This window comes from Labilibaculum manganireducens (genome assembly GCF_963665805.2).
Classification (GTDB): domain Bacteria; phylum Bacteroidota; class Bacteroidia; order Bacteroidales; family Marinifilaceae; genus Labilibaculum; species Labilibaculum manganireducens.
In genome coordinates, this window is record NZ_CAXXEE010000003.1 from 3,979,337 (window position 1) to 4,094,679 (window position 115,343).

The 115,343-nt window shown below is 36.1% G+C and carries 74 protein-coding genes, 1 tRNA gene and 1 other RNA gene (2 of these 76 running past the window's edge); 21 read left to right on the plus strand and 55 right to left on the minus strand.

Going from position 1 to position 115,343, the window contains the following annotated elements; translation table 11 throughout:
- The 7 genes from ACHZAX_RS15400 to ACHZAX_RS15430 form a co-directional block, all read right to left on the minus strand.
- Window positions 1-497, minus strand: partial view of a TrkH family potassium uptake protein gene (locus ACHZAX_RS15400; protein WP_320019746.1) — the 5' end (the start) only. The gene continues 952 nt to the left of window position 1, outside the view; 497 of the gene's 1,449 nt are visible here — the first part of the coding sequence; the start codon lies at window positions 495-497; its stop codon lies beyond the left edge, outside the window.
- A gap of 110 nt (window positions 498-607) precedes the next feature.
- Complete coding sequence (gene trkA, locus ACHZAX_RS15405) at window positions 608-1,948, minus strand: Trk system potassium transporter TrkA (RefSeq protein ID WP_101308818.1); 1,341 nt, start codon at window positions 1,946-1,948, stop codon at window positions 608-610.
- A 169-nt stretch (window positions 1,949-2,117) separates the two neighbouring features.
- Window positions 2,118-4,193: a ComEC/Rec2 family competence protein gene (locus ACHZAX_RS15410; protein WP_320019747.1), complete on the minus strand. Its 2,076-nt coding sequence runs from the start codon at window positions 4,191-4,193 to the stop codon at window positions 2,118-2,120.
- Between the two features lie 128 nt (window positions 4,194-4,321).
- Window positions 4,322-5,350 carry a DUF6588 family protein gene (locus ACHZAX_RS15415; RefSeq protein ID WP_320019748.1) on the minus strand — a complete coding sequence of 343 codons (1,029 nt, stop codon included), beginning with the start codon at window positions 5,348-5,350 and terminating at the stop codon, window positions 4,322-4,324.
- A gap of 177 nt (window positions 5,351-5,527) precedes the next feature.
- The gene (gene def, locus ACHZAX_RS15420; protein WP_320019749.1) at window positions 5,528-6,082 is read right to left on the minus strand and encodes a peptide deformylase; all 555 of its coding nucleotides are present in this window, start codon (window positions 6,080-6,082) and stop codon (window positions 5,528-5,530) included.
- A gap of 37 nt (window positions 6,083-6,119) precedes the next feature.
- Entirely contained in the window at window positions 6,120-6,542 is a 423-nt protein-coding gene (gene ruvX, locus ACHZAX_RS15425) for a Holliday junction resolvase RuvX (protein ID WP_101308822.1), read from the minus strand.
- Between the two features lie 206 nt (window positions 6,543-6,748).
- Entirely contained in the window at window positions 6,749-7,519 is a 771-nt protein-coding gene (locus tag ACHZAX_RS15430; protein WP_320019750.1) for a hypothetical protein, read from the minus strand.
- Between the two features lie 151 nt (window positions 7,520-7,670).
- On the opposite strand from ACHZAX_RS15430, the gene ACHZAX_RS15435 reads away from it, so the two are divergent.
- Window positions 7,671-8,954: an LVIVD repeat-containing protein gene (locus ACHZAX_RS15435; RefSeq protein WP_320019751.1), complete on the plus strand. Its 1,284-nt coding sequence runs from the start codon at window positions 7,671-7,673 to the stop codon at window positions 8,952-8,954.
- Window positions 8,955-9,026: 72 nt separating this feature from the next.
- Here the strand turns inward: ACHZAX_RS15435 and ACHZAX_RS15440 are convergent, their stop codons facing one another.
- From ACHZAX_RS15440 to rho, 7 genes are all read right to left on the minus strand, one after another.
- Window positions 9,027-9,191 (minus strand): hypothetical protein, encoded by a 165-nt coding sequence (locus ACHZAX_RS15440; RefSeq protein WP_180327232.1) that lies wholly within the window; start codon window positions 9,189-9,191, stop codon window positions 9,027-9,029.
- Between the two features lie 523 nt (window positions 9,192-9,714).
- A complete protein-coding gene (gene ppdK / locus ACHZAX_RS15445; protein WP_320019752.1) occupies window positions 9,715-12,435 on the minus strand; it encodes a pyruvate, phosphate dikinase in 2,721 nt (906 codons plus the stop codon).
- 320 nt (window positions 12,436-12,755) lie between these two features.
- Window positions 12,756-13,769 carry a dihydroorotate dehydrogenase-like protein gene (locus ACHZAX_RS15450; RefSeq protein ID WP_101308826.1) on the minus strand — a complete coding sequence of 338 codons (1,014 nt, stop codon included), beginning with the start codon at window positions 13,767-13,769 and terminating at the stop codon, window positions 12,756-12,758.
- 231 nt (window positions 13,770-14,000) lie between these two features.
- Entirely contained in the window at window positions 14,001-14,426 is a 426-nt protein-coding gene (locus tag ACHZAX_RS15455) for a hypothetical protein (protein WP_320019753.1), read from the minus strand.
- Window positions 14,427-14,730: 304 nt separating this feature from the next.
- The gene (nifJ, locus tag ACHZAX_RS15460; RefSeq protein WP_101308827.1) at window positions 14,731-18,270 is read right to left on the minus strand and encodes a pyruvate:ferredoxin (flavodoxin) oxidoreductase; all 3,540 of its coding nucleotides are present in this window, start codon (window positions 18,268-18,270) and stop codon (window positions 14,731-14,733) included.
- A gap of 54 nt (window positions 18,271-18,324) precedes the next feature.
- A complete protein-coding gene (locus ACHZAX_RS15465; RefSeq protein ID WP_101308828.1) occupies window positions 18,325-19,512 on the minus strand; it encodes an ATP-binding protein in 1,188 nt (395 codons plus the stop codon).
- 283 nt (window positions 19,513-19,795) lie between these two features.
- Complete coding sequence (gene rho / locus ACHZAX_RS15470; protein WP_320019754.1) at window positions 19,796-21,604, minus strand: transcription termination factor Rho; 1,809 nt, start codon at window positions 21,602-21,604, stop codon at window positions 19,796-19,798.
- A gap of 313 nt (window positions 21,605-21,917) precedes the next feature.
- Here rho and ACHZAX_RS15475 point away from each other — a divergent pair, with 313 nt between their 5' ends.
- Window positions 21,918-22,784 carry a sigma-70 family RNA polymerase sigma factor gene (locus ACHZAX_RS15475; protein ID WP_124991294.1) on the plus strand — a complete coding sequence of 289 codons (867 nt, stop codon included), beginning with the start codon at window positions 21,918-21,920 and terminating at the stop codon, window positions 22,782-22,784.
- 115 nt (window positions 22,785-22,899) lie between these two features.
- Window positions 22,900-23,550, plus strand: a complete 651-nt coding sequence (gene rpe, locus ACHZAX_RS15480; RefSeq protein WP_320019755.1) for a ribulose-phosphate 3-epimerase — start codon at window positions 22,900-22,902, stop codon at window positions 23,548-23,550.
- A 39-nt stretch (window positions 23,551-23,589) separates the two neighbouring features.
- Here the strand turns inward: rpe and ACHZAX_RS15485 are convergent, their stop codons facing one another.
- Window positions 23,590-24,822: an NAD(P)-dependent oxidoreductase gene (locus tag ACHZAX_RS15485; protein WP_320019756.1), complete on the minus strand. Its 1,233-nt coding sequence runs from the start codon at window positions 24,820-24,822 to the stop codon at window positions 23,590-23,592.
- A gap of 311 nt (window positions 24,823-25,133) precedes the next feature.
- Between ACHZAX_RS15485 and ssrA the strand changes: the two genes are divergently transcribed.
- Window positions 25,134-25,535: a transfer-messenger RNA gene (gene ssrA, locus ACHZAX_RS15490) on the plus strand.
- A 410-nt stretch (window positions 25,536-25,945) separates the two neighbouring features.
- Window positions 25,946-27,043, plus strand: a complete 1,098-nt coding sequence (locus ACHZAX_RS15495; protein ID WP_320017662.1) for an IS4 family transposase — start codon at window positions 25,946-25,948, stop codon at window positions 27,041-27,043.
- Between the two features lie 309 nt (window positions 27,044-27,352).
- On the opposite strand, the gene ACHZAX_RS15500 is transcribed toward ACHZAX_RS15495, so the two are convergent.
- The 22 genes from ACHZAX_RS15500 to ACHZAX_RS15605 all read right to left on the minus strand — a co-directional run bounded on the left by ACHZAX_RS15500 (window position 27,353) and on the right by ACHZAX_RS15605 (window position 76,929).
- Entirely contained in the window at window positions 27,353-27,667 is a 315-nt protein-coding gene (locus tag ACHZAX_RS15500; RefSeq protein ID WP_124992308.1) for a hypothetical protein, read from the minus strand.
- Between the two features lie 964 nt (window positions 27,668-28,631).
- A complete protein-coding gene (locus tag ACHZAX_RS15505) occupies window positions 28,632-31,880 on the minus strand; it encodes a CARDB domain-containing protein (protein ID WP_320019757.1) in 3,249 nt (1,082 codons plus the stop codon).
- 828 nt (window positions 31,881-32,708) lie between these two features.
- A complete protein-coding gene (locus tag ACHZAX_RS15510; protein ID WP_320019758.1) occupies window positions 32,709-35,843 on the minus strand; it encodes a hypothetical protein in 3,135 nt (1,044 codons plus the stop codon).
- A 992-nt stretch (window positions 35,844-36,835) separates the two neighbouring features.
- Window positions 36,836-37,357 carry a hypothetical protein gene (locus ACHZAX_RS15515; protein ID WP_394698286.1) on the minus strand — a complete coding sequence of 174 codons (522 nt, stop codon included), beginning with the start codon at window positions 37,355-37,357 and terminating at the stop codon, window positions 36,836-36,838.
- A complete protein-coding gene (locus ACHZAX_RS15520) occupies window positions 37,350-38,387 on the minus strand; it encodes an RHS repeat-associated core domain-containing protein (RefSeq protein WP_320019760.1) in 1,038 nt (345 codons plus the stop codon). Before ACHZAX_RS15520 ends, ACHZAX_RS15515 begins: the two co-directional genes overlap by 8 nt.
- A complete protein-coding gene (locus tag ACHZAX_RS15525) occupies window positions 38,332-38,577 on the minus strand; it encodes a hypothetical protein (protein WP_320019761.1) in 246 nt (81 codons plus the stop codon). The genes ACHZAX_RS15520 and ACHZAX_RS15525 overlap by 56 nt, the downstream gene beginning before the upstream one ends.
- 263 nt (window positions 38,578-38,840) lie before the next feature.
- Entirely contained in the window at window positions 38,841-39,716 is an 876-nt protein-coding gene (locus ACHZAX_RS15530; RefSeq protein ID WP_320019762.1) for a tetratricopeptide repeat protein, read from the minus strand.
- Complete coding sequence (locus ACHZAX_RS15535) at window positions 39,716-40,843, minus strand: RHS repeat domain-containing protein (RefSeq protein ID WP_320019763.1); 1,128 nt, start codon at window positions 40,841-40,843, stop codon at window positions 39,716-39,718. The genes ACHZAX_RS15530 and ACHZAX_RS15535 overlap by 1 nt, the downstream gene beginning before the upstream one ends.
- Before the next feature lie 324 nt (window positions 40,844-41,167).
- Entirely contained in the window at window positions 41,168-41,557 is a 390-nt protein-coding gene (locus ACHZAX_RS15540; RefSeq protein ID WP_320019764.1) for a hypothetical protein, read from the minus strand.
- A gap of 2 nt (window positions 41,558-41,559) precedes the next feature.
- Complete coding sequence (locus ACHZAX_RS15545; protein WP_320019765.1) at window positions 41,560-42,735, minus strand: RHS repeat domain-containing protein; 1,176 nt, start codon at window positions 42,733-42,735, stop codon at window positions 41,560-41,562.
- Window positions 42,736-42,995: 260 nt separating this feature from the next.
- Entirely contained in the window at window positions 42,996-43,448 is a 453-nt protein-coding gene (locus tag ACHZAX_RS15550; RefSeq protein ID WP_320019766.1) for an SMI1/KNR4 family protein, read from the minus strand.
- A 17-nt stretch (window positions 43,449-43,465) separates the two neighbouring features.
- A complete protein-coding gene (locus ACHZAX_RS15555) occupies window positions 43,466-44,002 on the minus strand; it encodes an HNH/ENDO VII family nuclease (protein ID WP_320019767.1) in 537 nt (178 codons plus the stop codon).
- 8 nt (window positions 44,003-44,010) lie between these two features.
- Complete coding sequence (locus ACHZAX_RS15560) at window positions 44,011-44,340, minus strand: RHS repeat-associated core domain-containing protein (protein ID WP_320019768.1); 330 nt, start codon at window positions 44,338-44,340, stop codon at window positions 44,011-44,013.
- Window positions 44,341-44,765: 425 nt separating this feature from the next.
- Entirely contained in the window at window positions 44,766-45,263 is a 498-nt protein-coding gene (locus tag ACHZAX_RS15565) for an immunity protein YezG family protein (protein WP_320019769.1), read from the minus strand.
- On the minus strand, window positions 45,226-46,467 hold the full coding sequence (locus tag ACHZAX_RS15570; RefSeq protein WP_320019770.1) for a DNA/RNA non-specific endonuclease: 1,242 nt from the start codon (window positions 46,465-46,467) through the stop codon (window positions 45,226-45,228). Before ACHZAX_RS15570 ends, ACHZAX_RS15565 begins: the two co-directional genes overlap by 38 nt.
- Before the next feature lie 1,208 nt (window positions 46,468-47,675).
- Window positions 47,676-48,902: an RHS repeat-associated core domain-containing protein gene (locus ACHZAX_RS15575; RefSeq protein ID WP_320019771.1), complete on the minus strand. Its 1,227-nt coding sequence runs from the start codon at window positions 48,900-48,902 to the stop codon at window positions 47,676-47,678.
- A gap of 269 nt (window positions 48,903-49,171) precedes the next feature.
- Window positions 49,172-49,705 (minus strand): hypothetical protein, encoded by a 534-nt coding sequence (locus tag ACHZAX_RS15580; protein ID WP_320019772.1) that lies wholly within the window; start codon window positions 49,703-49,705, stop codon window positions 49,172-49,174.
- A gap of 10 nt (window positions 49,706-49,715) precedes the next feature.
- The gene (locus tag ACHZAX_RS15585) at window positions 49,716-56,747 is read right to left on the minus strand and encodes a SpvB/TcaC N-terminal domain-containing protein (protein WP_320019773.1); all 7,032 of its coding nucleotides are present in this window, start codon (window positions 56,745-56,747) and stop codon (window positions 49,716-49,718) included.
- Window positions 56,748-57,013: 266 nt separating this feature from the next.
- Window positions 57,014-66,475 carry a Tc toxin subunit A-related protein gene (locus ACHZAX_RS15590; protein ID WP_320019774.1) on the minus strand — a complete coding sequence of 3,154 codons (9,462 nt, stop codon included), beginning with the start codon at window positions 66,473-66,475 and terminating at the stop codon, window positions 57,014-57,016.
- Between the two features lie 315 nt (window positions 66,476-66,790).
- A complete protein-coding gene (locus ACHZAX_RS15595) occupies window positions 66,791-67,297 on the minus strand; it encodes a hypothetical protein (protein WP_320019775.1) in 507 nt (168 codons plus the stop codon).
- 349 nt (window positions 67,298-67,646) lie between these two features.
- Entirely contained in the window at window positions 67,647-71,180 is a 3,534-nt protein-coding gene (locus ACHZAX_RS15600; protein ID WP_320019776.1) for a tail fiber domain-containing protein, read from the minus strand.
- A 667-nt stretch (window positions 71,181-71,847) separates the two neighbouring features.
- Window positions 71,848-76,929, minus strand: coding sequence for a hypothetical protein (locus ACHZAX_RS15605; RefSeq protein ID WP_320019777.1), 5,082 nt, complete (start codon window positions 76,927-76,929; stop codon window positions 71,848-71,850).
- A gap of 1,250 nt (window positions 76,930-78,179) precedes the next feature.
- On the opposite strand from ACHZAX_RS15605, the gene ACHZAX_RS15610 reads away from it, so the two are divergent.
- The 3 genes from ACHZAX_RS15610 to ACHZAX_RS15620 are packed head-to-tail and all read left to right on the plus strand — an operon-like array spanning window position 78,180 to window position 79,426.
- Complete coding sequence (locus tag ACHZAX_RS15610; RefSeq protein ID WP_320019778.1) at window positions 78,180-78,731, plus strand: M15 family metallopeptidase; 552 nt, start codon at window positions 78,180-78,182, stop codon at window positions 78,729-78,731.
- On the plus strand, window positions 78,718-79,008 hold the full coding sequence (locus ACHZAX_RS15615; protein ID WP_320019779.1) for a hypothetical protein: 291 nt from the start codon (window positions 78,718-78,720) through the stop codon (window positions 79,006-79,008). Before ACHZAX_RS15610 ends, ACHZAX_RS15615 begins: the two co-directional genes overlap by 14 nt.
- On the plus strand, window positions 78,995-79,426 hold the full coding sequence (locus ACHZAX_RS15620) for a 3TM-type holin (protein WP_320019780.1): 432 nt from the start codon (window positions 78,995-78,997) through the stop codon (window positions 79,424-79,426). The genes ACHZAX_RS15615 and ACHZAX_RS15620 overlap by 14 nt, the downstream gene beginning before the upstream one ends.
- A gap of 561 nt (window positions 79,427-79,987) precedes the next feature.
- Here the strand turns inward: ACHZAX_RS15620 and ACHZAX_RS15625 are convergent.
- The 7 genes from ACHZAX_RS15625 to ACHZAX_RS15655 all read right to left on the minus strand — a co-directional run bounded on the left by ACHZAX_RS15625 (window position 79,988) and on the right by ACHZAX_RS15655 (window position 90,182).
- The gene (locus ACHZAX_RS15625; RefSeq protein ID WP_320019781.1) at window positions 79,988-81,298 is read right to left on the minus strand and encodes an ATP-binding protein; all 1,311 of its coding nucleotides are present in this window, start codon (window positions 81,296-81,298) and stop codon (window positions 79,988-79,990) included.
- Window positions 81,299-81,691: 393 nt separating this feature from the next.
- Window positions 81,692-82,945 carry a hypothetical protein gene (locus ACHZAX_RS15630; RefSeq protein WP_320019782.1) on the minus strand — a complete coding sequence of 418 codons (1,254 nt, stop codon included), beginning with the start codon at window positions 82,943-82,945 and terminating at the stop codon, window positions 81,692-81,694.
- Window positions 82,946-83,032: 87 nt separating this feature from the next.
- Window positions 83,033-83,320, minus strand: a complete 288-nt coding sequence (locus ACHZAX_RS15635; protein ID WP_101308835.1) for a hypothetical protein — start codon at window positions 83,318-83,320, stop codon at window positions 83,033-83,035.
- Between the two features lie 35 nt (window positions 83,321-83,355).
- On the minus strand, window positions 83,356-85,794 hold the full coding sequence (locus ACHZAX_RS15640; RefSeq protein WP_101308836.1) for an ABC transporter permease: 2,439 nt from the start codon (window positions 85,792-85,794) through the stop codon (window positions 83,356-83,358).
- Window positions 85,795-85,870: 76 nt separating this feature from the next.
- Window positions 85,871-86,554 (minus strand): ABC transporter ATP-binding protein, encoded by a 684-nt coding sequence (locus ACHZAX_RS15645; RefSeq protein WP_101308872.1) that lies wholly within the window; start codon window positions 86,552-86,554, stop codon window positions 85,871-85,873.
- 24 nt (window positions 86,555-86,578) lie between these two features.
- Entirely contained in the window at window positions 86,579-88,927 is a 2,349-nt protein-coding gene (locus ACHZAX_RS15650) for an ABC transporter permease (protein WP_320019783.1), read from the minus strand.
- A 4-nt stretch (window positions 88,928-88,931) separates the two neighbouring features.
- Entirely contained in the window at window positions 88,932-90,182 is a 1,251-nt protein-coding gene (locus tag ACHZAX_RS15655; RefSeq protein WP_320019784.1) for an efflux RND transporter periplasmic adaptor subunit, read from the minus strand.
- Between the two features lie 248 nt (window positions 90,183-90,430).
- On the opposite strand from ACHZAX_RS15655, the gene ACHZAX_RS15660 reads away from it, so the two are divergent.
- The 3 genes from ACHZAX_RS15660 to ACHZAX_RS15670 all read left to right on the plus strand — a co-directional run bounded on the left by ACHZAX_RS15660 (window position 90,431) and on the right by ACHZAX_RS15670 (window position 93,501).
- A complete protein-coding gene (locus tag ACHZAX_RS15660; protein WP_101308839.1) occupies window positions 90,431-91,810 on the plus strand; it encodes a sigma-54-dependent transcriptional regulator in 1,380 nt (459 codons plus the stop codon).
- 67 nt (window positions 91,811-91,877) lie between these two features.
- Entirely contained in the window at window positions 91,878-93,158 is a 1,281-nt protein-coding gene (locus ACHZAX_RS15665; RefSeq protein ID WP_245870274.1) for a sensor histidine kinase, read from the plus strand.
- Between the two features lie 97 nt (window positions 93,159-93,255).
- Window positions 93,256-93,501: a DNA-binding protein gene (locus ACHZAX_RS15670; protein ID WP_101308841.1), complete on the plus strand. Its 246-nt coding sequence runs from the start codon at window positions 93,256-93,258 to the stop codon at window positions 93,499-93,501.
- Between the two features lie 81 nt (window positions 93,502-93,582).
- Here ACHZAX_RS15670 and ACHZAX_RS15675 read toward each other — a convergent pair whose 3' ends face one another.
- The 3 genes from ACHZAX_RS15675 to ACHZAX_RS15685 form a co-directional block, all read right to left on the minus strand.
- Window positions 93,583-94,239, minus strand: a complete 657-nt coding sequence (locus ACHZAX_RS15675; RefSeq protein ID WP_101308842.1) for a redox-sensing transcriptional repressor Rex — start codon at window positions 94,237-94,239, stop codon at window positions 93,583-93,585.
- Between the two features lie 152 nt (window positions 94,240-94,391).
- Window positions 94,392-94,466: transfer RNA gene (locus ACHZAX_RS15680), tRNA-Val, on the minus strand.
- 59 nt (window positions 94,467-94,525) lie between these two features.
- A complete protein-coding gene (locus ACHZAX_RS15685) occupies window positions 94,526-95,812 on the minus strand; it encodes a bifunctional folylpolyglutamate synthase/dihydrofolate synthase (RefSeq protein WP_320019785.1) in 1,287 nt (428 codons plus the stop codon).
- A gap of 269 nt (window positions 95,813-96,081) precedes the next feature.
- Here ACHZAX_RS15685 and ACHZAX_RS15690 point away from each other — a divergent pair, with 269 nt between their 5' ends.
- From ACHZAX_RS15690 to ACHZAX_RS15715, 6 genes are all read left to right on the plus strand, one after another.
- Window positions 96,082-97,413, plus strand: coding sequence for a PhoH family protein (locus ACHZAX_RS15690; RefSeq protein ID WP_101308844.1), 1,332 nt, complete (start codon window positions 96,082-96,084; stop codon window positions 97,411-97,413).
- 137 nt (window positions 97,414-97,550) lie between these two features.
- A complete protein-coding gene (locus ACHZAX_RS15695) occupies window positions 97,551-98,456 on the plus strand; it encodes a Ppx/GppA phosphatase family protein (protein WP_320019786.1) in 906 nt (301 codons plus the stop codon).
- A 127-nt stretch (window positions 98,457-98,583) separates the two neighbouring features.
- On the plus strand, window positions 98,584-99,918 hold the full coding sequence (gene mtaB / locus ACHZAX_RS15700) for a tRNA (N(6)-L-threonylcarbamoyladenosine(37)-C(2))-methylthiotransferase MtaB (RefSeq protein WP_320019787.1): 1,335 nt from the start codon (window positions 98,584-98,586) through the stop codon (window positions 99,916-99,918).
- Between the two features lie 11 nt (window positions 99,919-99,929).
- Complete coding sequence (locus ACHZAX_RS15705) at window positions 99,930-100,730, plus strand: inositol monophosphatase family protein (protein WP_101308846.1); 801 nt, start codon at window positions 99,930-99,932, stop codon at window positions 100,728-100,730.
- A 54-nt stretch (window positions 100,731-100,784) separates the two neighbouring features.
- A complete protein-coding gene (locus ACHZAX_RS15710; protein ID WP_320019788.1) occupies window positions 100,785-101,666 on the plus strand; it encodes a lysophospholipid acyltransferase family protein in 882 nt (293 codons plus the stop codon).
- 33 nt (window positions 101,667-101,699) lie between these two features.
- Window positions 101,700-102,722, plus strand: a complete 1,023-nt coding sequence (locus ACHZAX_RS15715; protein WP_320019789.1) for a glycosyltransferase family 2 protein — start codon at window positions 101,700-101,702, stop codon at window positions 102,720-102,722.
- Window positions 102,723-102,739: 17 nt separating this feature from the next.
- On the opposite strand, the gene sugE is transcribed toward ACHZAX_RS15715, so the two are convergent.
- The 3 genes from sugE to gldJ form a co-directional block, all read right to left on the minus strand.
- Window positions 102,740-103,066, minus strand: a complete 327-nt coding sequence (sugE, locus tag ACHZAX_RS15720) for a quaternary ammonium compound efflux SMR transporter SugE (protein WP_320019790.1) — start codon at window positions 103,064-103,066, stop codon at window positions 102,740-102,742.
- Window positions 103,067-103,068: 2 nt separating this feature from the next.
- Entirely contained in the window at window positions 103,069-104,358 is a 1,290-nt protein-coding gene (locus ACHZAX_RS15725) for a UDP-N-acetylmuramoyl-tripeptide--D-alanyl-D-alanine ligase (protein ID WP_320019791.1), read from the minus strand.
- A gap of 97 nt (window positions 104,359-104,455) precedes the next feature.
- Window positions 104,456-105,979, minus strand: a complete 1,524-nt coding sequence (gldJ, locus tag ACHZAX_RS15730; protein ID WP_101308850.1) for a gliding motility lipoprotein GldJ — start codon at window positions 105,977-105,979, stop codon at window positions 104,456-104,458.
- A gap of 361 nt (window positions 105,980-106,340) precedes the next feature.
- On the opposite strand from gldJ, the gene porU reads away from it, so the two are divergent.
- The 4 genes from porU to ACHZAX_RS15750 all read left to right on the plus strand — a co-directional run bounded on the left by porU (window position 106,341) and on the right by ACHZAX_RS15750 (window position 112,361).
- Entirely contained in the window at window positions 106,341-110,120 is a 3,780-nt protein-coding gene (gene porU, locus ACHZAX_RS15735) for a type IX secretion system sortase PorU (RefSeq protein ID WP_320019792.1), read from the plus strand.
- A gap of 58 nt (window positions 110,121-110,178) precedes the next feature.
- Complete coding sequence (gene porV / locus ACHZAX_RS15740; protein ID WP_320019793.1) at window positions 110,179-111,357, plus strand: type IX secretion system outer membrane channel protein PorV; 1,179 nt, start codon at window positions 110,179-110,181, stop codon at window positions 111,355-111,357.
- Window position 111,358: 1 nt separating this feature from the next.
- Window positions 111,359-111,835, plus strand: coding sequence for a 2-C-methyl-D-erythritol 2,4-cyclodiphosphate synthase (ispF, locus tag ACHZAX_RS15745; RefSeq protein ID WP_320019794.1), 477 nt, complete (start codon window positions 111,359-111,361; stop codon window positions 111,833-111,835).
- Between the two features lie 166 nt (window positions 111,836-112,001).
- Window positions 112,002-112,361, plus strand: coding sequence for a CoA-binding protein (locus tag ACHZAX_RS15750; RefSeq protein ID WP_101308854.1), 360 nt, complete (start codon window positions 112,002-112,004; stop codon window positions 112,359-112,361).
- Window positions 112,362-112,398: 37 nt separating this feature from the next.
- Here the strand turns inward: ACHZAX_RS15750 and ACHZAX_RS15755 are convergent, their stop codons facing one another.
- From ACHZAX_RS15755 to ACHZAX_RS15775, 5 genes are all read right to left on the minus strand, one after another.
- Entirely contained in the window at window positions 112,399-112,722 is a 324-nt protein-coding gene (locus tag ACHZAX_RS15755; RefSeq protein WP_101308855.1) for a thioredoxin family protein, read from the minus strand.
- Between the two features lie 159 nt (window positions 112,723-112,881).
- A complete protein-coding gene (locus ACHZAX_RS15760; protein ID WP_320019795.1) occupies window positions 112,882-113,571 on the minus strand; it encodes a zinc ribbon domain-containing protein in 690 nt (229 codons plus the stop codon).
- A gap of 152 nt (window positions 113,572-113,723) precedes the next feature.
- The gene (locus ACHZAX_RS15765) at window positions 113,724-114,818 is read right to left on the minus strand and encodes a Nif3-like dinuclear metal center hexameric protein (protein ID WP_320019796.1); all 1,095 of its coding nucleotides are present in this window, start codon (window positions 114,816-114,818) and stop codon (window positions 113,724-113,726) included.
- Between the two features lie 19 nt (window positions 114,819-114,837).
- Window positions 114,838-115,173: a MerR family transcriptional regulator gene (locus tag ACHZAX_RS15770; RefSeq protein WP_101308857.1), complete on the minus strand. Its 336-nt coding sequence runs from the start codon at window positions 115,171-115,173 to the stop codon at window positions 114,838-114,840.
- Between the two features lie 150 nt (window positions 115,174-115,323).
- Window positions 115,324-115,343, minus strand: the 3' portion of a protein-coding gene (locus ACHZAX_RS15775) for a M23 family metallopeptidase (protein WP_101308858.1). It continues 949 nt past the right edge of the window; the window shows 20 of its 969 coding nt (coding positions 950-969); its start codon lies off the right edge, out of view; its stop codon occupies window positions 115,324-115,326.

Genomic DNA, 115,343 nt, shown 5'->3' on the forward strand with positions numbered 1-115,343 from the left:
GCTGCCTCGGCATTAAACATAGCCATTCCTCCAATTCCAAAAACGGGTAAAACAGCAACAGTCAACACCAAAATCCCCATTCCTCCCAATAAATGAGTTAAAGACCTCCAAAATAAGATGCCATGAGGTAAGGCTTCTATATCATTCACAATTGAAGCTCCGGTAGTAGTAAAACCTGATATGGTTTCAAAAAACGCATCGGTGAAATTTGGAATATAGCCACCCAAAAGAAAAGGAAATGCACCAAAAACAGAGAATACTACCCAAACCAAGCTTACAACCAAAAATGCTTCCCGTTTGCCAATCTCTCTGCTGCCCCCCCGGGTATACAGATATACAATTCCCCCAAATATAAAGCAAATACCTGCAGATTGTACAAAGTATATAAAATCACCCTCTCCATATAAAAGGGCTACTGCGGAACTAATAATCAGGAAAAAGCTTTCCACGATCATTAAAACCGACATCACATAAAAAACAAATTTCCAGTTGAGCATTTCGAACCAGCTTATTTTACGATTTCCAAAAAGGAAAAATATTGTTTAAAATTCGTTCTGTAAAAAGATAAAAAAGAGCCTGCATTTACTTAATTCGGCTCTTAGTACTATTATTTGAAGAACTTCTCAACTTTTTTAATTGCAGACGGAAGAGTAAACACAACAACCTTATCATTCGCCTGAATTTGAGTTTCGCCTGTTGCAATAATACCTTCATCTTCCCTTATAATTCCACCAATATTGGCATCTTCCGGAAAATCCATATCCTTTAATATGCCTCTGGTAATTCTGGAATCGGGCTTAGCCACCAATTCAATAACCTCTGCCTCCGAAACAGTCAGCCATTTACAATGTTGAACATCTGCATCCATTGTAAATCGATAGATATAACTGGCAGCCAATAATTTTTTATTAATCATGGTACCAACACCAATATTATCAGCCAAATCGATATAATCAATATTTTCTACCTCCGCAATGGTTCTCTTCACCCCCATTTTTTTAGCCAACAAACAAGCTAAAATATTCGTTTCCGAATTTCCTGTAACAGCAACGAAGGCATCCATTTTGTGAATCCCCTCTTCTTTCAGTAATTCTTTATCACGGCCGTCTCCGTTAATAACCAAGGTATCCTGAAGTAAATCAGCAAGTTTTAAGCTTTTATCTTTATCAATTTCTATCAATTTAAGATTCATCTTCTTGCCCAGCTCCATCGCTGTTTTTTGACCAATACGACTTCCCCCCAAAATCATCGCATTTTTAATTTCATATTTCTCTTTTCCGGCAAGACTCATCACCCGTTCCATTGCATCGGGTTTGCTTACCACAAAAACTAAATCGCCACGGGAAAATCGATTGTGCCCTCTTGGGATGATCGTTGCATCTTCACGTTTTATGGCAACAGCTCTAAAATCCAAATCAGCAGTCATTTCAGCAACTTCAGCCATGGTTTTATCCATAAATACCGACTTGCTGCTTATTTTTATTCCATACAATAGAAGTTTACCTCCCGAGAACTCATACAATTGTCGTGTTCCCGATCTGGATAAATAACTAATTACCTCTTTTGAGGCCAACCGCTCCGGATAAATCAATTCATCAATTCCCAAACTTTTAAGGTATTCTTTATTTTCAGGAATCAAATATTCTTGATTATCAATACGGGCAATTGTTCGAATGGCACCCAACTTTTTAGCAAGAATAGATGACGTTATATTGGTCTCCTCTGATTGAGTTACTGCAATAAAAAGATCTGCTTTTTTGACCCGAGCTTCTTTAAGATCATTTAGTGATGAACTTGACCCTACAATGGTTAATAAATCCAAATGGGAATCAATCTCCTTTAATTTCTCTTCATCACTATCCAATAAGATAATATCATGATCTTCATTACTCAGCATTTTCGCCAAGTGTATTCCTACTGCCCCTGCGCCGGCAATTACAATCTTCATAACTTTGTTCCGTTAAATAAATGGAATTCGAAGCGGCAAATTAACACATAATCAAGCAAAATCTAAAGCTATTTGTTAAAAATTATTAATTAGCCAAGCTCTCTAAATTACCAAAAGACTTTATGAAATCAAAGAGAGAATCCGAAAGCTTTTCTTTCAATGATGAAAGTTAATTCACAGTTGACAAAACACAAAAATAAGCTCCATTATTCTGTACATCAAAAAGATTCGTTTCACCCTCATTTTCCTTTGAAAGATATTTTTTCCGGTCGCCGCTATAAATTGAAGCATCAAGTATCATTTTACAATTTGGAAATTCTTTTGTTATCATTTTTTTAGATTGCAAACCTCCCAAACGCAAAATAATATAGTCTGGCTGAATTAATTTTAATATTTTCTCCAAATCATCATCCCTTTTTCCGATTATAGCAACAACATCTTTACCCATCAACTTAATATCGATAGCTCTTAATGTATCAAAGCTTATTTTATTAATATTTTCCTTCAGAACAAAAGGTTGAATTATTCTATCACTTATTTCTGATGACATTTTCCCATCAACCAAGAACAATCCTTTGCTTCCCTCAACAAAACCAATAACACTATGCCCTTTGGAATTAAAAACCAGCATTTCCTTTTTAGGAACCTGAAAAATTCGAATTGTAATTGGTAATTGAATGCCAATTAAAATTACTACAAATGCATAAACAGCTTTTTTTCGTTTAAATGAAAGAAGCGCAATCAATGAAAAAAGAAGAAAATAAATAAACAGCAATTGATATTGACTTAAGGGCAATTCTCTAATAACCGAACCTGGCAAAGCCTGAATTTTTACAATCAGAAAATTCATTCCTTCAACAAGATTTCGCAGTATCCACCCTAAACCTTCGGAAAGAATTCCAATTGGAGACAGAATAAGCAATAATGCAGAGAGATAAATAAGTATCCCTGCCATAGTTATTACGACATATCCGGAAAGTAAAAAGTAAGATGGAAACTGATGGAAGTAATAAATAGCCAAGGGAAATGTTCCTATTTGTGCAGCCAACGAAACCGTTGTAAGCTGCCATAACTTTTTCAAAATTGGATTTCCTATATAAAGAAGTTTATCGAACTGAGGTTGAAAAAACACAATACTTGCAACTGCCAGATAGGAGAACTGAAAACCCACTGTAAACAGTAAAAAAGGATCAATTAATAACAGAAAAAATGCCGATATAGCTAAGGAATTATAAATACTTCCGTCTCTTTTAAGCGCTTTTCCAATCACAATAAAACTAAACATGATTGCTGATCTCATTACGGATGGGGACATTCCAGTTAAAAGTGCATAAGCCCAAAGCGTTAGTAAAAGAAGAATACCCTGTAAATGACGTCCGTATTTGAAACGAGCTAAAAATCGAATCAAATAATTCATGATCATATAAATAATCCCAACATGTAAGCCGGAAACCGCCAGAACATGCATAGCGCCGGCATCAGCCCAAGTTCTTTTTATTTCCGGATCCATTCCGGTTTTGTATCCCAGCGTTAAGGCTGCCAGAATGTCAAAACTTTCATTTTGTATTCCATTTTTTCGGTAAATCGATAATAAATGATCTCTCCACTTTGAAGCCATCACTTTAATTGAAAAATCAGAAGCATTTCCTATCTGTTTCCATGATAAAGAGTCGGCGTAGGCAGAATACAAAATGTGTTGAGTTTTTAGATAAGACGCATAATCAAATTCATGCGGATTACCAGCGTTTTTTACTCTTTGAAGTTCAGTTTTCAGTACAAGCAGATCTCCTATTCCAAGTTCTCTGGCTTTCGTGTTTTTTTGAAGGTAAATCATTGTTTTACCTGACACATTTTGCCACTTATCTGAAACTTTAATACTCTGAACATCCAATACAAAAGCAAAGCTCCTGCCCTTCTCTGCAGGTGTATCCAGCACCCTACCCTCTAAAATAATTTTAGATTTTGAAATGGGAAGATACATTTGGGACTGAATGTCATTGTAACGGATATTTCCAAAACCAAAACACAGAATAAATATAAAAAGACCAAATAAACTGCGTAATGAATATGATTTACGGAGTTTCTCACTTACTGCAAAAAGAAGAACTCCCAAAAGACCAAACAGAACAAGAATCCAAATTAAAATTTGAGGGATACCAACAATATCAGACAAAACAATTCCACACACCAATGGAAGTAAAAGCCGAAGAAAAGGATTTTTACGGAGCAACTCTCTAAAAGTCATTAATAATTCAATTTATGATTAATTGAATTTAGCACTAATCTTCTTAAAAAACAAATGCCCCTGTTCACTTCACAGGAACAAGGGCTTATTTATCTAATAAACAGAAAGCTGCAATACATTCAAAAAAATTATCTGAAACTGAATGCAATTCCTGCAGTAATCGTATTGTATTCTTGAAGAGTATAATCCCCGAATATTTTAAAGAAACCCAGATTTAATCGAGTCCCAATAGTTGCTCTTACACCGCTTGCCTTAAAATCAACAGAAACCGGATCGACTAAAGTACCGGCATCGCCACTAATGTTTGTATTCGCATCAGTATATTCTAATTTATATGTTCCCTTAACGTCTACATCCATTTTTGCTGTATTGTAACCAACTGCACCATAAAACTCAATCAATTTTAAATTCACCGAAGCAATTGCCTGAATTGTATAGGCATTGGTTGTAAATTCCATCAACTGACCATTTCCTTCAAAACCTGAATCTCCTTGAATATCATATTCCGCTGTCAGCTTGGTATAAGCGATCAATGCGGAAACATCCACCGGAGTTTTATCAATTTTCAAGATTTTCGTTAAGCTTTTCTGAATTCCAATACCAAACATTCCAACTTCTAAGTCAGATGATCCGACTTTAGGAAGGTATCTCAATTTTAAATCGGCATCAATTCCTGGAATTCCAATACCTACCTGCAATGTTGCTGTTGGAACTGCATTCATGGGTAAATCACTGCCAATACCATCTGGAACACTAAATTCAGCAACATCAAAACTTCCACCACCAGATTCAATTCTGGCAAGCAAAGTTTCATTATTATTTCCTCCCATTAAAGTTTGGATTTGAGCAGAATTCCCCCCACTTTTTAAACTAATATTATTGTAATCACTTGCAGCAAATTGAAACACTTCGTCTTTTCCTGAAACCTTTGCCAAATTGGCAACAAAAGTGATATCAAAGCCTAATTTCTTGTGAGTTCGACCAGTTGAATACCAACCATTATTTAATCCGTACATAAAACCTTTAGCAACCGGATTCACATAATTTTCAGTCAATTTAGATGCGTCTTCTGTTCCTGCCAATAAGAATTGTTCAATATCCTGGGATTTACCTAAAAATGGAACAAGAAAAATAAGTAGTAGTAATAATTTTTTCATCATCAGAGATTTAAGTTAGTTTATCTGTCAACATCTGCTAATACGGAGGTTTCTAGTATTTGTTTAAATAAATTATAAATATTCTGCAGCACAACACCTATTTTCAGGATTTCCCTAAAAATATAAACAAACCGTTTCCAAATAAAAAAACCCTACCGAAATGGTAAGGTTTTGAAATTATTTTGCGAGTGTAAATCGATATTTAGCTTTAAAAATTCCTTTCGATATACCTGTTAACTTTCCTTTTAAGAGCCTCTTTTTTAAAGGTGCACAATGATCAGTAAACATGATGCCGTCCAAGTGATCGTATTCATGTTGAATAACCCGGGCAGCATATCCTGAATACTCCTCTTCATGAAATTCCCAATTCTCATCGTAATACTCAATTTTAATGGTTTCAGGACGATTAACATCTTCATTTATGCCAGGAATACTCAAACATCCTTCAGACATAGACCATTCCTCTCCAGTACGTTCAGTAATTTTCGCATTAATGAACATTTTCTTAAATCCTTCCAATTCGGGTTCATCTTCGGCAAAAGAAGAACAGTCGAGCACAAACATTCTTATTGACCGTCCTACTTGCGGAGCCGCTAATCCAACTCCATCGGCAAAATACATGGTTTGCCACATGTCATCCATAAATTTCTGTAATTCAGGATAATCCTTATCAATATCTTTAGCGACCTTCCTTAAAACAGGATGACCGTAAATGGTAATCGGTAAAATCATTCTTTTCTCTCTCTAATTATCTAAATCCAAATAAATCCTAAAACAGATTCCTTTTGGTTTCCATATACGATTGCAATATAATAGCAGCACTCACTTTATCAATCATTGCTTTATCTCTTCTTGCCTTTTTTCCTAAGCCACCATCAATCATGGTTTGAAAAGCAATTTTAGAGGTAAACCGTTCATCTACCAATTCGATTGGCATTTCGGGAAACTTCTTTTTCAATTGCCCCAAAAAAGGCTTTAGATATTTTACAGATTCACTATCCTCATTATTCATTTGTTTTGGATAGCCCACAACAATACATTCAACCTCTTCTGTCTGAAAATATTTCTCCAAATAAGTCAATACATCTTTTGCTGCAACAGTATCCAAACCATTTGCAATAATCTGAAATGGGTCTGTAACAGCCAGCCCAACCCGTTTTCTTCCGTAATCAATCGCTACAATTCGTGCCAAATTTCTTATTTAAACTAATTTTGAATTGCAAAGATATAAGAAACTGATTAAATTTTATCTATTTCTACAAAAATGAGGAGATAAGAAGCTTATATAGAGAAAAATTTTACCATACATAGCACTAAATAAAAAAATCAGGACTCATCCTGATTTTATTTTTGAAAGTAAATATGATCTCCGAAACAATTCTAACCCAGAGGACTTTTTTAGAAAATTATACCAACATGAATAGAAAGTCGATTAATTTCATTTCTTAAATATTCGGTATCGTCTGTATATGTGTTGTGCCATTTTTGCTCCATTTTCTGAAATCGATAACCAATATTTAAAGTAAAATTAGTTTTAGAGCTATTTCCTAACACAAAACCAATTCCAGGGTTAATCAACCAGCCACCTTTGGAATCAATATCATTATTCCCATAATAGTAATTTTGCTCATCCTTATCTTCCAGCGCGAATGAGTATCCCGACTGACAAAACAAAAAGGATTTAATTCCTTTAATCCTGGTATAATATTTAATCTCTCCGAACAAAGGCATTTGCGCCTCATCAAAAGACTCATAACCAACACCTGCGCCCAGAGAAATCCCATTTTTAAGCAAATAACTTCCCGATAGTAACATACTAAAAGGAGCATTGTTTTTATTATCGTTATTTCCAATCAGTGCCCCCATGCGAACTTCATAAAACATTCCCTCATTCTTCATGGGAAGACTATCCTTAGCCGTTTTTTGCATTCTTTTAGCCTCAAAGCGTATATCCGCAATATCTTCCATATCGAACTTCCAAAAATTCTTATCTCTGGTCTCCAGTTCAATAAATTCACCAGGAACTTGTCTGACAATTTTCCCTTTCAGAACGTTACCATTTTTTAAGGTAACTACATCTACATTTCTCTGTGCCATTGTGCCGGCAACAGATAATATAACGAGAGCCATTATTAAAATTGGCTTAATTAATACAATAGGAGTCTTCATAATCATGGTTTTGTTTTTCTTATTGATGATGCATCACGGAAATGGTTGCGTTGAATAAAACAATAAAAATGAAATAGAAGAACGCAACCCTCTGAACCTATTTGCATCATGAAATAAAACAAACCATTAAATCGGTTTTAAATAAATTCACATGAAAACTATAAAACATTTCACCTTCCTATCTGTGCTTATTTTACTATGTACAGTAATTTGGTCTTGCGAAGATAAATTAGAGCATGAATACACAATAAATGAACCTGTATACCTGCCAACTGAAGAGTTTAAGAGTGCTGTTAAGACAGAAAGTGCCAAAGAAATGTTGGTTACCGGAAAAATCTATTTCTATCAAGATTATATTTTAGTAAATGAGAAATTCGAAGGAATTCATGTTATCGATAATTCGGATCCAACCAAACCGATCAACTCAAAATTTATCTCCATTCCCGGAAACATCGACATGGCAGTAAAAGATGATGTTTTGTATGCTGACTCTTACACCGACTTAATTGCAATAAACATCAGTGATATCAATACCATTTCAATAGAAAAACGATTCGCCGATATTTTCCCTTTTTCTTTACCACCAACCGACAATAATTACCGAATTGGGCAAATTGATCCTGAAAAAGGCGTAGTAGTTGGTTGGAAAGTGAAAAGAATCAGTGAAAAATACGCGGAACCTAAATACTATCCTTACTATGATGATGTAATGTTTTCAGACGCATCAAACTCTGCAGGTGTTAAAGCTACTGGTGGTGGAACGGGAAAAGCCGGCTCTATGGCTAAATTCATGATAAATTCGAACACCCTTTATACGCTTGACTCCAGCTCATCACTTCGATTGTTTGACATCTCCAATCCGGATCAAATATCGAAAAATGGACAATTAAACGTTGGCTGGGGAATGGAAACATTATTTGTTTATGAATCAAACCTCTTTATAGGAGCTAGAAATGGCATGTATATTTTCGATATCACAAACCCATTTGCACCCCAATTGGTTTCTCAATATTCTCATTTTATGAGTTGCGACCCAGTGGTGGTGCACAATGATTTGGCATACATCACACTTCGTGCTGGAAATTTTTGCGGACAAAATACCAGTCAGCTGGATGTTGTCGACTTGAGTGACATCACTGCTCCCACATTGCTAAAATCATACAGTATGGAAAATCCGTACGGATTGGGTATTGATGATGATATGTTGTTTGTTTGCGATGGAACTGCCGGATTGAAGATTTACGATGCCTCGGATCCCTTAAATTTAGGTTCCAATTTAGTGAAAGTATACTCTGATATGAATCCTTATGATGTTATTCCTTTGGGCAATGTACTGGTTGTTATCGGAACGGAAGGTTTGTTTCAATACGATTACTCGGATATTAATAACATTCAATTACTTAGTTATATTACCATTGCTGCAAAAGTAGATTAAACCATTAACTTCAATAAACAACAAAGCTTGCTTCATTTGAGGCAAGCTTTTCTTTTCGTTGGAAATAGCAGCCTATTCTTTATTACCACCCAATAGGCGAATTACCTGCAGAATCTCACTAATCTGAACCAATCGATCGATTTGAATACTTGTTTTTTTAAAGGTATTGCAGATGCCGTTTAGGCTTAAACCAAGTTTTTTAGCCATTGCAGATATGCTCACTTCCTGCTTTTTCATTTCTGATAAGATCAGCTCTCGTTGATAGGGGTAGTTTTATTCGAAGTCATACTTAAATGCAGCGATTATATTTTACATTTTGTAATAATTATTCGACTTAAACGGTAATTAATTATCCTATTATGGTAATAAAATACACTTATACTGAAATATATTACAGTAATAGTTTCTTAACTTACAATTATATGGTGTTAGAATATATTAATATGGTGATAGATTACATTCCTATGGTAGTATAATACATTCCTATGGTGGTAGTATTCATTATTCATAAATAATATTTGACTAATTACTGATATGGGTAATTGGGTTAGGGATTGAAGAGGAAACCCCACAGCGATGCTAAAGTTGACAAATAGGTGAAATTGTGATTCTAAAGAAGAATGCCGGTAAATTAACTAAAGATAAGAACCTGAGCGAGGAGTTGGAACGAAAAGCCCGCCCTGAAAGGGAACCCCCTGATTATAAAACACGAAAGGCTGCCCCGAGGGACAGCCTTTCTATATATTGAGAATGAATTCTCTTAGTTTTGCTTCAAGTTTGCTTGAGCTGCAGCTAAACGTGCAATAGGTACACGGAAAGGAGAACAAGAAACGTAATCCATACCCACTGAGTTACAGAACTCAACTGAAGATGGCTCACCACCGTGCTCACCACAGATACCTAATTTGATATCAGGACGAGTAGATTTTCCTTTTTCACAACCCATACGTACTAATTGACCGATACCTTCCTGATCCAATACTTGGAAAGGATCGTGCTTAAGGATACCTTTTTCAATATAGATTGGTAAGAATTTACCAGCATCATCACGAGAATAACCGAATCCCATTTGAGTCAAGTCATTTGTTCCGAAAGAGAAGAATTCAGCATACTCAGCAATTGCATCAGCAGTAAGAGCCGCACGAGGAATCTCAATCATAGTACCTACTAAGAAATTAACTTCAACACCTTTCTCAGCGAAAACAGCAGCTGCAGTTTCTCTGATGATAGCTTCCTGCATTTGGAATTCTTTCAAAGTTCCGATTAATGGAACCATGATCTCTGGTTTAGGATCTTTTCCTTTAGCTTTCAAATCACAAGCAGCTTCGATAATAGCACGAGCCTGCATTTCAGTGATTTCAGGATAAGTGTTACCTAAACGACAACCTCTGTGACCTAACATTGGGTTGAATTCATGTAGAGACTCAACTTTTGCTTTCACGATAGATACATCGATACCTAATTTTTCAGCCATTTCAATTTGAGAATCCTCATCGTTAGGAGTAAACTCGTGCAATGGTGGATCCAGTAAACGGATAGTTACACCAAAACCGTCCATAGCTTCCAAAATTCCCGAGAAATCTTCACGTTGAACAGGAAGTAACTTAGCTAAAGCAGCTTTACGACCTTCCACATTTTCTGCAAGAATCATCTCACGCATTTTCCAAATCTTATCGCCTTCGAAGAACATATGCTCTGTACGACAAAGACCAATACCTTTAGCTCCGAATTCACGGGCAGCTTTAGCATCAGCAGGAGTATCAGCGTTAGTACGAACGTACATACGAGTGTTGTTCTCTGCAACTTCCATCAATTTACCAAAATCACCATCTAATGAAGGAGTGATAGTCGCAACTTTACCTTCGTAAACTTTACCGGTAGTACCGTTCAATGAGATAAAATCACCTTCTTTAAAATCAACTCCATTGATAGTCATTGATTTTCCTGTTACCAAAACACCAGCAGCAGAAGAAATACAACATTTACCCATACCACGTGCAACTACAGCAGCGTGAGAAGTCATACCACCACGTTCAGTTAAAATACCTTCCGCAGCGTACATACCTTTCAAATCTTCAGGAGAAGTTTCGCGACGTACCAAGATTACTTTTTTACCTGCAGCAGCCCACTCTTCAGCAACTTCAGCAGAGAATACGATTTGACCAGTAGCAGCACCCGGAGAAGCTGGAAGACCTTTAGAAAGTTCTTTTGCAGCATCAATAGCTGATTGCTCAAATACAGGGTGAAGTAATTCATCCAATTTGTTAGGCTCCTGACGTAAAATTGCAGTTTTCTCATCAATCATACCTTGAGCTAACATATCAACAGCCATTTTTACCATAGCTGCACCAGTACGCTTACCATTACGGGTTTGCAACATCCAAAGTTTACCATCCTGAATGGTGAACTCCATATCCTGCATATCAGAATAATGATCTTCTAATTTTTGTTGAATTGTATTCAATTCGTTATATAGTTCAGGCATAGCTTCTTCCATAGAAAGGAATTCAGCTTGACGAACTTCTTCAGAAGTACCGTTACGTTCAGCCCAACGCAATGAACCAACTTTAGTAATCTCAAGAGGAGTACGAACACCTGACACAACATCTTCACCTTGTGCGTTGATCAAATACTCACCGTTGAATTGGTCTTCACCGGTAGCAGCATCACGAGAGAAACAAACTCCTGTAGCAGAAGTATCGCCCATGTTACCATATACCATAGCCTGTACGTTTACAGCAGTACCCCACTCAGAAGGAATATTTTCCATTTTACGGTAAAGAATAGCTCTTTCAGTATTCCATGAATCGAATACAGCACAAACAGAACCCCAAAGCTGATCCCAAGGATTAGTAGGGAAATCAACACCAGCGTGCTCACGAACGACTGCTTTGTAACCTTCAACAAGATTTTTAAGGTCTTCAACAGTTAATTCTGTATCAACTTTATATCCTTTAGCTGCTTTTAACTCATCCAAAACAACTTCGAATGGGTTGTGATGACCTTCTTCAGCCTCAACACCCATAACTACATCACCGTACATGTGAATGAAACGACGATATGAATCGTAAGCAAATTTTTCGTTACCTGATTTTTCAGCAACAATTTTCACGGTATCATCATTCATACCAAGGTTTAGAACAGTGTTCATCATACCTGGCATAGAAGCACGAGCACCAGAACGAACTGATACCAACAATGGAAACGAACCATCTTTAGCATCGAATTTAGCGTTCATTGCAACTTCTGTATCTTTCACAGCAGCTTCAACTTGTTCTTTAATCATTGCTACAACAGCATCTTTTCCCTGATTGTTGTAATCAGTACAAACTTCAGTAGTGATAGTGAAACCTGCAGGTACAGGAACACCAATTAGGTTCATTTCAGCAAGGTTAGCACCCTTACCTCCAAGCAAATTCTTCATGTCTGCTTTACCTTCGGCCTTACCGTCACCAAAAGTATAAACGTACTTAGTACTCATAATTATCGCTTTTTAGTTTTAATGTTATTTTCATGCAATAAATTAAAGCATTCAATAACAATTATATATTAACTTATAATCTTTAAAAACATAAATTTTCAAGACATTATTCAATAATACGCCCTGAAAATTGTACACAAAAGTAGTGTTCTTTTTTTTAAAAAGGAAGTAAAGGACTGACAATCTAACTGTCTTTTTCCAAATGATTTAGACTTTTATTTTTCAAACGTTTGCAGCGCATTTACACACTCTTTTACGGAAGGTTATTCCATAAAAACAGCCGATCTTTTGATCGGCTGTTTCATCAAATTATCAAACCTTTATCTCATTGGATACTTATTAATTATTTCTTCAGGATGAAGAATAAAATCCAAATATTGTGCTCTGTAATAAATATCAGAAGCTTTTAATTCATTATCGGACAGTTTACCTCTGAATTCGTCAATACTTTTGTATCCCTTTTTATCCATCCACTGCTCCAGTTCCGAAAGAACCTGTGCGATGTATGAAGGATCATTCTTGTAAAGTGCACTAACCATCTGAACAACACCGGCACCACTCAGCAGCATTTGTACAACATCTTCTGCTGTGTAGAGTCCATTTGTCCCGCATAACCCGCCGGCAATCTTTTTATATAACAAACCAACATAACGTAATCCCAATTTATAATCCCCTTGATGACTCAAATTAAAATTAGTGACATGACGCTCTGTATGAATATCAATTTCCGGTTGAAATAAACGATTAAACAATACAAAAGCAGAAGCTCCAGCCTGATCTAAACGATTCACAAAATTCAATGTATTTGTATAGTACGGACTTAACTTTATACAAAAGGGAATTGACAATCTCTTTTTAAGAGTTTTAACAATTTCCACTTTCTCATCTTCCAATTGAGCGGCTGTTTTATCTACAGTCCCCGGCATTTGGTAAAAATTCAATTCCAAAGCATCCACCCCGGCATCTTCCAATTGCTTGGCGTAATCGAACCAGGTAACATCGTAAATACAATTTAAACTGGCAATTACAGGAATACTAACTGCCTTCTTTACATCAGACAACTTCATGATATGAGCCTTGGCACCAGCATGCTCAATTGCAGGGAAAATGGAGGTCATTTCTGCATTTCTATCTGTGTACTCATCAAGTTCGTCGGCTAATTGCGCTCGTTCCATTTGAATTTGCTCTTCGAAAAGAGATTTGTAAACAATTGCTGCTGCTCCCGCTCTTTCCAATTCCTGAGCTCCTTCTACGGTAGCCGAAAGGGTGCATGCTCCAACAATTATGGGATTTTTAAGTTGCAATCCCATGAATTCAACGTTTAAATTTGCCATATTATTTTTGATTTTAAATTTCTGTTCTTACTAAATTTAATAAATGGACTTGATATATTCAACTCAATTCTCAAAAATTAACAAGCTGATTTTCAACACCAATTAGTCAAACCCAGCAAATAAAAGGACTTACTACTCCTAATTACAAAAAAAATATAGCAGAATAAAAATTTTAATTCTTCTCTTCTGCTCTGAAATTTTGACTAAAAAAAACCTAAAAATATTCCTCCATTACGGATCTGTGATATTAATTAAATAACCCATCTTGAGATGAACCGAACACTGATAGTAAAGCAAATCTGGATGCGTACTGTTGGGAGTAAACCGAAGCGTTCCGTTTTGAGTCATACTTCCTGTAACTCCATTGGTAATTTTACCTGCTCCTCCTCCTGAATCATCGCTGCTAATATAAAAGGGATGAGTAGGTGTATTGATAGAAAAAACATAGGTTGTTCCTCTTTTCAAAGTTAAAATTAACGCCTCGGTGCCATTAATGGTGAAAGCTACAGAATGTCCCTGATTTGCCCACGGGTGATTGGATGTCTTGGTTGCAACTCTTACAGTGAAGTCTGCAGTGGGAGTTGGATCCGGATCCGGCATCATCCCATCATCTCCACCACCACTGCTGCATGCAAAAGTCAAAACAACAAATGCCATCAAAAAAATCCATTTACAATTTTTCATTACACTTCCCTCCTAATTCTATAAAACAATAGTCCGTTACGATTTTGTATGATTCTGATCTTTAGAATGATCAACTGAATACGTGTCTCAATGTTAAGATTTGAAAACAAACACATTGAAAAATCAACCTCATGTCTAACATCTAACGAAAAACATACATTAATATAAGTTACAATTTCTTATGCAGATTTTCACATCCTTTTATGCTTTTTATTCGCTCTTCAAAAAAAAAGGGGCTCCAAACTGGAACCCCTTCACTATATATTCAGAATAATGCTTACTCTTCAGTATAATCCAAAGAAGCCTGACGCTTATATGTTTTATATCTCCACTTAGCATTCTCTTCTGCAGCAACAAACAATTCTTTCGCTTGCTCTGGGAATGATTTCTGTAATGAAGTGTAACGAACTTCACCCAATAGGAAATTCTGGAAATTCTCCCAAACAGGCTCTTTTGAGTCAAGAACAAATGGGTTTTTACCTTCATTTTCCAAGGCTGGATTGTTACGATACAAATGCCAGTAGCCTGCTTCAACAGCTTTCTTCTCTTCTGTTTGTGATTTACCCATAGATGCTTTCAATCCGTGAGAGATACAAGGAGAATAAGCAATAATCAAAGAAGGTCCCGGATAAGCTTCAGCTTCTTTAACAGCTTTCATGTATTGAGCTTGATTTGCTCCCATAGCCACCTGAGCTACATAAACATATCCGTAAGACATTGCTATCATACCAAGGTCTTTCTTTCTGATACGTTTACCGGCAGCAGCAAATTTAGCAACAGCACCAACAGGAGTTGCTTTAGAAGCTTGTCCTCCTGTGTTAGAGTAAATCTCAGTATCCATTACCAATACATTTACATCTTCACCTGAAGCCAATACGTGATCCAATCCACCGAATCCGATATCATAAGCCCAACCGTCACCACCGAAAATCCACTGAGATTTCTTAATCAGGAAGTTTTTAAGATCAAGAACTTCTTTAGCAACAGGATGAGTTTCATTTGCAAGAGCAGACTCAACTTTAGCCGAAGCTTCTATTGACAACTCACCGTTATCTTTATTCTCTAACCACTCAGTAAAAGCAGCTTTTGTTTCAGCATTTACAGCATCCATTGCAACTTCCATACGAAGAGCGATACGGTTACGCATTTTACGTACACCTTCGTTCATACCAAAACCAAACTCAGCATTGTCTTCGAATAATGAGTTAGCCCAAGCCGGACCTTTACCACTCTTATTGTTTTTACAATATGGAGTTGCAGGAGCAGAACCACCGTAAATAGAAGAACAACCTGTTGCATTTGCAACCATCATTCTCTCACCAAACAATTGTGTAATTAACTTGATGTATGGAGTTTCACCACAACCAGCACAAGCTCCTGAAAACTCGAATAACGGCTGAGCAAATTGTGAATTTTTCACGTTATTTTTAGGCAGCAAATCTTTGTAACCTACTTTTTCGTCCATATAATGCCATCTGTCTTTCTCAATCATTTGAGATTCCAAAGGCTTCATTTCCAAAGCTTTTGCTTTAGGAGCAGGACAAACATCAGCACAGTTACCACAACCAGTACAATCTTCAACAGCTACTTGAATTCTGAAATGTAAACCTTTCAATTCTTTACCTGTTGCAGGCTTAACGGCAGTTCCGGCAGGAGCTGCAGCTAATTCCTCTTCAGTTAGAATGAACGGACGAATTGCAGCATGAGGACAAACGTAAGCACACTGGTTACACTGGATACAAGTTTCTTCTTTCCATTCAGGAACATGAACAGCAACACCACGCTTCTCAAACTTAGTTGTACCTGCAGGGAAAGTTCCGTCTTCACGACCTGTGAAAGCAGAAACCGGAAGATCATCACCTTTTTGAGCATTCATTGGATCACAAACCTCAGCAATAAACTTAGGGCGATTATTTGTAGTTGCAGCTTCTTTCTCTTCAGGTAAGTTTTTCCAATCAGCAGAAACTTTAACTTCAACAACATTTTCTCCACCAGCATCAACAGCTGAGAAGTTCATATTTACAACTTTTTCACCTTTGTTACCATACGATTTAACAATCGCTTTCTTCATTTCTTCGGCAGCCTTTTCGAAAGGAATCACATTTGTGATTTTGAAGAATGCAGCCTGCATAATGGTATTGGTACGGTTACCAAGACCAAGATCCTCGCCCAGTTTTGTACCGTTGATAATGTAGAATTTAATCTCATTTTCAGCCAAGTACTTTTTCATATGATTTGGAAGATTCTTAACAGTCTCTTCTGCATCATAAATTGAGTTCAATAAGAAAGAACCACCTTTTTTCAATCCTTTTAGCACATCGTAAAGATATACGTAAGCAGGAACGTGACATGCAACGAAGTCAGGAGTAGTTACCAGATATGTTGAGCGGATTGGTTCATCACCAAAACGAAGGTGAGAAGCAGTAAATCCACCTGATTTTTTAGAATCGTAAGCAAAGTATGCCTGGCAATATTTATCAGTTGAACCACCAATAATTTTAATCGAGTTTTTGTTGGCACCTACAGTACCATCAGAACCCAAACCATAAAATTTCGCTTCGTAAAGAGACTCTGAATTCATCTTAACCTCTGGTAACATTGGAAGTGAAGTAAAAGTCACATCGTCAACAATACCTAAAGTGAATTGATTTTTAGGTTCGTTCATTGCAAGATTTTTGTAAACTGCAACAATTTGAGATGGAGTCACCTCTTTTGAACCTAAACCATAACGTCCGCCAATCACCATTGGAGCATTCTCTTTTCCGTAGAAAACTTCTCTTACGTCAAGATACAATGGTTCTCCGTTAGCACCGGTTTCTTTAGTACGATCAAGTACACAAATACGTTTTACTGATTCTGGAATAACGCTTAAGAAATGTTTGGCTGAGAATGGACGGTACAAATGAACACAAACAAGACCAACTTTTTCGCCGTTTGCCATTTTATAGTCAACCGCTTCTTTAATGGTTTCGTTTACAGAACCCATTGCAATAATGATATTTTCAGCATCGGCTGCACCATAATACATGAAAGGCTTGTATTCTCTTCCTGTAATTTTGGTCATTTCCTTCATGTAGTCAGCTACAATATCCGGAACCGCATTGTAAAATGGGTTAGCAGCTTCGCGAGACTGGAAGTAAACATCAGGATTCTGAGCAGTACCTCTTGTTACAGGAGATTCCGGATTTAAAGCACGATCACGGAAAGCCTGAAGAGCCTCTTGATCAACAAGATCTCTCATGTCTTCCATATCAACAGCTTCAATTTTTTGAATTTCGTGAGATGTACGGAATCCATCGAAGAAGTTCATAAAAGGAACTCTTGATTTAATTGCAGTTAAGTGAGATACTGCAGAAAGATCCATTACTTCCTGAACCGAACCTGAAGCCAACATAGCGAAACCTGTCTGACGTGCAGAATATACATCAGAGTGATCTCCAAAAATACTCAATGCCTGAGCAGCAAGAGCACGGGCACTAATATGAAATACACATGGCAATAATTCACCAGCGATTTTATACATGTTAGGAATCATTAATAATAATCCCTGAGATGCAGTATAAGTAGTTGTTAATGCACCAGCTTGTAATGCACCGTGAACAGCACCTGCAGCACCGGCTTCAGATTGCATTTCTACTAATTGTACTGTTTCTCCAAATAGATTTTTACGTCCTTGTGCAGCCCACTCATCAACATTCTCAGCCATTGGCGAAGATGGGGTGATTGGGTAAATACAAGAAACCTCACTAAACATATATGCTACGTGAGCGGCAGCGGCATTACCATCACAGGTAATGAATTTTTTTTCTCTTGCCATTTTACTCCTCCGATTAAATTTTATTATTTGGTATTTTATTTGCTATCTAATTCTTTAATACAAAAAGCCGAACAACCAAAGAGGTATTTTATTTCCCTCTCCACGTTCTATCATATCGGCAGCAATAAAAAAGTCTTCTGTTCTAAATTTCGATTCAGACGTATCATCACTACCTGTAATTTCAAAATTAAATTTATCATTCACTAAAAAATGACCTCTGTCGGTGCTTGTAATGCTTCTGTTAGGTCCCACCTGATTGTAAAAGAAAGTTTCCCTTAGATTACTTTCATTTACATTTTCCGGTGCAATTGCATATAATAAATTCGTATTGTGCAGATAAACTTTATTTGGTTTCTTCGACGCATCGTTAAAACTCCCCTGAGAATTCAACAAACGAATTAATCTAGCATTCTTTAAATACTTCAAATAATTCATAATTGTAGCTCTGGATGTTTCTACATCGTTTGCCAGCTTACTTACATTTGGTTGAAAAGGAACATTACAGGAAATAATATATAGAAGTTTCTTTAACTTGGACAGGTATTTTAGTTCAATTTGATTTAAGTAAGTGATATCAAATTCTAAAATCAAATTGATCATCTTCAAAAGATTATCCATAAAGCTTTTCTCCTCCTGATAACAAGGATAATATCCAAACCTCAGGTAATCATTGAAATAAGCTAACGGACGAACCTTGCCAAGAATTTCTTCAACAATTCCCTCATGATTCTCTAACAGTTCTTCCAGTGTGTAGCGAGTAAATTGATTTCCCGACTCATAATTTAAAAATTCTCTAAATGACAAGCCATTTAGGTAATAGACATTCACACAATTTTTCAAATCTTCATTCGTCTTAATCCGAAGAATTGATGAACCGGTAAAAATAATCTTTAAATCGGGATATTGCTCGTAACAAGTTCGCAGACCTTTTGCCCATTCCGGGTATTTATGAATCTGATCGAGAAGCAATATTTTACCTCCTCTTTTGTAAAATTCATCAATAAAAGGAACTAATCCTTTCTCAGTAAAGAATAAATTGTTTAGGTTGATGTATAAGCAATTCTTATCGTTGGCATGGTGCTCACGAATATAATCCAATAAAAAAGTTGTTTTCCCAACTCCTCTGGATCCTTTAATGGCTATCAAACGTTGTGACCAATCAATTTCATCAGCCAACTCACGTCTAATGGTGCCTTTCTTATGCTTCAACAAACTATTATGAGTCTGTACTAAAGTGTTCATTTTCTGTCGAATTTACTTCGCAAATTTATAGAATAAAAGCGGCATTTTGCAATCTAGAGATTACAAAAAGCTTTTCTTTTTGCTATTTATACTTATTTAAAATAAGATACCACAAATCGATAAATTGCTAGTTATAAGAATACTAAGCTAAAATACATTTTTAAAACTAGTCTTATTCATTTATGAAATTTCATTGTAAATTAACACTTTAAGTTTAACACAAAAAGAAAGGGCAATGACTGATATCATTACCCTTTTATATCTTTTTAAAACTAAAAGCGATTTACTTATCGTTCATTGAGATTAAAAATTCTTCGTTCGATTTTGTTTTTCTTAAGCGATCCTGCAGGAATTGCATTGCCTCAATAGAGTTCATATCTGTCAGATAATTTCTAAGAATCCAGATGCGGTTCAATTGATTTGGATCAAGAAGCAGATCGTCACGACGAGTACTTGATGCTGTAATATCAATTGCCGGGAAAATTCGTTTGTTAGATAACTTACGATCTAACTGAAGCTCCATATTACCAGTCCCTTTAAATTCTTCAAAGATAACATCATCCATTTTAGAACCTGTATCTGTTAATGCTGTTGCTAAAATTGTAAGCGATCCACCATTCTCAATATTTCTTGCCGCACCAAAGAAACGTTTTGGTTTGTGCAATGCGTTTGCATCCACACCCCCCGAAAGCACTTTACCTGAAGCAGGAGAAACAGTATTGTATGCACGAGCCAATCTTGTTATTGAATCCAATAGAATTACAACATCATGACCACACTCAACCATTCGTTTTGCTTTCTCTAAAACGATATTAGCAACACGAACATGGCGTTCAGCCGGCTCATCAAAGGTAGATGAAATAACCTCAGCATTTACGCTTCGAGCCATATCGGTAACCTCTTCAGGACGCTCATCGATCAACAAAATAATCATATAAGTTTCTGGATTGTTCGCTGCAATAGCATTGGCTATCTCTTTCAAAAGAACAGTTTTACCTGTTTTTGGCTGTGCAACAATCAGTCCTCTTTGTCCTTTACCAATTGGAGCAAACATGTCAACAAGACGTGTTGACATTGAATTCATCCCTTTTCCTGTCAAATTAAATTTCTCATCCGGAAATAAAGGCGTCAAATGATCAAAAGGTACACGATCCCGAATTACCTCAGGTAGTCTGCCGTTAATCTTTGCAACTTTAATTAATGGAAAATACTTCTCACCTTCTTTGGGCGGACGAATTGTTCCATTAACAGTATCTCCGGTTTTTAAACCGAATAATTTGATTTGCGACTGCGACACATATATATCATCAGGAGAATTCAAGTAATTGTAATCCGACGAACGCAGGAAACCATAGCCATCAGGCATAATTTCCAAAACACCCGAATTGTCAATTATTCCATCAAACTCAAACAATTTCTCTTTCTCACGTTTTTCAAAACGTTTTCTATTTGGATTCTCTTGTCTTTCCGTTTTCTCTGGCTTATCAGACACTTCCCGGCCTTCTGTTTTCACCTGTTCTTCAGTAACATCCGCCACCTCAGGCTTGTCCTGACGTTCTGGTTTATCCTGACGTTCTGTTCTTGGCGTTCTTGGTGGTCTTGCAGGTCTCGGTGGTCTTGCGGGTCTTTCGCTTCTTTGTGCATTTTCATTTGCAACTGGAGGCGCTGAAACTGAGGTTTGTGATTGTTCTTCGATTTTCTCCTCAACAGGAGTACTTTCAGCTTTTTCAACAACCGGTCTTGTTCCTCGTATGGGTTTTCTTGGGGCGTCTTTTGGTGCTGTATCTTCTTCTTGAGTAGTCTCATTACTTACAGCATCCCTAACTGGTTGTTCCGGCTTTTTTCTTTTGTGCAAAAGCGATCTGGATCGCCCTTCATCAGCCTTACTATCTCCCATCGGACTCTTAGGTCTTTTTAGGGGAGTCTTTTTTTCTGGTGTTTTTCTTTCAGAAGCTACAATTGCCTGTTGATCAAGGATTCTGTAAATTAAATCCTGTTTCTTAAAAGACTCAATTTTTTTAACATTGAGTTCTTTAGCGATTTCTCGTAATTCAGGCACAAGCTTCTTGTTTAATTCAAGAATATCGTACATAAATGATATATTAATATTTTTCGGGTGATTTTTTTAGATAGAAATTGTTTTGAACAATTGGGAACCTGATCTTTCGACCTCTAAATGAGAAGAATTAATCTGAATTCAATTGCAATATTACGGAATTAGTTATAAATCACAAAAAATAAATGATTTTATTATTCAAATTGATGCCTGATGTCGCTATATAAGTTTATTAATCTCAAAATAAACTTCTTGAAAGTGCCACAAATTTCTTTTTCAAAATGATTTTGCTATATTTAAATATAAACGAGAATAGTCAACTCGTATGTAAATACCATTAAAATCCACTATGAGACAACTAAAGATCACTAAACAGGTAACCAATAGAGAAACTCCGTCACTGGACAAGTACCTTCATGAAATTGGGAAAGTCGATCTTATTTCTGCAGAGGAAGAGGTTCAGCTTGCCAGGGAGATAAAAAAGGGCAATAAAAAAGCCCTGGATCGACTTATTAAATGCAATCTACGTTTTGTTGTTTCTGTATCGAAACAATATCAAAACCAAGGCCTTAGTCTGCCGGATTTGATTAACGAAGGAAACTTAGGACTAATTAAAGCAGCTCAAAGATTTGATGAAACCAGAGGTTTTAAGTTCATATCATATGCTGTTTGGTGGATTAGGCAATCCATTTTGCAGGCATTGGCCGAGCAAGCCCGAATTGTGCGCCTGCCGTTAAACAAAATTGGTTCTATTAACAAAATCAACAAAACATTCGCTCAATTGGAACAGGAGTATCAGCGGGAACCTTCACCTGAAGAAATTGCTACCATACTGGAAATGAGTCCGAAAGATGTAAAAGAAGCACTTAAGGCTTCAGGAAGACACATCTCTATGGATGCTCCTATAAACCCTGACGAAGAGAATACTCTTTACGATATATTGCTTAGCAATGATGAAATTAGTCCGGATAAAAAGCTAATTCGGGACTCACTTCGCAAAGAAATTGACCGGTCTTTATCAACACTTTCAAAAAGGGAGGCTGCTATTATTAGATTGTATTTTGGATTAAATGAAAAGCCACCTTACTCTCTCGAAGAAATTGGAAAAGAATTTGGCTTAACGCGGGAACGTGTTCGCCAGATTAAAGAGAAGGCAATCAAGCGAATGAAGACAACATTTAGAAGCAAAATACTAAAAACTTATTTAGGAGAATAATATTTATTTTAGGGTGAAAAGAAAGGATAAGAATAGATGGTGAATTTTCATTTACCTCCTCTTATCCTTTTTTACTTATATTTGCGCCATATTTAAACGAAACGTAAACAACCAAATGCAAACATTAATTTCACCTTCGCTGTTAGCTGCCGATTTCACAAATCTAAAGGCCGATATCGAAATGGTAAACAACAGTCAGGCCGATTGGTTTCACTTAGACATTATGGATGGGGTCTTTGTACCTAACATATCATATGGTCTGCCTGTTGTAGAGCAAATAAACAAAATTGCTGAAAAACCGTTGGATGTTCATCTGATGATTATTGATCCGGATAGATACGTTGCAGCTTTTAAAAAAGCCGGCGCTGACATTCTAACAGTTCATTACGAAGCTTGCACTCATCTTCACCGTACTATTCAGAACATTCACAGTGAAGGAATGAAAGCCGGCGTATCGCTAAACCCTCATACCCCGGTTTCTGTTTTAGAAGAAATTATTACTGATATTGATTTGGTTCTTTTAATGAGCGTAAATCCTGGTTTTGGCGGACAGAGTTTTATTGAGAGCACTTATGCTAAAGTTGAAAAACTGGCTGAATTGATCAAAGAAAAAAATGCTTCTGTCGTAATTGAAATTGATGGAGGTGTGAATTTGGAAACAGGAAAAAAATTAATTGAAGCCGGGGCCAATGCTTTGGTTGCCGGAAGTTTTGTTTTTGGAGCAAATGATCCGAATCAAACAATATCCGATTTAAAAAATCTATAATATACAGAAGACCAAATGCAGTACATTTGGTCTTTCTTTTTATACTTTCGCAACATCCTTCCCTTCCAAATAAGCCTGAAGATAAGCAAATTGAGGAGTCAGCCTTCCATTTTCTGCAATTGTTGCCCTCTCAATTATTCCATCCGGATCATCATCTAAAAGGGCTTCATACACATTCTGATACAAAGCCTCTCCAAAATCAATTGATGAATCACGAGGTAATTCACCCGGTAAATTATCCACAGCCATAACTGTTACGTTTTTTTTATCCACAAAAGGAATTGCTTCTTCCTCCTTAAATCGATCATATCCATAAAACGACGAAGCAATTGTTGAAGCCCTTAATGTTGATGCAATTGGACCATTTAAATCACAGCTTACATCGGCAATTACCGAAATTTTAAAATCATCTTCTTTGTAATCTTCCGGAATTAGAAATTTAGGCGATTTTGGATCCCAATAATGGCAGGCAATAAATAAATCTGTCACTTTAGTAAAAGGCTTGAATGTTGATCGGTACATTTCCGGATTCTCGTAAAAATCAAGCAAATTAAATTCACCTCCGTCTTTACGTTCCACATAGTCTTCCGGGTCAATACGGCAAACAACAGGTTCGTTAAAACTTTCGTGTAAAAATTGTTCCGGTGCAACCTCTTTCAAATTTAGAACACGCAGGGTCTGCATTGCTCCCATCGCAACACGACCACCTCCGGTAATTAATATTTTTATCGGTTTTAAACTAACTTTTTTTAGATGTAAATACATCTCCTCCATATCTTTGCAATAACTGGCTGGTGGTAAATCGAAAAAATCGGTACGCACACCGCGGGCTCTAAGTGCTTTATACGCTCCCACAACACCAGCCCAATGACCAAATGCCACAAGCCTTCGGTGCTTGTTATCCGTTAAATATTCATAATCAATAAGGGTTATATTTCTTTTAATTATTTGTTGCAGCAATTCACGATTGTAGAGCTGTTGTTTTGCTGTATGAGAAAAGAACAAATAGGTTTTATTTGGGATCAGAGTTGGAATAGAAACTTCCTTTACTCCAATCAATATATCACAATCTCGCAAATCATCCGTTAAAAAATATCCCTGCTCCCGGTATTCCGAATCAGTAAAACAACGAATATCGCTCGGCTGAATGAATATACTGACATTAGGATATTTATTGAGAATTTGTAAGCCTGTTACCGGTGGTATTGCAACCCTTCTATCAGGTGGATTTTTAGTTTCCCGAAGGACTCCAATTCTAATTCTTTTTTTCATACGATTCCTTATTTATATGCAAGTGTTTGATTTTATGCACGTAATGAGTATTAAGATAATAATAAAAAGAACGATTATCTACATTCCAACCGAATTGATTTACGAACATTTCAGATATCAAACTCTTTCTTTAGCAATTCCCGAACCTATTGTTTCCCACTATACATTATAAAAGATCGTTAAGCACTCTTTATTTGTAATTGATACTTAAAGGTCTATCGATTCAAACTTAAATTTAATACATATTCTGAAAGGTTTCTATGAAAAAATCATGTGAAATGTATGAATTTTACTAATTTTACACCAATTCTGGGGCTGACGTGGATTTTGACAGCATGATGAATTAGTATGTAAGCATGTCGAGCGTTGTTATTCCAGCTCGTAAATATCGGATATCAAACTTTTTAATTGGCGAAAATAACTACGCTCTTGCTGCTTAATCGAATAAAGTAGATTAATGCTTCATCACCACTCTAGGAGTGGAGACGAGACATCCAACTTATGGTTCCACCTTGTTCCGGTAAGTAATTGGATGCTATCAATTCAGGGTTAGTCTGCTTCAGGCTTTGGGGAGCAGGCGAAATTAAAAAGATAAGATAAAGTATCGGGTGTGCTTTCCCTAACTTTGTACGAAAATCAATAAATCACTACACATGTAGAAAGCCTATTGATCGCGTGTTTGGACCAGGGTTCGATTCCCTGCAGCTCCACCGTAAATAAAAAAAACGACTTCAATTGAAGTCGTTTTTTTTCCTGATAGTTTCTCATTACTTTGACACAAAACGGATCAAGCAGAAAATATGGGAGCTCTTTTCCAAAGTTTTAGTGAAAGCTAAACATCTACTCAAAAGAACCTGAAAACTTAACACCAATCAATAAAAACTTAACTTTTTACTTTGCACTCCCTACTTTCGTGAAAAAGCTATTTTAGCCAATGAAGTTCCATCAGAACAAACTAATTATATATTTGTTTATAAGAGTAGAACAACTCTAACCAACTAAAAAATTGCTTAGTACATGACAATAATACAAATCATTGATTTTCAACAAAATAAGCCTCTGTATATTTAGATAAGACGTTGATTTTCATTATCTTAGAAGAATAATACCACTCATTTTTCTAATGAAGAAAATCAACGTCGAGAATAAAAGTAAGGAATTCATATCAATATTGAATACCCATTTTGAAGGAAAAGTTAATTTATCACGTCTGAAATTTATTTCCATGTTTGTGTTTGCCCTATGCAAAGTCCAGACTGTAGGTTTCGAAAAATTAGCTAACGCATTTGATAGTAAGGCTCAGGCAGAATCATGTTTAAGGCGTGTTCAACGTTTTATCGCGCAGTTCATGTTAGATTCTGATTTGGTTGCAAAACTCATTTTTGGATTATTACCCCAAAAAGAAAACTTGAGACTTAGTATTGACAGAACAAATTGGAAATTTGGGAAAACTAATATCAATATCTTCATGCTTGGTGTAACTTATAAAGGAGTGGCTTTCCCTCTGCTGTTTTCTATGCTGGATAAACGTGGCAATTCCAATTGCCGGGAGAGAATTGATTTAGTGAACCGATTCATACGGCTTTTCGGAACGGAATGTATTGACTGTTTGATGGCTGACCGTGAATTTGTTGGAGATAAATGGATCGAATATCTAAATGAAAATCGTATTCGATATTATATCCGAATCAGGAATAATTTCAAAATTTACGTGCCTCATAAAAATGAGGAAATTAAAGCAGCATGGTTGTTTAAATCGCTTAAGTTTGGGGAGTTTGTTCATTATAAACGAATTGTTAGAATGGGATCACAGCTTTGCTATATCTCTGGATGTAAACAAAAAGGCAAAAAAAAAGATGAAGAATTATTGATGATCGTATCGTTCAATAAACCAGAGCAGGCTCAAATAAATTATAAAGAGCGTTGGCAAATAGAAACTTGCTTCAGAGCAATGAAATCAAGTGGCTTTGACATTGAGAAAACACATTTACAAGCCATTGATCGAATTGAGAAACTGACTCTTCTTGTTATGATAGCTTTCGTCTGGTGTTATAAAATCGGAATATTCATACATGAAAATGTGAAGAAAATTAAAATAAAAAAACATGGACGAAAAGCTAAAAGTATATTCAAATGTGGATTATCTTATATTGCAAACGTCTTGTTAAATTCAGAAAATCAGAACAATATAAATGTGTTCAAGTTTTTGTCATGTACTTAGAAAAAATTGTTAATAAAAAGTCAGTAAAGATATGATCAAACTAAAAAAAACTAAAGTAGATCGTTTTATTTTACCATCATTAAATTCATGTCAAATACTTTAACAATTTTTGTTGTATTTGTTTAAAACTATTTATCGTCAAGGAAAGGAATAAAATAATATTTCACTTAATTTATTAAAATTATGAATACAGTAATTCATAAAAAGGAGCGACAATTAAATTGACACTCCTTTTCATTGTTCACTTAGCAATAATTGCATTTCAATAAATATAAAACAAAACAGTATAAAATTTAAACGTTTTTGAATTCAATTTATACTCCAATTAAATGTAGGATATTCCTTTTTCAATTGCTTAGGGGAAGTCGCGTTTTTTAAAAGCCCATCCAGATAGGAATTTGAGGTATTTATAATATTCATAATGTTTCGATCTTTTATAAAGAACTCTTCTTCCTGAAGTATATCCAACACATCGTCAAATCTTAATCTTCTTATCTCCGACCAATAATAATACCTTGCAATTAAACATCGGTTTCGACGTTCAATTAATCTTGAGCGTCTAGTTTCTTTTTTGATAAATTCTCTTTCGCATTCTAAATTTGCTTCTTCTAATGATTTTTTCATTTCAACATTTATTTTTTAATCCTGAGAAATACTCACACCATTTTAAATCAAATAATATTTGACCAATTGATGCTTTATTATTATAAACAGCTGAAAATATAGATTAAGAGTTTGAATAGAAAATAGATTTATTAGTTACAAAAAACGATTACATATAAATTACGCTAAGTAACAACAACATTTTAAAAGCACATTTATAAAAAAAGACATTTCACACATGATGAAAATTTCAAAAAGGGCAATATTGATACCTACAATTCCCATTCTCTTTTTTTATATTTCTTTACCATTGGATTAATTCTAATACAAACCAAAACCTGAGATATTATTTATTAAAAAACAGTCAAACTTGTACGTACTTTTAATTCACAAAGAGAATAAAATCCATTTTAAGCAAAGTATCTACAGCGCTTTTATAATTTTATTTATTGAGTGATATTATTTTCAGCTAAACAAATATGAAGAAGGGATTAGTAGTAAACAAATCACATTATATAGAATTACTTAACTATACAATATACCGACAACTATATGTTATTCTTTGCAAAAAACAACTTAACTTATAAACTGTACTATAGGTAATTACAGTTTATATTTACCACAAAAAAACAAATTAACTCAACTTATTGGTTTTGGTCCCTGTTTTATTGAAAAAATAGTAGAAAAAAAATCTTTTGGGTTATGAAAGATGAGGTATAGAATTACAAAATTATCAGTATTTATATTTAAAAATTGAGTGGAACTACATTAAAAGGCAAAGTGCTTCACTCAACCGATTGAGACACTAAATAAATATCGAAAACTAGAACACGTAAAAAAAACCCAGCATTGCTGCCGGGCTATATTCTTTGTTTTATTCAAAATTCACTATTCAAGGGGATTGACTTCTTCGAATTTTATTCGTTCCAGAACACGAGTCAGATCAATCCGTAGTAGTCCTTTTAAAAGCTCTGAGATATTTTAATTAGTTAATTAATACTTTTGAAGAACGGATGTAATCAGCACCTATTACTTTTATAATGTACATTCCTTTCTTTAAACTGGAAACATCAAGTTGTATGCAATTTTTGTTGTATTGCTGTTTGTAAACTGTCATCCCTTTTATATCAACAACTTCGATCGAATTTTTAAAATCGTAATTATTGTTCAATTCAATATTCAATACATCGCTAACAGGATTAGGATATAGTTTGAAAATCTCAAGATCAGGTTCATCGATGGATGTCACAATTATTTTTTGAAAATTGCCAGTCACTTCTGCATTTTTCCACAATTCATGAAGATATGGGTTCTCGACTGAAAGTATAGTGAAACCACTCGTCCAGCTCACAAATTCACAATCCTCAGCGGGTGTAGCTGTAAGACTTACCTTTTCATTATAATTATAAGTTCCTGAACCTGTAACAGTTCCCAATTCTTCATTATTGGATACTACTGTTATATCTCTTGATTCTATCTCAAAATGGGCAACAAAGTGCAGATTTTCCTTAACAATGTAAGTAAAGCTTGAATCGGTACTAATTACTTCATCATTTAATGTCCAGTTTACAAAAGAATAACCTGTTCCTGACCATGCATAAGGATTTATTTCTTCATTGTATTTAGCAGTATTTGGTCCGTAAACCTCCCCGCCTTTTTTGGTATCTGCTTCATATTCTATTTCAAAGTTTTTACGTTCGAAGTTAGCAACCAAAACTATATCCTCTGTAATGGTAAAAGTATAATCAGCATTCGTGGAGACTTCAACATCATTTTCTGTCCAGTTAATAAATTGATAACCATCTTTTATTTCAGATGCAGATACCGTTACAATTTCACCTGCACCATATGTTCCTTCGCCTGTAAGTGTACCCGCACCTTCAGGGTATGCAGACAAGCTAACTTGTCGAGATTGATATTCAAAATTCGCTGCTAATGTTCTATTAGAAGTAACGGTAAACGAATATTCCGGCTCTTCAGAGACAATATTTCCGTTTTCTATCCAATTGGTGAAAATATAACCAGTATTTGGAGACGCTTTTAAAATAGCACTTCCTCCATGTTGATATGTACCTGCTCCTTCAACAGTTCCTCCATCGGAAGGCTTATTAGATATTTCGATATCATATGTTTTTATTTCGAAATTTGCTGCTAATTTACGATCGGCAATAACTTCAAAACTATAATTAGTATCTGTAGATACTTCCACATTATTTTCAGTCCAGTTGATAAAATTATATCCTTCGGCAACTGTTGCTGCCAAATAACAAGTATCAGCTTGATTATGAATTCCACTTCCTGACACAGTCCCTCCAATTTCTGGTGTAGCCGATGTTGTTATTACATATTTTGGTAAAGTAATCGTTAAAGGAGAAGAAGTTCGGTTATTGTCATCGTTATTTTCACTAATGGTATTGTTCAAATCACTAATAACCAAAATACAATAGCTTCCCGTTTCGGTGTTATTTGGTATTATCAAATCCGATGATTCAGAACTCAAAGCTCCTGAAGTCAAAGCTTCAATATTTGTACTGCCAAGTAAAACATCCGTTTCATCATACGCTTGATCAGCAGACAGGTAATAATCTACCTGACTTGATTCGGCATTTCCTATTCCGATATTTTTCACATCATAAAAAACCTTTAGATCATCACCAGAATTCAGATCAGAAACACTTAGACTCTGATTGCTTACCTCCAAGTCCGGGTAATTAATTGAGAGCTCGCAAAAGGCATTATTATTATCCTTGTCTGTTTCTCCCAGCTTACCAGAGTAATCAGCAACAAAAATGATATAGTAGGTGCCGGAAGCTAAACCAGAAGGCAGTGTAATATTTGAATTAACAGATTGACTGGAACCTTCTGTAATTGCCTCGACAGGTTCTTTTGCCAGAAATTCATCCGTCTGATCGAATAAGTTGTCTGATGACAAATAAAAGCCAAGTTCGGAACTACGAGCATACCCCTTTCCAATATTTTTTATATCGGCAGCTAGTTGAAGCGAATTGGTATTTATTATCACTGGAGTAACAAATTGGTTAAGCACTTCCAGATCGGGGTGTTCAATGAAAATCTCAACCGCAGTCACATTGTCCGTTTCATCTGTTTCAGCAATTTTCCTGTTGTAATCAGCATAAAACAGAATGTATTGTGTACCCGTTGAAGATTCTAAAGGAATAGTAAGCGTATTATTCACCGATTTTTGTTTGGTTAGAATTAATTCTTCAAACTCTTGTGCACCAATAAACTGGGCTTTGCTGCTATAGGTATTATCAGACGATAAATAGTAGGCAATTTGTCCGGCTGGTGTACCATAATCTCCATCATTCAGAATATAAGAGGACACCTCAATATCATTTCCAGCTATTGTTGTTACAGGATCGACAGATGGATTATAAACTGCCAAATTAGAAACCACAACCGAAACTTCTGCGGAGGCGATATTATTGGTCTCATCCACTTCCGTTACATGATCTAGATAATCTGCTTTAGCAATTATAAAATAATCTCCTGCACTTGTTTTGGAAGGCATTGTAACCACAGTATAATAGGATCCTTCGCCAGGAAACAAAAACTCCTGATATGAATCTCCAATTAAGATATCATCATCATCAAGTAAATTGTCAGTTGAAATGTAAAACCCAATTTTAAATTCTCCGGCCTTTGCAGTACTTGAATTATCCAGTGTGCCTTGAATTGAAAAATTTAATCCGGTACGTTGCGGGGTATCAAATAGAATACTTTTCACTGTTATATCCGGATGAGGAATTGTTACCTTTATGTAATGGGTATTATTATTTTCATCGCCCTCACTGACCTCCTTTTTATGATCGGCATAAAATAGAATGTAATAGGTGCCTGTCGCAACGTTTTCCGGAATAGTGAAACTACCTGAAACTTTTTTGTAGTTGATCCCTGAAATGGATGATGTATACGCATCTCCTAATTCAATGTCCGATGAGCCATACTTGGTATCGGTAGAAAGATAGATTCCAAGCCTGCTTGATCCGGCATCTCCCTGAACCACATTTTGAATAGTACATTCAAAATTAATATTGTTCTTAGGGTGAAATGTTGTTGACTCAAGTGAGGCACTTGCAACAGTTAAATCGGGTAAAGTACTTGAAGTACCAGCAAGGCAAGTACTAAAGTGACAGCTTAAGCTAATTAAAAAAATGAGGCAGGTTTTAAAGAAGACCATGGCTTTAGGGTGTAAGGGTTTGTTATTGTTCATAGTAAAGTATTTGCAAATTATTAGCTATTAAGAAATTAAAGTGTTAAATAAAATACGGCTAAATATAATATTTTAATAAGTATTATGAATGTTTCAACCGAGAAAAGTGAAAAAAATAAATGAGTTTTTTTAATGGTACAATAAATCCCAGCCTTACAGACAAAATGTCCATGGGTAAAAACTCACCAAGTTTCCAGCTTTTGATTCACCTTAGAACCTCTTTTGTATTAATAGCACCCATTAGAGTATAAAAAACATCCGATCAAAAGATTGGGTTCACTTAAATAAATGCATCGTTTGATATTCTTTTTTTTAACCCACACGAAAAGATTGACTTCACCGAATTTCGTTTCGCTCAGGAACGGGGATTACACAGTTACTCTTAATAATTATGTATTTCGCTTTACTATTTTTAGTTATCAGCACAAGTCATAGATTTAAGGCAGATGGAGCACTGCTTGTAAACACTCCTTTTTATTCCCTCCTCCCCACTTTCGCACTTGTTGTTTTAGGTTTATCTGTTTTCGACATTTTGTCATATTATGAAGATATAATCTTTAATTATAACTCTGACACAGAGTTATGAACATTGTCTCAGTTTTAGATTTACCGGTGGCGCGCAATGGCAAACTTGTGCCGAAACACTTCAAACTTGTGCAGGAAAAGATTAGACTTGTGGCGGAACACTTCAGACTTATTCCGGAAAGCCTAGGATTTGTACCAAACCTAAAAATCAACCTTATACATTATGAAATTTTCTTAACTTAATGACATTGAGCTTGCGATACTATAGCAGGGGAATCAGCCCTTACAACTAGCTTTTGTTATCTAAAAACCGTTATCAAAATACGATTTAATAACCCAACCTCTTTTTCTAGTAGTTGCTGTTCCATTGTTGTATTTCTCATTTTTATCTGAAACTAACGTAATACATCCACCACCTTGCAATACAAAATTATCACTATGTATTAACGACCATCTAATATGTATTTGTCGGGAATTATCTCTATTGAATATGGTTATCTCTCTTGCTTCGTCAGTTTCGGGAGAATTTAGTCTTATATAAGCATCTTCAACAGTTGGAAACAAGCTAAAATATCCATAATTATTTGTATCCAGATATAACGCATTTGCATCAGAGTTACTAACATCTTTGACGTAATTGTGTACTTCAACATTCCTAGTCCATAACGTACCATCACAAAATACACCATATGTTGGAGCTGTGCCTGAGTTGTTGCCAGCACCATATACACCACATGTAAACTGTCTGTGAATCCCCAAAACTTCATCTTTAGCGACATTGGCAAACCCAAGTCCAACTACTGATGCTAACATTGACATGCCTGAGGTTACTGACCAGCATTCTTGTCCAGCATCATTGGCAAATATCCCTTTATGACTTATGTAGGACACTCTATTTGATGCCCCACGAACCTCAATTTCACCTGTAGATGAATTGATTCTCATCCGTCCATTAATATTGTTTGAATCCCAATTGGATGTTTTTAAATAAGTTGATCCAGTTTCAAAACCTCCAATTGTACCACTTGGAGCATCAAGAACTCCTTTAAAATGTGCTGAGCCATCAGCAGCACTGATATAGAATTCTTTAGCTCTAATTGCTCCACTACCTATAGTCATAGATGCACCATCTAATGCATAAGTATCTGATGTTTGCTTAGTTCCTGACCAGATGTAGTTATTATCAAATTGAAATCCTGCAATTCTATTAGTTGAACCAATCTGAAATACTCTACCAACACTATTTCTACCGTAAATACCCCAATCTTCTGAACTTGTATAGTATGTTTTAATATATTCAGAAGTTGATTTGTAGATCATATATTCGCCCGACTTCATCCACGAACCTGCAACTGCACCACCCCAAGAACAATTAGTAGTTCTTATTTGAGAACTTGTTATTTCAAAATTACCAATCTTACCTTTATTGAATGAACACTCCAAGCCATTTACGTAGTCGGCTGTTACAGTATCTTTAGTGATTTTAGCAGCTTGACTTTCGTTTATCTTATCATCTGCTGTGCTTTGAGCTGCTGAAGCATCAGTTACGGCTTTATTTGCTGTACCTTGTGCTGTTGATATAGAATTATTCAACGCATCAGTATCAGTAACGTCATTAAATGATATAGAAGAACCAGCTGATAATTTCATAATCCCTTTTAGATACACATTATCACAGTAGAAACCGTAGCCTGATAAAGCACCTCCAACATTTGGGTCGTTGATTCCGTTAAGTTTACCAAATCTAGCTTTCGTCACCATATCATAAACGACATCTATATAAGGTGAGTTGTTGTCGCTAGATGTAATATATACAGCACCACCCGAAATACGAACTATTTCATCACCCGCTTCTGGAAGATCACCAATAAAACCAGCCTTATTCAGTTTGATGTAATTTGGATAAGTAGCATTGCCTCCCCAAGATATTGTCGCTTCATAAAATTTAACGCCTGAACCGTTCCAAACCTGGCATCTAACTTTTTGCCCCAAAGCAAACGGGTTACCTAGTTCCTCGTCTAATTCTAAAGTATAGCCCGTTGCGTCTTCATCAGATATTCGATTAACTTTAGCACCATCAGAAAACCAATAAGAGCCATTCCCTGAACGAATTTTATTAATTATTAGCTCGTAGAACTTAGCACTTCTACGCACGGTTAAATCTCCTACGGTCAAGCTATCATTTAAAGCACCGTGACCAAGACTCCAACCTTGACCTGAAAACCCATCAATGAAAGCCCCCGAGTTTTTAATGTAACCACTAATAAGAGAATTACCACTTGTCAAAGTACCATCGGCAACGGTCTCAAATCTACGAATAGTATCATAGTTAGCTAATAGGCGATTAACCTCCACTGAGGTATGATTACTACTTTCTGTTTCATTAGGTTGTATGGTTAATGCAGGGTACTCTTCTGCTCCTGCACTATATTCGAGATTAAAAGGTGTGTAATGTCCTTCACCTCGCTTCTGTAATCTAATTCCCATTCTGGCATCACCATAATCAAGATAATTCCCTGCATCAGCATCACCATAGTCCATATTATAAATGTCCATAAAATACTCATTGCTATCACCACGAACTAAAGCGATTGTGGTTTCTTTTGCCTTACCCCAGCTTGCCTGAGGAGGCGACATTATATTGAGTAGTGTATGATTTGCTCCATATCTTCGTAGGTTCAATAAATCCTCCGAGGTATCAGGAGAGTAAAATAAGTGCTTATTGAATTTTGCGGAGGAGTGAACTGTAGAATTGAACAATACAGCATCCTCGCTCTCGTCGTATTTAAAAACCTGATTACTACCGTAATGCAGGGAGAGATCGTTTGCATTATCTAAGCCTAAACTTGCCGTAGTTCCTCCGCCATCTTGAGAAAGGATAAGGGCAACATTATCAGATTCGTTTGAGTTATCTGAATCTGCTTCCAAGGTAAATGTTAATCCTCCGGTTACATTTAATTTTGGATTATTAATGTCGTTTCTTAAGTAACGCGAAGCCTCAATGTTGCCCAGCTTGGTGGCATTCTTAGCATACCCAACTGATAATGAGAATTCGTCTTTAGTTTTAAACTTTCCTGTAATGTTATCATAATAAGCTATGCCGCTATTTAAGGGCGCATCTTCACGTGTAGCTATCATTTGCAAACTACCAATATCACCTACGCGTGCATAACCATCGGCATCAAACACCAGTTGGCCATCATTTAAACCGTCATATTTTTTTGCTACTATCCCTGTATACATAGTGGAACCTAAGCCCACTGTCGCTTTGTTTCGTAATGTTATTAAATCATCAGTCGTAAAGAATTTTCCGGCATGCGTTTCATTCTCGTCTCCATTCGAAACAATGCCAAGCCCTTGTTTTACTTCTTCTATTTCTTGTTGTTCGAGAAGTAATGTTAAAATGGCATTATCTGTTTTGTAATTTATATTATCCATAATTAATATCTTTTAATACGTCTTGCATTTTATTATTAATCCCTTATCTTCAGACTTTTGAATATCCCGATCTTATCTTTACCTAAGAAAATAGATGACTCTATGTAACTACTTGCGAATTAGCATCATCTTAAATTTTAGTCGGAAGTGGTATCATTTTTTTAGTACTTGACATTTAATTCTTATATACAAGTGTTGGCAATGATGAAATAGTCTTATCGAACAAAAGAGGATTTCATTTTAAATGAAAGTGTTCTGTCTTTTGTTGCTTATTTTGCTTTTTCTGTTGTTCGCCTTTTTCCCAAAATATGCGAACAGATCATATATCATCCCTTTCATAAATATGATCTTGTTAATTGTCAATTTTTAACTTGACTGTGCCAATTCAGATTTTAATCTGTTGATTATTTTATAATTTAATTTGTTTAGCTATTCGATCAATTAGTGCCTTTTTTACTACTGCTTATAAACTCACGAGAAATGATTTTAAGTTTTTACTATTCAAAATTTGGTTCTCCCAGAATCTATTTTGTGAATTCAAAACCAAATATAGTTTTTTACATAACCAACTGCAAGTTAAGAGTTAAAGAACGACAAAAGGGTATTATTCCTTTGGTTTCTATTGACATTCTTTACATTTGAGATATGGAACCTATAATGTCTTATTGGTTGTTTATTAGAATCACAAGAGGAGGTGCTACTAATTTGAATGAGCCTACTTATACGCTTCGTTTCTAATGGCTAACAAATCATGTGTCGGCATTATACCTCTGTGATTATTAGACTATAAATAGTGCGAATGTTTAAATAAATGGTATCCTATCTTGCAATTGTGTACGATAAGTTCAATTCTGCTAATAAAAAAGCGAGTAAACTAGAGTGTGCGATATACAAAAGTAAAAGCCACTCACATTGCTGCAAGTGGCTTCTATTTTTGTTTTTACTTCAGCTTCGCAGCAACTAGCTATAAGCTCACATTAGCGAGGGGGCATTTATTTTTCTTTTCCAGAATCAATATAAGAGGAATAAAAGTTTTCCTTCTTATGTATTTGGACTGGTATGTTATAATACTTAGAAAAAAATATTGCTAACTTATTAACTTTACTAAAATTAGCAGACCTATAAATAACGATTGGATCCTCATGTTCATTTTTAAGAAACAATTCATTAGATATATTATTTATCCCTCGGCCTGTCTGCCCCCTTGCTCCTAAACTTTGAATTATTGTTGAACTTATATTGCTAATAAGACTAATTTCTTGAATTTCACCTATTTCTATTTCTTTATTGGCAAGCCGAAAAAACAATATTCGCGTATAAAACTCACATCTATTATGATTAACATTTATTTGCTTCCAAGAAGTAAGATATACGATACTTCCGATAAATACTATTAAACTAAAATAGCTGAAAGAACCTACTATAATCCAATACATCATAATAAACATTAGTATGAAAATCACTAAAACGACCATTAGTAAAGGATGATAAAATCTGTAAATCTTTTTAATCATTGCTTTGATTATCATTTGATTGAAATTGTTTAATTAATACTTCCCATCCCCATAACCATGTACCAGGTCTGTCAATTGAATTCCAAAAAGTTTGTTGTCTTGGTATTTTATAATTTAGATTTGGATTTTCGCTTAAAAGCCTAGATCCAGTCTGATATACAGCTTGTCGGTAATTTTTAAAGTCACTAGAATAACCAATAGCACTAAAATTAACACAATCAGTACTACCATCTACAATATATTGCATAACGTCTGAAACAAAAATACCCATATTAAGTACTTCCTCTCCTGACTCAACAGCAGCTTTGAAGTCCGAACTAAATTTAATACTTAAAAAAGCGTCTTCCATGGTTTCTCGATTCTCCATTACAGTATTGTATGCATGACCATATGCTTTATACTGAATAGCAATATCAAGTGAACCTAAGTATGCGTATTCTTGTGATGCTCCATGCATAAATTCAGCAACATTTCTTGAAAAATCTGCAATTGATGAAGCCTTATTTTCCCGATGATCCTTAGGAACCATAATATTATTACGAAAATGATATATTGCTTTATTATCTCTAGTCATTTTATTAGGTTTTTTCATAGAGACAGGAATAAAATAATCCTTGTCTCGTAATTCAATAATATCACTCTGGTTAGCGTATGTTCTAATTGGTCTTTGCATGCTATTAGGTGTGGAATTCACAGTAAATTGTTGATTAATTGGACGATCCCCGTCATGCAAAGTATAGGATACTAATTTTTTACCACTATTTAGTGTAACATATCCAAATCTAATATTAAAATCTGATTTAAAATCTAATTCCTCCAAACCATCCAAATCAATATAAGTGATTGGCTTATTCCCTGCATACTGAAAAGGCGTATAATGCGGATAATCAAACTGCAAAGGATCAACACTCACAAATCGACATAACCAAGCCGCATAATAACGGAAGCCATAATAATACAAACCGGTTTCCTCATCACGCTCCTTGCCCACATATTTGTAACGCTTTTGAGAGGTTTCGGTTTGCCTCACAATACTCCATTTTCAATGGCGTTCGGCGATTGCTTCGCAATTCAGTACGGCCACTGCGGTAACTTGTTGTTCCAAAAGGGTGGTACTCTTCATAAGAAATAATACCAGCACTTTCGTCCAACTCTAAAGAGGCAGAACCTAAATGGTTGTCGTACTGGCAGCGGATAACTGCTGCAGGGTTTACTGTCAAAGAACCTTGATCAATGGTGAGCGTTTCGGCGGTTGCAATCTTCTTCTTGTTCCCGATAAAAAATCGGGACAGGCTATCTGAAATATTAACAGTTGTTCGCTCGGTTTCCAGTGAATCGTTAACAAATTTATGATATATTTTGGTAACCGAAAGTTATAAGACAACAAAAAGCCACTCACATCGCTGCAAGTGGCTTCTATTTATCTGCTTCGTAGAGTACTACAAGCTTGAACTAGCAAGACGGAATCGCGCTAGATGGGGTGTTAATTACTGATCGCTAAAGTTCTTTTGTACATCAAATAATTAAATTCAGCTAATGAATCATTTTTAAGATCTTTATAGACATGAAATTTACCTAAATATGCATAATTGCACATACTATCTAATTCAATGGCTTTATTGAAATTTAAAACTGATTTTTGGCAACTATCAATCATATGAAAAGCAATACCAATATTACAGTAATAATCTAGAGAATTTGGATTAATCTGAATTGCATCATTAAAATTTGCTATTGCTTCTAGATAATTCTTTAAATTAAAATATAGCATCCCTTTCAAAAAGTATCCATAATCATTACGATTATCCAGTATTAATCCCTTGTTTACAGATTCAATTCCTTTAATATATTCTCCTTTTTTATTTAAGATTTCAGCCTTAAGGAAATAAATACCAGTTTCATCTGGACTAATGCAATTAACTTTACTAATGTATTTAATTGCATTGTCTAAATCATCTAAGAAGTAATTGCATAAACCTAAGTTATAGTTAACTGTATAATTAGCAGAGTCTATATTGTAACAAAGCAAAAATACATCATGTGCTTTCGCATAATCTTTATTCTTAAATAATACATCACCTAAATTAATGAAATTTGCCATTTTATCCCCACCTAACTTTAATGCCTTTAAATAGTTTTCCTCAGACAACTTAAATTGATGTTGATTTTTATAAATTAACCCTTTAGATTCAAACAGCCAGGGTTCTTCTCCTGTTTCAATTAATATAGATTCAATATAACTCAATGCTTCATCGTACTTAGTGTTATTTATTAAGCATGTGACTTTTTCTTTTTTATTCAGATTATCACATGCTGCAAAAGCAAGGAATAGAATAATTCCAACAATTATTTTTCTCATTAGTCGTTAATTTTGTACGCTGCAATAGGTGTAAATTCGTTCTTTGATTTCCATTCTATTAAAACTGCCCAAGGATTATTATCATCCCCATAATCCTCAGTTAAATTATCATTTTTTTGTTCTTTGCCATTCATTACTTTCATAAAATCTTCTGTTTGTAGATATATGAATTGTTTGGATTCAAATAGTATATCACATGATTTACAATTTTCCATATATGATTTTATACTCTTATAACCTTCCTGTAAAGCTGTCTCAAATAAAAATTGATCTACTTCATCAAGTTGCTCAGTGAGCATAAAAGATATTGGATTTATAATGGCAAAGGGCGTTTCTTTATCTTGCAAAACTTTCGCTATTGTTAAAAGATCAAACATCGGTCCAGCAACTTCAGCTACCCCTTTACCAATTAATTTGAGCTTTTTAATACTTTTTGTTTCATTTCCCATTCCAATTGTAGACCAATTACCTCTTGAACTACGACCTCCCATATTTATATATTCACCTTTCTCTTCCATAACACTTAAATTAGTATTCTTATATTTTCGTGGAGATTGCCTTGGAGCACCAAAATTGTCAACCTTTAATCCATTTTCAATATTTTTATTCAATTTATGATCTGCAATTCTGTCTAATGTAGATTTTGTTATACTAGGAGCTTGTTTTATTATAAGATCTGTTGCTTTCTTTCGGAAATATTTGAGTGCTGTTGTGTCACTTTTGTGTGACAATTGTATAGAATCAGACTTCAAATTATTTACATTCAATTCCTCCAAGCCATCCAAATCAATATAAGTGATTGGCTTATTCCCTGCATACTGAAAAGGCGTATAATGCGGATAATCAAACTGCAAAGGATCAACACTCACAAACCGGCACAACCAAGCTGCATAATAACGGAAGCCATAATAATACAAGCCAGTCTCCTCGTCACGCTCCTTGCCAACATATTTGTATCGCTTTTGAGAGGTTTCGGTCTCTGTTCTACCAGATCTGTAAGAAGAAGTTCCAAAGGGGTGATATTCTTCGTAAGAAATAATACCAGCACTTTCGTCCAACTCTAAAGAGGCAGAACCTAAATGGTTGTCGTACTGGTAGCGGATTATTGCTGCAGGGTTTACTGTCAAAGAACCTTGATCAATGGTGAGCGTTTCGGCGGTTGCTATCTTTTTCTTATTCCCGATAAAAAATCGGGACAGGCTATCTGAAATATTAACTGTTGTTCGCTCGCCCTGTACCGCAGTATGATTAGTTGGCTTTTAGAAATGCAATGTATCAAAAAACAGCACTAATCAACATGCGGTAAGTGAATCGTTAACAAATTTATGATATATTTTGGTAACCGAAAGTTATAAGACACAAAAAGCCACTCACATTGCTGCAAGTGGCTTCTATTTTTTTTACTTCTGCTTTGCAAAGTACGAGATACAAGCTTGCACTAGCGGAGATAATTAATTTACATTGACACCATCAGGAATACAATCCCATCCACTATCAGGCACCTTAATTTTATAGTTTGATACTTCTAATTCAAATAAAATTCTACTTCGTTTGGGGTTAAGTGACGAAAATTGAACTATGTACTTGCCAGCAGGATTTACAACTCCTTTAATTTTTGTTTGAGTTTCTCTATATTCAATATTGTTTACTTTATAAAAATATTCAACTGTTGAGCCATGTCTTGCCCCAAAAGAATTTCCTGTAATACCTATAGTATACCTTGAATTCTCGTCGATTTCATTATTAATATTATCCGTCAATAAATAATTATATACAATCACTGACAATAAAAACAGTAAAATTGTTACAGCTACAACATCAGATATCTTTTGTTTCTTCATAATTACTGATTTGATGATTCATTTGCTTTATTAATTTCATTATTCTTTAAAGTTTGAGCAGCTCCCGTTGTAACAGGTTCAGCTCCATACTTAAACAAAATATAAGGAACTACGGTGCGTTCAATATACTTCCAAGTACCCTCTGCAGCTTCATTATTACCCTCATCTAACTGTCTAACATATTTATTGAGTGCATTTGTCAGATCCGTTCCAATCTCATCACTTTGGTTGAGTATTCCTTCTCCAGTTTTTCCAATTACAAAACCCATAGTAACATCACCAAGTACACCATTAATAATCTCATCAATAGTCCCCGTTGTTATTCCTTCTTCTTGATTCACCTGTATTGAATTAGCCCCAATGGAATTAAAAATCAACACACCAATGTTAGATGAAGGATTTATAAACGTGAAACTAACACTCGACCAATTTACTTTACGTAGACTTTTATTACTATTATTATTGATTCTTAAAGCTGCATATTGTCCTCCAGCATCTAATGAAGCGGCTATAGTTCTTTCATATAAAGAATAAGCTCCTGCAGTTGACATAAAAGTTTTTACTGCAGGTAAACTACTCCATGATGTACCACCTATTAAAGTTGCTTCAGCTGCAACGGCAGGGGCTGCTATAGCTACTAAACCCATTGCCATAGGTGCTAATGCAAGAATTTTAACGCCCAACGGAATTTCATGCGGTGTATATGTGTTATAATTTATTGGTCTTCCTGTTAAACTGTATTGATTAGTCACCAAACAGCTTACACTATTAGGGTGTCGAGAATCATAATACCTATCAGAGTTCACATCATACTTTACTTCTTCCAAACCATCCAAATCAATATACGTGATCGGTTTATTCCCAGCATACTGAAAAGGCGTATAATGCGGATAATCAAACTGTAGAGGATCAACACTCACAAACCGGCACAACCAACTCGCATAATACCTAGCTCCGTAATAATACAAGCCTGTTTCATTGTCACATTCTTTACCAACATATTTGTAGCGTTTTTGGGAGGTTTCAGTCTCTGTTCTACCCGAACGATACGAAGAGGTTCCAAAAGGATGATACTCCTCATAGCTAATGATACCAGCACTTTCGTCCAACTCTAAAGAGGCAGAACCTAAATGGTTGTCGTACTGGTAGCGGATTATTGCTGCAGGGTTTACTGTCAAAGAACCTTGATCAATGGTGAGCGTTTCGGCGGTTGCTATCTTTTTCTTATTCCCGATAAAAAATCGGGACAGGCTATCTGAAATATTAACTGTTGTTCGCTCGGTTTCCAGTGAATCGTTAACAAATTTATGATATATTTTGGTAACCCAAAGCTATAAGACACAAAAAGCCACTTACAGTTATTGTAAGTGGGTTCGTTTGTTTTTACTTCTGCTATTCAGAGTACGAGCTACAAGCTCGAGCTAACTAAGGCACATACTTACGTAATACAAGTAATTTGTTTTCTTAAGAAATCAATAAAATCATCAGCATATTTCTTATTGGTAATATCACAAAATATGGGAGATTCTCCTTCATTATTACTTTGATTTAAATCAAAGTAATACATTTCACCTTGATCATTCTCTAAGATAACGAGTTGTTCTTTAGTACAGATGCCATTTTTTCTATTTAACTCATTCATATATACTATATCTCCTCCAACAACATTATCAAAGTCTAATTCATATATACTGAATATTTCATTACCAAAGATTTCTCCTCCACTATAGTTTTTTAACCACCATACGAATGATTTTGGAAAATATACATCTAGTCTATCTTCAGCTTTTTTTATCCATTCATTTGATACTCCTTGTCCAAATTCCCCAAATTGAACTGCATCCGGATGTTGTTCAATCAATTCTTTAATCTCATTAAATTTATCATTCATTATTATAATAATTAGTATTATTGAAAATCAATTGCTCTATTTTCCCAATATCTGCCTCTCCAAGCATCAAATTGACTTCTATCAATGCCTGATGGAATAGTATTTGGATTGATATGTATTGTGGCATGGTTTGTTTTGTGAAATGTCTGTGTCATTTCAGCAATACCTCCAGTTTCACTTTGTATCATATGATGTAGATTAACTGACTTCCCGTCTACTCCAATAGGAGCTCTACCTGAAGCCATTCTTTCAACATTTGTTCCCATTACTGTCTTTCCATGAACTTTCCATGAACTTATTGTACTTGGATCAAATATATCATCTCTTTGAAAAACTTTTATATCCTCAAAAGTTGAGGATTTATTCCAAATTTTTTTCTTTACAGGTATATCATCCAGAACATTAACAATCGCCTTTTCCGAAGTCAATGCCTCTTCTCCAAAAGTCTTTAATCCTCCTCCTCCTTTGACCCCAACTGCTAAATCAACAACTACCTCATAATTTTCCCATGTTGTAAAAGCTTGCCCAACATCTTTCCATGTTGTATTTATCAAGTCTTTTGCTACATTACCACCAATAAGGCGTTACTTAAAAGAGCCATTATATTGTGCGAGGCATCAAATATGTTTTTAGTTTCAACATACTCCACTCTTGCCATGTAAGGAGTAAGAGCCTCCTCCAACCCATCCAAATCAATATAAGTGATTGGCTTATTCCCTGCATACTGAAAAGGCGTATAATGCGGATAATCAAACTGCAAAGGATCAACACTCACAAACCGGCACAACCAAGCAGCGTAGTAACGGAAGCCATAATAGTACAAGCCCGTCTCCTCATCACGTTCCTTGCCTACATATTTGTAGCGCTTTTGAGAGGTTTCGGTTTGCCTCACAATACTCCATTTTCAATGGCGTTCGGCGATTGCTTCGCAATTCAGTACGGCCACTGCGGTAACTACTTGTTCCGAAAGGATGATATTCCTCGTAAGAGATGATATTAGCACTTTCGTCTAACTCTAAAGAGGCAGAACCTAAATGGTTGCTGTACTGGTAGCGGATTATTGCTGCGGGGTTTACTGTCAAAGAACCTTGATCAATGGTGAGCGTTTCGGCAGTTGCTATCTTAGCTTTATCATCTGAAATATTAACAGTTGTTCGCTCGGTTTCCAGTGAATCGTTAACAAATTTATGATATATTTCGTATTCCGAAAACTATAAAACACAAAAAGCCACTCACATTGCTGCAAGTGGCTTCTATTTTTGTTTTTATACCAGCTTCGCAGAGTACCTAGCTATAAGCTCATATTAGCAGGAGGAATTAAACTTGCTTTTCTCTTTCAAACCACTCCTTAAAAACATCAACAATTGTTTTATCTTTATGATTGGAATAGTTTAGTTCGTAACTAATATCGTTATTAAAAGCACCAGTTTTAGGTTCATATGTCATTTTCATTAATGTTGGTACTTCTCTATTATCATTTTCAAATAAATCCAGAACTTCTTCCAAGAAGTCTGTACCTTGCCTTAGTAAATCATTAATTCGAGAATTTGAAATATCACATTTTGCAATCAATAGGTTATTTACCTGATGCAATTCGGTTGGTAATTCATGTATTCGATAAAACACATTATAAAATAAACTATCTGCTTCCATTGAGGCAAAAACATATACCTTATCAACCTCATTTTTATTTCTATTAACAAATTCAAATGCTATTTCGGCCATATTTGTATATAGCCTCTCAAAATTTCGATCAAAAGTATTACTTCCCATTTTTCTATTTATTTCTAATTCTTTGATAAAACGATTCTCCATCTATATTCCAATTAACATCAAAGCTAGCTGGTCTCAGTTCATCTAATTTATAATTAACTGAAATATCAATTTCAACCTTTTTACCTGCTTCAATTGCTTTAGCCCATTGATTTTCAATTTTTTTATATTCACTTAAGTTAACCTTCCTAAGCTGTGAAACTAAATTATCCAAATTAGGCGAACCTCCAAACCTATCTCCTATTAAATGTCCAGCATGATCTCCTTCTAATTTCCCAGGAGTTTTGGGATTGTGCCTCAGTCGGTCTTTTTTACTTAACTTCAAATCATCAGTATAGGTTTTACTTAGCCTACCTAAATCATCAGATTCACCAAAATAACCAAATTCCCCTGATCGAAACTTTGACTTTGGAATGAATTTATTTCTCGTTGGAACATCATCCAGAACATTAACAATCGCCTTTTCCGAAGTCAATGCCTCTTCTCCAAAAGTCTTTAATCCTCCTCCTCCTTTGACCCCAACTGCTAAATCAACAACTACCTCATAATTTTCCCATGTTGTAAAAGCTTGCCCAACATCTTTCCATGTTGTATTTATCAAGTCTTTTGCTACATTACCACCAAAAGAAATTGCATCACCCGCTAATTCAGCATTTGCGAAATTAGGCCCTAAATTATATGCTGTTTTAACATATTCACCAACTCTACTATTAGCAATGGCCTTACCCGTTTCCTCATAATTATATACAGCATTAATTATTCCGGAAGAAGCATTATAAGTACCTACAATTAAGGCGTTACTTAAAAGAGCCATTATATTGTGCGAGGCATCAAATATGTTTTTAGTTTCAACATACTCCACTCTTGCCATGTAAGGAGTAAGAGCCTCCTCCAAGCCATCCAAATCAATATAAGTGATTGGCTTGTTACCAGCATACTGAAAAGGCGTATAATAAGGATAATCAAACTGCAAAGGATCCACACTCACAAACCGGCATAACCAAGCGGCATAATATCGGAAACCATAATAGTACAAGCCCGTCTCCTCATCACGTTCCTTGCCTACATATTTGTAGCGCTTTTGAGAGGTTTCGGTCTCGGTTCTACCAGAACGGTACGAAGTTGTACCAAAAGGATGATACTCCTCATAGCTAATGATATCGGCCGTTTCGTCTAACTCTAAAGAGGCACTTCCCAAATGGTTGCTGTACTGGCAGCGGATAACTGCTGCAGGGTTTACTGTCAAAGAACCTTGATCAATGGTGAGCGTTTCGGCGGTTGCTATCTTTTTCTTATTCCCGATAAAAAATCGGGACAGGCTATCTGAAATATTAACTGTTGTTCGCTCGCCCTGTACCGCAGTATGATTAGTTGGCTTTTAGAAATGCAATGTATCAAAAAACAGCACTAATCAACATGCGGTAAGTGAATCGTTAACAAATTTATGATATATTTTGGTAACCGAAAGTTATAAGACACAAAAAGCCACTCACATTGCTGTAAGTGACTTCTATTTTTGTTTTTACTTCTGCTACGCAGAGTACGAGCTAAAAGCTTGCACTAGCGGGAGTTGGGCTTTAATGTTTTAATTACAACCACAAGTCCCAGACTTGCGACAGTTGGGGTAATCTATTGAGGAAGTTCGTTCCATCCATCTGGTGGAATACTATCAACATTATCAATTACAGTTTAATTTATTTTTTTATAATTAATTCTTTTAATATTTATTAATTTTATTATTAAATTTTTAATTTTTTTTTTTAAATTTTTTTTTAATAATTTTTTCTTATTAATATTTAATATTTATTTCTTTTTTTTATTTATTTTTTATTCTTTTATTCTTTTAATTTTATTTCTTTATTTATTTTTTTATATTTTTATTACTTTTTTATTATTTAATTTTAATTCTTATTTTAATTAATTATTTATATTATTTTTTAATTATATTTAATTAATTTTTATCTACTTTTATTTCTATTTTTATTTTTTATTCTTAAATAATTTTTTATTTTTTCTTTTTTATTTTTTCTCTATTTAATTTTTTTTATTTTTAATTTTTTATTTTTTTTATATTCTTTTTAAATATATTATTCTTATCTTTTTATTCTTAAACTTTTTTTTTATCTTTAATCTTTTTAATTTTTATTTTCATTTAGCTTATTTGTCAATAATCGACTATTTTGCGGTTTATCAGATTGAAAAATAACATAGTAAAATTGCCCCGTTTTTATATTATCATTTTTTATCAAATGTGTTGAAACAAACACTTTACCTTTAGTAGAATATTTATAATCTATATATGTACTCCACCGATTATAAGTCATCTTTGTTGTAGTGCCAATAGTATACCTAGAATTCTCCTTAAGTTGTTTTCTTTTAATAAAACTATTAATTCCAATTGCTACAATCGCAAGCACGAAGACTAAGAAGCCTACATCAGTTTTTGTAATAGATCTAATCATTTTCATTATTAAGTTCATTAATATAATTAGTCAAAGTGATAGTTTCATTTTTTAAAATTTGTGTTCCTAAACTAATACCCATAAATTCAGTATTGTTAATCATATCAGTAGTTCTAGCTTCTCTAAACAATCTATCTAATTGCATTTTGAAGTATTTTCCTCCACCTTCTTCTCCGTATTGGAATAATGGATTTGCACTACCTCTAGTAACTGCATTATTAAATACTCCCCATTTATTATTAGATTTAATTAAGCCTCGTTGCAATGATCCGTCGCCAATTTTAGCACCTTTCACATCAAATGATGCACTTAATACTGTTCCCACAACGATATCTTGTAAATCACCAACTTTACTATTACCATCAGGATTTAGAATAAATGAACTTGAAATAAATCCATTGAATATGGTAGATGAAGCCTTAGCTTCTGGACTAAAGAAAGTAGCAGTAAGGGATACTAAATTAATTTTATTTACACTTCTCTTGAAATCAAAACCATTATTAATATATTCAGGTACAAATTGTCCTGTAGCATCAATCACTACTCCTCCACCTCTGGAAAGCATTGAAGCCGATGTAGCAGCAGTAATATAACTTTGAACAGCTGGTAAACTACTCCATGATGTACCACCTATTAATGTTGCTTCAGCTGCGATAGCAGGGGCAGCTACCGCTGCTAAGCCTATTGCCATGGGTGCTAAAGAAAGAGCCATCACTTCTGATGGAACCTTATAATCAGGGGTATATGTTTCATAATTTACAGGTCTTCCTGTTAAACTGTATTGATTAGTCACCAAACAGCTTACACTATTAGGGTGTCGAGAATCATAATACCTATCAGAGTTCACATCATACTTTACTTCCTCCAAGCCATCCAAATCAATATAAGTGATTGGCTTGTTACCAGCATACTGAAAAGGCGTATAATGCGGATAATCAAACTGCAAAGGATCAACACTCACAAACCGGCACAACCAAGCAGCGTAGTAACGGAAGCCATAATAATACAAACCGGTTTCCTCATCACGCTCCTTGCCCACATATTTGTAACGCTTTTGGCTGGTTTCGGTCTCGGTTCTACCAGAACGGTACGAAGTTGTACCAAAAGGATGATACTCCTCATAGCTAATGATATCGGCCGTTTCGTCTAACTCTAAAGAGGCACTTCCCAAATGGTTGCTGTACTGGCAGCGGATTATTGCTGCGGGGTTTACTGTCAAAGAACCTTGATCAATGGTGAGCGTTTCGGCAGTTGCTATCTTCTTCTTGTTCCCGATAAAAAATCGGGACAGGCTATCTGAAATATTAACTGTTGTTCGCTCGGTTTCCAGTGAATCGTTAACAAATTTATGATATATTTCGTATTCCGAAAACTATAAGACACAAAAAGCCACTCACATTACTGCAAGTGGCTTCTATTTTGTTTTTACTTCTACTCCGCAGAGTTCGAACTATAAGCTCGCACTAGCGGAGATAAAATCATCCATTTTTAAAACTTAACAATCGATGTATCTTGACTAACTATAACTTCAGAATCATTCGAAAAATCAGCGTATGATAATTCTTTTAATATCATTATTTCGTTTTTTGATAAAATAACAGATCTAATGCTCTTGAAATAATCACGGCTATCTTCATTCCTATAATCATAAGCTTCTTCATTGGGCCATGCACGAAATTCGCCAATAACATATTTTTTAATAACTGAGCCAGACTTAAATGATAAAACAACTTTAACATGCCAATCATAGGTGTCAGATAAAATGAGAAAATCTGTCTTAACAGAACATGAATCACAATTAATAATATTCATATTCTCTCTTATTTTTTTCTCAATATTAGAAGCAATAATGGCTTCTCTTTCTGGAAAAACTTCGCCTTGTGCTTTAGTAAAATAGGATATTAATTTTTTACCAACCAATTCTACAGAATCTTGACTTAACAGATGATCATGTAACCTAGATTGAGAGTTAGCATAAATTGAAAATAGACTCAATATTAGGGTTATAATTATTCGATTCATTATTACTAATTTAAAATGTTTGAATTTTGAAAACGCTTTTGACATTAGATTTTCTAATAGCTTTAATATCGTGCTTTACAGGAACTGTATATGGATTATCTCTTGTTAATACGACTCCAATATTTGTATCATTTTTATCAAACAGACCTATGAAATCATCCCAATCATTAAAGTCGATGATGAAACACCCTTCGGATACACCAGAATATTTTTGATAATTCCATTCTGTACCTTTAGTAATTGCTCCTGTCATATTCCCAAATTCATCATACATTGGATAAGATCTAGCATCGGTTCCAATTATCGGTTTCGAGTCCTTCTTCATAGTTGACCAAACACTTGATGTATAGTTGCCTTTACTACTTGGTCTATGTCCATTTATTCCAACAGCAAGAGACATACCATCAGATCTCGAAGGATTAGGTCCTTCTGTTGGTAAATTTCTGGAAGCTCCATCATAAAAATTTAATGCCTCGTAATCATTTTTATGCTTCCCAAACTTGCCTATATAAAAGCCATTCTTAACTGTTGCAAAATAATTAGGATCAGATGGTCTAGTACATGCTTCAAACTCCTTTGATGTCTTTGGATTACCTTCTTCATCTTTATAATAAACAATTGCTAATGCAGAGCCCATATTACTCCCTCTATATCTGTTTTGTTTATCGAACCATTTTTTATCTAATTCATATTTTTTATCAGGGTTATCTTTAAAAAGAATAGCTTTCTCATAATATCCTTTATTTAACTTTCCTTTATCATCATATGCATTTTCATCATCCCATTCAAATCCATTAACTTTACCGCTTTTATCTTTGGTTGGCTTGTATGCACCTTGCTTCTTTTCTTCCTTTTTGTCCTGAGGCGGATCTTCATCCAAAGCTCCAGTTGGATCAACTCTATTTATAGGGTTATTCTGGCAATAATTATAAGGACTGAGCCAAACTCTCTCTTCCTTCATAAGATCCACACTCACAAACCGGCATAACCAAGCGGCATAATATCGTGCACCGTAATAGTAAAGGCCTGTCTCCTCATCACGTTCCTTGCCCACATACTTGTAACGTTTTTGGGAGGTTTCGGTCTCGGTACGGCCACTGCGGTAACTACTTGTTCCGAAAGGATGATATTCCTCGTAAGAGATGATATTAGCACTTTCGTCTAACTCTAAAGAGGCACTTCCCAAATGGTTGCTGTACTGGCAGCGGATTATTGCTGCAGGGTTTACTGTCAAAGAACCTTGATCAATGGTGAGCGTTTCGGCAGTTGCTATCTTAGCTTTATCATCTGAAATATTAACAGTTGTTCGCTCGGTTTCCAGTGAATCGTTAACAAATTTATGATATATTTCGTAATCACCAAAATAATAGCGCTCTTCCCGAATATTTCCTTTTACCACAACTTTTCGTACGCGCTCACCACCTGCATTGTACACATACCAGGCTTTGTTACCACTTGCATCCAAGTCTACAGATGTTAACCAATCGTTGTAATCCCAGTGCATGGCCTGCAGGTGAGTCATGCTCAGCATATTACCATGTGCATCGTAGGTGTAATCTGTTTGCCCACTAATGTGCCCTATCAGGGAATTGTTTTGGCTAAAATTATAGAAATAGTCTCGTGTCCACTGCCCTGCACTTTTTAGTTGCAGCATATTACCCAATTCGTCGTAAGTGTACTCCTGGGTAAAATTTTGCATGGCATTGGCTGCGGTGTTGGGCAGAGCAATATCATTTGCCATATCAGTAGCACTTGCCATAGCCAAACTGCTTAACTCACGACCAGTAGCTTTCACCAATCGGTACAAGGCATCATACTCGTATTGCCCTTTTGGCTCAATTACCGCATTGCTGTAGTAAAAGGTTTGCTGTGCATTGTCTACCTGCTCTACAATATTCCCAACTGCATCGTAGGTATAATTCAGGTCCTGTAAAATATCCTGTCCCGTATTTCGCGTGGTCAGCAAACGTGTTAAACGAAAAGTCTTTGCATCGTACACGTAACGTGTTTTACTTCCATTGGCATAATATATGTCGGTGCGCTGCCCTTTTTCATTGTAATTGATGTTGTTGATGTAGGCCTGTCCACCTGAGCTGAGGCTTTCCAACATTCCGGCTTTGTTGTACTGGTAAGTTTCCACCGAACCATCGGGCAGGCTTTTACTTACAGGGCGGTTTAGTGCATCTACGGTAATTGTTGAAACATAAACTGTTGTTTGCAAGGCCGGGTTGGCATCCAGATTTCGGTAACCCTGATAATCGGTATAAAATGTACGTCCGGTCATTTCAGGATTGCCTTTAAAATCGTAGCTCACCAAATGGGTGCAAGCGCTTTGGTCGTATTGGTATTCCAACTGACCAATGTTATTCAAAGCTTCGGATGTTCCATACACTTGCTGCTGCACTTTTATTTCGGCATTGTTTCCCTCTGTTATGTACATTGCCAAAGGCCGCCGCAAGGCATCGTAAGTGCTGCGCAACTGATGGCTTCGGTTGTCCCATGAGTATAGAGGCTGCCCGCCTGCATCGTTGAGAATGGTACGTGTGCCTGAGTCGATATTGTGCACCTGCAATGCCTGCTGCATCGCAAAAGTATTGGTGGTCATTACCCTGTTCTTGGCATCGGTAACCACTACAGGCCGCCCGGCAATATCCAGCTGTGTGTGAACACGGTATTTGCCTTTGCTGCCGTTGTCATCTTCTACCATGTATTCACGTCCCAGGTTATCGAAGTACCGCAGCTGAGGTGTATTGGCATGTTTGGCTGTGAGCCATGCGGCTCTTTTCTTTGGATCAGTAGGTTCAGTACCACTGGGATCGGACAATCCGGCTTGTTGATACCAGTCGCTTTCAAGCACCGTATCGTTCTGATCGAAGTTGCGTTGCTCCCAAGGGGTAAATTCCACCTTAGTGAGTGTACCGTCCGGTAGTTCGGTACGGATATTACGCCCCACCGGGTCGTAGTAAAGTACAGGGCTTACACCATTTTGTACCAGTACATTCTCATTTTCGAACTCGTGAGTAGTACTAAAATAAGGCTCATACTGCCTTATCACCATTCCTTTGTTGTTGAATACTGTACGCCCGGTACCTGCCCATCGATTCGTCGACTTCACAGTTTCCACCGATCCATTGGGAGCAATTTGCATGGCGGGGCCATCTTCAGCCTGTACTTTGGTCATCACCAAATTTCCCCAACCACCGGTGTATTCGTAACTCTCCATCCAATCTGTATTGGTTGGACCATGTTCAACACGCATTTGTACATGGCCTTGCGCAGGTTTTTGTTCGTTGATCCAACGTTCCATATCGTAGCTGTATTTCATGCTGGGATCGCTAAGAGTATCACCTTCGCCGTTTGCTCCCATTAAGGCCACGGCTTTTACCATACCACGGGTATCAAAATCCACCTCTTGGCTGTTGCCATTGGGATCTGTCAGTTTTTTTACCTGCAATAAACGGTAGTCAACAGCAGCAGTGCTTGTATGCCCAAGCGCATCGGTGGTTTCGGTCAACATCAGTTTATAGCTGTCGTATGCCAACTGGGTTCTGTTCCCAAAAACATCAGTTTTTGCCGATGGCAGATAAAAAGCAAGCTTATTAAAGCTGATCACTTCTGATGGTATCCACCAGGTACCGGATTTTTCACCCACACCGGGTTCAAAAACGTAAGCTGCTTCATTGGCCAGACGTTCTATGGAATATTTATCGCCTGAAGGATCCAAACTGCTTAGCAAATCTTCAGTTAAATCGGCTGTTAACGATTTGTTAGGCAAAGCATGCGATGCAATCTCACCCAATGGCAAGCTGCCCGTTAGTGCTTCATCGTAAAAAAAAGATTTTTGATGCTGAAAACAACGTTTTTCTAATCCACCTGACGGACTGGCTGCATAATCTATTTCATTAGCAAAATCAAATGCTGCCTGCAGACTTTCCTTAGTAAAAGGCTGTCCGGTATATACCAGACCGGTAAATTCAAGCTGCTCACTCTCACAAGGAACTCCAATGATCTGTAGATTGGTTTCCGAACGGTTGATATAGCTATTTTGTGTACAAACTACTTTCAAACTTTTCTGCTCATCGGTAGCATTCACATCACGACGAGGATAAGCAATATTAAATGCTTCCAATACATTGCCATACTCATCGGTAGTAAGCGTTACTGAATGGGCAATACGCGGATCATTACCATCACGTTCATAATGATAGGAAATGGCTTCATTGGCAATTGGCAAAAATACGGCATGCTTGTTCTGTCCTTTTGGCTGCAACAACTTTACCGACGTATTTTTTTCCTCTACCACATAAGGGAGGTCCGCCATAGCTGAGTCGTCCTTGGCATAAACTTCGGAGCGCAGCAATTGGCCTCGCAAAGCACGACATGCTTCACGTTCTTCATCAGGAGTCAAGCCTGTTGGCAATATTGAGTCTGGTAATTGCCAAGCTTCACTGTCCCCACTAAAGTATTCTTGCGCAAATTGGGTAGAAATGGTTTCCTTTTTATCGTAAATACCGTTATGAAACCAGCTTTTTGTGTAAACAGGAGGCTGATAGCCTTCTGTGGTATCGGCAAGATTTTCTGTATCCCATTGCTCTACCATACCAAAGCCCCGGAATTCACGCTCATGCACATCATAGTGTCCGTGGTGATAAGCATAACGGCTCACCAATTTGGTGTCACTCACCTGCTCGTGATCTTCCACATGTTCCAGAACATGAACAGGAAACGGCAAACGGGTAATCCAAGGGGTACCAGCTAATTTATCCTGCATAAAGAATTTAGTAGATGGAGCATACTGCATACTTACTTTACGTCCCATGTTATTTTCAAAGGAAGTTAGCAAGTAAGGTTTTCTGCCGGATGTTAGCTCAACAAAAAGCAAGTGATGCTGATGATGCGGCAAAGAAGATGACCAAACCAAACAGGATGTACCATTCCCCATCAGATCTGTTACTGATACCTGAGATAGGTTATCGATGGCAGGGAAAGCACTAATATTGAATGCTTCGCTCCAGGAGTTACCAGCCTGATTTTTAAAGTAAACAACTTTCAAAGCATCCAGATAGATGATATCGGTGGTACCCGTACCATCAACATCGGCCAGTAGTACCCGCGACGGGTTAAAATGGTCAGGAGAATCCAACAAAGGAGGATTTGCCATCAATACTTTTTCGCCAAAACGTCCATAACCCAGGTTTGGCCAGTAGCCTACAGAATTGTGAGTAATCCGCACAATATCGCTGAGTCCGTCACCCGTCATATCTGTTAAATAAACAGAATGTTCTGCGTTGGAGAATAGTACAACCGGTGCCATGTCCTCATTATGGCCCAAGTCCACTTTGCGGTAGCCTTTGTAACCCTCTTTCCCTGCTGAGAGATACAATTCAAAATAGTTGCCGCGGCTGATCAGCAAATCGCCCAGTCCATCGCCCGACAAGTCGATTTGCTTCACATCCGGATGACTCATGTCTACATTCGGCATGTTGCCGAATGCCTGAAAATTCTGCCATTGACCATCTGTATAAGAGTAGTAGCCATGTATTCCAGGGGCATGAATCACCAATTCGGACTGCGAATCACTGTCCACATCACCCAGATAAAAAGAAGCACCACGGGTTTGTTTCGCATTGGGTTTTAGATCGAGTTGCTGCATTTCTCCAAAGACAGGTTTTGGAGCAGTAATCGAATTGTCAGTCCAACGGGCATCACCCAAATTGGGTTTGTAATACCAGGCTTCGTTGTCCATTTTTAACAGACTGCTGATTCCTTCGCCATACAGGTCGGTCCATTGCCACCCGGATGTTGCCAGACCATTAGGCAAATTATCCAGCATGGCGTGATCAACGCTGTGCAGTTTGTTGCTTACCTCCGCCTGGCTGTAAGTAAAGCTAATTGGCGGCATTGAAGCTGCCTGTGCGCCATCATGGGATTTATGTTCAACCTGCACGAGCTGTGCCATATGCACATCCTTGCTGTAATGAAGCTGGGTCGATTTAACCAAGACGGCATCAGCAGCCAAATCATCTTTAAAGTGGTGAAACATCAGCACTCGTTGACACAAGCGGTAGGTACGCATTTCAAAACCTGCCCGATAAACGGAGAAAGGATCCTGACGAGCATCCCATACAGCTGTTGGATTCACCGTACCCCCATTGGTGGTGTATGTATTGTAGTTTCCATAATCAACAGCCAGTGTAAACAGCCAGTCACCATCATAAACACCCGTTGAAGGATTATACATGACAGTATTGCCATATTGTACCTGATTGAGGTAAATGTTGGTAAAAGCTTTGTTGTTTTCGAGACGATGTTTTTCATATACCTCAGGCGAAACATTATTGCTGTTCTCTTTCAGATAGGTATAACGCATCAGGTTTCCCCTAACATCATAACTTTCCTGCAAGTACCAGCTGAATATCTTTTGAGTATCATTTGGATGGGCAATGCGGGCACCGGCGTCCTGTCCATATACCGATGTAATGTTCTCTCCGGAGATGGTGCGCCAATGCACATCACCATTTGCAGTATTGCTCCACTGCTCTATCCGGGCAAACAGGCCTTCGGTACGCGGCATATAACGCTTAATACTGTAATTGCCTTCGGTTCGCGGCAGCTCATCAACAGGCACCAAATCTTCGGCACCGGAAAGAATAAACGTGTCCGACCCGTTGGTATCGTCGTATTGCGGTAAACCTTTGGCGGTTTTGCGGGTAATATTTGGGACACCAACACCCCAGCCCACACCAAAAGCGGAATTACCACTACCTGAATCATAAGCCAGACCCAGTTGTGGAGTAAAGCCATTACGCCCCGGACTAATGGCCAGAGGAGCACTCATTGAGAAAGTTCCGGTTACCGGATTGGTTTCAAACTTTTCGCCAATCCCCTTAACAGCACCACCTCCTTTGGGCAAATTAATCAATGATTGAGATCCTTTTTGAGCCCCTTCATTTTTCTCAGCACCTGCTTTCGACTGTGGTAAGCCGGAAGATGACTGAGTACTTGTATGTTGTTCGGATTGCTCCGATGTATTGAAGTTCATGTGTATAAAAATTAATGATTGGAATTCATTGATTTATAGCAAAAAGAAGCCCCGCTGCAAGAGCTGGATGCTCTTGCAATATGTAATAATACATAACGGAACTTCTTGGGAGAGACTTGATTAAAAGACTTACTTCCAGGTACGGGAGGATTTCATCTTGTGAATTGTTACCATCCAAGCTGTTGCTTAATCTGTACGAGAGTACCCGCGCATAAACCGTAAACACACCAAAGGAGAAAGCTTTTAATCAAGTTTTATATATTGAATTACGAAGCTTTAATCTTGTATTTCAATACAATCATTAAGTCATCAGCATTACTAACATCAGCATCATTCGGTTGAATAGTTATGGTATTGATAGCTTCCATTGGATCGGTACCAACAAAAAGTTGTTTGGTATCCTGATCCTTGCCGGAAAGAATAATTCTATCAACTCCAGTGATCACAATGTTTTGCCCATGCAAATAGAATGGCAATTGTGATTTTTTAACCTCAATAATCACTTCCTGAGTTCCTGCTTTCGCCCATGCTTCAGGATATTGAGCTTTCAAACTAAACATCGAAGCTAAATTCTCACCCTTTGATAAGTCAATCAAATCGTCAACCAATTTATTCTCAATAACAACTCTATCACCTGCATCCTCTGCCGTATAGTTAATGTGCATAATTACATCATTAATGCTGTTGTAGTCAAACTGACGAATGGTATTAGGCAGTGTTAAACTCCACTCACTGGCGGCACCTGCACCTTCGAACGGCAAATAACGTGCATCGTTAAAATTCAACTCAAACAAACCACTGTCGTTAACAGCAGAACTGGCAGCCATTTTTTCTACTTTTTTAGCTAACGGAACCAGTTTACGCAAATTCCCTGGCTTTTCTAACACTATTGTTGAACTATTTAATAAGGTCAGGTTAGCTGAAATTGACGTATAGGCTCCGGCAACACACGGAATGGTCAACGATACACTCTTAATGCGTCGATTACAATGTCCCGGGTGATCCAGATCATATAATACCTCAGGAATAGTTATCTGACAAGTTCCACCGCTTCGTAAATCCAGAATTTTCTGTGGATCAAGTAAGGCCAATGACACATGCTTGGTTAATTCAAACTTTCGCTTGTTATCTGCCAGATAATCTGCTTCCATCTTCTTCAACTCCATATACAATTTTTCTCCAGCCAATAAGCCCTTGTTCTGCGCACTGAAGAAATCGCCGGCCAATGGCATTCTTGGGTTAGCAGGACAAAGCTCATAATTGTAAGCCCCTTCAGCCTGTTTTGCCATTTTATAAGCCATATCAAAAGCAGAGCGATAAAGTGTATTAATCTCGCCAGCCATCCACAAGTACAATTGCTCGTTGGTAAACTTGCTGCTTAATACATCATAGCTTTCCTGCGTTTGCTCAACCTGTTTTAAATGGTTTGTCTGATCCAACTCAGCAATATTCTTACGAATCTCAGCAGCTACTTCCTGTTGTTTCAATTGCTCTAAATCGTGCTTGGCTGCATCAGCCTGAAAGGTCCAGTCTTCCTTGCGGCGTTCGTAGCCGGCAATAAGACCTGCTTTAGAGCCTTTGTGGCTGGAAATTGAACCCAACATACTTAAAGTAGATGAGGCAATTGTAAGTGCGCTTGTAGCTTTAGTTCCACCATAGGTAACAGTAAATAGTGGTGATCCTCCAAAACCATTTGCACCTGCCTGAACGTCTGGAATTAAACTTGTACTTCCCGCCATCAATTGAAGAGCCTGTGAACCTACTTGAAGTGCCATACCTGCATCCATAAAGTTCAACTGTTGCTGCTCCTTACCGCTAATCTTTTTCTTTTTGCGGTAGTAGCTTTCCCTAAACTGGGTATGCTCTTGCTGCAGCTTCACCTGCTCAATGGCTGCTTCGGCTTCTTCGATACTCTTTTCCTTAATTCCTGTCACCAAGTCAGTCAAGGTTTTTTCGTGGCTGGCGCGCAGCACAGAAATTTTCTCCGTATCTCCTTTCTCAAGTGCAGATAACAATTGCGAACCAAGCGATTTTACTTCGCTGCAAATCTCTAAGGCACGCTGCAATAAAGTCTGGAAACGGTAATCTGTTGAATTGGCATCTGCCAGTTTCATCACTTCACCAATGCTGATACCTGCCAGGCGGGCACGAATTAACAATCCCGGATCAATAGGCGGTGCAAACAAGGCAAGGGTGCGTTTAATGCCATCAATGTTCAGGCTGTTTCGTATCTTAAACAATTGATTGCCTACACGATCCCAGTAAGCCAGCATCTTATCATTCTTTGGAATCCCAAAGTATAGTTTGGCAACGTCTTCTTCATGTTCAAGCGCACCATATATATCGGTAAGCATGCCTTTAAAATCCTTGTCTTTGCTAAATGGTTTGGAAGCGATTTCCAGCTCATTCGACTCAACATACTTCTCAAAACAGGCTGCATTTTCCGGTTTAATAATTCCTTCTTCAAAGTATTCAATCGCATTCCCCATACCATCAGTCTCCATTCCGGCATATGTCTTAGGAACTAAAATCTCTGTTTCAACCACTTCAGGCTTACGTCCTAATAATTGAGCTGCAATCATATAATATTGCGTGGCTTCGTTAATGGATTCTGTTGTATCAATACGGAACAGATCATCGCCATGAGCAATAATAATATCAAGGTAACGCATAACAACCGCCTTCATATAAGCACCCGGACGCATCTGAGCAATATTATGCGGCTTAAACGGATCGCTGCTCCACAATTCAATTTGTTTATTCAACTCCACATTTGCAGAATCATCATTACCGTTCCTATTCAAGTCAAACAACAAATCGTCGATACCCTTAGTGGAATTGTAATCGGCAAAAGGCTTAAACTTCCAGTATTTGGCTGAAGTTTCCCCCTCAGTTTCGCGTGGATCAAAAATAAAATGCATCCACCTCAAGGCTTCTTCAAAATTACCTTCGATTAAGAATCGGTTAGCCAATAAGAAAGGAATATGAAAGAATAACTCCCAGTTGTACAAGGAGTAGGCTCCACTTAAACCATATTCAAATTGTTCTTGAATGTACTTCATATTGTCTTCAGAGTTTATTAAATCCGGAAGTACATTTTTCACCACACCACTATTCAATTCAAAATCTCTTAGATAAGCTTTATTGGCTTGTTGCGGCAATAATTGATGATTCGCATCGTCGATACCTAATGGATCCAATATGCCTTCGATACCATACCTTTGCAGGTTAGAACGTAAAGTCTCCATATATGGATGATAACCTAAACCGGCATTCATCTCTGGCTTAAATGTTACAGCCTCAAGCATTAACAGATCTTTATTCACCGGCTCAAAAGTGATCACCTTACGGCTTGGTGTTACTTTAATCACACACAGACGTTCATGCTCATGCGTATAAAAATTCGGTATCCTGTACTCACGACGTTCCTCTCTCCTATAATCATTATAGTATCTGTCATCACGGTAGTATCTGTCCTCGTTTATGTAACGACATGAATATTCAGGTCGGTAATATCTTCTTATTGGCCTGAACTTTGGTTGTGAATAGGTGTATCGAATTACTTTCTTAAGCAATACAGAACTGCGCTTGGCTTTCACTGTCGGAATTAAAACGACCGATTGCATGTTGGTTTCGACAACAAAAGGTGCATTACACATGAAATTTTTATACTGATGCGGATAAACCAAACGTGTGCGTCCCTTGATGTTCTCCACCACATTATTGGCATAGGCGATTCCATTTGTAGCTGCTACCGGTAATGATAACCAATTCCTGGCATTGCTCATCTGAGCTTTTTGTCCATAGGTACTCATATCTTGTGGCATCACATACCCGTTGCCCTTAAAACTACTTTGTTTCGTTAGGTAAACATGGTTGAAACATTCAACAGAAAATGAATGCCCTGTATTGTCTCCAAGATATGTTTTTGGTGCTTTTAAGATGTGCAGATAATTAGTATCCCCTTCCTCGTATACCAAACGGAAATCAAATTTTCCATTGGTACTTAAATCATCAAGTACTACTTTTTCTTCACAGCTGCGTTTGCGTGTCCACTTGTTATCAACCAGTTCACTCCAGCACACCTGCATCTGCAACTGTTTTTGAGCGCGTTTAGGTTTGATGGTTGTTGTAGTATTTGGATCTACCGACAGATCAGCATCAGATGGTTCTTTGGCCACATCGCTGCAATCAAGCCAGAATGCCACCAAACGGTCTTTGATAATAGCAGGGGCAATGTGCTCACTGTTGATCTCAATTCCCATCTTTTCCCATGGTGTCCAATACGATTCGTTAACCAGCTTACGGTAGAAATACTCGCGTGGTTCAAAGCGTGAACGACCAATGACATGTAAAACAGAAACACTATCATGCTCTTCGTTATACATCTGACAAATCTCAATATTGGCAACCTGTTCAAATTTGGAAATATAATCCATATAAGAACTATCCACAGCTTCTTTGGTAATTTCTTTACCAGTTAGCTCTTTCTCCAGATCCTTAAAAAACGGAGTTTTATTATCGCGTAACTCTGGTTCGAGCCAATTTTCAGGATACAGGAATATCTTACGGTTAGCTTCCCATACACGATACAAGCTCATCCATTCCCACTTTTGAACATCTTTTTTGGTGAATGCAATGTCCGTTTCGAGACCTAACTGAATGCGCTGAATAAATGACTGCACAGTTAATGTGGCCTGTAAAATACGGCTGCTGGAAACAGCAGAAGTCATCTGAGTATCAATCAGAAAATATGAATACAGATCATAGATATCCTTAAATTGCCCACTGTCTTTCTCAAATAAATAATGTACCAGTGCATCGCGTTGCTTCATTCTAAGCTTATCGCGGCCTAAAGTCATTTCTGCCTTGTAAACTCCAGAATTGGCCTTGTCTTGAGCAATGACTGCAATGCTTTTTACACTTGCCTCTGCTTCTGCAGCATTAGCCCAATCCCACTTAATCAATTGAAGAGCATCCGAAGAAGCAATACCATATCGACTTAAGAACTGATTGATTTCTCCTGCCTGCAGGAACCAGTTAAGGTTACTGTTATATTTGCTTGATTCCAATTCATCATTGTGCTGCCAATCTGTTAAAATTGAGACCCAATCAATATAATCAGTAAGTACGAGGTTCGCCTTATCTTTTGTAACAACCTGCTTATAAAACTCAAAACGGTTTTTCCCTTCCATAAGAAATTGCCCGGCCTTACAAACAGCAGAAAATTTACTGAAACTATCAAACGATACAGCTTGTGCTGCATTCAATGGTAAGGCAAAGATCGCAACAGGGCTGTTGCTAATATGATCCAAGTCAGCCAATTCAATACCCATTTTCTCACATAAAGCCAGTCCTTTTAAGCAATGCTTAATAGTTGAAGTTAAGTTATTCCTTACCTCCGACGGAGTATCACTGCCCGGGTCGGTTAAATATGTTGCTGCTTCCTTCCCATTTATAGATTTCAGGTCGATTACTTTTGTAACAAAGCTTGAGTCCAAACTTGTAGTGATTTTCAACTGTTCCTCAATCACAGGCTTTAAGGCAATTGCCCAGGCATCCTTTTGTTCTTGAGTCATTGTTTCTTCTTCCTCAACTTTTGGCTCAAATTCACCTTTCTTGTCGATGATATTATTGACAATTTTAAGTGCTTTATCATCAAATTCCTCAAACACCTCATCAGTTCCCTGATGATATAATAAAAACAATAATTCTGCTGCATTGGCTTGATTCGCAATTACAATCTTTTGAGCATTCGTCAATGTATCTACGCTATCAACTAAAGACGTTGAGGCATCAAATTGGATTAACCGGCAATAATTCATCAACTCATCAATATCCAATCCGTACGCCTCGGCTAATTGCCAGGCAGTTACCATATTCTGGATACCCGCGGCTGTTAATATTGGTACATCGTTTTCATCCCGATCCAACAAGAATGACAAGGCCAACAGTTCATCTGCATTCAGTTTCATTGCTTCTTGCAGGTACTCCATAAATACATGAGGTTCACCTTCTAATGCATAAGCCAGTGCATCAACAACAGCTCCGTTTTCATCTCCAATGGTTAACCAATTTTTAAATGTCGCCTTATGCTCTTCAGCCTGATCATTGTCAACAAAGAAACGATTGATAATTGATGTGATTCCTTCATATTCCAATACGGAAGCTTTACCAAACACACCAGCTGCCTGATCGTCGGTTAAGTCAAGAAATTCCTGATTCATTTTGGCATGGCCGATACGCTTAACTGCATCAGAAGTAATCAAATTATTAGTACTGTTTGTAGTATTATAATAAGATTTATAATCTGTATCTGATAATATAAGCGCATCCAATACTGGTGCCGACCATTCCGTAACCATCATTAAACGGCGGAACTGGAACATACGCATCATAAAGGCTTTCAATCTTGTTTCTGTACCAAAATCAAGATAAGCTGTACTTAACTCCTGTTTTCCATCGTAGTGAATTGTAAATCTTTGATAATCCGCTCCATCTGTAACACAAGGGTTCACATAATAAGACCCAATAAAAGCATTGAATTCATCAAGGTTCATAATTGATTTCTCAAGAAAATCTTTAACCGGCAACTTAGTAGGTACAGGACTAGGATTCACTCCAAAAACAGATTCAAAAACAAAATTAAGAGCAGGAGCTGTTGCAAGGGAATCTTCTGGAAAAAGTACTTGTTCTTCCTTTGTCAAGCCCAAAACATCAAAATACGGGTTGGCTGCATTGACTACCTTACTATATGGCTCTGCAAGTTTAGTTCGGTTTATGCCCAAGGACTTCCCATACAACTTCAATTCTTCACTAAACAAGTCAAATGGTTTGGACAACCAAGAACTTATCGTATTTTTTTTGATTTTATCATATACAGCATACTGCGTATACTCAGGATCTGTTTTTAATTGTTCCTCTGTTTTTGTGGTATCCCAATTGCTAATATCATAACGACCATTTTCATTGTAATAAATAGCACTTTCAAGTATTTCCATCACCAAATCAATATATGGCAAGGGAGTTACTGCATTGGTACAATTCAAAGGTATCTGCGCAATGTCCGGACGACGTTCAACCAATTTATCATACAAGCTTTCTTTGCCGGCAGCATCACTTACCTTAAATTGCTTCAGTACATTTAATACATCTACCAGATAAGCGGCCGCCCCCAAAACAGATTCTCCATGTTTGGTATCTGTTACATCCTGATCGCCAAAGAGCATTGACATCTCAGGCAAGCTCAGTAACTGAATTTTCTTTTCGTTACCGGACTCAAACTTTTTATCATTAATAACTATTGGCATTCCGGAATTCGAATTGCCGGAATACTTGTTCAGAATGGCAAGAGCTTTATTTACTTTGTACTCGGCAGCTTTATAAATTTGAATGCATTTGTCCTCGGCCAATTTACCATTCATCTTGTTGATGAAATTACTTCGGCCGGCTTTCACAATATCGTAAGCAGAAAAATAAGCCTTCTCAATTAATGCCTTAATCGTTTCAAACTTACCCTCTGAGGTAATACTGTAAACGCGCTGAATGATGGTCATAAAGTTGATCCAGTCCTTCTTGGTATATGGACTTAAGCCACTGTAAAAAGAACTTAATGCAGTATCGATCTCACTGGTTTCAAGAAAATCGCGTGCTGGTCCTTGTTCAATATTAAAGGTAAAGCCTGCTGCATCAGCAATACCATAAAAATGGGTACTACTGCTCATGCTTGCATCAATCAATTTGACTCTTAACGCATTAAACTTAGTAGTCAGATCAGTATCCCCTTCAATCGTAAAGCTTATTCCTGCGTTTGCCAGGTCAAAAAGAAGTGACTCCGTTGCAAATTTATCTTCAATCTGATTGTAGATATAATCTGCATATGCTTCGGCAGTACTGATACCTTCCGGCATATCCTCAGACGCTAAAATATTGGATTCATCCGCTGCAATTTTGCCAAGTATATCGGACTTAGTCATGTTTAATAACTGACTGAATGGTCGCAAAGTTCCTGATACAACAAAGCGATTGATAAATTGTTCGTTACCATTACACACTTCACTGTATTGGATAGCACTCCTCAATTGCTCTTCTTCTGTGGCCTCAAAATTCAATGCTAACCAGAAATCTCCATCTAATTCTTTTACTAAATCGGTGTTTTCATAAGAGAATTGAGCCATCATTTTAACAAAATCAGATCTTTTTGTTGGGTTGCTCATAACCGCCTGAACAGCGGTACTAGCAATACCTTGAAAAACATCAGTAAACTCCTCCGATACCACCTCTAACAGTCTGGTTTTAATAATATTCAATACTATAAGAATATCCTGGGAAGGAATAATACCGTCATTAATCGCTTCTTGAATTTTTGATTGTAAAGTGGTCTCCGACATGCTAAAGAAAACAGCAATATCCAGTTTTACATCTTTTTTAACCAATCCAAATAGAATATCTTCATGCTCCAATTTCATCAGGCTGTTAAAATCACGCGCCTGACTCAAATCCTGTACATCTTCCTCTGTAGTACCAATTAATGATGCAACATATGGCGTATTTTCAGCACTATAACCTTTAAGCATACTACGCACAGGAATGGTGCTGTCAGCAGAATTTTTTGCTGAAATAAACTCCTCCTCACGATTTATAATTCGGGTATAGTCATCCAGAGTATTCTTACCAAATTGATAACTCAATTCTTCTTCCTGCTCGGCCGTAACCAATTGCGGAGACCAGTAAGAATTGTAAGTTTCTGTTACTTTATTATGAATGGTCTGCTTCGCAGGGGCAAATGATGCATCTGGAACACGTGTTAAACATACTCTTGATTTACCATCTGAGTTATAAGTAACTTTTCGATCGAGAACCTGATAATTTTTATTGCTGTCTCCATCCCAAATGTATTTCCATAAGGATTTCTCTCCCAAGCTGGTTTCATCGTTCCAATAAACAGGCCTCTTGGTTATATTTGCGACATCTACAGCAATAACTTCATAAATTTTACCACTGTTTGAATCCTCAACCAGTTCTCCAACAATAGGAGCTTCAACTACCAACGGTTCAACTTCATCCGCAACTTCAACCGGAGCATCTCCTGTAATACCAGGTACACTATCGCTTGAAGCAATGTCTTCATTGTTATAAAATTTTAATCGCAATGAATTTGTTTCACTACCATAATAAGGTATTTTATATTCTCCGTTTATGTTGGTGAAAGCAGTTGCACCATCAATCAATTCTGAACTTCCCTGGTCATTGTTTTTATCCGTGTATAGTTCAACCAAACAACCTGCTGCATTTACAAAGTTTTTGCGTTTCACAATGCCTTTAACAGATGATCTTGATGCAATAAACAGATCTTTTAAGTAGAGCGGTTGAGTTGCTGATATAACAATCTGACCATCGTTGACCAAACCTAACTGTGTATTCCCTTGATATACAAAGAGCTCAAGAGGATTACTGTAATCGAAGGTTATCACTTCATTCTCCCAAAACTTAATACTATAACTTCCATCAGCCTTACAGCGTACTTTCTTTTTAAATATCAGTTTTTCTGTGTTGTGTTGATATGCACACACATACAGTCCACCACCAAGTCCCGTTGTTGCCTGATCGAAAACACGACCTGTAATCATGTAGGAACTAAAACGAAATCCTTTCGTTGGTGATTTGTAAATTGACTCACCACCAGGGGCTATGTCATCTTCTAAATAATATTTATATGCTTCACTCATATTAATAGTTGTTTAATTAATACTGCTTCTACATTATATATCTGCAGCATTAAACGTTTAAATTTATTACATAGAATACCCAGGGCAGACCAATAGCACACATTATTGCCAGTCCGCCTATTCTCAATCTATTTAACTGAAAACCAGGGTAATCTAAATTGTTTATTCGAACTAAATCCCTTGACTGTCGATTAACTTTTCTATTGGGGAAACAGGATATAGTCAATCAAAATTAGATCCGGATATTCTTGTCTACAGATAAGGGATAGTATTGATGTGTTATTTAATTAGCTGGTAACACATCTAATCATTTTTTTACTTTTCTATAAAAGGCATTAACACCTTCATTTCTTCATATTCAATTTCCGGCACACTGTTAAAAGGAATTGAACTGAACTCAATTGCAGGCTCTAAAGCTTGGTTAAGCGTTTCAACAAAGTCAGATTGCTTTTTTACCTCGGCCTCAATAACGTCTTTGTATTCTTCCTGTAATGTGATCAATTCTTTTTCATACTTCTTTTTTTCTTTCACAATATTCGGATAACCATAACCATCCTTTGATTTTCCACCATTGCCTTCTGGTTGTGAATAAACGATAACCTGTCCGTTCTCATCCAATTCTGCATGGGCAGTAATCAACTCGTGTCGTTTCTGTTCAAACGTTTTAAATTCATCCGATTGCTCACGTAATTTATCGATTGACTCAATACGCTCATCAATCATCTTTTCATTCAACAATAAGGCAAGCTTGAACTTGTTGTTACCCTTGTTGTTTACGCGTTTGATAGCCTCTTTTAGTTCGTACAAATTTTTGTTTTTCATTTCTATAAAATTATTTTAGTGTGTTTTAAAATGTGTCTCATATTATTATTGATTTCGCAGTATTTATACTTAGATACTTCTTGCAATATTCTTACTGTTTTATATTTAGTCTCTTAGTTTCTATCGTGCATCATTTGAATAAGTATAATGCAAAAGGAGCATCATACCCACCCTTATGTTGTCTATTTTAGTATAGTTGAATGTTTTACTACATTTAGGTATGAAACACCAGATAGACCTACTAAAGCTTTTCTACCCTAATCTGGATGAGAACAGCAAGCTAGAAGTATATGGTATCTCTAGCCTACTGCTTGTTTTACTTGTTATAGTGTTTGTATTAATGTAGGTGCTACTTATTAGCAGTTAATTCTGCTACCTCAATTTTCAAAGCCTCTATTGTACTTTTTAGCTCCTCAATACTTTGGTGATTGCTAATAATACCTGCTGTATTTTCACTTATCATACCTATATAATTAACCATTAGTGTACCATCACTGTTAACATTTACCAACTCAGGGTATACTGTCTGTAATTCCTGTGCTATAAAACCGTGCTGTATTCCTTCTGGTGCAAACTTTCTAGGCTTAAATGTAAAGTCTACAGGATTTAATTGTGTTAGCTTCCTGATTGAACTAGAGCTTACAATGTTTTCCTTTAGTGTTCTATCAGATGGGTTTGAAAACGTACCACCTACAACTAAATTCCCAGCATTATAAACAACTTTACAGTAATTTTCAAAAGCAACGTTTACTGAGTTGTAACTAGATGGAGCCTGCTCTACCACTCTGTATAGTAGGTGTGGATCTCCGTCTGAGTCACCAGCATACATACCAAAATCAACTACCTCAGAGCCTGTAAAGTAGAACCCTTTATTAGCACCTCCTGTTAATCTAAATCCGTTACCAGCCACATACATACCACCAAATCGTCCAGCCGTAGCGTTAATTGTACCAGTTAATGATACATTGTTACCTACAGCATTATCAAATATAATATTACTTGCTGTTAATCTATTAGTACCAACCATATTAGATATGATAGTAGGAGTAATTACAGCCGCGTTTGTAATAATTGTGTTCTTAATCTCAGTGGATGTAGGAGAATCCCCTTTCGGACCTTGTGCTCCTGTTGCTCCTTGTGGCCCAGCATTACCTTTTACTCCTTGAATACCTTGTGCTCCTGTTGCTCCGTTTGTACCATTAATACCAATAGCTTTAACTCCAGTTGATGAACCGTTAAGATACCAGTAACCATTTTGAATGTATGGAGTTACACCATCATTACCCTTGTCTCCCTTATCACCTTTTGCTCCATTAGTCCCATTAATTCCATTAGTTCCATTAGAACCTCTAAATAGTGACCACTTGTAGTCAGTTTTAGTTGCACTTTCAGTTATAGATGTTTTATTAGTAGCTATACCTATGTATAGTGTACTCGCAGTAGGAGTATCATACAAACTTGTACCATCTGAATAATTAGAGTACTTAATCCAAGTATATCTAGGTGTTCCGTCAGCTCCGTCTGAACCTCGTACCCCTTGATCGCCTTTAACTCCATTAGTACCGTTAGTACCATCAGCACCCTTCATTAAAGACCAAGTATAATCAGTTGTTGTATTTGATTCTGTAGCTGTAGTTTTGTTATATGCGAATCCTATGTAGGTTTTTCCAGTAGGAGTGTTAGATATACCGGAGCCTGTTGAGCTGTCAGCATATTTTATCCAAGTGTACCTCTGAACTCCATCTGCACCCTTATCTCCCTTTACTCCTTGCAGTCCTTGGTCTCCTGTTTCTCCTTTGAATCTAGACCATACGTACTTAGTCTTATCTGTACTTTCACTTGCTGAGGTTTGATTAACAGCTATACCTATGTATAACGTAGATGAGTTCGGCGTATCGTAAAGAGATGTCCCATCAGAAGAATTTGAATATTTTATCCAAGTCCAATAGGTTTGACCATTAGAGCCGTTTGCTCCAGCTATACCATCAGTACCATTCTGGCCGTCTATACCTTTAATTAAAGACCAAGTATAATCAGTTGTTGTATTTGATTCCGTAGCTGTAGTTTTGTTATATGCGAATCCTATATAGGTTTTACCTGTTGGATCGTTTGAGAGACCACCACCTACTGAAGTATCAGCGTACTTTATCCAAGTATATGTTGTTACTCCGTTAGTTCCGTTAGTACCATCAGCTCCAGATTCACCCTTAAGATTTACTTTAGCATCTGCACTAAGACTATCCCAAGTAAGTGTAACATTACTACTAAATACTACGCTTCCATTAGCATTAAATACAGCCGCTCCATTTGCAAATGAGGCTGTGCCATCCTTATCTAAAAAGTATGCAGGAGTTGATAACCTAGAGTCACTTAATGATATCCCACCAATCAAGCCATCTTCAGCATTCAGCCATCCTTCAAAAAATCCATTTTGTGCCCAAGAACCATAACCTGATAGAGCTTTACCTGTTGAAGTTGTGATACCATCCAATCTTCCAAACCTGGCTTTAGTCTGACCATCATAAATTACATCATAAAAAGGAGAGTAGGTAGAACTAGAAGACATATATAAAAGTCCTTTTCTATCAGTATCTGAACTGTTCCAACGTAAGAGAATATCATCTGTTTCTATTGTACCTGAGCCTGTTTTATCTGTAAAAGTGATAAACTTCATTAATACACCTTCTTCATCTGTACGGGTTTCAGATGTGCCTTCACTTGCTACTGTGATGTAATATGATTTAATGTTACCTGGAGAGATTGAGCCCTGACATCTTAAAATATCACCTACTCTAAATGGCTGCTCTTTTGAAAAGTAGAGAATGTTTCCATCTACGTACTCAATAGTATCTGTGTCTGATACAATTAAATCACCATTTGAGATATTAATTTTATTATTGGTGAAAGTATTACAGGTTAAACCTTCTCTGATATCTAAATTGTCAAACTCAGCGTTCGCATCTTGAGAGATTCTCCAGGTACCTTTGCCTCCTAAACCAGAGATGTAAGGTGCTGTTCCAATCACACCCTTACATACTGTGTCTCTGTGATTGATAATCCCTATATTTCTAAGAATCTCAATATCCTTAGCTCCATCGGTTACAATTTCCCAACCTTCATTTACTCCATCTGTATGCTTAATCCAATCATCTGAATTAAGTTTAAGTATGCCGTTTGATAGATAAGTATTAGTACCTATACTTACATTTCCGTAGAAAACACCATTATCGGCAGTCCAGTCCACATCTGATTTATTTGAATTTAAAGCTGTGTAAACATCCTCATCCTGCCAAAGCAATTTACCATCATCATTATTTAAAAATCCATAGCTGTCACCTGTATTATTATACAGATTTATAGATTTTTTGACATTCAGGTTCTCCTGTATAGTTACTTCTTTGGTAAAAGTTTCATCTATATCTGTGCGTGCATAATTAGCAGCAGCTACATCCCCGAGCTTATTGGCATTGTCTGCATTTCCAACTGACAATGATGATTCGGTTTTGGTTTTAAACTTTCTTGTGCTATTATCATAGTAAGCTATACCATTAATTAAAGGAGCATCTTCACGTGTGGCTATCATTTGCAAACTGCCCTCATCACCTACCCGTGCATATCCATCGGCATCAAAAACCAGTTGTCCATCATTTAAACCATCATACTTTTTGGCAACTATCCCCGTAAACTTAGTGGAACCCAGCCCTATTGCCGCTTTGTCGCGCAAGGTGATTATATCGTCAGTCGTAAAGAACTTTCCGGAATGAGTCTCATACCCATCTCCATTCGAAACAAGGCCAACCTCTTGCTTTACCTCTTCTATTTCCTGTTGTTCAAGAAGTAATGCTAAAATGGCATTGTCTGTTTTATATTTTATACTATCCATAATTAATATCTTTTAATACGTTCTGCATTTTTTTATTAATCCCCTATCTGCAGACTTTTGAATATCCGGATCTTACTTTGCCTCAAAAAATCAATACGACTTACTGCCACTACCTGCGAATTTGCATTGTCTTAATGTTTAGTCGGAAGTGGTATCGTTTTAGTGCAGTTTTCCCTACTGCTTTAGTATTACTTATAAACTCATGAGAAATAATTTTTTGGGTTTTTAATATTCAACTCAACCAGAGTCTCTTGTTTGAATTCTGAAACAAACTTAAACACTAATACAACACCCTGCAAATCAGACATTAAAGAACAACGCCGAAAGGTTATTAGTTTGATTTATATTGACATTCTTTACTTTGAAAACAACAATTTATAATGTCTTACTGATTGTTTATCAGAATAGTAAGAGAAGGCATTTCAATATGTCTGATGAAAAAGACCTTTTATTTTATGTTCTTGAGAATATAATATTTGATAGTATCCCAATACAAGGGGCTGTCGATACTTTTCCAACAGCCCCTAAATCATTTCATTCAATAATTAGGCAATTTTGAACTTGTTACTGCCTTTGTTGTTTACGTGACTGATTACTTCTTTTAATTCAGACAATTTTTTGTTTTTCATTTGGTTCTATTTTTAAATTTTACAATTGACATAATTCACTACCAATTTTGATCAATCTTGCTAATAATTATCCAGTGTCCACCGGCTTTTGTATTATTATATTTGGTATTAGTGTCATATATCATCGTAACCGCAACACCTCCTTGAATTTCATATTCACCAGAAACTGCAAGAACTCCTGATTTAAGGTAGATGCTATGAGCATCATCACGATTAAAAATATACAATACCTGCCCATGAACAGCGTTCGATAGGTAGAATTGATTATTTGCAGAAGAAAATGATTCTGGGTAGATAGACAGATAAGTCACATCACTAACATCAATTGCAACACCATCATAATCAATGTATGTATCCTTTGTGCCAACAACTAATCTACTGCAATAAGCACCACCAGCAGTGAAATATCCTCCATATGATGGAGCAGTACCTGAATTATTACCAGCACCATAAACGCCACAAGTAAATTTTCTGTGTGTTCCTAAAACCAGATCTTTTGCTACATTAGCAAATCCTAGTCCAACAACAGATGCTAACATAGACATACCTGTAGTTGCCGACCAACATTCCCGACCGGCATCATTGGCGAATATTCCTTTATGACTTATGTAGGATACTCTATTTGTTGCTCCACGAACTTCAATTTCACCAGTGGTTGAATTAATTCTCAATCTACCATCAACATTACTAGTATCCCAATTTGAGGTTTTCAAGTACGACGTTCCGATTTTGAAACCACCAATAGTACCGGTAGTTGCAGTTATGGCACCATTAAAAGTACCAGAGGCACCCGTAATATCTCCCTTGAAATAAGCATTACCATTAGTATCAATTCTAAAGTTCTTAGCTCTAATTGCTCCATCTTTATGTATTGTAAGACCACTTGTAGTATAAGCATTCGAACTTTGATAAGTTCCTGAATAAATAGCTGTTGAATTTATATTCCAACCTCCTATACTACCTTTATTGAATGTACAAGTAAGACCATTTATATTACCCGCCGTAATTAATGAAGCTTTTAAACTATTAACATTAATTTTAGAAGCATCAATTGAACCAACCGCTATTTTATCCGCTGTTATTGTTCCTGCTTGTATTCTGGCAGCATTTAAATATCCTGTATCAATTTTTGTAGCATCAATTGTGGCTACGGTCAGTTTACCTGATACATTGGCAGATTTTACTTTTAGATTTACAGCTTCTACATTTGTAGTTTTAATAGTATCTTCTGTTATCACAGTCAATTTACTACCATCCATATTAACTAAATCGGCGACACTCGGTTCTGAACCATCTACTAAATAAATTTGTGGATTTTGAATGTGTTGATAACCTGAACTACAAGTATATAATCCTATCCTAGCATAGGCTGTTGTTGTGGAACCTAAATCATCTCTCCATTTAAAATCAATGCATTCCTCTAACTTTCTTCCAAATCTATCATATCTACCTCCCCAATTTATTGTTCCTGAATCAGGTGTTTCATTTCCTCTCACATATCCTACCCATAATTGCCATCCTTCCGTTCTCATTGTATTAGAACTTCTTGCTGTAAAATATGGATTAGTATTATTTGAGCCTGATAGATTTTGAACCCTACCACCATCGAAACCAAAATAAGTAGTTCCGTTTGTTCCATTACACCAGACCCACATAGTAAACATGTAAGTATTTCTAACATCAAATGTTACATTGGTTCCCAATATAAAACCACCTGACCAATTACTAGTAGATGAATTTCCATTATTTCTAGTCATCAAATTCCAACGACCTTTAAAATTAGTATCGGTAACACCATATGATTCAGGGGTATTTACAACAGCGTTATTAGCATCTATAGAATAATGTGATATGTACGGTGAAACAGTTCCACCTGTTCCCCAACCCCTGCCAGAATATGGATAAGCTATTAGATTTCTTCTAGCAGCTTTAGCTTCTGATAAGGCTGTAGCGGCATTTGCAACACCTGTATTGGCAGTAACCTGAGCTGTCGCCGCATTCGTTTTAGCAATATTTGCTGTTGAATTAGCGGTATTTGCCGTACTCTGAGCGGTATTTGCTTTTGATACACCTGAATTGGCTGTAGATTGTGCTGTAGCAGCATTAGCTTTAGCTGTGTTTGCTGTAGATTGAGCAGCATTAGCTACATTAGTAGCCGCAGTTTGAGCAGCAGTCGCTTTAGTAGCAGCATCCGATTTAGCACTATTCAAAGCAGCATCAGCTTTTGCTTGTGCTCCGCCTGGAGTTTCTAACAAAGGTTTACTTGATACATTATTCCACGAGATAACAGCAGATGAATCAAGTTGAATACCTCCTGTGCCAACTTTGATACCAGTTGCCAGAATCTGGTCAGCACTCAATGTACCTGTATATATACCTGTTGCACCAATCTTAGTCAGTTTGCTACCAATCAATCCACCGGTATATAATTTAGCATCAGCCAATGCCTTATCAGCTTTTGCTTTTGCATCAGCAGCAGCAGTACTAACAGCACTATTCTTCGCATTTGTTGCTTTTGTTGCAGCATCTGCTGCAGCACTTGATATTGCAGCAGCTTTGGCAGCATTAGCCTTGGCTGTAGCATCAGATTGAGCTGAACTAATAGCTGCTGCCTCGGCATTATTAGCTTTAGTTGTAGCATCATCAATCGCTCGCTGTTCTGCCTCAGTCACAATACCATCAGCATATGCCTTGGATTTAACTGTCTCTGCCTCTGCCTTAGCGTTAGCTGCAGCAACGGCATCAACTTCTGCTTTATTAGCTTTAGTTGTTGCATCCAGCTTTGCTGCATTCAGTGCTGTTGTGGCTTTGGTTTGTGCATCAACAGCAGCATTAGCTTCTGCTGTAAGTCGTGCTAATCTGGCTTCTTCAGCAACATATGATTTTGAAGCTATATTATCTGTATTACTGACTTGCGACCAGTCCAGAGAGACATCATTTGCAAATGTTACGCTACCGTACTTGTCCCATTTTATATTACCTGTTGCTAATTCGCCGGAACCATCACTATTTAAAGTCCAACCTGAAGTAGAAACAGAGTTAGAATTAATTGTACAGTTAGCTATTAAACCCTCTTCAGCATTCAGCCATCCTTCAAAAAATCCATTTTGTGCCCAAGAGCCATAACCTGATAGAGCTTTACCTGTTGAAGTTGTGATACCATCCAATCTTCCAAACCTGGCTTTAGTCTGACCATCATAAATTACATCATAAAAAGGAGAGTAGGTAGAACTAGAAGACATATATAAAAGTCCTTTTCTATCAGTATCTGAACTGTTCCAACGTAAGAGAATATCATCTGTTTCTATTGTACCTGAGCCTGTTTTATCTGTAAAAGTGATAAACTTCATTAATACACCTTCTTCATCTGCACGGGTTTCAGATGTGCCTTCACTTGCTACTGTGATGTAATATGATTTAATGTTACCTGGAGAGATTGAGCCCTGACATCTTAAAATATCGCCTACTCTAAATGGCTGCTCTTTTGAAAAGTAGAGAATGTTTCCATCTACGTACTCAATAGTATCTGTGTCTGATACAATCAAATCACCATTTGAGATATTAATTTTATTATTGGTGAAAGTATTACAGGTTAAACCTTCTCTGATATCTAAATTGTCAAACTCAGCATTCGCATCTTGAGAGATTCTCCAGGTACCTTTGCCTCCTAAACCAGAGATGTAAGGTGCTGTTCCAATCACACCCTTACATACTGTGTCTCTGTGATTGATAATCCCTATATTTCTAAGAATCTCAATATCCTTAGCTCCATCGGTTACAATTTCCCAACCTTCATTTACTCCATCTGTATGCTTAATCCAGTCGTTTGAGTTAAGTTTAAGTATGCTGTTTGACAGATAGGTATTAGTACCATACACAGCAAATCTATCAACTGCGTGAATCCCTTTGTTAAAATGGAAATTAGGTCTGTCTGTTTGTATATGGAAATAACCAACATCTTGTGAACCCAAAGTACCTTCACCTGTAGGTGTAGTTATCATAAGTGAACCACTCTCCCCTTGTGTTAACTTGGTATTAGCATCAAATACCTGATAAATGGGTGAAATTGTAGTACTTGTTACAGTATGATTTCCTGTAGTTTTAACTCCATCACTGGTAGTTTCCAGGCGTTTAACTCCCAAACATCCCAAACTAACCACGCCCGACATATAATTAATAAAAATATCGTCTCGACTACCATCCCCAGTGGCTGACAACCTAATATTCCTATTTGAGGTTATTCCGAATTTGTCGTGTTGAATATATCCAACACAACCTAACGGATCAGACCCCATTGCAACATCTCCTAAAAAATTTAATCTTATGGCATCATGCCCACTACCCATTGCCGCTTCCGCGTAATGCTTTTCTGCAACCAATCTGGCATTATTATCACCTTCAATATGTAAAAGTCCTGAAGGAGTATTAGTGCCTATACTTACATTACCGCAGAAAACACCATTATCGGCAGTCCAGTCCACATCTGATTTATTTGAATTTAAAGCTGTGTAAACATCCTCATCCTGCCAAAGCAATTTACCATCATCATTATTTAAAAATCCATAGCTGTCACCTGTATTATTATACAGATTTATAGATTTTTTGACATTCAGGTTCTCCTGTATAGTTACTTCTTTGGTAAAAGTTTCATCTATATCTGTGCGTGCATAATTAGCAGCAGCTACATCCCCGAGCTTATTGGCATTGTCTGCATTTCCAACTGACAATGATGATTCGGTTTTGGTTTTAAACTTTCTTGTGCTATTATCATAGTAAGCTATACCATTAATTAAAGGAGCATCTTCACGTGTGGCTATCATTTGCAAACTGCCCTCATCACCTACCCGTGCATATCCATCGGCATCAAAAACCAGTTGTCCATCATTTAAACCATCATACTTTTTGGCAACTATCCCCGTAAACTTAGTGGAACCCAGCCCTATTGCCGCTTTGTCGCGCAAGGTGATTATATCGTCAGTCGTAAAGAACTTTCCGGAATGAGTCTCATACCCATCTCCATTCGAAACAAGGCCAACCTCTTGCTTTACCTCTTCTATTTCCTGTTGTTCAAGAAGTAATGCTAAAATGGCATTGTCTGTTTTATATTTTATACTATCCATAATTAATATCTTTTAATACGTTCTGCATTTTTTTATTAATCCCCTATCTGCAGACTTTTGAATATCCGGATCTTACTTTGCCTCAAAAAATCAATACGACTTACTGCCACTACCTGCGAATTTGCATTGTCTTAATGTTTAGTCGGAAGTGGTATCGTTTTAGTGTCAATAGACAATTAGTTTTCAGCCTTTTACATGCGAGTATTAACAATAATGAAATAATCTCATCGAATTAAGGAAGGTTTTCATTTTAAATAAAATGAACTGTCTTTTCTATTGTTCGCCTTTTCCCCAAATGTGCGAACCAATCATAAAAGCTTCGAAAAAGAATCCAGCCATCATCAATCTCATTCATATTGAAACATTTGCCACCAATCTTTTTAGTTTCAAGTAAGTTTATTCTCTTAATACCCTAATAATGCTTTCTTGTGTCTGTTTCTTCTATTTCATCCAAATTGGGAGAAATAATTAATTCCCACAGATTAGCTTTATCATTCTAATGGTGGAATTTTCAACAACCTAAAGCACCCCGCATCTAGCGGACACATTAAAATCTGAAGTGCCATTTTGTTAGCAAACATTAATCTACTTATTATCAGCTTTATACTGAACAATACCCAACTAATTTTAAAATCGCGCATTTATTCCTGTCAATTCCAATTTGCAATGCAGATAATAATGTTTGTTACTAAACTCTTTTTGACAGAATTCAAAACAAACCTACATATCTGATTAACAGAATGCAAGTCGATTATTAGAGAATAAAATAGGAATGTAAAAGCTTTGTGTTATTTTGTTGTTATCTACATAAGAAAACATATTTTAGATGCTTTACCAATGGTTCATCGAATGATAATTTGATGCGCTTTATCACAATTGAGATCGATTATCCTATTCGATTTTTAGATACTCGACTAAAGAAATTTTGAAAGAAATGTGTTCCTAATTTGTAAAATGCGAATTTATAATAGCTCAATTTTATTGATTATATAATTTGAGTTTTACACTTATTAATTTTATGACAGTTTATATTGCACCTTAAATAGATGACAGCTTCTCTTCAAGACAAACTTCTGAACACAAATAACTTAGTCGCTTTTTAATTGTAAAGAATGGATTTGATATACAAGTGTTTTGCTCATTACTGCAATTGACTATAAATCAAGTTGTTTAATGAAAACAACTTCTACATATTTGCCTTAGTTAGGTAAAAAAGAAGTACTTATTATAAATCAATTAAGAAAATAATTATGGCAAGTAGAAGTATAACAAGTCTTGTTCCTGAAATGGAGGAAAAAGCGAAACGGGTAAAAGAATATTGCAAAGATAAAGGAGTGGTAATATTAATCTATTGTACAATGAGACCACTAGAGGAACAAGCGGTCCTATTTCGGAAATCACACGATTGGAAGTTTATCGAGAATAAAATAATTAAACTCGAAAGCAGAGGGTTTAAATTTCTAGCAGATATAATCAAAAATGTCGGTCCTCAGAAACAAATAAAACCAGTTACTAATGCAGCTCCCGGAGAAAGTTTTCACGCATACGGAGAAGCTTTTGATGCTGTTCCATTATTATCAGGAAAACCCATGTGGAAATACAATGACTATAAAATTGGTTGGGATACTTATGCTGAAGCATTAAAAGAAAATGATTTAATATGGGGAGGTAATTTTCAGAAGAAATTTAAAGATTTACCACATGCACAACTTCGGGTAGGTAGTAATCCATTAAAACTATATCCCTCTGAAGTAATTAAAGCAATATTAACAGAAAATGGTTTGCTTAATGGAGACGATTAAAGTATGGGTACTTACTGGTGTATTAGCGACTGGGTTTTCTGTAATATTATTTGCAGCTAGAATTATTGCTACTCGTTTTGGCGCAAAAATGGATATTTTAATCAGCTCTGTTGAGAGGCTCACTATGGTTACTACTCAGCAAGCGGAACAGATTAAGAATTTGTACAATAGAGAAGAAGTTAATAAGAGTAGGTTAAACGATCATTCAGTGAGAATTAGAAATTTAGAAAGCAAACAGGCATCATGCCGAAATTTTAATGCACATGGGACTATTTAATAGTATAAAAGGAGGTTTGATTAAAGAAACAGGCAATGCTGTTTCGGGAATAATTGATAAGTTAGTAACAACCGATAAAGAACGTCTTACTCTGCAAAAGGAGATAATGGATGTGATAAATACATTTGCGGGTAAAATGATGGATGTACAAAGAGACATTGTTCTTGCAGAAGTTAATGGTAATAAATTACAACGAAGTTGGCGACCAATTATCATGTTAGCTTTTGGATTTATAGTCATTTACGAATATTTTATTTCTAAAGTGTTTGGACTACCCCCAGCAGATTTACCAACAAAATTTTGGGATTTACTAGAAATTGGTTTAGGCGGATTTGTTATTGGCAGAAGCGCTGAAAAGATTGCTGGTAGTTTAACCAATGCTGGTATTACTTTAAATAAAAAAAGTAAAAGGCAATAGCCTTCATCGACCTTATAATATGGTTAAATAAATTAGATCAAGCATGAAAATTTATCAACCAGCACAAACCCCTTAGCAATAAAGTTAAGGGGTTTGTTGATTTGCTAATTCAAAAAACAGTATTCATTTCGAATTTTATATTTAGCCCTCTCTTTAATAAATAAAAACATATGAGGAACTATTTAGTCATTTAAAAACAATGCGAGAAAGTATGATCTCTCACGAAAAGAACAATAATTATAATCAAATGCGTTTTTTTCTAAAAGAAACAACGAAAAAATAAAATAATTTCGGATACCTATTTGACATCACAAAGACGTAAAACGCTCACTGACATACCTCTAGGTGTGCCTATCGATTCCCTACAGCTCCACTCAACATAAAAACACCAATAAATAAATAAATAAATAAATAAATGATTTATTGGTGTTTTTATGTTATAATCCGTCTAATCCACATCAAAAGCAGATACCAATTCGGATACCTTAAAAAAAATCAAAGTCAGTCCTTTTACTGTGCATGAAGACGCATAATAGCACATTATAAAAGGATTCATAATAATCACATTTCATCTAAAGACAAGGGAATGTATTCAATAGAGTATTTGTTAAAATCATTTAGCAAGGAAGATGCCTTTTGCTGCAAAATATTTAGTTTAATTTTATCCTTATTCCTTTTTACTTCAGCAAGAACTAAACGTTTTTCGTATTCGTTAACTGCAACAATATCAATCTCATTTTTGTTTCCCTTTTCCCAATAAGTACCTATATCGGAATATATGCCTTCTTGTATCATTTTATCCACAAAATACTTTTCAAGTATACGGCCAGAGTATACGTCATAATCTCTCTCAACTATATTCTTGATATAATCAATATTTCCAATTTCTACAGCACTTCTATATTTGTAAATAAATCTAAACCAAAAGTTTAAAAAATTATCTTTAATCTGATATTTGATTGATCGGCTATTTGGTTTAGAGAAAATAGGCTTTACCTTTTTTATCAGACCATAATCACTCTCTAATCGATTTAGAAAACCTCCAATATTTATTTCAAGAACAGACTCCATCTCAACTCTTGATGTTTTAGAGGATGCAATCAATGATAGTATCGAGAAATAATTACCGTAATCCTTACCAAATTCATCAATCAATACATTTTTACCTTCATCAATGAAAAGGGAATTGTCCGAAAATACATGATCAAGGATATCGTTCTTTATAAAACTACCTTCCTCCACTAACATTTCAACATATTTGGCGACTCCACCTGTAACAAGATAAAAGGCAAGTAAATCTTCTTTAGTGTATTCTGGGTAATGATCTGATAATATCTCTTTAAGTGCAGCTATATCAAAAGCTTTAAGATGAATTCTTGCTGTAGCTCGACCAAAAAGAGGCTCTTTAGAATTCTCAAAAATTTTAGACATCAATGAATATACCGAACCACAGAGTAATAAATTAATCGATGATTCATTTTTATTAGAATCCCAAATATTCTGCATTTCGCTATATATTGAGGAGTTGATAGAATTAAACTCCTGAAATTCATCTATTATAAGGGTGAAATGCTGCTTGGTGGATAAATCCAACAGATAGCCAAATACATCTTTGAACGATTTGAACTCTCCAAAAATATCAACTCCAAGCTTATTCTTTATTTCAGTGGTAAACTCCTCACACAAAAGCGGCTCGCTTTTTTTGGACACAAAAAAGTAAAGCGTTTTATAATTTTCTGTAGCTCTTATCAACAAACTCGTCTTACCGATACGTCTGCGACCAAGCATAAAGGTCATTTGTGCAGTATTTCTAGATTTCTTCTCAATCTTATGAAGTTGAGCTATTTCTTTTTCCCTATTATAAAATTTCATGTCACTTTATTTTTTTATCGTAACTCACATTACCGTAACCACAGTTACGACAATATAAATATTGCATTTAAAAATGAGAAAATCCAGATTTATGGGAATAATTTTATTGCCTCAATAAATAGTTGTCCGATCAAGAACAGCCACCCAAGCAGCAATAAGCATCACAATAGTTAATTAAATGCCAAGATAGTAGCACTTTTGAGATAATTTTCATATTCTAAATTAACTCTAGATATGGGAGAGTACGGAGATCTAAATACACTTAAAGAAGTAATGATTCTTTTATCAAAAAACATCAGAAGTTTAAGAAAACAGGATAAGATCAGTTAATTACAAAAAAAATCCCATTTTGAAAAAATCAAGATGGGACATCTATTCTAAATATGAAGATTTTCACATAAAATCGATACGTTCGATATCTTCCCATTTAAAGTTTTGATATTCATCTTCATTTACAAAAATAATTACTCCGGCATTTTTATTGGAAACATCGGTTTGGTCGCCAAGATACAGCTTCATCCCATTTTTTAGTTCAACAAGACAATAGTTGTATGCCATTGGTTTAATACTGCCAATATTTCTGAAAGGGATAGCAAATTCCAATTTATCATTTAAACCATTTAAAATTTCCGAATCCATTGCCTCATCTAAATCGTAAACAATTACTCCTTTATACGATTTACCTTCCTTTGTAACTAATGTACCGAACAACCTTTGCGATATCCTAAATTCAGATAAACAATCTGTATTTTTGGAAAGAGGGAGAATCTCCAAAGAAAGAAAGTGACTCCAGGGAAAATCTACTCTTCCAACATTAGGAATACTAACTATAATTCCTCTATTGTATTTATTAACATCATTCTCACCCGTCAATTCGAACTGTCGTTCGGAATGCAAAGTAATGAGACTTCCATTTTCTGTTTTTTCAATTTTTTTTATTTTATCAAAAGAGATGGATACGTCTCCATCGCGACTTCTTCCATCCAATTTATCTCCCAAAAGACGCTCATCGTGATCCCATTGAATAAAACCTGTAAACTCTCCTTTCGTTGTTGTAATCTTTCCATAAATTGGTTCTCCAAAAGTCTCCACATGATCAGTAGGTGTTGTTTCAAAATTGACTATATCAATACGATCCCAATCAATTTTCAACAATCCTAATTCCTGATCAATGATCCAAACTTTTGTTCCCACATCATTTGAACCACCGCTTAAGTTAATATACTTTCCATTTTTAAGCTCTAAACTTACCGATTCGCTTCCTGTTACAGATATTGATTTTATATCGCCAAACCGACATTGAAATTTTCGATCGTAAACACTGCTTAAATTTCTCCTCTCATCATTAATTGTGACTTCGAAGCGATCCCATGTTCTCTTTCTACTGTATCCCTCTTCATTATTTTTGATTTTGGATTCCGGAAAGTATTTCAGGTAAGGATTTTCTTCTTTGTCGGCATTAAACACATCTGTTAAGAACACCTCTTCATCATCCCAACGAATAGCGCCTTTGTACATATCTCCATCAATAGTAGTAATACTACCGTATAAATAACATGAATATGTTTGACCCAAAACAGAGAATGAGCCAAAAAACAATTGAATAAAAAGAAAAAAGAATAAGAGATTTTTTGCTAGACGGTCCATACTTCCTGATTTAAGTTTATTGTTCTTTCCGCTCGTATGACGAATAGACACAACAAAAGTTACACAAGAAATAAATAATATCTTCAGCTATTTTTTACGAAACAGCACCTGAATGTTCTTTGATGACTCTAAAGGAGTAAAAATCTGTATCAATTCCCAATCTGAATCATAGTCGGCGATGAGCTTTTTCAAATTATATATCTTGAGTAATTTCTCTGTTATATCATCTGATTTATCTGCCATTTCTTTGGATACATCCCAAGAAAATGATTCCAATCTAAAAAATACAGATATTTTCTTATTCGCAAGTTTAACTTCTACTTCTGCAACTTCATTATCATCGCCAAGTGGTATTGGCACACATATTTCTCTCATGAGTAAATGATTTAGAAGGTTTATACTATTTGAGTTTATTCATATTTAATTGCCTTAATTGGATCGGAACTTGCTGCCCGGTAAGATTGCCATGCTACAGTAAACAATCCAATCACTAAAGAAACAATTAGGGTGACAACAAATATCCAAATGCCTATTGAAATGTGATAAGGAAAATCACTCAACCACGCACTTAAAGCCCAATAAGATATTGGAACAGCTACGATATTCGCAATTACAATTAACCTGATAAATTCACGAGTCAGCAAATACACCAACTTTGCTACCGATGCACCTAATACCTTCCGAATGCCCAGTTCTTTGGTTCGTTGTTCGGCCATAAAAGAGGACAATCCAAACAGACCCATGGATGCAATTAAAATGCTTATCAAAGAAAAAATTGAAAAAATCCATGTCAGTCTTTCTTCCGGTTCATAATTTTCTTTCATTCTATCATCCAAAAAGGAATAACCAAATGACATATTGGGACAGAACTCATTCCATACTTTCTGAATATATAGTAGGGTCTCTTTTTTATTTTCAGAATTAATTTTCACGTGCAAATTCCTTCGGTAATCAGGATTTTCCGAGACAATAAGATTCATCGGCTCAATTAAATCTTTAAGAGGCTGATAATTAAAATCCCGAATTACACCAATCACCTCGCCCAATTGAACTTCTCCCCCATCTTCAACACCTTCAATTTCCACTCCAACCTGAAGCTTTTTCCCCAAGGCATTTTCGCCCCAGTTAAATTTAATTGCGGCCGACTCATTAACGATAAATGCATTGATTGTATCTGATGGAATCTCACGATTAAAATTTCTTCCTTTCAGAATATTCATTTCCATTAAATCGATATAATCAAAATCAATAACATTGAAATTTAATGCATACTGCTGCATCCCTTCATCACTCTCGTACAAATGCACCGTTTTCGATCCTCCAAAACCAATTAATGAACTCGAAGTTGCAACAGCCTTTATATTAGGGTTTTTCTTCAGCTCCATTTTTAACGCATCTATTCTAGTCCGCAATACTGAATCGCGAATAACCGAAACAACGATATCTTTTTTATTAAATCCCACATCCATACTATTCATGTACAGGAATTGAGATGCAACGATGATAGTTCCGCTAATCATCATGGCTGAAACTGTAAACTGTGAGATCACAAGCAATTTTCGCAAAAAACCATTTGCCCCACCTTTGCCATTTCTTCCTTTTAAAATAAAAACCGGCTGAATTGAAGACAAGTAAAGAGCAGGATAACTCCCCGAAATAAGACCTAAGAGGACGGCTAGAATTACATTAAACAGAATCACCTCCGGAGTATCCAAAATACTCAATGTGAGATCCTTATTTACCAATTGATTAAACAGAGGCAACAATAACTCAACACATATTAAGGCTATAATAAGAGCAAAAACTGTTAAAGATATACTCTCCATCATAAACTGACGAATGATATTATCTCTTTGTGCACCAACCACTTTACGAATACCAACCTCTTTTGCTCGTTTCGAAGACCGTGCGGTTGCCATGTTCATGTAATTAATACTGGCAATGGACAGGATGAAAATGGCAATCGCAGTAAGAATATATATGTATTTTATATTGCCGGTTGGAGCGTCCCATTGCAATTGTGATCTTAAATGAATATCCTCAAGATGCTGAATTATTAATTTGTAGGAAACTCCCAATTGATCTCCAAGCTCTTTCATGTATTTCTCATAGTAAGCCGGAAACTTTTCGAGAATAGCATCCGCCTCCGAATTTTCTTTTAACAGCAAAAACGTATAATTATTAAAAGACCAAAATGAAATTGGCTGCTGACTGTTAAATTGCTCCGCTCCCCTTATGCTTTCCAATGTTTTCATGGAATAGAAAGCATTATATTTAAAGTGGCTGTTGGAAGGGAGATCTTTCATTACTCCACTAACAGTATAGGCTGTATTTTCGCCAACAAGCAAAATCTTGCCTATTGGATCTTCGCCGTTAAAATACTTCTTTGCCAGAGTTTCATTTAGCACTATTGAGTATGGCTGAGTAAGAGCTTTTTGGGGATCTCCTTTTAGCAGGGGAAAGCTAAAAATAGTAAATACAGAAGAATCAGCAAAGGCGATATGTTCTTCATAAAACTCTTTATCATCATATTTAAACTGCTGTCTTCCTGAACCTTGAAACCGAACAAACTGCTCCACCTCAGGAAATTCCTCAGCAAAGGTTGGCCCGAATGGTAAAGGCGATGTCGCAACACGGTCTCTCTTTCCACTCAAAGTAAAATCTGATCCCAAACGAATGATCCGTTCATGATTCACATTGTACTTATCGTATGAAAGTTCATCCTGAACAAACAGTAAAATTAAAATTGTACAAATCAATCCTACTGATAAACCAACAATATTAATTGTTGTATAGAATTTGTTTCTGGAAAAATTTCGAAAAAGCGTAATGAAAAAATTCTTAAACATACTTGCCTGATTAATATGCAGCTCAATTTTCAGAATATAAACCAAAGAATTGATTAATAACAATAATATTTCCTTTCTAGAGCTTTTGTCTCATATTCTCAGTTACAATATGTCCGTCAAACAACTGAATAATACGATGACTTCTATCTGCATCTGACGGCGAGTGAGTTACCATGATTATTGTAGTTCCTTCCTCGTTAAGCTGAGTTAAAAGATTCATCACCTCTTCTCCGTTAGCCGAATCCAAATTACCCGTTGGTTCATCCGCTAAAATCAATTTGGGATTTGAAATAACAGCTCTTGCAATAGCAACTCTTTGTTGCTGTCCACCAGATAATTGCTGAGGAAAATGCTTAGCTCTATGGGCAATATTCATTCTTTCCAATGCCTCATTTACTCTTCTTTTTCTCTCTGCTCCCGATACTTTCATATACAAAAGAGGCAACTCAACATTCTCAAAAACAGTCAATTCATCAATCAAATTAAAACTTTGAAAAACAAAACCAATGTTTTCTTTTCTCAAATTTGTTCTTTGCCTTTCAGTGTAGTTCTCTACCTGATAACCGTTAAAATGCAGCTCTCCTTCACTTGGATTATCAAGCAAGCCAATAATATTCAGCAAGGTTGATTTGCCACATCCCGACGGGCCCATTATCGCGACAAATTCTCCTTTATTAATTTCCAGATTGACATTATTTAATGCCGTAGTTTCCACCTCATCGGTTCTGAAAACTTTAATTAAATTTTTAGTATTAATCATAGCCATATCTATTTAAACAATCACTTATTCATATTTTAGCACACGCACCGGAGTTTTTAAAGCCAATTTCCATATTTGCTGATAAACTGTAAGAAAGGTTATCAACAGAGATACAAATCCTGACAAGATAAAAATTCCAATTCCAATATCTATCCGATAGGCAAACCCTTTTAACCACCACTCCATCACAAAAAATGAAAGTACCCAAGCAATGAAATTGGAAAGCATTACCCATTTAAAAAATTCTTTCAACAACAATTGAAATACAGTATCCATATTAGCTCCAAAGACCTTCCTTAGTGCCATTTCACGGGATTTCCGTTCTGTAACAAAGGAAACAAGCCCAAACAATCCCAAACATGAAATAATAAAAGCTATTATTGTAAATGAAATAAATATTTTACTCATTCGAGATTCAGCCGTATAAAAATACTTAAAGTCCTCTTCCAAAAATCGATAAGTAAACGGAATATCCGGAACTGTTGAGTCCCAGACTGTTCTTATTTTATTTAGAATTGGCTCCACATCTTCTCCAATTCGAATCCCTATGTATTTAAAAGCTGCCGGGTTTCGCATCATGATTAAGGGTTCCACTCCAACCTGAAGACTATTAAAATTAAAATCTTTAACAATACCTATCACCTCGCCCGAATAATCCCAAATCTGCAAAGGTTCTCCAATGGTATGAACCATATTCATCTTTTCTGCCGCCGATTCATTAATAATAAATTTCAAGCTATCCCCGCCATACAATTTGGAAAATCCCCTCCCCTGAATCACATCCATTTCAAATGTTTCAATGAAATCATAATCCACAAAAGACAATTGAAACAAGATATCTTCAGAATCTTTTATTTTCCCGGGCCAATCTACATCCCAAGTTGAATTTGTAAAATTTACCGGCATTTGGTTTGCTGCAGTTACCCAGTAAACTCCCTGGACTTTAATCAATTCATTTTTCAACTTAGGATAAATCGAATTAAAATCATCTGCCATCTCAATATAAATCAAATCGTTCTTATTGTAGCCAACATCCGATTCCCTTAAAAATTTCAGTTGCTGATAAATAATTCCTGAACAAATAAACAGAGATATCGACATACTAAACTGAATGACTACCAACACCTTCCTGAGCAGAGCAGAATCTTTTCTTGACACACCTTTAATTACATGAATTGGCAGAAAAGAGGACAGAAACAACGCCGGATAACTTCCTGACACAATTCCAGTAAGCAATACAATACCCGAAACGCTAAACAAAAATTTTATATTATTTATCCCCAGTGACAAATCTCTATCCGTTAAATCGCTAAAAACAGGAAGTAGTAATTCGACCAAAACAACGGCTATTCCTAAGGATATTAATGTGAAAAATATCGATTCGCCAAGAAATAAACCGATTAAACCTTTTCGCTGAGCTCCAACTACTTTTCTAACAGCAACTTCTTTTGCTCTTCTTTCTGATCTGGCTGTTGCCAAATTCATATAATTAAAACAGGCAATTAAAAGTATCAAAACAGCTACCAGCAGGAATACTCTCACATACCAAATTGAACCAACTTTATTCGTATTAATGGCATACAAATGATATTTCACGAAAGCCTGAAGATCAAGATCTACATTTGAATTCTTAATACGATCTTTAATATACGTTTGTAACTGAGCTGCCAAATCATCCGAATCAACTCCTTCTTCTACCTTGATAAAAGTGTGAAAAGTATTTGCCTCCCAATCATTTAAATCATAAGCCCACAACTTCCCAAAAAATTGAAAAGGAAGAATAAAGTCGAAAGTTATTGATGAATTAGCCGGCGGATTTTGAATCACGGCCGAAACTACATAATCAAATTTGGAATTTATTTCAATCTTTCTTCCAATCGGATCCAATTCGCCGAACAATTTCTGAGCGAGCTTCTCTGTAAGCACAATTGAATTTTCCTCTTTAAAAGGATTCTCTTTTTCTCCTTCTACGATAGGAAAAGTAAAAATCTGAAAGAAATCTGCGTCAACAATTTTCCCGCCATCTTCAACAAAACTTTTCCCATCCACAGAAAGAATTAATTGCCCCCAGGTAGTAACCATTCTGGTGGAATACTTAATTTCCGGAAATGTTCTTTTTATTGATTCGGCTAATGGCGCAGGTGTTGAATATACCGAAAACACATCCCCGTCTGCATAGTTCTGACTCTCATAAACGCTATAAACCTGATCAATATCCTCATGAAACTTATCAAATCCTGTTTCATATTCTACCCATGTTAATATGAGTAACGTACAAGTCACACCAGTTGCCAATCCTAAAATATTCATTAAGGAGTAGGCTTTTTGCCGATATAAACTTCGTAAAACGGTATTCAATAAAATTCTTAACATCCACTTACTTTAAAACCAATTTGTCAACATCTCCGTAAGATTCATAGCTATTTGTTACAACTCTCTCTCCCGGTTTCAACCCCTCAAGAACCTCATAATACATTGGATTCTGATTTCCCAGTTTAATTGCACGTTTTGCGGCAAACTCACCACTGGGATCCACAACGAATATCCATTGCCCTCCAGTACTTTGAAAAAAACCTCCTCTTTGAATCAACACAGCCTCCCTGGGCTCTCCCAATTCAATTTTTGTTCTAAATGTTTGCCCGGTTCTAATTCCAGGAGGAAGCTCACCAACAAATTTCATATCAATTTCGAACTGACCACTACGTACTTCCGGATAAACTTTATAAACCACTAAATTATAATCAACGCCGCTAAAACTAAATTTAGCCTTTAATCCTTTATTTAATCGTGCAATGTAGAGTTCGTCAACCATCGCATTTATTTTATAATTATCCAATACATTCACCTGCCCTAAGCGCTGCCCTCTTGACTTTGACTCTCCCAATTCAACATTTAAAGATCCTAACTGACCATCAACAGGTGCTTTTACATTTAAATTCTGGAGTTTTGCACGAACCATTTCCAGATTGTTTTCCATGTTTTTCAAATTGGCATCCAATCGTTGAATTTGAATTGTGCGCGCAAGAGAATCGGTTCTTTGTCTCTCCAAAAGCAACTCTCTGGTTTTTTTATAGTAATTGTAATTATCATTTGACTCGTCGAATTCTTCCCGGGAAATTAAATCCTTCTCAAAGAAAATTTTATTTCTCTGATAAGCCCTTTTACTCTTTGCCAAATTTAAATCTATATCCAACAAACTTCTTCTTACATTCAAACGATCCTGTTCCATACTTAAACGGGTATCCCGTAATCTGTTTACCTGCTCAGTAAAGCCAGCTTCCGAATTTAATATTTGCAGGTTCAACTCTGAGTTGCTTAAACGGAGTATTACATCCCCCTTTTTAACCATGCTTCCTTCTTCCAGCAGTATCTCTTCAACCCGGCCTCCTTCAATAGCATCTAAATAAACAGTGGTAATTGGATTAACCGTTCCCGTTCGGGCAATGTATTCCTGAAAATAATCAGTCTTCACATCTCCAATTGAAATTTTCTCTGCATCAACACGTAATCGGGATCCTGACTCTCCCAAAAATGCTGCATACAAGACAACAACACCTAGAACGGCTCCCGCCAAGTACCAGTTTTTCCTTAGTAAATACCAGGCTTTCTTTTCAATAACTCTATCCATTATAATTTGACTTTTTTAATCCTTTTTCAAACACAACCGCAATATAGCCACTTTCATGCCAAAACACTTTTAACATTGATTAACAACTCCTTGAAAAACCAAAACTTATTGATTTCCACGCATCTGTGAACGAAAACAATACAAGAACTGTACGTATGCGAACATTTTTCTTTTAATATTAAAATTTTAATGATAACTTGGATTCCTATTTAAGTACCAAAACCTGAAACGACAAATTAATTCAAATTATGGCAAATCAAAAAAACGGCAAAATATTAGCTATTGATGATAACGAAGATATCCTGTTTTCTTTAAAGTTGCTGCTTAAACAACACGTAGAATTAATACACACAGAGTCTGATCCAGAAATGATTCCAAAACTCATGAAACAGGATCATTACGATGTTGTGTTGCTTGACATGAATTTTACAAAAGATGCAATTAGCGGTCAGGAAGGATATCATTGGCTAAATAAAATACTTGAAATTGACCCACAGGCGGTTGTATTATTCATTACAGCTTATGGCGATATCGAAAAATCGGTAAAAGCTATAAAAGCAGGTGCTACAGACTTTATATTAAAACCATGGCAGAACGAAAAACTTCTTGCCACCATCTCATCAGCAATAAAACTGCGCAGATCGAAAGATGAAGTCAAAGAACTAAAGACAAAACAAAAAGAATTAAATGCAGTTCTTGACCAACCGTTTAATGACTTTATTGGTACATCTCCTGAAATGCAGCAGGTATTCTCAACCATCACAAAAGTGGCGGTAACAGATGCCAATGTCTTGATCCTTGGCGAAAACGGTACGGGCAAAGAATTGGTTGCAAGAGCACTGCACCGAAACTCATCAAGAAAAGATGAAGTTTTTATCAGCGTTGATCTTGGATCCATAAATGAAAACTTATTTGAAAGCGAACTGTTTGGACACGTGAAAGGTGCATTTACAGATGCCCGCGCCGACCGTCCCGGCCGATTCGAAATTGCTTCAGGCGGAACACTATTCCTAGATGAAATTGGGAATTTAAGCCTGCCGATGCAAGCAAAACTATTAACTGTTTTAGAGCGAAGAGAAGTGATTCGGGTTGGATCAAACAAGCCAATTCCTATCGACATCCGTTTAATATGTGCAACCAATATGCCTCTAAAACAAATGGCATCAGAAGACAGATATCGTCAGGATCTTCTGTACAGAATTAATACTGTTGAAATAAGTCTTCCTGCTTTAAGAGAACGATACGAAGACATACCGCTTTTGGCAAATCATTTTCTTGAAATATATTCTAAAAAATATAAAAAAGGCATCAACCCTCTATCAAAAGCATGCCTAAACAAACTTTACGATTACAGTTGGCCTGGAAATGTGAGAGAACTTCAACATTTAATGGAGAGGGCAATCATTATGGCAGACGATCGGAATCTGGATCCGGCCGATTTCCAAGTAAGTATTGAAAGAAATGGTCAGGATGATGTTGAATTTGACTCCTATAACCTTGAAGAAGTTGAAAAGAACATCATACAGAAAGTATTGAAAACAAATAAAGGAAATATTTCCAAAGCTGCTGGAGAATTAGGTCTTACACGCACATCTCTTTATCGAAGACTAGAAAAATATGGTTTATAAAAGCTTCCGGATTAATTTTATAATAAGAATCATCGTGCTCTCAGCAACGATATTCTTATTATTTTACTTGATTGCAAAAAAGAGCCTCTACTTCACAGCAAGCCTTACTTTTATTGCGATTATTTATCAAATATATGAAATTATTAAGTACGTTGAAAAAACCAACCGCCTGCTAAAGAATTTTCTGGAATCCATACGATATTCTGATTTCACACGAAATTTCCAGGTTCAGGGTCTTGGAAGCTCATTCGACAAGCTGCAGGAGTCTTTCAATGCGGTAATTACTGATTTTCAAAAAATAAGAGCAGAAAAAGAAGAACATTATTTCTATTTACAAACCGTAATTCAACACATTGGAATTAGCTTAATTGCATTTCACCGCGATGGAAAAGTAGAAATGATTAACAATGCCTCTAAGAAACTTTTTCAGGTAAGCAACCTTAAAAAAATACAAGACTTAAGCGGTTTTAGTGAGGAACTTGTAAATTGCCTGTTAAGCCTTAAGCATGGAGAAAACACACTGGTTAAAGTTATTGACAATGAGGATATCCTAAAGCTTGCAATTTACGCTACCGAGTTTAAAATTAACAACCGGCAAGTAATACTTGTGTCAATTAAAAACATCCAATACGAACTGGAAGAACAAGAAATTGAATCCTGGCAAAAACTTATTCGGGTACTTACTCATGAGATTATGAATTCAATTACGCCAATCTCTTCCCTTTCTACTACACTAACAACAATTCTTGATGATTTCGGGGAAAACAACACCAATAAGTTTCAAGATGAGGATCTGGAGACACTGAACGAGGTTAAACTGGCTCTTGAAACAATCCATAAAAGAAGTTCCGGACTTTTGCATTTTGTAGATACTTATCGGAATCTTACAAAAATTCCAAAGCCAAATTTCGGTATTTTTCAGATAGAGAAGCTATTTGACAACATTCATCGCCTGATGGAAGAGGAAATAAAGAGGAAAGGCATCAAATGTGAGATTAGTATCAACCCTCAAAGTCTGGAGCTTTCTGCCGACGAACAGCTGCTTGAACAGGTTTTAATCAATTTGATTAAAAACTCTATTCATGCACTCGAACACACAACCGATCCAAAAATTGAACTGAAAGCCTTTATGAACAAAAGAGGCAGAATATCAATTCAAATAAGCGACAACGGACAAGGCATTATAAAAGAGGTGCTTGATAAAGTGTTCATTCCATTTTTCACAACAAAACCGAAAGGCTCTGGTATTGGATTAAGTCTGTCAAAACAGATATTGCGATTGCACGGAGGAACCATTACTGCACAGTCAATTCCAAACGAAAAAACCAGTTTTACTCTTACTTTTTAACATGATTTAACACCCTAATAATTTTAAATTAACAATTACTTTCGTTAAATTTAAGGAGCAAATCAATTTCTAACCTTTAATTAAAACTTAAAAGCATATGACTAAAACAATCACATTCAATAAGTTAAGAGAAATTAAAGATAGTTTACCTGAAGGTAGTATGCAAAGGATTGCAGAAGATTTACAATTAGAAGTAGAAACCGTTAGAAATTATTTTGGTGGAACCAATTTTGATGAAGGCCAATGCACAGGAATTCATGTTGAACAAGGCCCTTATGGTGGTATTGTTGAACTGGATGATACAACTATTTTAGACCACGCCATTAGCATTCTGGAAGATTAAATTGTAAACATCAATAAAATAAAAGACAGGGCTGTTGAAATTTTCCAACAGCCCTGTCTTTTATTTTATTGATCTTATATCTTACAGAACTTCTTTTCTATCGTTATGCAATTTATTAAAAATAATTGCCAGATTAGAATAGAGTGTTGTGTTTTGAACAATGATATCTTCCGGAACCTTGATTCTTGCCGGCGTAAAATTCCAAATCGCTTTAATACCCCATGCTACCATCAAATCGGCAACTGTTTGAGCATTTTCAGCTGGAACAGTAATAATTCCCATTACCACATTCATTTCCTGCGATAAATCACGAAATTGATCGATGTGGAATACTTCAATATCATTAAATTTTTTCCCAATGGTCGAAGAATTAACATCGAAAGCCGCAACGATATTTAATCCAAAATGTGACAATCCACTATCATGCAATAATGCAGACCCCAAAGATCCAGCTCCAACAAGAAAAGCATTATCCATAATAGTAAATCCAAGAAACTCCGACAAAACATCTACCAACGCTTTAACTTCGTAACCTACTCTAGTTTTTCCAACAATAGTTGTATAGGATAAATCTTTTGTGACTTGGGTGGGGTCGATATTCATGTAGTTTGCTATCTGCGTAGATGAAACAAACTGCTGTCCTTTCCTTAACAAGCCTTCTGCAAATGCTAAGTATGACGGCATGCGCCTAATTGTCGGCTCAGGAACCCCCTGAATTTTCTTAGAACTTTGAACCATAATTTCTTACTTACACCTTAAATGAAAACAAAAATAACCAAGCTTCCATTAAAGAAAAATTTCTCTAATGATTATTTTGTTATACAAATTTAATTTTAAATAAATGGCGCTGGGGACACTACAAAAAACAATACATTAATTTCTTGTAAATGTGGGCGATATAGGATTCGAACCTATGACCCCTTGGGTGTAAACCAAGTGCTCTGAACCAACTGAGCTAATCGCCCTTAACGACTGCAAATATAAACAGAAAAAATTACCAGAGCAATAAAAACCTTAGTTTTGTTTATACAACTTCTGCAACAACAAAAGTACTTCCTCCCACAAAAACCAAATCATTTTCAAGAGCATTTGTCTTCGCAGCCTCTAGAGCTTCTTTCACAGACAGGTATGTATTTCCAAGCAATCCATAAGTTTTTGCCTTTGCAGCAAGAACTTCTTGATCCAATGCTCTGGGAATATCTGCCCGACTAAAATAATAGCTCGCATTCTTCGGCATTAATTCAAGAATATTAGTGAGATCTTTATCATTTACGACACCAAAAACAATATGCAGTTTTCCGTAATCCATCGATTCAATTTGCTCTATTATTTCTTTAATTCCTGCAACATTGTGTCCGGTATCACACACTACTCTTGGAGCATTGCCAATTGTCTGCCAACGCCCTAACAAACCAGTATTTTTAACTATTCCTGAAACTCCATGTTTCATAGATTCTTCGGAAATACCCCACCCCTTGCTATTCAATTCATCAAACACACATAGAGCAGTTCTGATATTCTTAATCTGATAAAGACCCAATAAATCGCACGATAAATTGATTATTGAATTATTTTCAAGAGACTGGTAAACAAGATTTCTTTTGTTATCAATCAATTCAGAGGACTGATTCATATACCTGTCTTCTGAAAATATCAGATCAGATTTGTTGTTTGAGGCAATTCTCAAAAAGACATCAATCACCTCTTCCTGTTTCTCTCCAATAATAACAGGAACATTTTTCTTTATAATTCCAGCCTTTTCTGTGGCTATTTGTGCAAGCTCCGAGCCTAACAAATTAGTATGATCTTTACTTATATTAGTTATCACCGAAAGTTCAGGCGAAATGATATTAGTCGAATCCAACCTTCCTCCTAAGCCTACTTCCACAACAGCAACATCTATCTTTTCATCAGCAAAAAAATCAAAAGCCATCGCAACTGTCATCTCAAAAAAGGAAGGACATAATTCTTCAAATTTATCTTGATGCTTCCGAATAAAATCAACTACATAATCCTCAGAAACAAGCTCACCATTAACTTTTATTCTCTCTCTAAAATCTTTTAAATGGGGCGAAGTGTACAGACCAACTTTATAACCCGCTGATTGCAAAACAGACGCAATAGTATGAGAAACTGATCCTTTTCCATTTGTTCCTGCAACATGAATCGATTTAAACTTCTTATGGGGATGATTAAAATACTCATCCAAAGCCAATGTTGTATCTAAATTGGCTTTATAAGCAGCCTGCCCTGTACGCTGATACATAGGCAGTTTAGTAAACATATAATCTAAAGTTTCCTGATAATTCATTTTGTATTTTCTACTAATATTGATGATTTTACAAAGAAGAATAAAATTTCTTAAAATTTGTGTTAACAGGTTGAATTTCCTGCAAAAATTGCTAAATTAAAACTATGAAACGCTACTATTTAATCGAAAGCATTAGGTATGTTTCCTAAAATCAAGAGATATAGAATCACTTTTAGACCTAACAATTTAAGTAGTAGTATTTTATAATTATGATAAAATAAAGCCTGGCTCTAAATGCCTGTCGAAATTAACCTCTAACACCATTCATTATGGCAAAACTCAAAAAGGTTTTCGTTCTTGATACAAATGTTATTCTTCATGATTTTAATTCAATTTACAATTTTGAAGAAAATGATGTTGTTATTCCTATAACCGTTCTGGAGGAACTGGATAAATTTAAAAAAGGTAATGATCAGATTAATTACCACGCACGTGAATTCAGCAGAGAATTAGACCGTATTTCCGGAGACCTGCTCTTTACTGCCGGTGTTCCTCTAGGAAAAAATCTGGGAAAATTATCCGTTGAAACAGGAAAAGAATTTTCTCCTCAAATGAAAAGTTCGTTTCAGGAAAACATCCCCGACCACAGAATTCTAGCTATAGCAGAGTATCTTCACAACCACCGCGGTAAAAAAAAGGTCATTCTGATTTCCAAGGATATTAACCTTAGAATGAAAGCGAAATCGTTAGGGATTCCTGCAGAAGATTATAAAAATGATCAGGTTAAGGATCTTGATGATGTAATTAGCCTGGGAATAACAACCCTTGAAGATTTTAATGATGAAAAGATCACTTTTCTGTATAAATCAAACGAAGGAATTCCTGAAAAAGAGTTTGGACTTGAAAAACCAATTAAAGGTCATGAATATTTTATTCTGAAAAATAATTCATCTAGTGCGCTTGCACATTTCGATCCCGTTGAGAAAATAATATCCCGGGTTGAAAAACCAAATGCTTACGGAATTTATCCCCGAAATGCAGAACAGACTTTCTCCATGCATGCTCTCATGGATCCAAAAATATCCTTAGTAGCTTTAACCGGACGAGCTGGAACCGGAAAAACATTACTCGCTTTGGCAACTGCTCTTCAGCAAATCGACATGTACGATCAAATTTTCCTTGCCAGACCAATTGTTGCTTTGGCCAATAAAGATCTGGGCTATCTACCGGGCGATGCCAAAGAAAAAATAGGCCCTTACATGCAACCTCTTTTCGACAACCTGAGTGTAATCAAGCATAAATTTAACGTCCATAGTAAAGAGTATCTCAAAATTGACGAACTTTTAAAAGATGAAAGATTACAGATTACTCCATTAGCATACATTAGAGGAAGAAGTCTTTCAAATACATTCTTCATTGTTGATGAAGCTCAAAACCTTACACCCCACGAAATTAAAACAATAATTACACGTGCAGGCGAAGGTACTAAAATGATTTTCACAGGAGATATTGAACAAATAGATTCACCTTATCTGGATAAAAAATCGAATGGCTTAGCATACCTCTCAGACAGGATGCAGGGACAGGATATATTTGCTCATGTCAACTTAATAAAAGGAGAAAGAAGTCACCTTGCAGAACTGGCAAGTCACCTTCTATAAAATCTATTTATTGCATTACTGGGAAATTTCATTTAAATTATATTCTTGAATATGTACATTTGACCGCAAAAAGGTGTTACATGAAATTGAATCATCTGACTTATTTTTTCTCACTGAAAATCTAAATATACTCTTTTATGAAAATAATGAAATTTGCCGCCATAGATATCGGATCAAATGCCATCCGGTTGTTATTTATGAATGTGCTTGAAGAAGGCGGTAATGCTCACTTTAAGAAATCATCATTAGTAAGGGTTCCAATACGTTTGGGAACTGATACTTTTATAGATAAGATTATCTCTGCAGATAAAGCCGAGAAATTAATTAAAAGCATGAAAGCATTTCGCAACCTTATGGACGTTCATGAGGTTGTGAATTACCGCGCTTGCGCAACATCAGCAATGAGAGAGGCTGTTAACGGCACTGAAATTATTCGAAGAATTGAAAATGAATCCGGAATAAAAATTGACGTTATCAATGGAAAAGAAGAAGCCAGCATTATTTTTGATAATAAAATTGCAGACACTCTCGACCCAAGCAAAGATTATTTATATGTGGATGTTGGTGGTGGCAGTACTGAACTAACTCTCTTTTCAAAAGGAATTTGCAAATTCTCCGCCTCATTTAATGTGGGAACCATTAAAATTCTTCGGGACTGTGTCCCAAAAGATGAATTTATTCGTATAAAAGAGTGTTTATTGGATGTATGTCCTAGCTGCGAAAACATTGAACTTATCGGATCAGGTGGTAACATCAACAGATTAGTTAAACTTGCGGCACCAAAAAAAGAAAAATTCATTACATACCAAGAATTTAAAAGTATTTACTACGACCTTAAACAATACAGCTATCAGGAATTAATGATCAACTTCGACATGAATCCTGACCGAGCTGATGTTATCATTCCTGCAGCAACAATTTTCCTAAGCATTATGGAATGGGCAAATGCAGATAAGATACACGTACCCAAAATTGGGGTTACCGATGGTATTGTTCATCAGTTATATAAAGAATATATTTCCAACAGCCTTGTATTGGGGTAAAAAAGTAATTCTTTTTCCTAAATTTGCGATTTAAATTATTTCTATATTTTGAACTATTTCAAATTAAATTTGAAATAGTTCATTTATTTTAGCTAGAAGCTGAATATCAGCAAGAAGGGAAGAAACTATGTTACAAGGTAAAAAAGTAGCATTCTACACATTAGGATGCAAACTTAATTTTTCGGAAACCTCTACAATTGGCCGTTCATTTAAAGAAATGGGCTTCGAAACAATTAAGCATACGGAGAAAGCTGATATTTACATTATAAACACTTGTTCTGTTACAGATCATGCTGACAAAAAATGCAGACAAGCCATTAAAAAGGTAATTAAAACCAATGCTAATGCATTTATTGCGGTAATTGGATGCTACGCGCAACTTAAACCTGATGAAATTATTGCGATTCCTGGAGTTGATCTCGTTTTGGGAGCCAATGAGAAATTCAACATCCACAAATACATAGATCATCTTGAGAAAAAAGGTACCGGAGAACTGCATTCATGTGAAGTAGAATCGGTTAAAGATTTTCATTCTTCCTACTCAATGGGAGACAGAACCCGTTGTTTTCTCAAAATTCAGGATGGATGCAACTACTATTGTACCTATTGCACCATTCCATTTGCCCGAGGCAATAGTCGTAACATGAGCATAAGAGAAACGGTACAACAGGCAGAGGAAGTTGCCAAACAAGGTGCAAAAGAAATTATCCTGACAGGAGTAAATATCGGTGATTTTGGAAAAAGTACAAACGAAACATTTCTGGATTTAATTAAAGAGCTTGAAAAAGTAAAAGGAATCAGTCGTTTTCGGATCTCCTCCATTGAACCCAACCTTTTAAGCAACGAGATTATTGAATTTGTTGCCCGATCAGAAAAATTTGTAAATCATTTTCATTTACCTCTTCAAGCGGGATCCAATAAAGTTTTAAAGCTTATGAAGAGAAGATACGACAGAGAACTATTTGCTCAACGGATTGGAAAAATTAAATCCTTACTTCCCGATGCATTTATTGGTGTTGATGTAATTGCCGGAAGTCGTGGCGAAAGTGATCAAGATTTCGAAGATGCATATTTATTCATCAAAGAATTACCCATTAGCCAACTACATGTCTTTCCTTACTCGGAAAGACAAGGCACCAAAGCTCTCGAAATTAAAGAGGTTGTTCCAATTCCTGAGCGAAAAAGAAGAGCAAAAATGCTTCAAATTCTTTCTGAGAAAAAATTAAATGCATTTTACCGGGAAAATTTGGGCAAGACAGAAGAAGTCCTGTTCGAATCCTTTAATGATCATGGTAAAATGTATGGATTTACTAAAAATTACATTAAAATCGAAATTCCGTACAACCAAAACCTTAGCAACAAACTTACATTTGCTACCTTGCAGGAGATAAATTCAAATGGCAATGTTTCAGGTTCTGTTGTTGACAAAATACGATTCAACCTAAAGCCTGTTTCGCAATAAAATATAAAAGCATGATCGATCTTAAAGAACTTTGTTTTAAAACGAATGATATAGCCCGAAAAGTTGGAATTTTCATAAAAGAACAGCAAAGCAAGATTAAATCAGATGCAATAGAAGTAAAGGGAATACACGATTTTGTAACCTACGTTGATAAAACTGCGGAAGAAAAAATTGTTGCCGAATTGAAACTAATTCTGTCTGATGCAGGTTTTATTGCTGAAGAAGGTACAGAAACGCATCGTGCAGAACGTTACAATTGGATTATTGATCCTTTAGACGGAACAACAAATTACATTCATGGATTGTCCCCTTTTGCTGTTAGTATTGCGTTGCAGGAATACGACGAAATAGTATTGGGAGTAATATATGAAATTAGCCTTGACGAATGCTTTTATTCGTGGAAAGGAGCTCCGGAAGCTTATTTAAATGGCAAGACAATTTCCGTATCTAAGGCAAATTCGATCGACTCAAGTCTAATTGCAACAGGTTTTCCCTATTCCAATTACGACCAATTGAAAACATTTATGGCTTCTTTGGAATACTTCATTATTAATTCGCACGGCGTTCGTCGCCCCGGCTCTGCTGCAACCGATTTAGCTTATGTTGCCTGTGGCAGATTCGAAGCTTTTTACGAATATAGTCTTCAGCCCTGGGATGTTGCTGCCGGCTCATTTTTGGTAAGCCAAGCCGGCGGGAAAGTCTGCGATTTTAAAGGAGGTAAGAATTTCATATTCGGAAGAGAAATCATTGCCAGTAATGCAATAGTTCACGATGAGTTTAAAAATGTTGTGATTCAACACATGATAAAATAAGCTTAAATGAATTTTCCTGCTTTCAGCAGATCATAAAAACACATTTTCACTTAAATGATAAAGCTTCTTTCCTATATGTTGTATGGTGTGGTAAGGCTAATAAGTTACTTGCCATCTTCAATACTGTATTTCTTTTCAGACATTCTTTTTCTTTTTGTTTACCACATTTTTAGATACCGAAGAAAAGTTGTTACCTCGAATCTTAAAAACTCTTTTCCTGAAAAATCTGAAAATGAAATTAAGGCAATACGAAAGGAATTTTACTGTCATTTCTGTGATACATTTATTGAGACCATAAAACTTTGGACAATTAGTGAAAAAGAAATTAGAAAACGCTGCAAATTTATAGCCCCGGAAATTCTCAACACATATAAAACATCAGGTAAAAGCGTTGTTATTGTATTTGGACATTATGGAAATTGGGAGTGGCTGACATCCATTAATTTATGGATAGAAGGATACTATCTACCTATCTACAAACCTCTTCATAATAAGGTTTTTGATAAAATGTTTCTGCAAATAAGAAAACGATTTGGAGCCAGGCCATTAGCCAAAAATGATACTTTGAGAACCATGATTTCATATCGAAATCAAAATAAATTTACAACTACTATTTTTATCGGTGATCAAACACCAAACAAAAGAAACCTCAACTACTGGACGAAATTTCTCAATCAGGATACTCCTGTTTTGCTGGGTACTGAACGTATCGCAAAAAAACTTAACCAGCCAGTAATTTTTGTTCATATGAAGAAAATAAAAAGAGGGCATTACGAAGTACACTTTATTCCTCTTTTTGATAATCCTAAAGCTACGGCTGAGTTTGAAATCACTGAAACACACACACGTGTGCTGGAAGATATTATCAAAGAGGAGCCTGCATACTGGTTATGGTCTCATAAACGATGGAAACACACAAAACAAGACTCACAATAGGTAATTATATTGTAATACATCAGTAAAAAGAAAATGAATAGAATTGGAATCGTAATACTAAACTGGAATGGGAAAAAATTGTTAGAAACATTCCTTCCTTCGGTTATTGCTTACTCAAATCGGGAATGGGCCGATGTTATTATTGCAGACAATGCATCCAGTGATGATTCCATTGCATTTTTAGAAAAAGAATATCCTGATCTTCAAGTTATTCAGCTTGATAAGAATTATGGATTTGCTGATGGTTACAACAAAGCATTGGAGCAACTTTCGCACAGCTATTTCGTTCTTTTAAATTCGGATGTTGAGGTCACAGAAAATTGGCTTGACCCTATTTATAATCTTCTGGAAAAAGATCCGGACATTGCTGCTGCTCAGCCCAAAATTAAAGCTTATCACAATAAATCAGAATTTGAATACGCTGGTGCTTCCGGAGGTTTTATAGATTATTTGGGCTATCCATTTTGCAGGGGAAGAATACTGGATCAAATCGAAAGTGATTGCAATCAATACAACTCAGAGCTTGATATCTTCTGGGCTAGTGGTGCTTCTCTCTTCATTCGTGCCGACGTTTATAAAAAATCAGGAGGATTGGATGGTGACTTTTTTGCTCACATGGAAGAAATTGATTTGTGCTGGAGAATAAAAAATCAAGGATACCGAATCATTTCAGAACCTAAATCGACAGTTTATCATGTTGGAGGGGCAACCTTACCAAACCACAGCTCAAAGAAACTTTATTTAAATTTCCGCAACAACCTATTCATGCTGCATAAAAATCTGCCTGAAAATAAATTCTGTTCCATTCTCCTGAAAAGAATGATATTGGATGGTATCGCTGCGATGAAGTTTCTTTTAAGTGGCGAATTTTCAAATTTTGGTGCTGTGTTTAAAGCTCATCTTTCCTACTATTCCATGTTCTCAAAAATGAGAGAAAAACGCAAAAAGATGACTCCTTTTGTCACTAAAACAGATCACAAGGAAATGTATAAAGACAGCATTATTTTCGATTTCTATCTAAGAAAGAAAAAACATTTCTCCGACATCACCTTCTAAAAATTAAGAATTACTAATTAGTTCACGGCAGTGAATTTAAGGCCAATAATTGATACAAGAAGGAGAAGTAAAAAGAATATTCTTGAGAAATGAATTGGCTCGCGGAATAAAACAATGCCCAAAATTGCTGTTGTAAATGCTCCTATTCCTGTCCAAACAGCATAAGCAGTTCCAAGAGGTAATGTTTTTATTGCCAACGCAAGAAAATACAAACTTACCGCCATTGCCACAATCGTAATAACACTAGGCCAAAGTTTAGTAAACCCTTCGGCATATTTAAGCCCAATGGCCCAAACGGCTTCAAACAATCCTGCAATAATCAAATACACCCACGCGATAGCCATACTTACAATTTTTCAATTACCTGTTCCAAACGAATTCCTCTTGATCCTTTAATCAGAATATACTGGTTCAGCAGTTCTTCCTTATCAAGTTCCTTTATTAATTCGGAAGTATTTTTAAAGGTTTTGAACTGCTCATTAGAATTCACTTCTGTAAAAATATCACCAACTAAAAATACCGATTGCAATTGTCTATCCTGAATCAACTGCAATAAATCCAAATGTTCTTTGCGGGCATCAGAACCCAATTCCAGCATATCACCCAGAATAATAACTTTATTTTTCCTCGGCATACCTGCAAAATTTTCTATCGCGGCCTTCATACTGGTTGGATTCGCATTGTATGCATCCAGGAACAAAATGTTTTTCTCCGTTTTCTTCAATTGGGATCTATTGTTGCTGGGCACGTACTTTTCAAGCGCTTCCTTTATCTCAATCTCATCGATTTTAAAATATCGTCCTATAGTTACAGCAGCTAAAGCATTTTCAAAATTATAGGCGCCGATCAGTTTTGTTTTAATATACAATTTACCAATTGCTGATCTTATTTCTAAAACCAGATATGGTTCAGCCTGCAGAAATTTTGCCTTGGAAAATGCATTCTCCGAATTTCCATAGCTAATAGATTCCTGATCATTCAACATCTTAGTCAGATAATCGTTATCAGCATTAATAAACACCTTTCCCCCATTCTTAAAAAGGAAATCGTACAACTCCTTTTTTGTTTTTACAACACCCTCAAATGAACCAAATCCTTCCAGATGTGCTTTTCCAACATTCGTTATGATTCCATAATCGGGTTCTGCAATTTCGCATAACTGCTTAATCTCTCCCGGATGATTAGCTCCCATTTCAACGATCCCAAATTCGGTATCTGCATTCATAGAAAGCAGAGTTAACGGAACACCAATATGATTATTAAGATTCCCAATTGTAGCTGCCGTTTGAAATTTTCTTCTTAGAACTTCATGAACCAATTCCTTCGTAGTCGTTTTCCCATTAGTTCCCGTAATAGCAAGAATCGGAATATTTAACTGCCTTCGGTGTTCTCTGGCTAAATCCTGAAGTGTTGCCAATACATCTTCAACCAAAACAAAACGGTTATCAACAGCATATTCCTGTTCATCAACAATTGCATAATTACAGCCTTTTTCAACTGCAGACATGGCAAATTTATTCCCATTGAAATTATCGCCTTTCAAAGCAAAGAAAATTGAATTGGGAACAATCTTTCTGGTATCTGTTACGACTATTGGATGTTCCTTAAAAAGAAGGTAAATATTTGACAACTGCATTGTATTCTTTTTCAGATTTAGTTAGACAAACGAAATTAGCAATTTCCAACAAAAAACCCCATCCTTTAGAGATGGGGTTTAAAAATATTTAAGATTACTACTTTGTCTTTTTATTTGCAGGATGTCCTACATGAGTCATTGCGCATCGGAATCCAATATCATCACGTGCTTCTTTCTGATTTAAAAAGCGACGTGCACTTGGTGACATCCAGTAAGCACGATCTTTCCATGAACCACCTTTGTATACCCGGGAATCATCAGTTATCATAGAACTAAAATCGCTTCCGTTCTGACCTCTGCCCTGAACATACATACGACTAGAACCTGCAGCCTGATGTTCTGGATTATTCCATGTATAATCTGAAACGATACTTGATTCAACATCACCATCCCGATAATTTCTATTATCCGCAGTTTTGTAGTTCTCACGTCCCACTAACTCCTCATCTTTTTGATTTCTGTAACGAATTCTTCCTAAACTATCTTTTTCTGCAATATTTCCTTCTTCATCTCTAACAGCAGTTTTAAAAACATTTCCTCTGTAAGGATTAAATTCCGAAATATCTTCAGGAGACATAGGACGATAAACATCAGCAACCCATTCGCTAACATTACCAGCCATACAGTACAATCCAAAATCGTTAGGCCAGAATGAATTTACAGGAACGGTAATATCACCGGCATCATTTAAAGCACCGGCTGTTCCCATATAATCCCCACGTCCACGTGCAAAGTTAGCCATCATCTGACCGCGAACTTTTTTATCATCATTTCTAACCCAATGTCCGTTCCAAGGGAAAATCTTACGGTCAGTAATTCTTTCATCCTGTGAATTTCCAATTAAAGCAGCCGCAGCATATTCCCACTCTGCTTCGGAAGGAAGACGATATTTAGGTAATAACATTCCATCACTCCATCGAACCGATCTTTCTTCGTTATCCGGATTTAAATCCGTAAGATTCTTATTAACAGCACCTTCATACTGTCCAGCTAGATAGGCTTCAGTATTGAAATTATTTTCATCACGTTGAGTAGGATCATTATTCAAAATTCCTTTATCAATAAGAATTCTTTCATTTACACGATCGGTACGCCATTCGCAAAAATCAACTGCTTGTTCCCAACTTACGCCAACTACAGGATATTCTCCATAAGCAGGATGACGAAGGTAATTATTAACGTAAGGCTCATTGTAAGCAAGTTCATCACGCCAAACCAAAGTATCGGGCAATGCTTTTCTATAAACCTCTGGGTAAGAGACAAATACTCTCTTGATCCAATGTAAGTACTCTAAATAATCAACATTTCGAACCTCTGTCTCATCAATATAAAAAGAAGGAACTGTAACTCTTCTTGGAACATTGTTCCAATCATACATCACGTCCTGTTGTGTTCTTCCCATAGTGAATGTACCTCCCTGAATAAATTTCAGACCAGGACCAGTTTCTTGCTGAAAACCGCTATGATATTCAAAACCCCCATTCTCAGGTTCGTTATAAGCCCAACCAGTGGTTTTAGATTTTTCTCCCTTTCCAACAAGATTTTTCACTTTCGAACAAGATGGTAAAATCATCAGTGAAATTGCAAAAACAAAGAGAATAATGCTCGATTTTAATTTCATAATAGATTGAATGTAGTTTATCTCAAAAATACTTAACTCAACAAATATAACTAAAAGAGTACAGAGTTTATTGTATTTAATTTTACTTTTTTACAAAATCATTTAACATTTCAAGGGTATAATTCAGATCAAAAAAAAACACTGATCGCATGCTGCATGACAGCTTAAACATCCATATCACCCTAACTATCTGATACAAAACAATTTTAAAAAACCATCCGGTTCAATCCCCAAGAAAAGTCTTCCTTTTATCTTAATATCTTTTCTCGACTTTGTCTTAAGTTTTGCTTATTTTGCATACCTTCAATTCTCGCAAATCGCCAATTTGTTTAATTTAGATGTAAAACACCTGTAATTGTTTATGCGTTATCTGGTAATATTATTATTCTCCATTATATGTGTTAGTTCATTTTCACAAACTACAACTCCAATTAATTTGGATTGGACAGAAAGTTTAATTGTCTATCCTACAGGAGAAAAAATTAACACTCTAACCTTTACAGGAGCTTCTTTGAATGAGGAAAACTCATGGATACCAGAATATTCACACCTACAATTAACAAGCTCAACCAACGAATTATTCACAGTCGAGTTATTTGATACGCAATTTAAATTGTTAAGTTCCACCGAAAGGCAGATTTTACGAAATAAAACAATCTCCAACACAATAAAACCTTCAATTAACACAGTTGTTATTCGAAAACAAAATTACCAACAAGTTAAATTTACGCCCATACGGAAGAATCCTTTAACAGGCCAACTCGAAAAATTGATTCGATTCTCACTGAGATTTCAAAAAAAAAGTCAGAATAAATCGCTAAAGCAAAGCAAATCTTACGTCGCCAGCTCTGTTCTTCAATCAGGAAAATGGGTGAAAATTGCAATTGACACCACAGCCGTGCATAAAATTACCTATTCCCAATTAATTGATATGGGAATTTCTAATCCGGAAAACATACGAATTTATGGATCCGGGGGGGGAATGCTTCCTAAAATGAACTCTGAAGATAGTCTGGATGATTTACCGAACAATTCCATTTACATGGATAAAGGAAGTGATGGTATTTTTAATTCGGGCGATTTCATTCTCTTTTATGCCAAAGGACCAAGATCATGGAAATTCGACGAAGCCTCCAATGAATTTGTACACGAAAATCATTTGTACTCTGATTTCTCACATTATTTTCTTAGTTCTGACATGGGAAGTCCGACGCTCATTCAATCGGCAGCATCCTTATCTTCCTCTAATATAAATGTTACCGGATTTGATGATTACGCTGTATTCGATCAGGACGACACCAATCTTTTGGAGAGTGGCAGACTTTGGCTTGCGAATACTTTTGATGTTACGACGAATTATTCTTTCAATTTTTCATTCCCAAACCTAAAAACAGGAGACCCCCTTTTAATTAGTACAAATTTAGTGGCAAGATCATCGTCCGCAACAAAATTCAGTCTGCTTTCCGGAACGAATTTAATTGGAGATATTGAAATACCATCAGTAAACACAGGAAGCTATACGGCCAATTACGCATCGGTTGCAGAGAAGAAATTCATTAATTTCATTCCTTCATCTGCTAATTTTAAATTGAGTATTGACTATGAAAAAAGTTCCCCATCCTCAAAAGGATGGTTAAACTTTCTTCGGGTAAATGCCAGACGAGATTTGGTTTTTACCAACAATCAAATGGCATTTAGAGATTCCAAAACCATTGGTGTTGGCAATAAGGCAAAATTTACTCTTCAAAATACAAATGACAAAACTCAAATTTGGGATGTCACCTCTCCTCAATCTGTAAAATTAATTTCTGCTAATTACAATAACAATACAACATCTTTTACTGCAGATGCAAATTCTTTAAAAGAATATGTTGCCTGTGATCCAAATGGAAATTTCCCTGCCCCAATTATTATTGGATCGGTTAAAAATCAAAATTTGCATGCTTTGGCTCAAACAGATATGATTATCATTAGTCCTTCCAAGTTTTTGTCTTACGCCAGTCAAATTGCAGATTTTCACAGAACCAAGGACAATTTAAAAGTTACTATTGTTGATCCGGAGGAGATCTACAATGAGTTTTCATCCGGTTCTCCTGACGTGAGCGCCATTCGTAATTTTGTAAAAATGTTTTACGATCGATCGACAAGTGACGAGAATCTACCCAAATATCTTTTACTTTTTGGAGATGGTTCATTTGATAATAAATCTGACCGCGAAAACAACACAAACCAAATTCTAACTTATCAATCGGAAAATTCTTTAAGTCCAACCCAGTCTTTTGTCACTGATGATTTTTTTGGACTACTTGATGATGATGAAGGAGAGGCAACCGGCATGGTAGATATTGGCATTGGACGTTTTCCTGTGAATACTTCTGAAGAAGCACAAATTGTCACCAATAAAATTTTAAACTACAACAATTCAGAGTGGGGAGATTGGAGAAGCAGGATCTGTTTTATTGGAGACGATGAAGACAATAATACTCACATGAGAGATGCTAATAAGCTAGCTGTACAGGTAGAAACAGACTATCCTCAATTTAAAATACAAAGAATTTTCCTTGATGATTATGAACAAATAACAAGTTCTGCAGGACAGGAATATCCTGATGTCAATTTAGCAATCAGCGAAAGCATAAACAAAGGAAGCCTGCTTATGAACTACACCGGCCACGGAAATGAAAACGGACTGGCACATGAACACATTCTAATGCTCGACGATATTTTAGGTTGGAAAAATCCTACTAAACTTCCACTATTCATGACTGCCACCTGTGAATTCAGCCGTTTCGATAATTACAAAAAACTCTCTTCTGGCGAGATGATTCTTCTTCGTGACAACGGTGGCGGCATAGGTTTGTTCACAACCACCCGATTGGTTTTTTCATCTCCGAATTTCAGCTTAAACCAAAATTTTTATCATCATGTTTTTGATAAAGATTTGGATGGAAACTATCTTCGTTTGGGTGACATCATGAGAAAAACTAAAAATGAAACCGGATCCGGCATTAATAAAAGAAACTTCACTCTTTTGGGAGATCCGGCTCTTAGACTTAATTATCCAACTCATTCAGCCAAAACACTTCAGATTAATAATGTAGATATCAGTCAACCAACAGATACTTTAAAAGCGTTGAGTAAGGTTCATATTTCCGGTGAGATAATTGCAGCTTCCGGCAATACACTAAATGATTTTTCGGGAACTGTTTATTCAACGATATACGATAAAGCAACGACCAAATCGACCCGTGGAAATGATGCTGAACCTTTTGAATACACGATTCAAAACAGTGTCCTTTTTAAAGGAAAAGCCAGTGTTAACAATGGAAATTTTCATTTTAACTTTTTCGTTCCTAAAGATATTAATTATCAATATGGAAACGGGAAAATCTTCTACTACGCAAACAGTATGAATGCTGATGCGGCCGGATACACCAATAGTATTGTAGTTGGAGGTACAAATCCAAATGCGGATAAAGATAAAATTGGTCCTGAAATTGAACTTTATATGGACGATGAGCAATTCACTCCGGGCGGTATGACAGGCACATCTCCTCTTCTGTTAGCAATTGTTCAGGATTCCAGTGGGATAAATACCGTTGGTAATTCCATTGGGCATGATATTATCGCTGTGTTGGATCAAAAAACGGATCAGCCTTATGAGCTTACTGATTTCTACGAATCGGATCTGGATAATTACCAAAAAGGAAAGATCAGCTACCGACTTTCCGATCTGGAAACAGGTGAACATGAAATTCAAGTTAAAGTTTGGGATAACGTAAATAACTCATCAGAAAATATACTTGAATTTTTTGTTGCAGATAATGCTGACCTTATTCTAAAGCACGTACTAAATTATCCAAACCCTTTTACAACCAATACAGGTTTTTATTTTGAGCACAATCAGGCCTCCAGAGAACTGGATGTTTTAATTCAGATACTCACCATATCAGGAAAATTAATTAAGACTATTGAAACAACAGTAAATTCAACCGGAAATCGTGTTGGTCCTATTCAATGGGACGGAAAAGACGATTTTGGCAATTCCATTGGTCGCGGAGTTTACTTCTATCGTGTAAAAGTTAGAGCCGATAATGGAAAAGTGGTGAATAAATTTCAAAAATTAGTAATCCTAAAATAATAAAAACCAAATTTAACAGTTTATTGAATATATTTGCAGACTATTATATTAAATCATTATGAACTACAAACTAACTCTAATCACAAGCCTTTTATCCATTTTGCTATTTTCAAACATGGAAACAAGTTGGGCACAGACCTCAACATCGGGAGCTAATTACATTTCAACAGCTGTTCCCTTCCTAACAATCACTCCCGATTCCCGTGCAGGTGCGATGGGAGATGTTGGTGTGGCTACATCGCCGGATGCGAATTCGATGCATTGGAATCCTGCTAAATTTGCCATGATTGATGGTAACTACGGAGTTGCAGCATCGTACACACCTTGGTTAAGAGACCTGGTTGATGATATGAGTCTTGCCTACTTAACCGGATATTATCGTTTGGATAAGAATCAAGTTCTTGCCTCTTCACTTCGATATTTTACCTTGGGTGAAATCATCTTTTTAGAAAGTGAGAATGCACCAGCTGTTTCTCGAACACCAAACGAGTGGGCTTTTGATGTTGCCTATTCAAGAAGATTAACCGATAATCTATCCGGAGCTATTGCATTTCGATACATCCGCTCTGATCTTACCCAAGGTCAATATGTTGCAGGAGTGGAAACTCAAGCCGGAAATGCTTACTCCGCAGATATTTCTGTTTATTATCAGAAGGAATTTAAAAGAAACCGAAAAGAAATACTTTGGTCGTGGGGATTGAATATTTCAAATATCGGTTCCAAAATAAGCTATACAACCGACGATGAAAAGGAGTTTATTCCTACAAATCTTAGACTTGGGTCTGCACTTAAATTTGAATTGGATAATTACAATTCGTTAACTGTCGCTGCCGATTTTAACAAATTATTAGTTCCAACTCCTGCTAATGGTTCTCTTCAAGATGGTGAAGATAACGGAACCGTTATAGTTGGCGGACAAGCATCTAATAAATCAGTAATGAGTGGTATTTTCGGTTCATTCTCTGATGCTCCCGGCGGAATGAGTGAGGAATTTAAAGAAATTACATGGTCGCTTGGTCTTGAATACTGGTATCAAAAACAATTCGCATTACGCACAGGTTACTATTACGAACACGAAGAAAAAGGAAACAGAAAATATTTCACAGCAGGATTAGGCGTAAAACTAAACATGTTTGATTTGGATTTTTCGTACCTAATTCCTTCCACTCAAAATAATCCGTTAAAGAATACTTTGCGTTTTACACTTACTGCCAATATTGATAAAATTATAAAGTAAGATGAAGATTAGAGTTGGATTTGGTTACGATGTTCATCAATTAGCCGAAGGAGAAGAATTTTGGCTGGGAGGAATAAAATTAACCCATAGTAAAGGCTGTGTTGCCCATTCGGATGGAGATGTATTGATTCACGCTATTTGCGATGCTCTGCTTGGAGCAGCCAACATGCGTGATATTGGATATCATTTCCCGGATACCTCTATTGACTTTAAAAACATTGACAGTAAAATACTTTTGAAAAAAACGGTTAGGTTAATCGCCGAGAAGGGTTTTTCAATTGGAAATATTGACGTAACAATAGCACTGCAGCAACCCAAGATTAAACCGATCATTCCTGAAATGCAAAAAGTACTTTCGGATGTAATGGAAATTGACTTGGAAGATTTAGCAATAAAAGCAACAACAACAGAAAAACTGGGTTTTGTTGGTACCGAAGATGGTATTGCCGCTTACGCCACAGTTTTAATTCAAAAATAAGTACACTCAGTAGTTTTAATTGGTTAAAAACCTTCCCTGAAGTAATTTCAGGAAGGTTTTTTTTGCTTTAAATAAAATCCATATTATCAACGACTCCTCTTTGATAATTTCTCCATTTTACTATATTTGTTGTATATAGATATATAAATATTTAAACTACATCACAATGAGAAAGACAGTTGTTATTGGTGCCAGCCTAAACGAGGAAAGATATTCAAATCAATGTGTGCGTTTGCTGCGTGAGCATAATATCGAAACCATTGCTGTTGGAAACAAAGAAGGTAAAATTGCCGACGTTGAAATTAATGTAGGGCGCCCATTCGAAAGAAAAGTTGAAACGGTTGCTGTTTACCTTTCTCCAAAAAATCAAGAAACCTATTACGATTACATTATAGGTTTGAAACCTGAACGGATTCTATTCCCTCCCGGAACAGAAAATCCGGAATTCTATCGCAAAGCAAATGCTCTGGGAATAGAAACGGAAGAAGCCTGTCCTTTGGTAATGCTTCGTACAGGAGTTTATTAGATGAATAAGTGCAGAGAGACGCTATGCTTTGGCGTCTCTAATTAAAAAGAAGCTCATAGGTACGTCTTATCTCCTCTTCAACTTGCGATACTCCTATTGATCGACTTTTACGTAAAACTTCTTTTCCATCCAAATAAACCAATAAACTGGGATTAGTATATAAACCTAATTGTGCAGCAATTTCAGGTTGTTGCGAATTATCAACATGAAAAGCTTTCAAGTTTGGAAACTGCTCCTTCATCATGTACCTAAGTTTAGGTGATAACACCTCGCATACTCCGCAGGAAGGCGCCGAAAAGTAAATATAAAATGATTCCCTTTTCTCTTTAAGTGTTTCCAATTCGGACAATGATAAGTTCATAAAGCAAATTCCGTTTTAAAATAGATTGCAAAAATAATAAAAACACAGGGGAGATTTCTTAAGATGCAGACAATTCGTACAACTGTAACAAAAATATTCACATTAAAAAAAGCTGTTTCAAAAAAATGAAACAGCTTTTTATATGATATAAGAATAGTACTATTCTTTTTTACGAGTTCTTCTTTTTGGCTTTTCAGCTTGTTCAGCTTTTTCTGCTTCCTCCAGGCTATTGTCATAATCAACAATAAAACGATCTACCAAAATACGCCCGCAATATTCACAAACGATAATCTTTTTACGAGAACGAATATCCATCTGACGTTGAGGTGGAATCTTATTAAAACAACCACCACAAGCATCACGCTCAACTGTTACAACTGCAAGACCATTTCTTGCATTTGAACGGATTCTTGTATACGCTGTTAACAATCTTGGCTCTATTTTTTTTCTAAACGAAGCAGACGCAGCAACCAATCTTTCTTCTTCAATTTGAGTTTCTGATACAATTGCATCAAGCTCACCCTTTTTGCCTTCCAAATCAGCTTTTCTCTCAGCAAAAACTTTATCTGAGTTTTCAATTACCGCTTTTTTGTTGGCAATTTCCGAAGTAAATTCTTTAATTCTCTTTTCGCACAATTCAATTTCTAAATTTTGAAATTCAATTTCTTTTGAAATAGAATCAAATTCACGATTGTTACGAACATTCATTTGTTGAGCTTCATACTTCTTAATAAGTAATCCTGCTTCTTTAATTTCTTGTTTTTTCTTCGCAACAGTTTCAACTAAATCTTTTACCTCATTGTTTAGGTTGGCAATCCTAGTATCAAGACCTGCGATTTCATCTTCCAAATCCTGAACTTCTAATGGAAGCTCTCCCCTTAGCGTTCTAATTTGGTCTACTTCAGAATCAACACACTGCATTTCGTACATTGTGCGCAATTTATCTTCTACTGAAATATCCTTAAAATCTGAAGCCTTTGGATCTTGTGTAGTCATATGTTTTACAAATAATTTATTGGATTCGAATTTATCTCTGAAATATAAACCGCAAAGTTAGGGAATTTTTTTGTAACAATCTCATAAAAAATATCTCTTGTAAATTGTTCACTTTCGTAATGTCCGATATCGGCAATTATTATTCTGCCTTCAGCATCAAAAAACTCGTGATATTTAAAATCTCCCGACACAAAAACATCAGCTTTTTGGCTGATAGCCTTACGTAACAAGGAGCTTCCACTCCCACCACATACTGCAACGGTTTTTATTTTTTTCTTACTTATCTGAGTGTGTTTTACGCATGCCGATCCGAATATTTCCTTTATCCTGTTTAAGAAGAAAAGTGGATCTTCGGGTACTGTAAGTTCGCCAATCATACCCATTCCTACCTGTTTGTTGTCGTTTTCGAGCAAATAAATATCAAAAGCAACCTCCTCGTAAGGATGATTTTTTAGAAGTGCCGAACATATTTTCCCCTTTAAATGCTTTGGGAAAATAGTTTCGATGCGAACTTCAGGCTCTAAATGTAATTCTCCTTTTTCACCAACAAACGGATCGGTATTCTCTCCGCCTCTAAAGCTTCCGGTACCTTCAACAGCATAACTGCAGGAATCATAACCTCCAATGCTTCCGGCACCGGCCTCAAATAAAGAATCTCTAACTTTTTGAGCAAACTTATCGGGTACAAATGTTACCAGTTTATAAAGATCGTTGCTTACCGGAGATAAAATTCTCCTGTTTTGAAGTCCGATTAAATCGCAAATACGATCGCTTACCCCGCCTTTTACCGAATCTAAATTGGTATGGGCGGCATAAATTGAAATATTATTTTGAATGGCAAGAATTACTGTTCTCTCGACATAATTACTCCCATTAAAACGCTTTAACCCTTTAAAAACGATAGGATGATGAGCAATAATTAAATTTACCCCTTTATTAATAGCTTCCTCAACTACACTCTCTATAACATCCAAACAAATAAGAACACCGATAACATCTGAATCATAACTACCAACCAGTAAACCTGAATTGTCGTACGATTCCTGATAGGTCAAAGGAGCCATCTCTTCGATAGATGAAACAATATCTCTTACTTTCAATTTCAACAAAATTTACGAATTACAATTCTTCCTTAATCTCAAGAAGCAGATCTTTAATTTCCTGTAAACGAGTAACAACAGCAAAATTATTCTCGGTATCTTCTTTATTCTCTTTCAACTTGAGCTGAGCTCCTTTAAGAGTCATCCCTCTTTCTTTCACTAAATGAAATATCAAATGAAAATTTTCAATATCCGCTTGTGTGAAAAACCGATTTCCCTTCTTATTCTTTTTAGGTTTTATAATATCAAATTCCTTTTCCCAAAATCGAATTAAAGAGGTATTTACCTGAAACATCTCAGCTACTTCTCCAATGGCATAATATAGTTTTTCGATTTTTTTTTCTTTGTAAGGCACCGATGTTACGATTTAAATTTCACAAGCCAAATAAATTGTATAGAAATGAACCGATTAGGACAATTTATTATCTAAAGTAACAAATAAAATGGCACGAAATAATATTTTCCGTGCCACTTTTTTATGCTTTCCTATTTTCTTTCGATAGAACTAATCCATTGTTTGACCAG

Coding starts and splice junctions, on each gene's coding strand:
- ACHZAX_RS15515 (WP_394698286.1), bottom strand. CDS start 37,357: ATGATTAAAAAGATTTACAGATTTTATCATCCTTTACTAATGGTCGTT.
- ACHZAX_RS15435 (WP_320019751.1), top strand. CDS start 7,671: ATGAAAACTATAAAACATTTCACCTTCCTATCTGTGCTTATTTTACTA.
- ACHZAX_RS15540 (WP_320019764.1), bottom strand. CDS start 41,557: ATGAAGAAACAAAAGATATCTGATGTTGTAGCTGTAACAATTTTACTG.
- ACHZAX_RS15455 (WP_320019753.1), bottom strand. CDS start 14,426: ATGGCATTTGTTGTTTTGACTTTTGCATGCAGCAGTGGTGGTGGAGAT.
- porU (WP_320019792.1), top strand. CDS start 106,341: ATGCGTTATCTGGTAATATTATTATTCTCCATTATATGTGTTAGTTCA.
- ACHZAX_RS15675 (WP_101308842.1), bottom strand. CDS start 94,239: ATGGTTCAAAGTTCTAAGAAAATTCAGGGGGTTCCTGAGCCGACAATT.
- rpe (WP_320019755.1), top strand. CDS start 22,900: ATGCAAACATTAATTTCACCTTCGCTGTTAGCTGCCGATTTCACAAAT.
- ACHZAX_RS15585 (WP_320019773.1), bottom strand. CDS start 56,747: ATGAACTTCAATACATCGGAGCAATCCGAACAACATACAAGTACTCAG.
- ACHZAX_RS15715 (WP_320019789.1), top strand. CDS start 101,700: ATGAATAGAATTGGAATCGTAATACTAAACTGGAATGGGAAAAAATTG.
- ACHZAX_RS15510 (WP_320019758.1), bottom strand. CDS start 35,843: ATGGATAATATAAATTACAAAACAGATAATGCCATTTTAACATTACTT.
- ACHZAX_RS15410 (WP_320019747.1), bottom strand. CDS start 4,193: ATGACTTTTAGAGAGTTGCTCCGTAAAAATCCTTTTCTTCGGCTTTTA.
- ACHZAX_RS15605 (WP_320019777.1), bottom strand. CDS start 76,929: ATGGATAGTATAAAATATAAAACAGACAATGCCATTTTAGCATTACTT.
- ACHZAX_RS15500 (WP_124992308.1), bottom strand. CDS start 27,667: ATGAAAAAATCATTAGAAGAAGCAAATTTAGAATGCGAAAGAGAATTT.
- nifJ (WP_101308827.1), bottom strand. CDS start 18,270: ATGGCAAGAGAAAAAAAATTCATTACCTGTGATGGTAATGCCGCTGCC.
- ACHZAX_RS15660 (WP_101308839.1), top strand. CDS start 90,431: ATGGCAAATCAAAAAAACGGCAAAATATTAGCTATTGATGATAACGAA.
- ACHZAX_RS15595 (WP_320019775.1), bottom strand. CDS start 67,297: ATGAAAAACAAAAATTTGTACGAACTAAAAGAGGCTATCAAACGCGTA.
- ACHZAX_RS15695 (WP_320019786.1), top strand. CDS start 97,551: ATGAAAATAATGAAATTTGCCGCCATAGATATCGGATCAAATGCCATC.
- porV (WP_320019793.1), top strand. CDS start 110,179: ATGAACTACAAACTAACTCTAATCACAAGCCTTTTATCCATTTTGCTA.
- ACHZAX_RS15690 (WP_101308844.1), top strand. CDS start 96,082: ATGGCAAAACTCAAAAAGGTTTTCGTTCTTGATACAAATGTTATTCTT.
- ACHZAX_RS15650 (WP_320019783.1), bottom strand. CDS start 88,927: ATGTTAAGAATTTTATTGAATACCGTTTTACGAAGTTTATATCGGCAA.
- ACHZAX_RS15620 (WP_320019780.1), top strand. CDS start 78,995: ATGGGACTATTTAATAGTATAAAAGGAGGTTTGATTAAAGAAACAGGC.
- ACHZAX_RS15475 (WP_124991294.1), top strand. CDS start 21,918: ATGAGACAACTAAAGATCACTAAACAGGTAACCAATAGAGAAACTCCG.
- ACHZAX_RS15440 (WP_180327232.1), bottom strand. CDS start 9,191: ATGAAAAAGCAGGAAGTGAGCATATCTGCAATGGCTAAAAAACTTGGT.
- ACHZAX_RS15615 (WP_320019779.1), top strand. CDS start 78,718: ATGGAGACGATTAAAGTATGGGTACTTACTGGTGTATTAGCGACTGGG.
- ACHZAX_RS15755 (WP_101308855.1), bottom strand. CDS start 112,722: ATGAACTTATCATTGTCCGAATTGGAAACACTTAAAGAGAAAAGGGAA.
- ACHZAX_RS15630 (WP_320019782.1), bottom strand. CDS start 82,945: ATGGACCGTCTAGCAAAAAATCTCTTATTCTTTTTTCTTTTTATTCAA.
- ispF (WP_320019794.1), top strand. CDS start 111,359: ATGAAGATTAGAGTTGGATTTGGTTACGATGTTCATCAATTAGCCGAA.
- ACHZAX_RS15565 (WP_320019769.1), bottom strand. CDS start 45,263: ATGGAGAATCGTTTTATCAAAGAATTAGAAATAAATAGAAAAATGGGA.
- ACHZAX_RS15625 (WP_320019781.1), bottom strand. CDS start 81,298: ATGAAATTTTATAATAGGGAAAAAGAAATAGCTCAACTTCATAAGATT.
- ppdK (WP_320019752.1), bottom strand. CDS start 12,435: ATGAGTACTAAGTACGTTTATACTTTTGGTGACGGTAAGGCCGAAGGT.
- ACHZAX_RS15705 (WP_101308846.1), top strand. CDS start 99,930: ATGATCGATCTTAAAGAACTTTGTTTTAAAACGAATGATATAGCCCGA.
- sugE (WP_320019790.1), bottom strand. CDS start 103,066: ATGGCTATCGCGTGGGTGTATTTGATTATTGCAGGATTGTTTGAAGCC.
- ACHZAX_RS15710 (WP_320019788.1), top strand. CDS start 100,785: ATGATAAAGCTTCTTTCCTATATGTTGTATGGTGTGGTAAGGCTAATA.
- ACHZAX_RS15505 (WP_320019757.1), bottom strand. CDS start 31,880: ATGAACAATAACAAACCCTTACACCCTAAAGCCATGGTCTTCTTTAAA.
- mtaB (WP_320019787.1), top strand. CDS start 98,584: ATGTTACAAGGTAAAAAAGTAGCATTCTACACATTAGGATGCAAACTT.
- ACHZAX_RS15530 (WP_320019762.1), bottom strand. CDS start 39,716: ATGAGAAAAATAATTGTTGGAATTATTCTATTCCTTGCTTTTGCAGCA.
- ACHZAX_RS15685 (WP_320019785.1), bottom strand. CDS start 95,812: ATGAATTATCAGGAAACTTTAGATTATATGTTTACTAAACTGCCTATG.
- ACHZAX_RS15725 (WP_320019791.1), bottom strand. CDS start 104,358: ATGCAGTTGTCAAATATTTACCTTCTTTTTAAGGAACATCCAATAGTC.
- ACHZAX_RS15750 (WP_101308854.1), top strand. CDS start 112,002: ATGAGAAAGACAGTTGTTATTGGTGCCAGCCTAAACGAGGAAAGATAT.
- ACHZAX_RS15655 (WP_320019784.1), bottom strand. CDS start 90,182: ATGGATAGAGTTATTGAAAAGAAAGCCTGGTATTTACTAAGGAAAAAC.
- ACHZAX_RS15450 (WP_101308826.1), bottom strand. CDS start 13,769: ATGGCAAATTTAAACGTTGAATTCATGGGATTGCAACTTAAAAATCCC.
- ACHZAX_RS15485 (WP_320019756.1), bottom strand. CDS start 24,822: ATGAAAAAAAGAATTAGAATTGGAGTCCTTCGGGAAACTAAAAATCCA.
- ACHZAX_RS15635 (WP_101308835.1), bottom strand. CDS start 83,320: ATGAGAGAAATATGTGTGCCAATACCACTTGGCGATGATAATGAAGTT.
- ACHZAX_RS15495 (WP_320017662.1), top strand. CDS start 25,946: ATGAAGAAAATCAACGTCGAGAATAAAAGTAAGGAATTCATATCAATA.
- def (WP_320019749.1), bottom strand. CDS start 6,082: ATGATTTTACCGATTACCATTTACGGTCATCCTGTTTTAAGGAAGGTC.
- ACHZAX_RS15430 (WP_320019750.1), bottom strand. CDS start 7,519: ATGAAGACTCCTATTGTATTAATTAAGCCAATTTTAATAATGGCTCTC.
- rho (WP_320019754.1), bottom strand. CDS start 21,604: ATGTACGATATTCTTGAATTAAACAAGAAGCTTGTGCCTGAATTACGA.
- ACHZAX_RS15465 (WP_101308828.1), bottom strand. CDS start 19,512: ATGAACACTTTAGTACAGACTCATAATAGTTTGTTGAAGCATAAGAAA.
- ACHZAX_RS15640 (WP_101308836.1), bottom strand. CDS start 85,794: ATGTTTAAGAATTTTTTCATTACGCTTTTTCGAAATTTTTCCAGAAAC.
- ACHZAX_RS15550 (WP_320019766.1), bottom strand. CDS start 43,448: ATGAATGATAAATTTAATGAGATTAAAGAATTGATTGAACAACATCCG.
- ACHZAX_RS15610 (WP_320019778.1), top strand. CDS start 78,180: ATGGCAAGTAGAAGTATAACAAGTCTTGTTCCTGAAATGGAGGAAAAA.
- gldJ (WP_101308850.1), bottom strand. CDS start 105,979: ATGAAATTAAAATCGAGCATTATTCTCTTTGTTTTTGCAATTTCACTG.
- ACHZAX_RS15600 (WP_320019776.1), bottom strand. CDS start 71,180: ATGGATAGTATAAAATATAAAACAGACAATGCCATTTTAGCATTACTT.
- trkA (WP_101308818.1), bottom strand. CDS start 1,948: ATGAAGATTGTAATTGCCGGCGCAGGGGCAGTAGGAATACACTTGGCG.
- ACHZAX_RS15415 (WP_320019748.1), bottom strand. CDS start 5,350: ATGAAAAAATTATTACTACTACTTATTTTTCTTGTTCCATTTTTAGGT.
- ACHZAX_RS15645 (WP_101308872.1), bottom strand. CDS start 86,554: ATGATTAATACTAAAAATTTAATTAAAGTTTTCAGAACCGATGAGGTG.
- ACHZAX_RS15580 (WP_320019772.1), bottom strand. CDS start 49,705: ATGAATCGAATAATTATAACCCTAATATTGAGTCTATTTTCAATTTAT.
- ACHZAX_RS15590 (WP_320019774.1), bottom strand. CDS start 66,475: ATGAGTGAAGCATATAAATATTATTTAGAAGATGACATAGCCCCTGGT.
- ACHZAX_RS15670 (WP_101308841.1), top strand. CDS start 93,256: ATGACTAAAACAATCACATTCAATAAGTTAAGAGAAATTAAAGATAGT.